Here is a 106,532-nt window from a genome sequence, read left to right on the forward strand (position 1 = left end):
CTCGCCTCATCGGTGCAATGTGACCGAAGCTGCAGCGAGATTGCGTCAGACCCAATCTTCAAGGCGGCCTGATAGATCTGCTGCGCGCGCTGGTGGTCGCCGAGCTGATCGGCGACGGTGCCCTGGGCGGAGAGGATGCGCCAGTCCGGCCGCTCCGGCGAATGGGCGCGCGACAGCACCTCGTCGGCCTCCTTCAGCCGGCCGTTATCCGCCAGCGAACGGCCATAGGCGCCGAGCAGCTCGCGATCATTGGTATGGGTCAGCACCGCACTCTGGAGCACGGCCAATGCCTGGGCGTTTTGGTCGAGCGCGCGCAGGGCACGGGCATAGTAGAAGGCGGCGTCTCGATCCTTGCGATTGGCTTCGTAGCGCTTGCCCCAGCGCTCGCTTTCGGCATGCCAATCCGAGGGGGTACGGGGCTGCGTCTGGCTGCTGCCGATCGAACCCGTGATGTCGCCGAGGCCGCCCTTGCTCTGGCAGCCGGCCAGAGCCAGCCCGGCGAGGCACAGGGCGAGGCCCAGAACGGGGCGAGAGAGTGTGCGCGCGCGAGCGGGATGCGGCGCCGCGACCTTGGGGACATAAGCTGACAGATGACTGGACAACATGGGTCTCACCGCTCGCCACCATGGCCGATGTGGTCGATCCGGTGATAAAACGTTAACCCTAACGCATCCTTAACCGGCCCCTTTCCGCTCTCTCAGGTATCTTGCGCGTGAACAGCCTCGTTTCCACGGCGTCCTCCGGCGCCATTCCCCTGCATTGCGTCACGAAGGCTGGGCTGCGGACCCTGCTCGCCGATCTCGCCCCGGAGGCCCGCCGTTTCGCCGAAACCCAGGGCTTCGCGGCCCAGCCGGGTCAGCATGTCCTGCTGCCGGATGCGACGGGGGCTGTTGCGGCCGTGCTGCTCGGGGTGGAGGGCCCCGAGGCGCGCCGCCGTGATCCTTTCGCACCCGGCCGACTCGCCGCGCTGCTGCCGGCGGGCGACTACGTCCTGTCGGGTGAGACCGGGGACCCGGAACTGGCGGCGCTAGGCTGGCTGCTGCAGGGCTATCGCTTTGATCGCTACCGCAAGTCCCCACCGCCTGCCGCCCGGCTCGTCCTGCCCGAGGGGGTTGATGGCGCAGAGCTCGTTCGTACCGCCGAAGCGGTCGCTCTGGCGCGCGATCTCGTCAACACCCCGGCCAACGACATGGGACCGGCCGAGATCGAGGCCGCGATCCGCGCCCTGGCGGAGGAAACCGGCGCGGTGGTCACCGCGATCGTGGGGGATGATCTTCTCGCCCGCAATTTCCCGATGATCCACGCCGTCGGCCGCGCGTCCCCGCGGCTGCCGCGTCTGATCGACCTGGTCTGGGGCGATCCCGGCCACCCCCTTGTCACGCTGGTCGGCAAGGGCGTCGCCTTCGATACGGGCGGGCTCGATCTCAAGCCCTCCGCTGGCATGTTGCTGATGAAGAAGGACATGGGCGGCGCCGCCGCGGCCATTGCCGCCGCGCGCATGATCATGCTGGCGAAGCTGCCGGTGCGGCTGCGCCTGCTGGTCCCCGCGGTCGAGAACGCCGTGGCCGGCGCGTCCTTCCGTCCGGGTGATGTGCTGACGAGCCGCAAGGGGCTCAGCGTCGAGATCGGCAACACCGACGCCGAAGGCCGCCTGATCCTGGCCGATGCCCTTGCCCTGGCCGATGAGGAGGCTCCCGAACTCCTGATCGACTTCGCCACGCTGACCGGCGCGGCCCGCACCGCGCTCGGCCCCGAATTGCCGCCCTTCTACACCCATGACGATGGGCTCGCTTCCGAGATCGCCCGGCTGGGGCAGGCGGTGAACGACCCCGTCTGGCGGATGCCGCTCTGGCCGCCCTATGAGCGCATGCTCGACTCGCGCGTGGCCGATCTCAACAACGTCTCCGGCGGCAGTTTCGCCGGTTCGGTCACGGCGGCGCTCTTCCTCAACCGTTTCGTGGAGAAATGCCCATCCTACGCGCATTTCGACATTTACGCCTGGAATCCATCCGCGAAGCCCGGCCGGCCGGAGGGCGGGGAGTGCCAGGCCGCGCGTCTGGTCTATGCGCTGGTCAAGCAGCTGCACCCGCCCGGTTAAGCCTGTCGGCAGAACCCCGTTGCACCGCAGCGAAGGCGAGGTAATGATCCGGCTCCGTAACGATCGCGACGGTTCCGAGACATGCCGCTGGAGATCAGGCCGTCCCAGGCCCTCAGATTGTGGCGCCAGGTCCATCTCGACCTGGTGCGCGACGGCGAATCCGATCTCTCGGCGCGCCAGACGGCGATCCTGCTGACGATCTATCTGGAACTGCCGCCGCATACCGTGCGCGGGCTCGCTGCCCAGCTCGGCGTGACCAAGCCGGTCATCACCAGAGCCCTGGACACGATGGGAAAGCTCGGGCTGGTGACGCGCCGGCGCGACGAGGCCGACCGCCGCAACGTTGTGATCCAGCGCACCGTCGCCGGCGCGCTGGCCGTCGAGCGCCTCGCCGACCGCATCGTCGAGCGCACGCGCGAGATCGGCGCGGCCTGAGCGTTTCCGGCGCCGCACTGCGGCGATAGAGTGTCGCGATGACCGCGATTCTCGACCGCCGCCTGACCCCCGCCCGTCCCGATCTCGCCGCCCGCCACCTGATCGGGCAGGTCGAGGCCCGCGTCTTCGTCGATCCCGAGCCGATGCGCGTGGTCGCGCCGTCGGCGCCGCTGCGGCGCGAGCCGCGGCCGGATGCGCCGCTCGACACCGAAGCGCTCTGTGGCGAGGCGGTCGACGTCTACGAGCGCTTCGAGGGCTGGGCCTGGGTTCAGCTCCGTACGGACGGCTATGTCGGCTACCTGCCGGACGATGCGCTGCGGCCGGATGCGCTCGCGCCCACCCACCGCGTCCGGGCGCTGCGGACCTTCGTCTATCCCGGCCCGTCGATGAAGCTGCCGCCGCTGGCGGCGCTTTCGCTGGGCGCCGGTGTCGCCGTGTCCGGCGAGAGCGGCGAGTTCCTGACGCTGTCGGAATTCGGGCGCTACGCCACCGGCTTCGTCTTCGCGCCGCATCTGGCGGCGCTGGAGACGCCGGAGCCCGACTTCGTCTCCGTGGCCGAGCTTTGCCTGAACGCGCCCTATCTCTGGGGTGGCAAGACCAGCCTCGGCCTCGACTGCTCCGGGCTGACGCAGCTCGCCCTCGCCGCCGCCGGCATCGCCTCGCCCCGCGATTCGGACATGCTGGAGCGCGAGATCGGCGAGCCCGTGCCCTTTGACGAGGGCCTGCAGGGCCTGCGGCGCGGCGACCTCGTCTTCTGGAAGGGCCATGTCGGCATCCTGACCGACCCCGACACATTGCTGCACGCGACCGCCTATTCGATGACGGTGATGAGCGAGCCGCTGCGCGCGGCCCGCGATCGGATCCAGGCCAAGAGCTTCGGCGCGATCACGAGCATCCGGCGGATCGGCTAGCCCAGCCCCTTCAGACGATACAGCGCCTCCAGCGCCTCGCGTGGCGTCATCTCGTCGAGGTCGAGTCCGTCGAGGGCCAGCCGTAGCGGGTCCTCCGCCGGCAGGACGGGCGGCGCGGCCGCGCGGCGCTGGGGCGCCGCGAAGAGCGGCAAATCGTCGACCAGCGAGGCGACCGGCTTCTCCCGCTCGCTCTTCTCCAGTTCGCCGAGGATGGTCCGGGCGCGCTCGACCACGGCGGGGGGCAGCCCGGCGAGCTTGGCGACCTGGATGCCGTAGGAGCGGTCGGCCGCACCCGGCACGACCTCGTGCAGGAAGACGACCTCGCCCTTCCACTCGGTGACGCGGACGGTCGCGTTGCTGACCCGCTCCAGCCGGTCGGCCAGGGCCGTCAGCTCATGGTAATGCGTCGCGAACAGGCCCCGGCAGCGATTGACCTCGTGCAGATGCTCGATCGCGGCCCAGGCGATCGAGAGCCCGTCAAAGGTCGCTGTGCCGCGCCCGATCTCGTCGAGAATGACCAGGGCGCGCGGCCCCGCCTGGTTGAGGATCGCGGCGGTCTCGACCATCTCGACCATGAAGGTCGAGCGCCCGCGGGCGAGGTCGTCGGCGGCGCCGACGCGCGAGAACAGCCGGTCGACGATGCCGATCCGCGCGCTCGTCGCCGGAACGAATGCTCCCATCTGCGCCAGCACCGCGATCAGCGCATTCTGCCGCAGGAAGGTCGATTTACCCGCCATGTTCGGGCCGGTGATCAGGCAGATGCGGCCGCCCTTCGCACCGTCGCCCGGCGGGGAGAGGTCCGTCTCGTTGGCGACGAAGGGCTTGCCGTCGCGCTTCAGCGCCGCCTCGACCACCGGATGCCGGCCGCCTGCGATGGTGAAGGCCTCGCTGGCATCGACCAGGGGCCGGACCCAGCCCTCCCGCGCCGCCAGTTCGGCGAGCCCCGCGGCGACGTCGATTTCCGCGAGCGCCGCCGCCGCGCGCTTGATCGGCTCCACCTGGGCCAGCACCGCCTCGCTGAGCGCGGCGAAGATGCCGAGTTCGAGCTTCAGCGCGCGGTCGGCCGCCGAGGCGATCTTGGCCTCCAGTCCGCCGAGCTCGACGGAGGAGAAGCGCATCGCGTCCGACATGGTCTGGCGGTGCACGAAGATCGCCCGCCACGGCTCCTTCAGGAAATCCTCGCCGACGGCCTGCGGCACCTCGACGAAATAGCCGAGCATGGCGTTGTGCTTGATGCGCAGCGTCCGGCACCCGGTCTCGGCCGCATAGCGCGCCTGCAGCTGCGCGATCACCTTGCGCGAATCGACCTGCAGGAGGCGCAGCTCGTCCAGCGCCGGGTCATGGCCCTCCCGGACGAAGCGCCCGTCGCGCCGGTTGAGCGGCAGTTCCTCGGCCAGCGTCGCGTCCAGCCGCGCCGGCAGGTCGGGGTCGATCTCGGACAGGGCGCGCGAGGCCTTCGACAATTCGGCCGGCAGGGCCGCCCGGTCGAGCAGCATGGCGACGATCGCCCGTGCCGCAGTCAGCCCCGCGCCAAGCGCGGCGAGGTCGCGCGGGCCGCCGCGGTCGAGCGCGAGCCGTGCCAGCGCCCGGGCGATGTCGGGCACGCGGGCGAGCGCGGCCTGGAGGTCCTCGCGCAGCGCGCCGTCGGCCACGAGCGCCGCCACCGCATCATGGCGCGCCGCGATCGCCTGCGGGTCGGTCAGCGGCCCGGCCAGGCGCTCGGCCAGGAGCCGTGCCCCGCCGGGCGTGACCGTGCGGTCGATCGCGGCAAGCAGGCTGCCGCCGCGCTCGCCCGCGAGCGTGCGCGTCAGTTCGAGATTGGCCCGCGTCGCCGCATCGATCAGCATCGTGTCCGAGCCGGTATCGCGCACCGGCGGCGAAAGCGGCGGGCGGGCGCCGAACTGCGTCCGCTCGACATAGGCCAGCGCCGCGCCGGCCGCCGCGATCTCGGCCCGGCTGAAGGCGCCGAAGGCGTCGAGCGTCGCGACCCCGAAGAACTCCCTGAGCCGCCGCTCCGCCGAGGCGGCGTCGAGCCCCTCGCGGGCCAGCGGCGTCACCGGCAGCCCCAGTTCGCGCCAGAAGCCCTGCAGGGCGGGATCGTCATGGATCGCATCGGGACAGACGATCTCGCGCGGCTCGAGCCGCGCGAATTCGATCGCGAGGCGTTCCTGCGGCGCCTCCATCACGCTGAAGCGCCCGGTCGAGATGTCGATCGCGGCGATTCCGTAGAGCGCGCTGGCATCGCCGAGCTTCCGCCGGGCGACGGCGACCAGCAGGCTGGCCCGACCGGGCTCGAGCAGGCGTTCCTCGGTGATGGTGCCGGGCGTGACGAGGCGCACCACGTCGCGCCGCACCACGGATTTCGGCCCGCGCTTCTTGGCTTCCGCCGGATCCTCGATCTGCTCGCAGACGGCGACGCGGTGCCCGGCCGCGATCAGCCGCTGCAGATAGTCGTCGGCGCGCTCGACGGGCACGCCGCACATCGGGATGTCGTCGCCCTGATGCTTGCCGCGCTTGGTCAGCACGATGCCGAGCGTCCGCGACGCGATCTCGGCATCCGTAAAGAACAGCTCGTAGAAATCGCCCATCCGGTAGAACAGCAGGCAGTCCGGATTGGCGGCCTTGATCTCGATGTACTGCGCCATCATCGGCGTGACGCGTGCGCTCTCGTCCCGGCCGCCGGCGGCGGGCGTCATGGCGGCCGAAGGCCTTTTGGCCTCGTCGGCGAGGGAAGCGCTGGATGGGAGCATCGCGCGAAACGCTAGCGTTTCGGCCCCGACTTGCAACCCATCCGCGGCCGGGCAAGGGACGCGGCCCGGTTTTTGATGTGGATGCGGCGCTTCCGCGACCGCGCCGCAACAAGGTTCAGGATTCGTTAGCAGCAAACACAGTAGAAGAAGCCGTGCCGATCTCAGCCGCAGCAGGCAAGGCGATATGCTACTGGAACTGACCAGGGGTCTGGGTTACCTCATCGTGGCGGCTGTGCTGGTGCCGCTTGCGACGCAGCGGCTCGGCAGCCATCACCGGCTCAGACAGGCCATCATCGGCTTGATCATCGCCGCCGGCGGCAGTGCCAGCATGTTCGATCCCATCGTGGTCGAGCCCGGCATCCTGCTGGATTTCCGCAACATCGCCGCGGTGCTGGCGGGCCCGCTCGGCGGGCCGATCGGCGCGGTCGTGACGGCGGCCGTGCTGGCGGCGGTCCGTGTCTATATCGGCGGGGCGGGCACGGCGGCGGGTGTCGTCGGCCTCGTCCTGTGCGCGACGATCGGTCTGGGTGTTTCGCTCTGGCTCAGGCGTTCGGGCCGAAGCTTCACGATGGCGGGCTTCGTCGCGCTGAGCCTCGTCGCGGCATGGATGCCGATCGCGATGATCCTGGTCTTCGCCGAATTCCCGCGCGCCTGGGACCTCATGAGGGCGATTTCCGGTCCGGCGGCGACGGCGGTGAATGTCGCGGGCGGGCTGCTGATTGGCTTCATCATCAAGAGCGACCATCAGCGCATCGAGGCGATGCTGCGGCTGGAGGCCTGCACCGCCAACATGCCCGGCGTCCTCTACCAGAAGATCCTGCGGCCGGACGGCACGATCCAGCACAAGCTCGCCAATTCCAAGATCGAGCAGTTTCTCGACGTCACGCGCGAGGAGGTCGAGCGCGATCCGGAAAGCTGGCTGCGCTGGATGGTGCCGGAGGATCGCGAGTTCCTGGCCAAGGCCAACGCCGCCGCCGCTGCCGACCGCACGCTCAAGCCCTGGCGTTTCGAGGCACGCCATATCCGGGATGACGGCTCGCTGATCTGGCTGCGCACGGATGCCGCGCCGCGCCGCCTGCCGGACGGCTCGATCTGCTGGGACGGGATCATGACCGACGTCACCGCCGAGCGCACCCTGGCGCAGCAGCGCCACGAGATGGACGAGGACCGCAAGGCCGCCGTCGAGGAACTCGCCGCCCAGCTCGAGGCGAAGGTCGGAAAAGCCCTCCAGGAGGTCGCCTCTTCGGTCCGAGGCATGCACGATGCGGCCAATGCCATGGCCGGCAGCGCCCATAACACCGCCCTGCGCGCGGGCGAAGTGACCCGCGAGGCCGAACTCGCCTCGCGCCGCGTCGGCAGCGTCGCCGTGGCGGCCGAAGAGATCGAGGCCTCGATCCGCGAGCTGACCCGGCAGACCGCCCACGCCGACGAGATGGTGCGCGGCGCCGCCAGCTATGTCCGCACCACCCGGCAGGACGTGGCCGGCCTGGGCGCGGCGGCCGACAAGGTCAGCTCCGTCCTCGACTTCATCGAGGACATCGCGGCCCGCACCAATCTTCTCGCCCTCAACGCCACCATCGAGGCGGCCCGTGCCGGAGCGGCCGGGCGCGGCTTCGCCGTCGTCGCGGGCGAGGTCAAGAACCTCGCCGAGCAGACCCAGAAGGCGACGCGCGACATCGCCGCGACGCTGCAGGACATCCGTGGGGCCGCCGCCACGGCCTCCGACGCCGTCGCTCAAATCGAAGGCACGATGACGGCGATCGAACAGACTTCGGGCGCCATCGCGGGGGTTGTCAGCCGCCAGGCCGACATCGCGACCTCGATCACCATCGATGCACAGGCCGTGGCCGGCAGCACCAGCGCGGTCACCTCAAGCGTCGGATCCGTCGCTGCGGAGGTCTCCGTCACCGGGGATGCGGCCGAGCGCGTGCTCGACGTCGCGCGTCGGGTGGACGACCAGACGGCCTCGCTCGACCGCTATGTCGGCGAGTTCGTCGGCAGCCTGCGCCGCCGCCTCTAGCGGATTGCGGCCGATGTCAGGATCGAGCCCTCGCGCTTCAGCCGCTCAGGAAGCGGCCCCGCGGAAAGCGACGCGATGGCTCTGATCATCGCCCTCGTCGAAAGCCTGTCCTTCATTCTCCTGGCGGCGCTCGCCGTCACGGTCGTGATGGCGCGGGTGGAGCGCTATCCGCGGCTGCGCCCGGTGTTGATCGGCCTGCTCTTCGCGGTGGCCGGCCTCGCCAGCATGATGCACCCCTTCATGATCCTGCCTGGCGTGGCGGTCAGCTCCCGCAACATCGCGGCCCTTCTTGCCGGCGCAGTGGGCGGACCAGTCGGAGCAGTTCTGACACTCGGGCCGCTCTCGGCTTTCCGCTACTTTCAGGGCGGAGCCGGCATGACGATGGGGCTCGTCGGCCTGCTGCTCGCTGCCGCTGCCGGCCTGGCCGTTTATTGGCGCAGGCCGCGCATCGAGCGTCTCGTCGTCAAAGGCGACATCCCTCTGATCGCGCTTGCTTCGGCGGCCGTCCTGATCCCGACGCCACTTCTGCTGCCCGATGCCGACATGGTCTGGCGCGTCATGACGCAGGCCATGCCGCCGACCATGGTGGTCAATGTGGCTGGCGCGACGCTCGGCGCGCTCATCATCCTCATCGACGCCGAGCGCCGCGAAATGGCCTATCGCTTCCGCAATCTCGCGGAGAGGGTCCCCGGCACGCTCTACCAGCGCATCCTCTCGCCCGAGGGGCGGGTCAGTTACCGCTTCGCCTCCTTCCAGCTCGGCGAATTGCTGGGGCTGAAGCAGGAGGAGGTCGAGCGCGACGCGCGCGTCTGGATCGACCGGATGATCCCGGAAGACCGCGCGCGCTTCGAGGAGGCCTGCCGCAACGGCTTCGATCCGAGCGACAACTGGCGCCTGCATCTGCGCTACCACGGGAAGGATGGGCGCATCGTCGCCCTGCGCAGCGAGGCCACGATGCGCAGCCTGCCCGACGGCACCCGCATCTGGGACGGCATCCTGTTCGACGCCACCGACGAATGCAGCCTCGAGGCAAGCCGAGCCGAGATTGAGGCCGCCCGCCGGCGGCAGCTCGACGAACTCGCGGGTCAGCTGGAGGTCACCGTCGGCAAGGCGCTGAGCGAAGTCTCGCAATCCGCCCGCCGCATGCACGAGGCCGCGGGGGCGATGGCGCTGAGCGCCGATGCCACGACGAAGCGTGCGGAAGCCGTAACCCGCGAGGCCGATTCCGCTTCCGCCCGCATCGGCAGTGTCGCAGCGGCGGCCGAGGAGATCGACGCCTCGATCCGGGAGCTGACACGCCAGACGGACCAGGCCGACCAGGCTGCCCATGAGGCCGCGAGCTATGTGCGCGAGACACAGGCTGATGTGGCCGGTCTGAATGCCGCTGCCGACAAGGCCAGCGCGGTTCTCGATTTCATCGAGGACATCGCCGCGCGGACCAATCTTCTCGCTCTCAACGCCACCATCGAGGCCGCCCGCGCCGGGGCCGCCGGCCGCGGCTTCGCCGTCGTCGCCGGGGAGGTCAAGAACCTCGCCGAACAGACCCGGCAGGCGACGCGCGACATTGCCGCCACGCTGCAGGAGGTGCGCTCTGCCGCCGCGACCGCTGCCGGGGCGGTCGCCTTCATGGACCGGACCATGAGCGAGATGCAGCAGAGCTCGGGCGTGCTGGCGCGGGTCGTCAGCCGCCAGGCCGACATTGTCACCACCATCGCCGGGGACGCTCAGGCCGTGGCCCACAGCGCCGTCGCGGTGACCTCCAATGTCGGCTCGGTCGGCGACGAGGCGCGCGTGACCGGCGAGGCCGCCAGGCTGGTCCTCGAGGCGGCCCGGACCGTCGAGGAGCAGACGGGCGCGCTCGACCACTATGTTGGCGATTTCGTCGCCAGCGTCCGCCGCCGGCTCTGACCATCCGCCTTTGCGGCCGAGCCCGTGCCATCCCGGACGGCCCGGAATGGATGAGGCGCGCCGCGTGCGGCTTGTGGCGGGCCGGCCGCTTGCCTATGGTCCGCCTCCCCTGGGAAACGCTCACAAAAAGAACATTCGATGTCCAACCAGCCGCCGATCAAACGCACCCGCCCGACCTTCACCGATCAGGAAGCCCTGCTGTTCCATTCGGAGGGCCGGCCCGGCAAGCTCGAGATCGTGGCCACGGTGCCGATGGCGACGCAGCGCGACCTCTCGCTGGCCTATTCGCCCGGAGTCGCGGTGCCGGTTCTGGCCATCGCCGAAGACCATACGCGCTCCTATGATTACACGGCGCGCGGCAACCTCGTCGCCGTCATCTCCAACGGCACCGCCATCCTCGGCCTCGGCAATCTCGGCGCGCTCGCCTCGAAGCCGGTGATGGAAGGCAAGGCCGTCCTGTTCAAGCGCTTTGCCGATGTCGACTCGATCGATCTCGAGGTCGATACCGAGGATGCCGACAAGTTCATCGAGGCGGTGCGCTATCTCGGCCCCTCCTTCGGCGGCATCAATCTCGAGGACATCAAGGCCCCCGAATGCTTCATGATCGAGCAGCGCCTGCGCGAGCTCATGGACATTCCGGTCTTCCATGACGACCAGCACGGCACCGCGATCATCGCTGCCGCCGGTCTCATCAACGCGCTCGATCTGACGGGCCGCGACGTCAAGACCACCCGTCTCGTCATCAACGGCGCCGGCGCCGCCTCGATCGCCTGCACCGAGCTCCTCAAGGCGATGGGCTTCAAGCCCGACAACGTCATTCTCTGCGACACCAAGGGCGTGATCTATCAGGGTCGCACCGAGGGCATGAACCAGTGGAAATCGGCCCATGCGGCCGTGACCGACCGGCGCACCCTCGCGCAGGCCCTGGACGGGGCTGACGCCTTCTTCGGCCTATCGCAGAAGGGCGCCGTGACGCCCGAGATGGTCGCCTCGATGGCGAAGAACCCGATCATCTTCGCCATGGCCAATCCCGATCCGGAGATCACGCCGGAGCAGGTCCATGCCGTGCGCGACGACGCCATCATGGCCACCGGCCGCTCCGACTATCCCAACCAGGTCAACAACGTCCTCGGCTTCCCCTTCATCTTCCGCGGCGCGCTCGATGTGCGGGCCAAGACCATCAACATGGAGATGAAGATCGCCGCCGCCGAGGCGCTGGCTTCGCTCGCCCGCGAGGACGTGCCCGACGAGGTCGCCGCCGCCTATCAGGGGTCGCGGCCGCGCTACGGCAAGGACTACATCATTCCGGTGCCCTTCGATCCGCGGCTGATCCAGGTCGTGCCGATGGCAGTGGCCAAGGCGGCGATGGAGACCGGCGTCGCCGGCAAGCCGATCGTCGACATGAACGCCTACAAGGCGCAGCTCTCGGCCCGGCGCGACCCTGTCGCCGGGACGCTGAACCGCATCTTCGAGCGCGTCCGGCGCTATCCCAAGCGCGTCGTCTTCGCCGAGGGCGAGGAGGAGCAGGTCATCCGCGCCGCGGTCTCCTTCGTCAATCAGGGGCTCGGCCACGCCATCCTGGTCGGCCGTGAGGAGCGCGTCTTCGAGACCGCGACCTTCCTCGGCATCGATCTCGAGACCAAGGGCATCTCGGTCCAGAACGCGCGGCTGTCCAAGCGCAACACCGCCTATGCGCAGTATCTCTACGAGCGCCTGCAGCGGCAGGGCTATCTCTTCCGCGACTGCCAGCGCCTGATCAACCAGGACCGCAACCATTTCGCAGCCGCTATGGTCGCGCTCGGCGATGCCGATGCGATGGTCACGGGCGTCACCCGCAACTACTCGATCGCGCTGGAGGAGGTCCGCCGCGTCATCGACGAGAAGCCGGGGCACCGCGTGATCGGCGTCTCGATCGTGCTGTCGCGCGAGCGCACGGTGCTGGTCGCCGATACCGCCATCACCGAGATGCCGACGGCGAAGGAACTCTCCGAGATCGCGATCGAGGCCGCGGGCGTGGCGCGGCGCCTCGGCTATGAGCCCAAGGTCGCGATGCTCGCCTTCTCGACCTTCGGCCACCCGGCCGGCGAGCGCTCGGAGAAGGTGCGCGAGGCGGTCAAGCTGCTCGACGCCCAGCGCGTCGATTTCGAATATGATGGCGAAATGGCCGCCGATGTCGCGCTCAACCGCGATCTGATGGCGCAGTACCCGTTCTGCCGCCTGAGCGGGCCGGCGAACGTGCTGATCATGCCGGCGTTCCACTCGGCCTCGATCTCGACAAAGATGCTGCAGGAGCTCGGCGGCTCGACGGTGATCGGCCCGCTGATCGTCGGCCTCGACAAGCCGGTCCAGATCGTTCCGCTCGGCGCCAAGGACAGCGACATCGTCAACATGGCCGCGCTCGCCGCCTTCAACATCGGCGGCTGAGACGTCGGATCAGGAGGCCGCTGCGCGTCTCTTGCGCGTTGCAGCGGCCTTCTTCGCCGAGGCCGAGCGCACCGCGGCGCTGCGTGACGCGGAGGCCTTGCCGCCGCGCTCGCCACCGCGTTTCGCCGCGCTGTGATTGTCCGGCTTGCCGCGCCCCGAGCCGCTCTTGTTGCCGCCGCCGCTCTCCTTGTTGACGGTGGCCCAGGCGCGCCGCTCGGCCTCCTCCTTGTCGACGCCGCGCTCCTCGTAGCTCTCCTCGATATGCTCCGCCTTGCGCTTCTGCTTGTCGGTGTAGGCCGATTTGTCACCGCGTGGCATGGTCCATCTCCCTGCTATCGTCGCGGAACGCCGGGCTGCAACTCCGGTTCCCGTTCATTCTGAGTTCATTCGGCCGCGGCCAGCCTGTCGCCAAAGCCGGAAAACCGGCGGTTGGGGATCGTCGGGTTCGTGCGGGCGGCAGGTGAGACGCCGGGTAGGGTAGCTGTGCCGGGGGACCGGCAGGTGGCGTTGCGCTTCGCGCGGCTCACCGGCGGCTTCTGGCGCGGCGCGCAGGCCGGGCGCGCCTGGTTCTGGTCGCTGCTGCTGGGCTGCGCGATCATCCTCGGCGTCTTTGCCAATGTGACCGTCAATCGCTGGAACGGCTGGTTCTTCGACGCGCTGGAGAAGCGCGACAGCGAGAGCGCCCTGATCGCGGTCGCCGTCTTCCCCGTGCTGGTGCTGATCGTGGCCGGGCTCGGCGTGGTGATCCTGGTCGCACGCGAAACCTTCCAGGTGCATTGGCGGCACTGGGTCACGGCCAAGCTCGCCGACCGCTGGGTCGGCCAGCGCCGCTTCTTCCGCCTGAGCCTGTCCGGCTACGAGCCGGCCAATCCCGAATACCGCATTGCCGACGATGTCCGCTGGGCAACGGAGCCGGTGGTCGATTTTGCCATCGGGCTGCTATCCGCGGTCATCACCATCATTACCTTCATCGAAATCCTCTGGAAGATCGGCGGGGCGCTCACGGTCCAGACCGGGGGCACCACCGTTGTCGTTCCGGCCTATCTCGTTCTGGCGGCGATCATCTATGCCGTCCTGGTCTCTCTGCTCGTCACCATCGTCGGCCGGCGCCTGCCCGGCCTGATCGCGGCGCGCAACGAGGCCGAGGCGCGGCTGCGCTTCTCGCTGATGCGGATCCGCGACCATGGCGAGACGATCGCGCTTTCGCGCACCGAGACGGGCGAGCGCCTCGCCGTGGCGCGGACCTATGACGGGCTCGTCGGCCGCTGGCTCGCCATGATCCGCCAGCGCGGCCGGCTGACCTGGATCACCAATGGCAGCGGCGCGCTCGTGCCGGTGGTGCCATTGCTCCTGGCTGCGCCGAAATATCTCTCCGGCGAGATGTCGCTCGGCGGGGTCGTTCAGGTCGCGGCCGCGTTCGTCGCCGTCCAGAACGCCTTCAACTGGCTGCTCGACAACTTCATGCGCATCGCCGAATGGCTGGCGGCGGCCCGGCGCGTCAACGAACTCGCCGATGCGCTGGAGCGGATCGACGGCGAGCCGCCCGGTGAGCATCTGGCCGTCTCCACGAGCGCGGACGGATCCTTCCGCCTCGACGACATCACCCTGATCGACCGCGACGGACGCACCCTGGTCGCCGACATCACCTGCGCGCTGCCGCCGGGTGCCACCTTGCACGTCTCGGGCGAACTCGGTCTCGGCAAGGCGGCGCTGATCCAGGCCGTGGCCGGGCTCTGGCCCTGGGGGCGTGGCGAGATAGGCCTGCCGTCCAATGCCTTCGTCACCGCTGTGCCGCACAAGCTGCACCTCTCGGAGGGCAGCCTGCGCGCCGTGCTCGAAACCGGCCACAGCCTGCCGGAGGAGCAGCTCCAAGGGGTGCTGCGGCGCTACGGCCTCTCGACGCTCGCTCCCTCGCTGGACGAGACTCGCGACTGGGATCGGGAACTCGCCACCGGCGACCGGCAGCGCCTGGCCCTGGCGCGGGCCGAACTCGAGCAGCCCGACATCATCCTGCTGGACGAGGCCACGAGCGCGTTCGACACCGACGCGGCGCTGGAGCTGCTCGGCCAGCTGCGTGCCGCCCGGCCGGACGCCATCATCATCGCCTTCGGGCAGGGCGCCGGCTTCGCCGAGGTCGCGACCCACCGCCTGCTCCTCAAGCGCGCCGGCGGGGTGGTGCGGATGGCACAGCGCCAGCCGGCCTCCGATAGCGTCGCGCCTTGCGCGGCACCGGTCCATGCCGAACCCGCCGAATGACCCTTCACCGCCCTCTGGAGCCTGAGACGATGACTGCTGCCGCGATGAACATCTGGGACGTCTACTGGGGCCTGCGTGTCGAGCAATGCCCCTGCGACGTGCATTTCGTCGAATGGCTCGAGGAGCTCGGCCTCACCGGCAAACGCGTCTACCACTTCGGGACCGGCGGCCATCACTATGTCGGCATCCGCTGTGCCGAGCCGGAGCTTGACTGCACGGTGCTGGGCATCACCGCCTCGCCCAAGGAATACGACGCCTTCGTCAAACTGGCGACCGGCAACCCGACCATCACCAAGACCTACAGCGCCTATTTCGGCGACATCTACACCAGCAATGCGAAGCTGCTGCCGCGCTTCGACATCGTCACCCTTTTCCATGCCTGCGAGTTCAGGACGGAAGCGAACGATGCCTATGGAGCGCTGACCGACCGCGAGGTGATCGACCTGTTCACGGGCCAGACCGACGCCGGCGGCTACCTGCTGTTCTACACCGGCTCCTTCGCCTATGCGACGGCGGAGCCCATCATCGCCGACTGGGCTAAGACCGCCGCTGTCGAAGAGGTTGCCTCGTTCAAGACGCTGCGGGTGTTCCGCAAGACCGGCTGAGCCACCCCCGCGCCGGGCTCATGGGTCCCATTCGGCAGGCGGTCCCGCCTTGTGGATTGGTGCACAGGCTTTATCTCTGCGGCCGGGGCCCTTCGGCGCCTCGTGTCCGCAATCGGCGCCGCCGCTCTCCGGCCGGCGCCAGAACCCGTCATGAGTGCGCATGTCGTTCGGCCCGCTCGAGCCTGGAATGCCGCCACGCCGGCGCAGCCGTTGGTGGTGGGTCGGCCCGCTTGCCAGCGTCATCATCTTCGGCGCCTCGCTGGTGGTGCTCTGGCACATCGTCCGCGAAATCCAACCGGGCGAACTGGCCAATGCCTTCGCCAATGCGAGCCTGCGCCAGCTGGGTCTCGCTTGCGGCTTCACGGCGCTGAGTTATCTCCTGCTGACGGGCTATGACGCGCTCGCGCTGAAACGGCTCGGCCTGTCGATCCCGTATCGCACCACCGCTCTCGCCTCCTTCACCAGCTATTCGGTTTCCTTCACGCTCGGCTTTCCGATCGTGACCGGCGGCACCGTCCGCTACTGGATCTATTCGCCGAAGGGCGTGCGCGCGTCCGAGGTCGCAAGCCTCACGGTGATCGCGGGGCTGACCTTCTGGCTCGGCCTCGGCGCCATCCTCTGCGTCAGCCTGCTCTATGCCACGCCCTCGGTCGCGGTTCTGGCGCGCACCTCGCCGCTCGTCGTTCAGGCGGTCGGGGCGGCCGTCGCGGCCGGGACCCTCGGCTATCTGGTCTGGATCTCGAGCGGCGAGCGCACCATCCGCGTGCGCGGATGGAACCTGCCTCTGCCGGGATTGGGCATCACGCTGGGCCAGATGTTCCTCGGCGCTGCAGAGGTCTGTGCGGCGGCGGCCGTGCTCTTCGTGCTGCTGCCGGGGGGGCACGGTATCGACTATCCGAGCTTCCTGGCCGTCTATGTCTTCGCCTGCCTCGTCGGCATCGCCAGCCATGCGCCGGGCGGTCTCGGCGTCTTCGAGGCGACGATGCTGGTGGCGCTCAGCCGCCTGCCCTTCGAGCCCGTGCTCGGGGCGCTGCTGATCTTCCGCATCATCTATTACATCCTGCCCTTCATCCTCGCTCTGGTGCTGCTCGCCCTCAACGAGATGATCAGGCGCATCCGCCGCCACGAACGCTGAGGCCGGCCCTCACTTCAGCGCCACCACAATCAGCAGGAACAGCAGGACGAGCGCGATCTGCTTCAGGCTCCAGTCGATGCGGGCGAGCAGATCCGTCGTCGTCTCCTCGGGCTCCTGGTCGATGGCGGCCGGGGCCGTGACGGGGTTCACGCCTGTCGGCTGCCACTCCAGGCTCTCGACCAGGCCACGCGCCGGTTCGCTCGCCCGTCCCTCGGCATCGAGCCCCAGATGCCAGGACACCGGCAAGCCGGCGGGGGCGTCGCGCTCGCTCTCCCGCACCCATAGGCTCGTCATCGCCGCGATCGACAGTCGCTGCGCCCTTCCGTCGCGAACTGCACTGGCGAGGGCATCGAAGACCGCCAACGGAGTGAAGATTTCGGCCCGGAATCCCTCTTCCGGCCTGTCCTCCCCGTCGTCGAAGCTGAGAACGATCAGGGCGCGCGCCTCACCCAGCGCGGCCACCGGGCGGATGGTCAGGCCGAGCGATGTCGCTTCACCGGGATGGCCGACCCGCATCAGCCGATCGACGTCTGGCTCCGCGCGGCCCTCCAGCCGCATCGCATCCTCGATCTGCCCGTCGCGGAGGATAAAGCCGCCGATCGGTCGAAGCCCCGTCGCCACGAGCCGGAGCGGTCGGCCGAGGCCTTGCACATAGCGATCGGACATCCCCTCGACCGTCATCAGGCCCTGTGCCACGGCGACACGTCGCGTCGCGCCTGTATCGACCATCGGATCACGGCTCCCCCAACTGGCCGCGACGATAGCAGGTCACTCCTCAGCGGCGAAACAGCGACCCGGCCGGGCGCGCGGGCGGCGCTGCCGCGGCACCATTTTCTGCATCTGGCGCATGACAAGCGGCCAAATCACCGGGTTGTCACGCGTTTCGCGAAGCCCTAGAGCCACAGGCAGGGGCTTACGATCATCTGCGCCCGCCGTCAGGCGTGAGGCGCCCAGACAGGCTGCCATGACCGACGCTTCGACGACCGCCGGGCCCCGCCACGGCATGAGCTTCCGTTCCTTCGTCGCCCTGATGGCCGCTCTGATGGCGGCCAATGCGCTGGCGATCGACTCGATGCTGCCGGCGCTCCCTCAGATGGCGGAGGCGCTCGGAATCGCGGGCGCCAATGAGCGGCAATGGATCATCACCGCCTATCTGCTCGGCTTCGGCTCAGCCCAGATCGTCTACGGCACGCTCGCCGACCGCTTCGGGCGCCGTCCGATCCTGCTCTTCGGCCTGATCGTCTATGTCGCGGCCAGCATCGCGGCGGCCTTCGCCGGCTCCTTCGAGACGATGATGGCCGCGCGCGTCGCCCAGGGCATCGGCGCCGCGGCGACGCGCGTACTCGTCGTCTCGATCGTGCGCGACTGCTATTCCGGCCGCGACATGGCTCGGGTCATGTCGCTCGCCATGATCGTCTTTCTCGCTGTCCCGATCCTCGCGCCGTCGATCGGCCAGGCGATCCTGTGGGTCGCGCCCTGGCGCTGGATCTTCGGCGTGCTGACGATCTTCGGGGCCCTGGTCATGCTCTGGGCCATGCGTCGCTTGCGCGAGACGCAGGCGCCCGAGGATCGCAAGCCGATCGAGGTCGCTACAGTGGTCGCGGCGTTCCGGACCACACTGACGACGCGGCTCGCCGTCGGCTACATGCTGGCGATGGCCTTCGTGCTCGGCGGACTGTTCGGCTTCATCAATTCGGCCCAGCAGGTCTTTGTCGATGTTTTCCGCGCGCCGGAGTGGTTCACCACCATCTTCGCGCTGATCGCGATGTTCATGGCCGCGGCCTCGCTGCTGAATTCGCGCATCGTCGGCCGGCTCGGCATGCGCCGCGTCTCGCATGGCGCCTTGCTCGCCTATATCGGCCTGACCGGGCTGCATGCCCTCCTCGCCTGGTCTGGGTACGAAGCGCTGTGGAGCTTCGCAATCCTGCAGGGCGGTACGATGTTCTGCTTCGGGCTCGTCGCGCCCAATTTCGGCGCCATGGCGATGGATCCGCTCGGCCATGTCGCCGGCACGGCCTCCTCAGTCCAGGGCTTCGTCACGACGATCGTCGGCGCGCTGCTGGGCTTCTACATCGGCCAGCATTTCGACGGCACCGTGTTGCCGCTGACACTCAGCGTGGCTCTCTGCGGTGTCGCGGCGCTCGGGATCGTGCTGGTGGCGGAAAAGGGGCGCCTGTTTCGGCCATCGGCGGGGCGGCATTGACGGGTGACGGGGTGAACGCGCGCGCTTCGCGGCAGACCGGTCGGTGTTTCGAGAAAGACCGGAAACGGTATGGCGCGAAAGATAACCCATCGTCATTGTCTTACCTTTTAATTTGTCTAAACAAGTATTGAGGCAATAATCGACAGCACAATGTCGGATCAGAGTTGATCCGAGATTGTGTATCGCGCTACGGGTCCGGGCAGATCACCTTCCGGAGACGTGGAATGAACCGCTCGATCATGGCGCTGTCGGCTGTTGCCGCCCTGGTTCCAGCCTGGCCTGCCGGCGCCCAGCAGGCGCGCGTCGAGCAGCTCGACGAGATCGTCGTGCAGGGCGAAGCGGCGCGTCGGCCCGGTAGCGGTGCCACCGGCATCGTCGCCAATGACGGTTTCGTGCCCCAGACCAGCCGGACCGCCACCAAGACGGAGACGCCCGTCGCGGAGACGCCCCAGACCGTCAACACGGTCACGCAGAAGCAGCTCGAGGAGCGCCGCCCGCAATCGCTGACCGAGGCGCTGGGCTATACGCCCGGCGTCCGCACCGGCGGCTACGGCTTCGACCCGCGCTTCGACAGCTTCACCATCCGCGGCGTCGACATCACCTATACCGGCGTCTTCCGCGACGGCCTGCGGAACTTCAACAGCCCGAGCGGCCTGTTCCGCATGGAGCCTTACGGCTTCGAGTCGATTTCGATCCTCAAAGGCCCGGCCTCCTCGCTCTATGGCGCGAGCGCCTCCGTCGGCATCATCGACGCGATCTCGAAGCGTCCGACCGAGACGAGATTCGGCGAGGTCGAGATCCAGGGCGGGTCCTTCAACCGCCGACAGATCAATTTCGACCTCGGCGGCCCGGCCAATCAGGCCGGCACGGTCCTCTATCGGATCACCGGCCTGCTGCGGGAGTCGAACACCAGCCTGCCAGGCGTCCCCGACGACCGCCTCTTCATCGCCCCAGCCATCACTTTCAAGCCGAACGATAATACCAAGCTCACCATCCTCGGCGAATACATGGATTCGAAGACCGGCGGCTCAACCGCCTATGACAACAATTATGGCAGCTTCAGGCTGCGCGACGGGACGGTGATCTTCCCCACGGTCGGGGCCAAGCGGACGATCCTGTTCAACCCGGCCTATAACGACTTCACCCAGAAGCAGGGCCGCATCGGCTACGAGTTCGAGCACAAATTCTCGGACACAGTCTCGGTCCACCAGAACCTGCGCGTCTCGACGCTGTCGACAGACGAGAAGTTCGGCACCACCACCTATGCCGGCCGCGTCAAGGAAGACCTCGATGCGATCTCGACCGACACCTATCTCAAGATGCTCCTGCGCACCGGTCCGATCAGCCATACGGTCCTGACCGGGCTCGACATCGGCCGCGCGAGCTACGGCTCGCGGATCGGCTACAACTTCGCCAGCATCTCCGATCCGGCTCTGCCCGAGCCGACGAAGCAGCGCCAGACGCTGATCGGCGCCTATGTCCAGGACGAGATGAAGATGGGCCCCTGGCGCCTGCTGCTGAGCGGCCGGCACGATTGGCTCTCGAGCACCTACACCGTGCCCGGCACCGCGCCCTCCAAGCAGGACGAGGGCGCCTTCACCGGCCGCGCCGGGCTGAGCTACGTCACCGATTTCGGGCTGACGCCCTATGTCAGCTACGGCACCTCCTTCAACCCCAATCCCGGCACGGTGCTGAATGGCGGCGTCGCCAAGCCGACCAAGGGAGAGACGGCCGAGGCGGGCGTGAAATATGCCGTGCCGGGCTACAACGCCTTCATCAATGCCTCGGTCTTCTGGCTGAAGCAGAAGGACGGCATCGTCTACACCGTGGTCGATGCGGTGAACCGCCAGACCCAGCTCGATTTCGAGTCCCGCGGCTTCGAGATCGACGCGACGACCTCGCTCGGCAACGGGGTGAGCCTGCAGGCCTCCTACGCCTATACCGACACCGAGATCACCAAACTCTCGCCCGACACGGTCGGCAACCAGATCAACAGCGTGCCCAAGCACGCCTTCTCGGTCTGGGCGGGCTACGACATCGCCACCGGTCCGCTGCGCGGCCTCGGGCTCGGTGCCGGCGTGCGCTACACCGGTGCCAATTTCGGCGACGACTACAACCGGCTGATCATCCGCAACAGCGCGACGGCCTATGTCGATGCCCGCCTGACCTATGATTTCGAGAAGCTCGATCCGAAGCTCAAGGGCTTCAGCGCGCAGGTGAACGCCCAGAATCTGCTCGACAAGGTCGATCAGGTCTGCACCGCTGGCTACTGCTACTTCAACCAGGGCCGCAAGGTCCTCGCCAGCCTGCGGTACCGCTGGTGAGCGCGGCGGCGGGCGCGGCCCTCGGCGACGCTGCGCACCGGGGCCCGGTTGCCCGGCTCGTCGTCGGGCTGGGCGGGCTCTATGTGGCGCAGAGCGTCATCGGCGGCGTCATCTTCACCGGCCTGCCGGCGGTGATGCGCAAGAGCGGCGCCTCGCTCGACGACATCGCCTTCATCCTGCTCACCGTCCTGCCCTGGTCCTTCAAGTTCATGTGGGCTCCGGCGGTGGAGCGCTTCCGCTCGCCGCATGGCGGGGTGCGGCGCTCGCGCAGCGCGATTGCGCTCTTCGGGGCCTTCGCGGTCGGATCCGTCATCGCCTGCGCGCTGATCGGCCCGACCGCGCTCGGCTCGCTGACGGTCGCGATGATGGTGGCCTCCTTCTCGTCGGCCACGATCGACATCGCCTGCGATGGCCATGCGGTCGAGAGTTTCGCCGAGCGCGACCGCGGCTGGGCCAATGCCGCCCAGGTCGGCGGGGCCTATCTCGGCTCGGCGATCGGCGGCGGCCTCTTCCTCGTCCTGATCGACCATTGGGGCTGGCAGCCGGCGACGCTGGTCATGGCCTGCGCGCTGGTCGCGCTCGCCGCCCCCTTCCTGCTGACGCCGGACGGCGCCGTTGGCGCCCGCAAGGACAAGCCGCCCCAGTCGCTCAAGCAGGCCCTGAAGCGTCCCGAGATCCGCTCCGGCCTCGCTTTGGTCGCGCTCTATGTGCTCGGCCAGAAGGTGTCGATGCTGCTGGTCGGCCCCTTCCTGGTCGATGCCGGCCTCAGCCTCACCGCGATCGGCACGCTGAACGGGCTCGGCGTCACCGCGCTCGGGCTGGCGGGCGCGCTCGGCGGCGGCTGGATCCTGCGTCGCATCGGCGCCTATCGCGTGATGGGCTGGACGCTCGGCATCCAGATGCTCGTCATGCTCGCCTTCGCCGTCGTCGCCCATCTGAAGCTCGATGCGCCGGTGGCGCTGATGGCGATCTATCTCGCCTCGGCCGGCACGCTCGCACTGGGCTTCGTCGCGCTCTATTCGGAGCTGATGGGCCGCGCCTCGCTCGACCAGGCCGGCGTCGATTTCACCCTGTTCCAGAGCATGGATTCGATCGTCAGCCTCGTCGGCTGGCGCGTCGCGGGATATGCGGGCGACAGGCTGGGCTATGCCGCCTGCTTCGCCGCCGCCGCGGTGCTCGCCCTCGGCGTGTCGACGCTGATCCCGCGCTTCGCGCGCGCGCAGGCAGGCTGAGAGGCCATGGCCCCGGTCCCGGTTCCGGCGGCGTTCGATCTGGCTGGCCTCTTCGCGGGGGATCTGGCCCGTTTCGCCGGCAGCCTGCGCGTCGATGACGGCGCGGCGCATTTGGACGGGCGCCGCCTGCTGGAACTGGCCACGTTGCGCGAGCTGATCGACCGCTTCGGCGCGACCCAAGCCGGCGGCGAGCCGCGCGCCATCGTTTCGATGTGGAGCCAGTGGCACTTCTCCAACACGATTGTCCCGGCCACGGTGGTCCAGCTTCTGGGCGGGGTCGGCCTGCCGGTCGCCCTCGAAGGAGGGCGCTTCGCCCTGCATGACAATGGCTGCACGGCCGGCGTCGTGATCCCGCCCGACCATCCGCTCCCGCCACGCCAGGCGAAGGCGGGGCTCGAATCCCTGACCGATGGGCATCTCTCCCCGTTGATCGCGCTGCTCGCGGGCCATTTCGGGGTCTCGGCGAAGCTGCTCTGGAACAATGCCGCCGTCAGCCTGGCCTGGAGCGTCCAGCAATGCGCGGCCGATCCGCGCGTCGATCGCCAGGGTTTGGCCGAGGCCCAGGCGCTGCTGACCGCGGCCCTCACGCCGGCAGGCCGGAAAAACCCGCTCGACGGCGCCCTGCGGCCCTCCGCGCTCGCGCCGATGGAGAACTGCCAGCGCAAGATCTGCTGCCTGCGCTATCTGCTGCCCGGCATGGCCGATTGCGGCTCGTTCTGCCCGCTGCCACGACACGCACGCGCCGCCGCGGCGTGAGACGCCCGGATGGGATGGAACGGATCGGGGAGGGGATGGCCGCCTTCCGCTCGCGGAGGCCTGGCCTTTCTTTCGGGAAACCTCACCGCCGCCATCGAGGCGACGGGCATGCCGGGAATCGTCTTCAGTCCGGGTAGATCGAGAGAGATTCGCAGTGGCTCGGGAAGCGACGCCGCCGATCGGCCTCCCGTCTCGCAGTCAACTCACGCCGTCTTGAGGTTGACGGCCGACGACTTGCCGGTCTTGCGGTCCGCCTCGAGATCGTAGCTGATCTTCTGGCCCTCGTTCAGGCCGCGCATGCCGGAGCGCTCGACCGCGCTGATATGCACGAACACGTCCTGTCCGCCCTGATCAGGGGTGATGAAGCCATAACCCTTGGTCTCGTTGAACCATTTCACAGTACCTGTGGCCACGTGATGTTCCTTCGGTCTCAGTTCAGCCCGGCACATGCCGAGCCGAACCTACTGTAGGGGGCAATTCGCTCCGGTTGCAATGACGCGCCGCACAACGAGAATTTGAATCATCTTGAGCTGCGCTGGTCGAGCCGGCGCGACATGCCGCAGGAGCAAGGCCGGGCGCGGGCGGGGGCCTTGCCCGCCGCGCCGCGCTCACGCATGAACGACGCCGACAAGAGCGCAGGAGAGCCTCCCCATGACGACTTACGTGATCGATCCGCCGGCGGTGACGGCCGTGCCGGTGGCGGGCGGCGGGATGTTCCCGGTGCGCCGCGTCTTCTGCGTCGGCCGCAATTACGCCGAACACACCCGCGAGATGGGCGGCGACCCCGACCGCGAGGAGCCGTTCTTCTTTACCAAGCCCGCCGACGCCCTGGTCATCAACGGCGCCGACATGCCCTATCCGACCAAGACCGCCGATCTCCATCACGAGATGGAGCTGGTGGTCGCCATCGGCACCGGCGGGAAGGACATCGCCGAGGCCGACGCGCTCGCCCATGTCTTCGGCTATGCCGCCGGCCTCGACATGACCCGCCGCGATCTCCAGGCCGCCGCCAAGAAGGCCGGCCGTCCCTGGGACATGGCCAAGGGCTTCGATCTCTCCGGCCCCATCGGCGAGATCGCCCCCGCCAGCCAGATCGGCCATCCCGCCGCCGGCAAGATCGAACTCGTCGTCAACGGCGTGCCGCGCCAGAGCTCGGACCTCGCCAAGCAGATCTGGAACGTGCCCGAGACGATCGCCTATCTCTCCGGGCTGGTCGAGCTCGCCCCGGGCGACCTGATCTTCACCGGCACGCCCGAAGGCGTCGCGGCGGTCGTTCGCGGCGATGTGCTCGAAGGTGAGATCGCCGGCGTTGGCACCGTCCGCACCCGGATCGCCTGAGGCGCCGCAACCCGTTCCCCTTTTGCAGGAAAGCCGTGTCCATGACCCTGACCGCCGACGCCGCTGGCGTCTTCCCGATCGCGCCGACCCCGTTCAACCCCGACGGCTCCGTCGACTGGGCTTCGACCGAGAAGCTCTTCGCCTTCTATGACGAGATCGGCTCGGACGGCACGACGGTGCTCGGCATCATGGGCGAGGCGCCCAAGCTGGAGCCGGAGGAATCCCTGCGCATCGTCAAGACGGCGGTGGCCGGCATGCCGGGCAAGCCGGTGATCGTCGGCGTCTCGGCGCCGGGCTTCGCCGCCATGCGCACCCTGGCACGCCAGTCGATGGAGCTGGGCGCCGCCGGCGTCATGATCGCGCCGCCGCCGAGCCTGCGCACCGACGACCAGATCACCGGCTACTACGCCCAGGCCGTCGAGGCGATCGGCACCGACATTCCCTTCGTCATCCAGGATTATCCGTTGACGCTCTCGGTGGTGATGACGCCGGCCGTGATCCGCAAGATCGTCACCGACAATCCCTCCTGCGTCATGCTCAAGCACGAGGACTGGCCGGGGCTGGAGAAGATCTCGACGCTGCGCAAGTTCCAGAAGGAGGGCTCGCTTCGCCCGATCTCGATCCTCACCGGCAATGGCGGCCTCTTCCTCGATTTCGAGATGGAGCGCGGCGCCGACGGCGCGATGACCGGCTACGCCTTCCCGGAGCTGCTGATCGACGTCGTGAAGCTGCAGAAGGCCGGCAAGCGCGACGAGGCGCATGACATCTTCGACGCGCATCTGCCGCTGCTGCGCTACGAGCAGCAGCTCGGTGCTGGCCTCGCGGTTCGCAAATACACGCTGATGAAGCGCGGCATCCTCGCCAGCGATGCCCAGCGCAAGCCGGGCTCGGCGATCAGCGCCCAGCCGAAGACCGAAGTCGACTATCTGCTGGCGCGCGTCGCGAGGACCGATCCGCGCGCCGCGCTCTGACGCGGCAGCCGGGGCCGCCTCACGGGGCGGCCCCGCTCCTGACAGCATCTTGCGGATCGGCCGCCCGCGCCGATGGACACGGGCTGCGCCGGGCCACTATGGTCCGCGCCATGAGCGAGACAGCCAGCACCGCCGCCGTGACCACCACAGGGCCCGCCCTGAAGCCCGGCGACCATCTCTTCCTGGTCGACGGCTCCAATTTCATCTTCCGGGCCTATTTCCAGTCGATCAATCAGGACCGGAAATACAATGTCCGCTCGGACGGGTTGCCCTCCGGCGCGGTGCGGCTCTTCGCCACCAAGCTCTTCCAGTTCGTGCGCGAGGGCGTGCTCGGCGTCCGCCCGACGCATCTCGCCATCGTCTTCGACAAATCCGAGAACTCCTTCCGCAAGGCGATCTACCCCGCCTACAAGGGCAACCGCTCGGACCCGCCGCCCGATCTCATCCCGCAGTTTCCGCTGATGCGGGAGGCGGTGCGCGCCTTCGGCCTGCTGCCGGTCGAGCAGGACGTCTACGAGGCCGACGACCTGATCGCGACCTATGCGAAACAGGCGCGCGAGGCCGGCGCCGACGTGCTGATCGTCTCGGCCGACAAGGATCTGATGCAGCTCGTCCGGCCCGGCGTGGCGATGTACGATCCCGCCTCCGGCGACGCCAAGAAGGGCGCGGGCTTCCGCGCCGAGCGCAAAATCGGCGAGCCCGAGGTCGTCGAGTATTTCGGCGTCACGCCCGACAAGGTCACGGACGTCCAGGCGCTGGCCGGCGACGCGACCGACAATGTGCCGGGCGCACCGGGCATCGGCATCAAGACCGCGGCCCAGCTCATCGGTGAGTATGGCGACCTCGAGACGCTGCTGGCGCGGGCCGGCGAGATCAAGCAGCCCAAGCGCAGGGAGACCCTGACCAATCCGGAGATCGTCGAGAAGATTCGCATCTCCCACAAGCTGGTCTCGCTGGTCGACGACGTCGCGGTCGAGACGCCGCTGGAGAACCTGACGCTCGGCCAGCCCGATCCGGCGCGGCTCATCGCCTTCCTCAAGGCGATGGAGTTCACCACCATCACCAAGCGCGTGGCCGAGGCCTATGAGGCCGATGTCGCGGCGATCGATGCCGATGCCGATCTCGCGCCCGGCGGCACGCGCGCGGCCGAGCTCAAGGCGCTCCATGTCGGCGCTGATGAGGGAGACGCGCAGCCCACCCTGTCGGAAGCTGCGAGCGCCGCCGTGACCCAGCCGGTCGCGGCGACCGCAGGCGATGGCTGGCTGAAGCCGGCCGATCTCTCAGCCGCCCGCAAGAACGAGGCGCTCGCGGCCAAGATCGACCGGACGGCCTATGAATGCGTCCGTGATCTGGCCGTGCTGGAGCGCTGGATCGCCGCGGCCTATGAGGCCGGCCATGTCGCGATCGACACCGAGACGAGCGCCATCGACCCGATGCAGGCCGATCTCGTCGGCATCTCGCTCGCCGTCGCGCCGGGCAGGGCCTGCTACGTCCCGCTGCAGCATCGCGGCGGCAGCGATCTCTTCGGCGGCGGCATGCTGGAGGGGCAGATCCCGCTCGACCAGGCGCTGGCGGCGCTGAAGCCGCTGCTCGCCGACCCCGGCGTGCTCAAGATCGGCCAGAATCTGAAATACGATCTCGTTTTGCTGAAGCGCTACGGCGTCGACGTCGCCCCCATCGACGACACGATGCTGATCTCCTACGCGCTCGATGCCGGCAACAACAGCCACGGCATGGACCGGCTCTCCGAGCTGCATCTCGGCCATGAGACCATCACCTTCGCGCAGGTGGCAGGGACGGGGAAGGCGCAGGTCACCTTCGACAAGGTCGCGCTCGACAAGGCGACGGACTATGCCGCCGAGGATGCCGACGTCACCTTGAGGCTCTGGCGCACCCTGAAGCCGCGTCTCGCCGCCGAAGGCCGCACCACCGTCTACGAGACGCTGGAGCGCCCGCTGATCGCCGTGCTCGCCCGCATGGAGGCGCATGGCATTGCGATCGACCGGCAGATCCTGTCGCGGCTCTCGGGCGATTTCGCCCAGTCGCTGGCGCGGCTGGAGGACGAGATCTACGAGATCGCCGGGGAGAAGTTCACCATCGGGTCGCCCAAGCAGCTCGGCGACATCCTCTTCGGCAAGATGGGCCTGTCGGGCGCCAAGAAGACAGCGACGGGGCAATGGGCGACCGGCGCCGGCGTGCTCGAGGAACTGGCCGAGCAGGGCCACCCGCTGCCGGCCAAGATCCTCGAGTGGCGCCAGCTCGCCAAGCTGAAATCGACCTACACCGACTCGCTGCCGGCCTATGTGAACCCGCAGACCCAGCGCGTGCACACCTCCTTCGCCCTGGCCGCGACGACGACCGGCCGGCTCTCCTCCTCCGAGCCCAACCTGCAGAACATCCCGATCCGCACCGAGGCCGGCCGCAAGATCCGCACCGCCTTCGTCGCGGAGAAGGGGTACAAGCTCGTCTCGGCCGATTACAGCCAGATCGAATTGCGCCTGCTCGCCCACATCGCCGAGATCCCCCAGCTGCGACAGGCCTTCGCCGACGGCATCGACATCCACGCGATGACGGCCTCCGAGATGTTCGGCGTGCCCGTGCAGGGCATGCCGAGCGAGGTCCGCCGCCGCGCCAAGGCGATCAATTTCGGCATCATCTACGGCATTTCGGCCTTCGGCCTTGCCAACCAGCTCGGCATTGGCCGCGAGGAGGCGAGCGCCTATATCCGCAAGTACTTCGAGCGCTTCCCCGGCATCCGGGACTATATGGAGCAGACCAAGACCTTCGTCCGGGCCAACGGCCATGTCGAGACGATCTTCGGTCGGATCTGCCATTTTCCGGCGGTCGCCTCGAAGAACCCCTCCGAGCGGGCCTTCGTCGAGCGCCAGGCGATCAACGCGCCGATCCAGGGTTCGGCCGCCGACATCATCCGCCGCGCCATGATCCGCATGGAGGACGCGCTGGCGGCGGCGAGGCTCGATGTCCGCATGCTCTTGCAGGTGCATGACGAACTCGTCTTCGAGGTGCCGGACGCGCAGGTCGAGGCGGCGCTGCCGGTGATCACGAAGGTCATGGTCGAGGCGCCGCATCCGGCGGTGCAGCTGCGGGTTCCGCTGCAGGTCGATGCCCGTGCGGCCGGCAACTGGGACGAGGCGCACTAGCGGAACCTTCCCCGGCAAAGCGACGTTCTGATTCCGCACGCGCCGGGGGGCGCAGCCGCGCGTCGGAATCGGAATCATGCTCAACACATCAGCCTGGCGGCCGTTCCCGCGCTATATGGCGGAGCCCGAGGTCGAGGACGTCGCGGACGATCTCCACGAGGACGTCACGCCCTCCGAGCATGATCTCATCGTCCGCTATACGATCATCGGCATCTTCGTGATTCTGGCCACGGCCGCGCTCTATCTGACGCGCGTCATCGCGCTTCCGATCACGGCCGGCATCATCTTCGGGCTCGTGCTCGGGCCGGCCGTGGACGCACTTGTGCGCCGCAGCGTGCCGCAGCATCTGGCGGCAGCGATCGTGGTGCTCGCCTTTCTGTCGGTGATCGTCTTGGCCATCATGGTGCTGGCCGTGCCGGTGGCCGGCTGGAGCGATCAGGGGCCCGCGATGGTCGCGGCGCTCAAGAGCAAGCTCGCCGGCATCTTCGTCATGATGGAGGACGCGAAGGCCGCGATCGGCTCCCTCATGGGCAAGAGCGGCACCGAGCTCAGCATCTCGCAGGGCAATCCGTTGCTCGACCTCGCCATGTCCTCTTCCGCCATCGCCGGAGGGATGCTGATCTTTGTCGCCACCGTCTATTTCTGGCTGGCGACGCGGCGCCACCTCAAGGCCCGCGCGCTGCGCCTCTGTCTCGGCCGCGGTGCCCGCAAATCTGCCGGTGCCTTCTTCCAGGAGATCGAGTCCCGCGTCGCGCGATATTTCACGCTGGTGACCGTGATCAATCTCGGCATGGGCCTGCTGACCATGGGCATCGCCTGGCTCGCCGGCCTGCCCTATCCTGTCTTCTGGGGGGCGCTGGCCTTCATCCTCAACTACCTCGCCTTCATCGGCCCGATCATCGTGACCGCGACCCTCTTCGCCGGCGCGCTCATCGATGCGCCGTCGGCGCTGGCCGCGATCTGGCCGGCGGCGGCCTATTTCGTGATCCATCTGATCGAGGGCAACGCGGTGACGCCGGTCTTCGTCGGCAACCGCCTGACGGTGTCGCCCTTCCTCGTCTTTATCGGCTTCATCTTCTGGCTCTGGCTCTGGGGCCCGGTCGGCGCGGTCCTCTCGACTCCGATCCTGCTCGTCGCCATGGTGGCGCAGGAGGAGTTCGCCCGCTATCGCGCCGCCCAGGCCGAGGAGCAGGCGCCGGCTCCCACCTGAGAGGCGGGCGGGGAACACCAGGGCAGCCTTCGCGTTGGCGTCGGTATCGAGCGGTCCGGCTTGGGTCGGACGCTCCCCCATTCGCGATCGAACACTTCACGAGGCAATGACAGGATGAGCGACATGGCCACCACCACCACTTCCGCAAAGCGCCAGGCCGCCTCCGCCGCCAAGCGCGTTAAGGACGAGGTCGTCTCCGGCGCCGAGGAGATCGCCGGCGAGGCTCGGGAGACAGCCGCGAAGGTCAAGCGCGAGGCTGGTGCGATCGAGGAGAGTCTGACCCGTGGCGCCGAGGACCTTGTCGCGACCGTCGGCGAGAAGCTGCGCTCGGTCGGTGTCGATACCGACCGCATGGCCGATGTCGCGAAGGAGCAGGCCAGCGAGCTGCAGCGCCTTATCGAGGACGAGATTCGCGAGCGTCCGCTGCGCGCCCTCGGTCTGGCGGCGGCCGTCGGCCTGTTCGTCGGCTTCCTCTCGGCGCGCTGATCCCATGCTGGGGGGAATCGGCGCCTATGTCGCGACGGAAGTGTCCGGTGCCGTGCGCCGCAACGCCACCGTCTACGGTCTGCTGGCCTTCGGGCTGCTTCTTCTGCTCTGCGCCGGCGGCTATCTGGTCGCGGCGCTGCACACGGTCCTGGCGCTGCGTTATGGCTCGGCGGAGGCTAGCCTCATCGTCGCTGCGGGTTTGTTCGTCCTCGGCCTGCTGACGATGGGTGTCGCGCTCTACATCAAGAACCGGCCGCGGCCGCGCCGGCCGCTCGCCGCCACCGCTCTGGTGGCTGCGCCGCTGGCAGCCAAGATCGTCGGCTCCGGCCTGTCCTCGAAGAAAGGCTGGCGCCTGGCAGCGGTCGGCGGGGTCGTGGTTCTTGGCGCACTGCTCGGTCGGCAGTTCTTCACCGGCGACGACGCCGATGAGGGCGATGCCTGAGGCGGGCCTGTCATTTGACGTAGGGGTTTGGGGCCGCGCCGGATAGAACGGAGCGCATGGCGATTCAGGCGAGGCCCCGCACACGCTTTCCGATACCCGCGATCCCGGCACTCAAAGCGAGGCTGCGTTCCGCAACCACGACGGTCGTCGCCATCGGCGTCGTCGCGCTGGCAGTCGTGCTTGCGGCCTGGATCAACCTCCAGGCCCAGCACACCGCGGAACGGGTGACGCGGGCCATCGCCCTGCGTGAGCATGCCGAGCGGTTCCTCGGGCATCTTCGGGATGCCGAGACGGGCCAGCGCGGCTATCTTCTGACAGGTCTCGCCAGTTACCTGCAGCCCTTCACCGAGGGCCGCGGTGCCGTTCTGCCGGCGCTGGAGACGCTCGATCGGCTCGTCGAGGGTGATCCGGACCAGCAGAAGCGCGTCGCCGCTTTGCGCGAACATTTGCAACGCAAGCTCGATGAACTGGATTCGACCGTGGCGCTGACGCGGGCCGGCCGGCAGCCGGAGGCGCTCGCCGTTATCCGCCAGGGCAAGGGCATCGGCGCGATGGACGCGCTGCGCGACCTCGTCCAGCAGCTGCAGCACGCCGAGAACGTCCGCCTCGTCTCGCTCAACCGCAACGAGGAGCGGCGGCGCCTCCTCGCCAGCGTCGGCATCGTCGTCGCGCTGGCCGGCCTTGCCTTCGCCGCCTGGCAGCAGCTGCGCATTCGCCAGCGGCGCAGCCTCTCGCTCGCCGAGAGCAATGCCGAACTCGAGCGCCTGATCGGGGAGCGCACGCGCGAACTGGAGAACGAGCGGCTGCGCATCGAGGCGCTACTGCGTGACGTCAACCATCGCGTCGGCAACAACCTCGCCATGGTCTCGGCGCTGCTCAGCGTCCAGAGCCGCCAGAGCCGCGAGCCTGCGGTCCGCGCCGCCCTCCAGCAGGCCCAGTCCCGCATCCAGGCGATCGCTGCCGGCCAGCGCCGCCTGCGCCTGGACCTCGACACCGACGAAATCGAGGCCCGCCCCTATATGGAGGATCTGCTGGCCGAAATCGGCAAGGCGGCGGAAGGCCGGCCGATCGAGATCGCCCTCGCCATGGACGAGATCCGCCTTCCCGGGCGCGATGCGGTCTCCTTCGTGGTGATCGTCAACGAGCTCGTCACCAACGCCATCAAGCACGCCTTCACGGATGGGTTGCCGGGGCGGATCGTCATCCGCTTCGCGCATCAGCCGGTGGACGGCATCCCGGGGCTGGCGCTGACCGTCGAGGATAACGGCGTCGGCATGCCCGCCGAGATCGAAGCCAAGGGACTCGGACAGACCGTCCTCGCCAGCCTGCTGCGCAGCATGCAGGCGACGATGACGGCAACAACGGTGATGGAAGGCGGCCCGCGGCCAGGGACCCGCATCACTCTGCATTTTCCCGAGCGCGACTGAGCCCGGGCGCGAAAAAAAAGGCCCGGCGAGAGGCCGGGCCTTTGGCATCCATTCAGACGTGCGTCGCGCTCAGAGGCCTTCGAACAGGGCGCTGGAGATGTAGCGCTCGGCAAAGGACGGGATGATCACGACGATCGTCTTGCCGGCATTTTCCGGCCGCGCCCCGACTTCGAGCGCAGCCGCGATCGCGGCGCCCGAGGAGATGCCGCCGGGGATGCCCTCATGCTTCGCCAGCGCCCGCGAGGTCTCGAAGGAGGTCTGGTTGCCGACGGTCACGACCTCGTCGATCACCGAACGGTCGAGGATGCCGGGGACAAAGCCGGCGCCGATGCCCTGGATCTTGTGCGGGCCGGGCGCACCGCCCGACAGCACCGGGGAATCCTCCGGCTCGACGGCGACGATCTTCACACCCGGATTCTTGGCCTTCAGCACCTGGCCGACGCCGGTGATGGTGCCACCCGTGCCGACGCCGGAGACGAAGATGTCGACCTTGCCCTGCGTGTCGTTCCAGATCTCCTCGGCCGTGGTCTTGCGGTGGATCTCCGGATTATGCGGGTTCTCGAACTGCTGTGGGATGATCGCGCCGGGAATCTCCGCCTTGAGTTCCTCCGCCCGCGCCACCGCGCCGCGCATGCCGCCGGGGCCCGGTGTCAGCACCAGCTCGGCGCCGAGCAGGGCCAGCATCTTACGCCGCTCCAGCGACATCGTCTCGGGCATCACCAGGATCAGACGGTAGCCGCGCGCCGCCGCGACGAAGGCGAGCGCGATGCCGGTGTTGCCCGAGGTCGGCTCGATCAGCGTGCCCCCCGGCTTCAACGTCCCCGACGCCTCCAGCGCGTCGATCATGTTGACGCCGATGCGGTCCTTGACGCTCGAGATCGGGTTGAAGAATTCCAGCTTGGCCAGGATCGTCGCCTTGACGCCACGCTCGGCCGGCAACCGGTTCAGCTTGACCAGTGGCGTATCGCCGATCGTGTCGGTGATGGAGTTGTAGATACGGCCGCGCCCGGGGGCCTTGCCCTGGGCGGAGTCCGTCATGCGCACGGCGTCGGTCATCGGATGCTCCTGCTGCGCAGGCTCATGGCCCGCAAGGTCGAAGCCGGCCTATCAGATTTCACATCCCATGTCGATAAAATCAAAAAACAACAGAATTAAATTGTGAAATCGGCTCTCACTTCTGTGGCCGGAACGCCCCCCGAAGCCTGGGCCCGATGACAGAGCTCCTCAATCGTGACGTCGTCGAGAACGGACAGAAAGGCCCGCGAGGCTCGCGCGACCTCCGGTGCGATCACCTCCTCGACCAGGGTCGAACGTGGCGCTGGCCCCAGCCCGTCATCGCCGGTCTCCTGCATCGCCGCGCGCGCAATGTCGCCGGCGGTGATCCGGCGCCGCTCGCGCGCCAGTTCGTAGCCGCCGCGCGGGCCGCGGACACCTTTCAGGATGCCGACCCGCACAAGCGCCTGCAGCAGCGTTTCGAGATGCCGCGGCGGCAGATCATGGCGCGCGGCGAGCAGTTTGGCCGCAACCGGGGAGGGGCGGGCGTGCAGGGCGATATCGACGACGGCAGCAATGGCGAGCTGGCTGCGCCGGGAGAGAAGCATCATGCCGTTTGATCCGCGAGAGGGGGGACGCGAGGAGAAATAGCGCCGGCGACGCCCGTCGAGCCGAAGCCAAGGGTGCCACGCTCGCTGGCGGGCAGCGCAGTCACCTCGCGCGCGAAGGCCTGGGAGACCGGCGCGACGACGAGCTGCGCGATCCGGTCGCCGCGCCGGATCGGGAAAGGCGCTTGCCCGTGATTGATCAGGATCACCTTGATCTCGCCGCGATAGTCGCTGTCGACGGTACCGGGCGCGTTCAGGACCGTGACGCCATGCCGGGCGGCGAGCCCGGAGCGGGGCCGCACCTGCGCCTCGTAGCCCTCGGGAAGATGGAGGCAAAACCCGGTGGGGATCAGCGCGCGAGCACCCGGCGCCAGCGCCAGGGTTTCGCCCTCCGCCAGCGCCGCCGGCAGATCCATACCCGCCGCACCGGCGCTCTGATAGCCCGGCAGCGGCAGTCCCGTCGCATGCGCCAGCCGCTGGAAGGCGACCTCGACCGGCCCGCTCATGCCGCAGGCCGCTTCGGGGCGAGCCGCGCGAGGTGGCCGACAAGCCTCGTGGCAACCTCGGATTTCGCCAGGGTCGGCCAGCTTTCGACGCCCTCGGGCGTCACCAGATGCACGGTGTTGGCATCGCCGCCCATGACGCCCGTACCGCCGACATCGTTGGCGACGATGAGGTCGCAGCCCTTCCGGGCGAGCTTCGCCTGGGCATGGGCGACGACGTTCTCCGTCTCGGCGGCGAAGCCTATGACGAGATCAGGCCGCCCGTCCGTCCGGCGCGCGATCGTGGCCAGGATGTCGGGATTCTCGACCAGCGCGAGTGGCGGCAGGGCGGCGCCGTCCTTCTTCATCTTCTCCGAAGCCTCCTCCGCCACCCGCCAGTCGGCGACGGCGGCGGTGAAGATGGCGATCTGCGCCGGCAGCGCGGCCTCGACGGCGGCGAGCATGTCGCGGGCGGATTCGACATGCACCGTCTCGACGCCTTCCGGATCGGGCAGGGCGACCGGCCCCGAAACCAGCGTGACGCGCGCACCTGCGGCGGCCGCAGCGGCGGCGATGGCGTGGCCCTGCTTGCCCGAGGAGCGATTGGCGATGTAGCGCACCGGGTCGATCGCCTCATGCGTCGGGCCGGACGTCACCAGCACATGCTGCCCCGCCAGCGGCCCTGGCGTGTCGGCGGCGCCCGGCAGGCGGCCGAGAAAGCCGATGGCGCGCTGCGGCTTCGCGGCTTCGCCGGCCAGCGCGAGTTCGATGGCGGCGATGATTTCGGGCGGCTCGGCCATGCGGCCCGGCCCGCTCTCGCCGCGCTCGGCCATGGCGCCGGAATTGGGGCCGACGACGAGCACGCCGTCCTTTTCGAGCTGCGCCATGTTCCGGCGCGTCGCCGGATGCTGCCACATGCGCGGGTTCATGGCGGGGGCGATCAGCACGCGCTTGTCGGTCGCCAGCAACGCCGTCGAGGCGAGGTCGTTGGCGAGTCCGTTCGCCATCTTGGCGATCAGGTCGGCGGTCGCGGGCGCGACCACCAGCAGATCGGTCGAGCGCGACAGCGCGATATGGCCGATATCGGCCTCGTCCGTCAGCGAGAACAGATCGGTGAAGCAGCGCTCGCCGGCGAGCGAGGACACCGCAAGCGGCGTCACGAACTCCTGCCCGGCCTTGGTCAGGATGCAGCGCGTGGCGATGCCGCGATCTTTGAGCCGCCGGATCAGCTCGAGGCATTTATAGGCGGCGATGCCGCCGCCGATGATCAGCAGGATGGAGCGGGAGGCGGACAAGGCTGACATTCCTGGACCCCGGGACGCTGCTTCCTAGCACCGCAGGGGGGCGCCTGTCATGCCGCGGCGTCACCTCGCGCGACCGCCTGAAATCGACCGGCAGAGAAGAATTTCCTCCACGGCGGGGCGGTCAGGACAGCCGGGCCTCGTGCTCGCATGTTTCTTTAAAAGAACGATCGAGTTGACAAACAGGACGCATCGCATCATCTTGACCGTGTCGTCGGCTTGGTCCGGCGACCGCGGGGATTTGAGCGAGCAGCTTGCGCCGCGTCACCAAACGCTAAAGCGCCACGACGCGGTCGTGGGCTCCATCGACAGGAGACGAACATGATCGAAGCGACTCTGCGTCCCGCCCGCTCCCGCGCCGAATCCGGCCGCTGTCGACTCTGACCGTCGAGACGCTCGCCAGGCGAGCTTTCCGAAAGTCCCCGATGTCCAGCAGCGCCGCGGATGCGGCGGGAGTTCCGTCATGAATGCCAGTCTTTCCGGTGTGGGCCGGCCCGAGCAGGGCCCGCCGCCGCGCAGCCAGCAGGCCTATGTCATCGAGATCGGCGAGACCCAGGCCGGTCTCGTCAGCCGGCGCGGCGAGGAGCGCTTCTTCACCTTCATTTCCGCCGCCTCCGCCTTCGATGCACTCGAGGGTCATCGCTTCGCCACGCCGGGTGCCGCCGAGCGCGCGGCGCGGCAACTCGCCGGCAGCCGCCGCGGCCGTGGCTGGGCCATGGCGTCCTGACGTTACCGATGAACCCGCACGAACACGCGCCCGCTCTGGTCGGGCTCCTGCCGAGGTCATGATGAACGCCCCCGTCAAACCCGACGCGTTTCGCGTCGACACCTCTCCCGCACCGGACCCGGCCGCGCCGATCATCCGCTTCGCACAGATCGGCAAGACCTACCCGTCGCGGGACGGGCAGGGCGCTGTGGCTGCGCTGTCCGGCATCGATCTCGACGTCCCCAAGGGCGCCATCGTCGGCGTGATCGGCCGCTCGGGCGCCGGCAAGTCGACCCTGATTCGCCTGGTCAACGGCCTGGAGCGCGCGACCTCCGGCCGCCTCCTGATCGAGGGTGAGGACGTCACCGGCCTCACCGAAGCCGGCTGGCGCAGCCGCCGGCGGGCGACCGGCATGATCTTCCAGCACTTCAACCTGCTGTCCTCGCGCACGGTCTTCGACAATGTCGCGCTGCCGCTCGAGATCGCCGGCACGCCGAAGGCGGAGATCGAGGACAAGGTCGCCCGGCTGCTCGATCTCGTCGGCCTCGCCGACAAGCGCGGGCGCTATCCGGCCGAGCTCTCCGGCGGCCAGAAGCAGCGCGTCGGCATCGCCCGCGCGCTGGCTACCGACCCGAAAGTGCTGCTCTGCGACGAGGCGACGTCGGCGCTCGACCCCGAGACGACGAAGTCGATCCTGGCGCTGCTGCGACAGGTCAACCGCGATCTCGGCATCACCATCCTCCTGATCACCCATGAGATTCCGGTGATCAAGGAGATCTGCGACCGCGTCGCGGTGATCGAGGACGGCCGCATCGTCGAGGAGGGCGACGTCTTCACCGTGCTGACGCGTCCGCAGCACCCGACCACGGCCCGCTTCGTCGAGGCGGTCACCGGCGTCGAACTGCCCGCCTATCTCGAGGGGCGCATCCGCAAGGAAGCCCGGCCGGGCGACCAGACCGTGCTGCGCATCACCTTCACCGGCGAGAACGCCACCGCACCGGTCATCAGCCGGCTCAGCTCAACCATCGGCGTCGACGTCAACATCCTCGCCGGCCGTATAGACGCCATCGCCGGCAAGCCCTTCGGCAGCCTGCTCGTCTCGGTGCCGACGCGCGAGCCCGAGCTCGCCGCCGTGCTCGGCGCGCTCAACGGCCTGGAACTCAAGGCGGAGGTCATCGGCCATGTTTCCTGAGATCATCTCGCCCCAGATCGCCGCGCTGATCCTACAGGCGACGCTCGACACGCTGCAGATGGTCGCGGTCGCCGCCGGCCTCGGCACGGTGCTCGGCCTGCCGCTCGGCGTCTTCCTCGCCACCAGCAAGCGCGGCGAACTCTTCGCGGCTCCGGTCCTCAACACGGTGCTCGGCACGCTGGTCAACGCCACCCGCTCGACCCCCTTCATCATCCTCGTGGTGGCGATCATTCCCTTCACGCGGTTGATCGCCGGCACCTCGATCGGCACCCAGGCCGCGATCGTGCCGCTGACGGTGGCCGCGACGCCCTTCATCGCCCGCCTGATCGAGGGCGCGATCCGCGAGGTCGATCAGGGCCTCGTCGAGGCCGCCCGCGCCATGGGGGCGACGCCGCTGCAGATCGTCCGCAAGGTGCTGGTGCCCGAGGCGCTGCCGGCCATCGCGCTCGGCCTGACGCTGGCCGTCGTCAGCCTGATCGGCTTCTCGGCCATGGTCGGCGCGGTCGGCGGCGGCGGGCTCGGCGATCTCGGCATTCGCTACGGCTACCAGCGCTTCATGCCCGAGGTCATGGCCGCCGTCGTCGCCGTCCTCATCGTCCTCGTCCAGACCGTCCAGACGATCGGCGACCATCTCGCCCGCCGGCTCAACAAGCGCCTGCGCCACGCCTGAACCACACCACTCAACCCGCCTTCAGCCCTCATCCTGAGGAGCGCTCAGCAGCAGCGCGTCTCGAAGGATTCTCCAGGAGGCTCCCGCGCAAGCTGGAGCATCCTTCGAGACGCCGCGTGCCGCGGCTCCTCAGGATGAGGGCTGAGCGATACCCATCCCAACTGAAGGAACCGACCGCATGACCATCCTCACCCGCCGTACCGCTCTGGCCGCAACCGCACTCGCCGCGCTTACCCTCGCCGTCCCCGCGCTCGCCCAGACCCCGCAGATCGTTCGCATCGGCGTCTCGCCCGGCCCCCACGCCGAAATCCTCGAACAGGTGAAGCCGCTGCTCGCCAAGAAGGGCATCGATCTCAAGATCGTCGAGTTCTCCGACTATGTCGTGCCCAACCAGGCGCTCGACGCCGGCGAGCTGGAGGCGAACTCCTTCCAGAATCAGCCCTATCTCGACAACCAGGTGAAGGACCGCGGCTTCAAGATCGTCAGCGTCGGCCTCACCGTGAACTTCCCGCTCGGCATCTATTCGTCGAAGTACAAGAGCTGGGCCGAGGTGCCGGACGGCGCCACCATCGCCATCCAGAACGATCCGACCAATGGCGGCCGCTCGTTGCTGCTGCTGCAGGACAAGGGCGTGATCAGGCTGAAGGATGGCGTCGGCTTCAAGCCCAGCCCGGCCGACATCGTCGCCAACCCGAAGAGGCTGAAGATCATCGAGGTCGAGGCCGCGCAGACCCCGCGCACGCTGGCCGATGTCGCGGCCGCTGCGATCAACACCAATTACGCCGTCGACGCCAAGATCGAGCCGACCTCGGCGATCCTGCGCGAGGATCCGAAGGGGCCCTATGTCAACCTGATCGCGGTCCGCGCCGCCGACAAGGACAAGCCCTGGGTCAAGACGCTGGTCGAGACCTATCAGTCGCCGGAGATCAAGGCTTTCGTCGCAGAGCGCTTCAAGGGCAACGTGCTCGCCGGCTGGTAAAACCCGTTCCTCCCACCTGGCTCTCATTGCGCCAGGCGCCTGCCCCGGATGCGACGCGCATCCGGGGCTTTTTGTTGAAGGATAATCCCCCTCAGGCCGGCTTCCCTCGCGGGACCGACCGGCCGAGGCCGACCGCCTCGGCGATGGTCACGGCGAGCACGGCGGCGGCCTGGGCCAGCACGAAGGCGACGCCGAGCCCTGTCGGTGCGAACCATCCCCCGGCCAGCAGCAGCAGGCTGTCGGCGATCCAGATCAGATTGAGGCCGATCACGGCGAGAACCGCCAGTCGGGGCAACTCGCGGCGGCGCGAAAGCCAGCCCAGCAGCGCCGCGCAGGGCAGCAGCAGGAGGCCGACGCCTCGCAGGAGCGGCTCCGGCAGGCCGAGCAACTGGGACAGCGCCTTGGCTGCGAAGCTCAGCAGCACGCCCATGCCGGCGCACGCGGCGGCATCGAGCGCGAGAGCGCCGCGCAGCAGCGGCGAGGATTGGATCATCGTCATCGGGGTCTCCCTGGTGAGAGGCGTCCTGGAGACGCCTCGGCTTGGATGGAGACAGGGTGACGGGCGCAAGGCAGACGGTCGATTAAGCGCGAGGTAATTGGAACCGCGCCGGAGGCTGGGTAGCGTGCCCCCATGAACAGCCACCGCAGTGCAGCCATCGGCCCCCTGATCCGTGACTGGCGTCAGCAGCGCCGTCTCAGCCAGCTCGACCTCGCCCTCGAGGCGGAGATCTCGCAGAAGCACCTCTCCTTCGTGGAGAGCGGCCGCTCCCAGCCAAGCCGCGACATGGTCCTGCTGCTGGCGGAGCATCTCGGCGTGCCCCTGCGCGAGCGCAACGCGCTGCTGCTCGCGGCGGGCTACGCGCCGGTCTATCTGGAGCGGGCGCTGGAGGATCCGGCGCTGCAGGCCGCGAAATCCGCCATCGATCTCATCCTGGCGGGACACGATCCCTGTCCCGCGCTCGCTGTGGACCGGCACTGGACGCTGCTCTCCGCCAATGCGGCGGTCGGCCCGCTGCTGGCGCTGGTGCAGAACGCCGATCTGCTGCGGCCGCCCGTCAATGTCCTGCGGCTCGCGCTGCATCCGGGTGGACTGGCTCCGGTGGTCCTCAACGGGGCCGAATGGCGCGGCCATCTCGTGGCGCGGCTCCGCCAGCAGGTCCGGATCGCGGCCGATCCCGTTCTCGTGGATCTGCTGGCCGAACTGCTCGGCTATCCCGCGCAGCCCGCCACGCAGTCCGATGGGCCGCCGGCGGATGAGGCGGCGATCGCGGTACCGCTGCGGCTGCGCGTCGGCGAGACAATCCTGTCCTTCATCTCGACCACGACCGTCTTCGGCACGCCGGTCGACATCACCCTGTCCGAACTGGCGCTCGAAACCTTCTTCCCGGCCGATGCAGAGACGGCCGCAGCCTTGCGGGCGATGGCCGCGGCGCGACGTGCGAGTGAACCCTGAAAGCCTGCGAATTTCCTCCGGAACCTTCCGCAGGGTCGCCGGTTGTTGAAGCGACGCCGCGGGGGCGGCACGAAATTCAACAGAAGGATCAAGACGATGGGCAGCACCATGGACAAGATCAAGGGCATGGCCAACGAAGCCGCCGGCAACGTCAAGCAGGCCGCCGGCAAGGCGCTGGACAAGCCCGATCTGGAGGCCGAGGGCTTTGCTCAGGAGCGCAAGGGCGAGGCCCAGCAGGCGCTCGGCAAGGGCAAGGACGCCGTCAAGAAAGTGGTCGACAAGGCCTGATCGCGATCAGAGCCTGACCGAGAACGGGCCGCCGAAAGGCGGCCCGTTTTGCTTTGGGTTGAAGCCGACGGTTTTTGCCGACCGCTATGCGTCTCAGGCGGTCCCGCCGATGCCGCCGAGGAAGTCCTTGACCCGGCCGAAGAAGCCGGCGGCCTCGGGATGGGTGGCGCCCGAACTCTCGCGCTCGAACTCCTGCAGCAGTTCGCGCTGGCGGGCAGTGAGCTTCTGCGGCGTCTCGACCACGACCTGGATGTAGAGGTCGCCGACCTCGCGCGAGCGCAGCACGCTCATGCCCTTGCCCTTGAGCCGGAACTGCTTGCCGGTCTGCGTGCCTTCGGGGATCTTCACCCGCGCCTGCTCGCCGGTCAGCGTCGGCACCTCGATCTCGCCGCCGAGCGCCGCCTGCACCAGTCCGATCGGGACGCGGCAGAACAGATCCGCCCCGTCGCGCTGGAAGATCGCGTGCGGCTGGATCGACAGGAAGATGTAGAGGTCGCCTGCCGGTCCGCCGCGCAGGCCGGCCTCGCCCTCGCCGGCGAGGCGGATGCGCGTGCCGTCCTCGACGCCCGCCGGGATGTTGACCGACAGCGTGCGCTCGCGCGTGACGCGGCCGGCGCCATGACAGTTCTTGCAGGGGTCGTCGATGATCTCGCCGCGCCCCGAGCAGGTCGGGCAGGTGCGCTCGACCGAGAAGAAGCCCTGATTGGCGCGTACCTTGCCGTGGCCGCCGCAGGTCGGGCATTGCCGCGACTTCGAGCCGGGCTTGGCGCCCGTCCCCGAGCAGACCTCGCAGGCGATCGAGGTCGGAACGCGGATCGAGGCGTTCTTGCCGGCGAAGGCGTCTTCCAGCCCGATCTCGAGGTTGTAGCGCAGATCCGCGCCGCGCTCGCGGCCATTGGCGCCGCGCGGCCCGCCGCGTCGCGCATCGCCGAAGAAGGAATCGAAGATGTCCGACATGAAGTCGGAAAAGTCTGGGTTGCCGCCGCCCCCGCCACCCTGCTCGAAGGCCTGGTGGCCGTAGCGGTCATAGGCACCGCGCTTCTGGCTGTCGGACAGGACCTGATAGGCCTCGTTCAGCTCCTTGAACTTGGCCTCGGCCGCCGCGTCTCCGGGGTGCCGGTCGGGATGGCACTGCATCGCCAGCTTGCGGAAGGCGCTCTTCAGCTCCGCCTCGCTGGCGGCCTTCGAGACGCCGAGGATTTCATAGTAGTCGCGCTTGGACATCAAACAGCGGCCCCTTCGCCCCTGCAGACGGCGCCGCTGGCTTCTGGCCGGCGGCGCTCCTGACATGGACGAGAATGTTGCGTCACGACGCCATCCCGTAACGCGATGGCCGGGTCAAGCCCGGCCATGACGTCGTCGTCGAGAAGGAAGAACGCTCAGGCGCTCTTCTTCTTGTCACCCTTGTCGTCGCTGACGTCCTTGAAGTCGGCGTCGATGACGTCGTCCTCCTTCTTGGCGTCGGCGGCCGCAGGCTCACCCTCGCCTGCGCCTTCGGCCTGGCTGGCGGCATACATCGCCTCGCCGAGCTTCATCGAGGCCTGCATCAGATCGGTGGTGCGGGCCGTGATCGTCTCGGCATTGTCCTCGGCCAGCGCCGCCTTGAGCGCGTCGAGCGCGGTCTCGATCGCCGTCTTGTCGGCGGCGGAAACCTTCTCGCCATACTCCTTCAGCGACTTCTCGGTCGAATGCACCAGGCTCTCGCCCTGGTTCTTCGCCTCGACCAGCTCGCGACGCTTCTTGTCCTCGGTCGCGTTGGCCTCGGCGTCCTTGACCATCTTCTGGATGTCGGCCTCGGAGAGCCCACCGGACGCCTGGATCCGGATCTGCTGCTCCTTGTTGGTGGCCTTGTCCTTCGCGGTGACCGAGACGATGCCGTTGGCGTCGATGTCGAAGGTCACCTCGATCTGCGGCATGCCGCGCGGGGAGGGCGGGATCCCCATCAGGTCGAACTGGCCGAGCAGCTTGTTGTCGGCCGCCATCTCGCGCTCGCCCTGGAAGACCCGGATCGTCACCGCCTGCTGGTTGTCCTCGGCGGTGGAGAAGACCTGGCTCTTCTTGGTCGGGATCGTGGTGTTGCGGTCAATGAGACGCGTGAACACGCCGCCCAGCGTCTCGATGCCGAGCGAGAGCGGGGTCACGTCGAGCAGCAGCACGTCCTTGACGTCGCCCTGCAGCACGCCGGCCTGGATCGCGGCGCCGATGGCGACGACCTCGTCGGGGTTGACGCCCTTGTGCGGCTCCTTGCCGAAGAACTGCTTCACGACCTCCTGGACCTTCGGCATGCGGGTCATGCCGCCGACGAGGACGACCTCGTCGATCTGCCCGGCCGAGAGGCCGGCATCCTTGAGCGCCTTCTTGCAGGGCTCGATCGTGCGCTGGACGAGATCGTCGACCAGGCTCTCGAACTTGGCGCGCGAGAGCTTGATGGCGAGGTGCTTCGGGCCCGAGGCATCCGCCGTGATGTAGGGCAGGTTGATCTCGGTCTGGGCCGCGCTCGACAGCTCGATCTTGGCCTTCTCCGCGGCCTCCTTCAGGCGCTGCAGGGCGAGTTTGTCCTTCTTCAGGTCGATGCCCTGCTCGCGCTTGAACTCGTCCGCCAGATACTCGACCAGGCGCATGTCGAAGTCCTCGCCGCCGAGGAAGGTGTCGCCATTGGTCGACTTCACCTCGAAGACGCCGTCGCCGATCTCGAGGATCGAGACGTCGAAGGTGCCGCCGCCGAGGTCATAGACCGCGATCGTGCCGGCCTGCTTCTTGTCGAGGCCATAGGCGAGCGCGGCCGCCGTCGGCTCGTTGATGATGCGCAGCACCTCGAGGCCGGCGATGCGGCCGGCATCCTTCGTCGCCTGGCGCTGGGCGTCGTTGAAATAGGCGGGAACGGTGATGACGGCCTGGGTGACGGGCGAGCCGAGATAGGCTTCCGCCGTCTCCTTCATCTTGGTGAGCGTGAAGGCCGAGATCTGGGACGGCGAATAATCGTTGCCGTCGGCCTCGACCCAAGCGTCGCCCGAGGAGGCCTTCTTGATCTTGTAGGGAACCAGCTTCAGATCCTTCTGCGTCATCGGGTCGTCGAAGGTGCGCCCGATGAGACGCTTGATGGCGAAGAAGGTGCGTTCCGGATTGGTGACGGCCTGGCGCTTGGCCGGCTGGCCGACGAGACGCTCGCCATCATCCGTGATCGCGACGATCGACGGCGTGGTGCGGGCACCTTCCGAATTCTCGATGACCTTAGGCGTCGTGCCTTCCATGACCGCGACGCAGGAATTGGTCGTGCCGAGGTCGATACCGATGACTTTACCCATGGATGGGATCCCTTTTGAACGGAGCAGATCGCCGGGTTGCGACGGACATCGCCACCTCCCGGCCCATGGACCGGTGCGCCCCCACCTGTTGCGGCGAACGAACCGGCATTCCACGTCAGACGGTCGTGAAACCGCCCCTTGGCGGCGTATATAGGGAGGGGGTTCCCGCCCTTGCAAGACAGGCGAGCCGATTAAGAATCACCCCCGCCGCCCTTTTCGGCGACAGGGTTGACGGCGTTCATTGCCGCCGAGTGTTGCGCCGGTGCCCTTGCGTCGGCCGGCGTGGCATTTCATGCAAAACGGGTCGAATCCCTCATCCAGCGGGCTTTTCGTGATCCGACTGCCATATGCCGCCCTCTGCCTCGCCCCGCTGGTCATTGCCGGCGCGATGCAGGCCGCTCTGGCGCAGCCGATGCAACTGCCCGGAGCGCAGCCCTTCAATGCACCCGGCACGCAGCAGGCCGCGCCCCCCTCCAGCGCGCCGGCCGCGCCGCGTCCGCCTTCCATGCCGCCGATCAAGGTGGCTGGCGAAGACGCCATCCTCGGTCGCGTGCTGCGCCACAATGGCGGGGCGGGTGAAGCGGTCTTCGAGAAGTCGGGCGCGGGCTACGGTCTCAAGCTGACGGCGGACGGCTTCCAGTCCGGCAATCTGGTCGAGCCCTGCGCGGTGTCCTTCGGCGAGACCCCGGTGCCGGTGACCGCCCTCGGCCGGCCCGCTGGCGTGCCGCGCTACCGGCTCGAGGCGTCGGTCTGTCCGATCGTCTTCGACGTGCTGGACGGCGCTGTCCTCGTCGTCGAGCCGACCCAGCCATGCGTCGTCGAGGCCGCCGCCTGCCGCATCGATCCGCGCGGCCTCTGGGGGCCGGATGCGCGCACGCTCGCTGCCCGCGCCAAGGAGATCGAGGCAGCCCGAGGCACGGCCGAGCGTGCGGTGCGCGAGGGCTATCGTGTGCTGACCGCCCGTGCCGATGCGGTCGAGCAGCGCGCGATCGCGCGCGAGCAGGCCGGTTTCTCAGCCGAGCGCGAGCTGGTCTGCCGCTCCTATCAGCGCGAGGGTCAGTACGGCTTCTGTGGCGCGCGCCTGACGGAGGCCCGCGCGGCCTCGATCCGCGCCCGCCTCGGCCTTTCCAACGAACCCGCCAAGCCGGCGCCGCGCCCGGCCCGGCCGCGCCCGGCGCCGCCCGCGGGCGGGTCGGGGCCGTTGCCGCTGACGCCGCAATAGCGCCGCACGAGGCCCTCACTGCCTTGTCATTGGCCTTGCGGGCTGCAATCGGTCAGTGATCGCGCCCAGTCGAGAGGACAATGACGCGGATCATGGCCTACCCCCTCACCCGACGGCTTTGGCGCCAGGCGGCGCTCGCCCTCGCTCTGGTCGCGCCCGCTCTGGTGCAGGCCGCGGAGTCGACCGCCGTCACCAGCCCGCGCGTGACGGCGACGCTCCTCTCCAGCCGCGATGCCGTGGCGCCGGGGGAGCGCTTCCACGTCGCGCTCGTCCAGAAGATCGCGCCCGGCTGGCACACCTACTGGGCCAATCCCGGCGATTCCGGCGAGGCGACCCGCATCACCTGGGCATTGTCGCAGGGCGCGAGCGCCGGCGAGATCCAGTGGCCCGCCCCGAAGGCGATCCCGGTCGAGCCGCTGGTCAATTTCGGCTTCGAGGGCACGGTCCTGCTGCCGGTGGAGATCGCCGTCCCCGCCGATGCCAAGATCGGTGAACGCCTGACACTGCAGGCGGCGGCCACCTGGCTCGTCTGCGAGAAGATCTGCATTCCCGAAGAGGGCACGCTGACGCTCGACCTGCCGGTCGCGCCAGCGGCCGTCGTCGACGCCGCGGCGGAGTCCCGCATCGCGGCAACGCGCGCGCAGCTTCCGGCACCGGCGGCGTTCCGAGGCCGTCTCGCCGCCGAGGGCGAGGCCCTCGTCCTGACGCTGCCGGGCCTGCCGGCCGCGGCCACGGAGATGCGGTTCTTCCCGCTGTCCGACACGCTGATCGACCACGCCGCTGCCCAGGAGATCCGCCGCGCGGGCGAGGCGACCACGGTGCGCCTCGCCCGTTCCAGCGCCTTCAAGATCGCGGAGGGCGAGAGCGCCGGTGTGCTGACCTATCGCGAAGGCGGGGCTCCTCGGGCGCTGAGCATCGTCGCAGATGTCGATCGAGCCCTTATGGGCGCCGCGGCGGCGCCTGCAGCCGCACCTGTGGCGGTCACCATTCCGCTGCCGGCCGAGGGCGCCGACCTCACGCTCTGGGCGGCGCTGCTGTTCGCCTTCGCCGGCGGGCTCATCCTCAACCTGATGCCCTGCGTGCTGCCCGTGCTCTTCATCAAGGCCCTGGGCTTCGCCCAGCTCGCCCAGGCCAGCCGCGCGCAGGTTCGCGAGCAGGGGCTGCTGTTCCTCGCGGGCGTGCTGGTGACCTTTATGGCGCTGGCGACGCTGGTGATCGCGCTCGGTGCGCTCGGCACCAGCGTCGGCTGGGGCTTCCAGCTGCAGTCGCCGCCGCTGGTGATCGCGCTCGCTGTGGTGATGACGCTGATCGGCCTCAACCTGCTGGGCGCCTTCGAAGTCGGGACGTCGGCGGCCGGCGTCGGCCATGGCCTCGCCAGCCGGGGCGGGCGGCTCGGCGCCTTCATGACCGGCGCTCTGGCGGTGGTCGTCGCGACGCCCTGCACGGCACCCTTCATGGGCGCGGCGATCGGCTATGCGGTGACTCAGCCGCCCCTGCTCGGCCTGTCCGTCTTCCTGTCGCTGGCGTTGGGTTTTGCCCTCCCGGTGGTGGCACTCTCCTTCGCGCCCGGCCTGCTGCGGTTGCTGCCGAAACCCGGCCGCTGGATGCTGATCCTGAAGCAGGCCTTCGCCTTCCCGATGTTCGCGACCGCGATCTGGCTGATCTGGGTCGCCTCGGTTCAGGCGGGGCCCGGCGGCGTGCTGGCGGCGCTGGTCGCCGTGCTCGCGGCGGGCTTCGTGGTCTGGCTGGTCGGCGTCACGCGCGGCAGCGGGCGCGGCCGGCTGGCCTCGTCGCTGGCGGCCGTTTTGGTCGCCGTCGGGGCCGGCTGGTTCGTGGTCCAGAGCGCGGTGCCGGAGGCGACGCAGGCACGGGCCGGCGATGTCCAGGCCTGGTCGCCCGAGCGCGTCGCGGCGCTGCAGGCGGAAGGGCGGCCAGTCTTCGTCAACTTCACCGCGGCCTGGTGCATCACCTGCCTTGCCAATGAGCGCGTCGCGCTCTCGCGGCAGGAGGTGAAGGACGCCTTCGCCGAACTCAAGGTCACCTATCTCAAGGCCGACTGGACCAACCGCAACAGCCAGATCGCGATGGCCCTGGCCGAGCAGGGCCGGGCCGGCGTGCCGCTCTATCTGTTCTATCCCGGCCGCAAGGGCGCTGCGCCCGAGGTCCTGCCCCAGTTGCTGACGCCCGATACCGTTGTCACTGCCGCCCGCCGCGCCGCCGGCAAGCCGGTCGAGACGGCCGCCCGCTGAGCCTCATCCCCACCGCAGACAGGAGACAGACGTGAAAGCCCAACTGACCCGCCAGACCTTTCTCGCCAGCCTCGCCTTCGCTGGCCTCGCTCTCGCGGCGGCGCCCGCTCTGGCCCAGTCCGCCGCGAAGATCGGCGCACCCGCCCCGGCCTTCGAGGCCGTGGATTCCAATGGCCAGACCCGCAAGCTTTCCGAATTCGCGGGCAAGACGGTGATCCTCGAATGGACCAATCATGACTGCCCCTATGTCCGGAAGCACTACAACAGCGCCACGATGCAGACGCTGCAGAAGGACATGGCGAAGGAAGGCGTCGTCTGGCTCTCGGTCATTTCCTCGCCGGTCGGCGAGCAGGGCCATGTCGACGGCGCCAGGGCCAACGAGCTGACCAAGAGCCGCGACGCCGCCCCGGCGGCCGTGCTGCTCGACCCCAACAGCAAGGTCGCCCGCGCCTATGGCGCGACCACGACGCCGCATATGTACATCATCGATGCCAAGGGCACGCTCGCCTATATGGGCGCGATCGACGACAAGCCCTCCGCCGGCGCGGCGAGCCTCCAGGGCGCCAAGAGCTATGTTCGCCAGGCGGTGGCCGAGCTCAAGGCCGGCAAGCCGGTCTCGGAGGCGAGCACCAAGGCCTATGGCTGCGCGGTGAAATACGCGCCGGTTTCCTGAGGGCTGACCCTAAGCGTCATGCCCGGGCTTGACCCGAGCATCTCGTCAACCAGTGCCTTTTCTTGGAAGAGATTCTCGGGTCTGCGCTTCGCTTCGCCCAAGAATGACGCCTCGCTAAACCCGCCCCAGCCGCACGCCCGTCTGGCTGTCGAAGACATGCACCCGGTCCGGATCGACCGTGATCCAGATGCGGCCGGCCTGAGCGGCGACCGCGTCGGTCGCCGCCTGCATCACGAAGGGCAGGCCGGCGAGCTGGCCGTGGAAGAGCTGCGTCGCGCCCAGCTCCTCGATGAACTCGACATCGAAGGGCAGCGATCCAGCTTCACCCTCGGAGGCGATCTCGACATCCTCGGGCCTTAAGCCTACCTCGACCGCCGTCTGCGCCGGCAGATCCTGGCGTAGGTCGCGTGCCTCCAGGATCGCATCGCCCAGCGCCACGATGCCGGGGCCGTCGATCGTGCCAGGCAGGATGTTCATCGGCGGCGAGCCGATGAAGGTCGCGACGAACTTGCTCGCCGGCTTCTTGTAGACGTCCGCCGGCAGGCCGATCTGCTCGACCTGGCCGCCATTCATGACGACCAGCTTGTCGGACAGCGTCATCGCCTCGACCTGGTCATGCGTGACGTAGATCGAGGTGACGCCGAGCGCCCGCTGCAGCTTCTTGATCTCGACGCGCATCTGCACGCGCAGCTTGGCGTCGAGGTTGGAGAGCGGCTCGTCGAACAGGAAGACCTGCGGCTTGCGCACGATGGCACGGCCCATCGCGACGCGCTGGCGCTGGCCGCCCGAGAGCTGCTTCGGCCGGCGCTCCAGCAGCCCCTCGATGGCGAGGATGCGCGCCGCTTCCTTCACCCGCCGGTCGATCTCGTCCTTGGGCGTGCCGCGGTTGCGCAGGCCATAGGCCATGTTGTCGTAGACGCTCATATGCGGGTAGAGCGCGTAGTTCTGGAACACCATCGCGATGTCGCGATCGGCCGGTCCGATCTCGTTGACGACGCGATCCCCGATCGAGACCTCGCCCGCCGAGATCGTCTCCAGTCCGGCGACCATGCGCAGAAGCGTGGATTTGCCGCAGCCGGAGGGGCCGACCAGCACGCAGAAGCCGCCATCGGGAATGTCGAAGGACACGCCCTTCACCGCCTCGACGCCGCCGGCGTAGATCTTCTTGACGTTGGTGAGTGTAACCTGGGCCATCGGCGACTTATTTCTCGGTTTCGACCAGGCCCTTCACGAAGAGCCTCTGCATCAGGACGACGACGAGCACCGGCGGCAGCATCGCCAGCATGGCCGTGGCCATGGCGAGCTGCCATTCGGTGAGCGCGTCGGAGGTGACGATCATCTTCTTGATGCCGATGACGATGGTCTGCATCGAGTCCTTCGTCGTGATCAGAAGCGGCCAGAGATACTGGTTCCAGCCATAGATGAACTGGATCACGAACAGCGCTGCGATGGTGGTGATCGAGAGCGGGACGACCGTGTCCTTGAAGAACTTGAACGGTCCGGCACCGTCGATCTTCGAGGCTTCCAGCAGCTCGTCGGGGATCGTCATGAAGAACTGGCGGAACAGCAGCGTGCCGGTCGCAGACGCGATCAGCGGGATCGCGAGGCCCTGATAGGTGTCGAGCATCCGCAGGTCCGAGACGACCTTGAAGGTCGGGAAGATGCGCACCTCGACGGGCAGCATCAGCGTCACGAAGATGATCCAGAAGGCCGCCATCCGGAAGGGGAAGCGGTAATAGACGATCGCATAGGCCGAGAGCACGGAGATGAAGATCTTCCCGATCGCGATCGCCATGGCCATGATGAAGGAGTTGAGCATCATCGTCGCCACCGGCTCGCGCGTCGTGCGCGCCGTCCCGACGAAGAGGATCTGGCCGTAATTTTCGAGGAAATGCGGCCCTGGCCAGAGCGGCAATTGCCCGTTGATGATGGTGGCGTTGTCCCAGGTCGAGGCGACGAAGGTCAGCCAGACCGGGAAGGCGACGATCAGCACGCCGATCGTCAGGATGACATAGGCGATCGCGTCGCCCAGGCGGCGGTCCTCGACCATCAGTAGCTGACCCTGCGCTCGATGAACTTGAACTGCACCGCCGTCATCGCGATGACCATGACCAGCAGCACGACCGACTGCGCCGCCGAGCCGCCGAGATTGGAGCCGCCCTTGCCGTCCGCATAGACCTTGTAGACCAGCGTCTCGGTCGCGCCCGAAGGCCCGCCCGCCGTCATCGTGTCGATGATGCCGAAGGTGTCGAAGAAGACGTAGACGATGTTGACGACGAGCAGGAAGAAGGTCGTCGGCGAGAGCAGCGGGAAGACGATCGTCCAGAAGCGCCGCATCGGCCGCGCACCGTCGATCACGGCGGCCTCGATCACGCTCTTGGGGATCGATTGCAGCCCCGCCAGGAAGAACAGGAAATTGTAGCTGATCTGCTTCCAGGTCGCCGCGAGGATGACGAGCAGCATCGCGTCATTGCCGTTCAGGCGCGGATTCCAGGCGATGCCGAGGCTCTGGAGGCCGCGCGCCAGCATGCCCAGCGACGGGTCGAACATGAAGATCCAGAGCACGCCGGCAATCGCGGGAGCGACGGCGTAGGGCCAGATCAGCAGGGTCTTGAAGATCTCGGCGCCGCGGATCGCCCGGTCCGCCATCACCGCGAAGAGCAGCGCCAGCGACAGCGAGAGGAAGCACACGGCCGTCGAGAAGATCACCGTGTTAACGAAGGCCTTGAGATAGCCCGGATCGCGGAACAGGGCCTGATAGTTCTCGAGCCAGACGAACTCGGTCGAGACGCCGAACGCATCCTCCAGCAGAAAGCTCTGCCAGATTGCCTGGCTGGCGGGCCAGTAGAAGAACACGATAGTGATGGCGAGCTGCGGCAACAGCAGCAGGGCCGGCACCGTGAGCCCGTTGAAATAGGCGTTCTTCTGCATGGCCTGTCCGAAAGAATCCGCCGCCCCGGCAGCCGGGGCGGCGGTGTCACGTGAGGATGAGGATCAGCGCGAGGCGGTGCGCTCGAACTGGCGCAGCGTCTGGTTGCCACGCTCGACGGCCGCGTCGAGCGCTGCCTTCGGCGTCTTCTGGCCGTTCAGGGCGGCCTCGAACTCCTCGGCCCAGATATCGCGGATCTGGACGAGGCTGCCGAAGCGCACCCCGCGGGAATTCGCCGTCGGCTCCTTGTTGGTCAGCTGCAGCAGCGGCGTCTCGAGGAAGGGCTTGTCCTTGTAGAAGCCGGACGCCTTGACCTTCTCATAGGCCGCCTTGGTGATCGGCAGATAGCCGGATTCCGTGTGCAGCTTCACCTGGCGGTCGACATCGGACAGGAAGGTGAAGAACTTGGCGACGCCCTTGTACTCGTCGGCCTTCTTGCCACCCATCACCCAGAGCGAAGCGCCGCCGATGATCGAGTTCTGCGGAGCACCCTGGACATCGGGGTAATACGGCATCGGCGCATTGCCCCACTCGAACTTGGCGTTCGCGCGGACGTTGCCGAAGAAGGCGGAGGAGGTCAGGAAGATCGGGCACTCGCCCGAGGTGAAGCGACCTTCGCCCGTGTTGGTGCGGCCCGAGTAATCATAGGTCTTGTCCTTCTGCATCTCGACCAGATTGGTCAGGTGCTTGAGGAAGACGCCCTTGTTGAAGACGAACTCGGTGTCGAAGCCTTCGAAGCCGTTGGCCTTCGTGCCGACCGGCTCGTTGTGCCAGGCGCCGAGCTGCTCGACATTCACCCAGGTCACCCAGGCGTTGGAGAAGCCGCACTTGTCGTAGCCGGCCGCCTTGAGCTTCTTGGCCGCGTCGAACACCTCCGGCCAGGTCTTGGGCGCCGCATCGGCGTTCAGCCCCGCCTTCTTGAACGCGTCCTTGTTGTACCACATCACCGTGGAGGACGAGTTGAAGGGGAAGGACAGCATCTCGCCCTTCGTGGTCGAGTAGTAGCCGGTGATCGCCGGCAGATAGGCCTTGGGGTCGAAGGTCTCGCCGGCGTCCTTCATCAGGTCCTGCACCGGCTTGATGGCACCCTTGGCCGACATCATCGTCGCGGTGCCGACCTCGAAGACCTGCATGATGTGCGGCGCATTGCCGGCGCGGAAGGCTGCAATGCCGGCGTTCAGCGTGTCGGCATAGGAGCCCTTATAGGTCGGAACGACCTTGAAGTCCTTCTGCGAGGCGTTGAACTCCTCGGCCAGCCGCACGACCACGTCGTTGTTGGCGCCGGTCATGGCATGCCACCACTGGATCTCGGTCTGCGCCAGCGCAGGCGCGGCGCCGCCGAGGACGAAGGCCGCGACGGACATCAGGATACGTGATTTCACGGTCATCTCTTTCTCCCTTCCGCCCTCGGTGGGCCGAGGCGGCTGTTCTTGTTGGTGCGCAAGCTAACATGAAGGCCGGGCGACGGTTCAATGACAAAATGATGACGGATGCAAGCGCGAGCGCTTTCGCCGCGCCTGGAGCTGGGTCTTGCACAATCCACCGGAAGACGCTGTTCTCCCGGACCCCACCGCCTTCCACGGATGCCTCCCATGCCCCGCCTGACGCTGACGCCCGAACGGACCCTGCCCGCAGACGCGCAGGCCGCGGCCTTACTGGGGCGCATCTGGCGCCCGGATGTCGGAGGGCCCGCGGTGGTCACGCTGCGCGACGGAAACGTGATCGACGTCACCCGCACCTTCCCGACCAGCCGCGATCTCTGCGAGGCTGCCGATCCCGCTGCCGCGCTGCGGGCCGGGCCGGGCGAGACCGTCGCGCCGCTCGCCGAAATCCTGGCGAACACGCCGCCGGATGGTCGCGACGCCGCGCGCCCCTGGCTGCTCTCCCCGCTCGATCTGCAGGTGGTGAAGGCCGCCGGCGTCACCTTCGCCGTCTCGATGCTGGAGCGTGTCATCGAGGAGAAGGCGCGCGGCAACCCGGCCGCCGCCGCCACCATCCGCGAGGAGATCGGCAGGCTGATCGGCGATGATCTCTCGAAGCTGAAGCCCGGCTCGCCCGAGGCGATGCATCTCAAGGATGTCCTCATCAAACAGGGGGCCTGGAGCCAGTATCTCGAGGTCGGCATCGGCCCCGATGCCGAGATCTTCACCAAGGCGCCGCCGATGTCCTCCGTCGGCACCGGTTTCGACGCCGGTCTGCATCCCGCCTCGACCTGGAACAATCCCGAGCCCGAGATCGTGCTCGTCGTCGCTTCCGACGGCCGCATCGTCGGTGCCACGCTCGGCAACGACGTCAATCTGCGCGATGTCGAGGGCCGTTCGGCCCTGCTCCTCGGCAAGGCCAAGGACAACAATGCCGCCGCCGCGGTCGGCCCCTTCATCCGCCTCTTCGATGCCGGCTTCACCCTGGACCATGTCCGCAACACGACCGTGACGCTCAAGGTCGAGGGCGAGGACGGCTTCGTGCTGGAAGGCTCCTCCTCGATCGCGAAGATCAGCCGCGATCCCGCCGATCTCGCGAGCCAGATGATCGGCCCGCATCACCAGTATCCGGACGGGGCGGCGCTCTATCTCGGCACCATGTTCGCGCCGATCAAGGATCGCGACACGCCCGGCGGTGGCTTCACCCACAAATACGGCGACGTGGTCACCATCGCGGCGCCCGAGCTCGGCGCGCTGGTCAACCGCATGAAGCGCACCGACCATTGCGAGCCCTGGACCTTCGGCACGTCGCATCTGATGCGCAGCCTGGCCAAGCGCGGGCTGCTGTGAGGCCAGGCGCCATCCTCGTCGTCGGCGAGGCGATCGGCGATTTCATCCCGCGCGACGCCGAGGGGCGCCGCTATGAGGCGGTGCTGGGCGGCTCCGGCTTCAACGCCGCCCTGGCCCTGGCCCGCTTCGGGGCGCATCCCGCCTATGCCGCCGCGCTCTCGGCCGACGCCCTCGGCCGGCGCTTTCGCGCCGCGCTGGCGGCGGAGGGAATCGACACGGCGCTGATCCGCGACAGCGCGCGCCCGACCGCCGTCGCCATCGTCTCCCCGCTGGGACCGGACGGTGTGCCGGAGTTCGCGCTCCATCTCGACCGCACGGCCCATGACGAGCCGGAGGGCACCCCGCGCGCGATGCCGGCGGGCTTTGTGCATCTGCATGCGGCCTCCTTCGGCGCGACCATCGGCCCCTCCGGAGACGCGACGGGCGATCTGGCGGCGAGTGCCCGCACGGGGGGGGCCACGATCAGCTACGACATCAACATCCGTGCGACCGTCCTGCCGGAGCGCGACCGCGCGCGTGCGCTGATCGAGGCGCGCATCGCCCAGGCCGATATCGTCAAGGCGAGCCTGGACGATATCGCCTGGCTCCATCCCGGCGAGCCGGCGGAGGCGGTGGCGAAACGCTGGCGGAATCTCGGCGCGCGTCTCGTGCTCGTTACCCGCGGGAGCGAGGGCGCGATCGGCTATGGCGCCGGCGAGCCGCTGGTGGCCACCGTTCCATCCGTGGTCGTGGCCGATACGGTCGGCGCGGGCGACACCTTCATCGGTGGCGTCCTGGCCGTGCTGGCCGCTCGTGGACGGCTCGGCCGCGGCTTCTCCGAAGCCTCGAGAGAAGTTCTGAGGGATGCGCTCGCCTTTGCCTGTGCGGTCGCCGCCGACAGCTGCACCCGCCCGGGCTGCGATCCGCCGCGCCGCCTCGCGACCTGACCGGAGCCGCCGATGCATCTCGCTTATCTCGACTATCACACCTGTGGCGAGCCGGTCCGGATCGTCACCGGCGGCTATCCGGTGCTGAAGGGGGCGACGATCCTCGAGAAGCGTCGCGACGCGCGCGAGAACCATGATCATCTGCGCCGGGCGATGATGCTGGAACCGCGCGGCCATGCCGGCATGTATGGCGTGATTCCGGTCGCGTCCTCGCATCCGGAGGCCGCCTTCGGCGTGCTCTTCACCCACAACGAGGGCTACTCGACCATGTGCGGCCACGCGACGATCGCGCTCGGCCGCTATGCGATCGAGCATGGGCTGGTGCCGGCGGCGGAGCCGGTCACCCGCTTCGCGATCGAGGCGCCCTGCGGTCTGCTCAGGCTCGAATGCACGGTGCGCGACGGCAAGGTGGACAGCGTCGTCTTCGAGAGCGTACCGGCCTTCGTCTTCGCGCGCGACCTCGCCGTCGCCCTGCCGGGCTATGGCGACATCGTCACCGACATCGCCTATGGCGGCGCCTTCTACTGCATCCTGCCGGCGTCGCGCTTCGGGCTCGATCTCTTCGAGACGCCGGTCACGGCGCTGACCGATGCTGCGGCGGCCCTGACCGACCATCTGCGCGCCAGCCTGCCGATCACGCATCCGAGCGAGCCCGATCTCGGCTTCCTCTACGGCACGATCATCACCGACGAGGCTCAGGCGCACGATGAGAGCTTCAACCTCTGCATCTTCGCGGAAGCGCAGATCGACCGTTCCCCGACCGGCTCGGGGGTCACGGCGCGCATGGCGCTGGACCATGCCAAAGGAGTGATCCAGACAGGGCGGACGCGCCGCTTCCGCAGCATCACCGGCGGCACCTTCACCGGCAGCGTGGTCGGTCCCGTCGCCGGTTTTGCGGACGGGGCTGTCACGGTCGCGGTCGGCGGCACCGGCCATTTCGCCGGGCAAGGCAGCTTCACCATCGAGGCCGGCGATCCGCTCGGCCATGGCTTCGCGCTCCCTACCCGCTTCGCCGAGATCGCCCGCGGTTAACCCAGACGGGAAACCAGTTCGAGCGATTCCGCTCGACCGACGGGCCGATTGCAGGCTGTTTCGCTGATCGTGGCAGTCTCCGGGTAAGGTTTTGTCGGCAGGCTGTCCGCTGCGGAAGTCGGAGGCGGCATGTCGATCGGAAATCTCGGGGCACCATCGGCGACGGCGACCCTCGGCGATCGGCTGGTGCGTCTCGCCGGTTCGCCCGGGCTGTGGATCGCCGCCTTCGCGCTCGCCGCCGTCGCTGCGATGGGCCTGAAGCTGCGCCTGCCGCTCGGCCCCAACGCCTGGGACACGGCCGTCTATCTCGATGCGGTCCAGCGCATCCGCATGGGGCAGGTGCCGAGCCTCGACTTCTTCGCGCCCGTCGGGCCGCTCGGCTATTACGGCGCCGCGCTGCTGGATCGGCTGTTCCCGCAGGCGCAGCCGATGCTGCTGGTGAACTGGGCTCTGCTGCCGGTCCTGCTGCCTCTCGCCGGGATCCTGGCCGCGTCGGTCTCGGCCCGCTCGCGCTCGCTCGCTCTGGCGCTGATCCTGCCGCTGCTGCTCTTCGCCGCGCTGCCGATCAATCTCCACGGCCTCTATCCGATGCCGGGCTTCGACGGCTACGGCCACTACAACCGCCATGTCGCGCTGCTGCTCTACGCGCTGATCGCGACGCTGCTCTTCGTGCCGCGCGGGCGCCTCGCGACAGGGCTCGTCGCGGCCCTGATGTTGACGCTGTTCCTGGTAAAGATCACCGGCGCCGTCACCGGCGCCCTGCTGGTCGGCTATGCGATCCTGGCCGGCCGCCTGCGTCTGCGCGACGCCGTGCTGGCGGCGGGGATCGTTCTGGTTGCGCTCGGCCTGCTCGACCTCGCGACCGGGATCGTGCGCGCCTATCTCGCCGACATCCTCGCTCTGCTTGCCCTCAACACCGGCGCGCTGCTGCCGCGCTTCCTCACCGTCGCCTCGGTCAAGTTCAACGTCGTCGGCCCCTGCTTGCTGCTCATGGGCGCGCTGGCCCTGGCCGCCTGGCGGGAAGGCCTGTCGCTCTCGCTCGACGGTCTGCGCCGGCTCGCCGCCTCAAATCTCGGCTGGCTCGCCGCCGCTTTCCTGGCACTGACCTTCTTCGAGACGCAGAACACCGGCTCGCTCGAATATATCGGCCTCTGGCCGATCCTGCTGCTCATCCTCCTCGATTGGCGGAGCCGGTCCGACCGGCTGCGCCCGGTCGCGCTGGTGCTGGCGCTCGCCGTCGCACTGCCGAGCGCGGTGATCGTGGTCGAGCGCAGCGCGCGGGCGATGCTCGGCGCGGCCGGCCATGTCGCGCTCGACGCGCCCGAGCTCGGCCCGCTCGGCCGCGTCAGCCTCAAGCCCGAGACCGCGCAGCGCGCGGCGATCATGCTCGACCACTATGCCAAACATCCGGAGCCTTACCGGGATCTCGCGGCCCGGGGGCTCGGCCCCTCGGCGATCCTCTATTCCGAGATCGACTACCAGGCGACCTGGCTGCTCGAGGTCCGTCAGGGACTCGTCGCGCTGCGCGCCTGGGAGGCCGCCAATGGGCGCCGGCTCAACGGCATCCTGACGCTCGACTTCGTCGATCCCTTCAACAGGCTGCTGGACCGGGAGCCGCCGCGCCATGTCCCGATCGGCATGGACCCCGGCCGCAGCACGCCGGCGCTGGCGCCGGAGACGCTGGCCGAACTCGCCCGCACCGATGCGATCATGGCGCCGAAATGTCCCGCGACGGGAGCCCGCGACGCCATCCGCGCTCATTTCGCCGAGGCGCTGCGCGGGCGCCGGCTGGTCGCCTTGTCGCCCTGCTGGGACCTGTATCTGAAGGACTGAGCCGGCTTGCTCAGCCCGCCGTTTGCCCGGCCTCCCAGCCGAGGATGGCGCGCTTGCGCGTCAGCCCCCAGTGATAGCCGGTCAGGGCCCCGGATTTCCCGATGACGCGATGGCAGGGCACGACGAAGGAGATCGGGTTCTTGCCCACCGCCATCCCGACGGCGCGCGAGGCGCTCGGCTTGCCGATATGGCAGGCGACATCGCCATAAGTCGTGGCGCGGCCGACCGGAATCTTCAGCAGAGTCTGCCAGACCCGGACCTCGAAATCCGTCCCGATCAGCACGACGCGCAACGGCGTCTCCGCCGACCACGCCTTCGGATCGAAGATGCGCGCGGCATAGGGCGCCGTCGCCTGCGGGTCGAAGTGATAATGCGCATGCGGCCAGCGTCGCATCATGTCCGCCAGCGCCTCCGCCCGTCCGCCGACGACCTTGCCGCCGTCGAGCCCGTCGGAAACCCAGCCCAGCCCGGCCAGGCCGCGCGGCGTCGTCACGATCAGCGCCTCGCCGAAGGGGGAGGGATGGAAGCCATAGGACAGGTTCAGCCCGCCGCCGCCGGCCTTCCACTCGCCCGGCGACATCGCCTCATGGGTGACGAAGAGATCGTGCAGCCGCCCCGGCCCCGACAGCCCGACCTCGAGCGCGGTGTCGAGCACGCTGGCCGAGGCGCCGAGCAGATTCTTGGCATGGTCGAGCGTGATCGCCTGCAGAAAGGCCTTGGGCGTCAGCCCGCACCAGCGCCGGAACAGGTGGTGGATGTCGGTCGGCGTCGCACCGGCGGCGCCCGCGATCGTCTCGATCGTCGGCTGGGCGCGCCAGTTCTCGGTGATGTAGGCCAGCACACGGCGCACCGTGTCGTAGTCGGAGCCCGGCGCGACGGAGGCGAACTCGGCCGCCGCCGGCATCGCGTCGGCTGCGCGCGCCAGCACCGCGTCGGAGAACCGGGTCGGCTTCATCGCCGCGAGCTTTTGCAGGGGAGCGTTCATCGCCGTTACCTTCGCCTCATCGATCATGCGGCGACACTAGGAGCGCCCGCAGCCGCCCTCCACCCGAAAGCTGGCAGGGCGGAACTCCAGTGGGACGAAATCGATCAGGGCCGCTGCGCGTCCTTGTAATCCGGCCCCCGCCGCGCCGTCGCCAGCGCCCGTCCGAGAGCGTCGGCGAAGCCTTCTCGCTCGCCTGGCGAAAGGGCCGAAGCGACGGCGACGCGCCGCCCTCTGGACACCAGGTCGAGCCCGAGCAGGCCGTAATCCTCGTCGGTCTGGCGCTCCAGCTTCGTCCAGGCCGGGTTGGAGCGCCAAATGGCTTCCTGACCGTGATGCGAGACCTTCCGCAGCCGCACCTCGATCGGGGTCACGACGATGCGCTCGAAGGCGCGCGCATGCCGGAAGTTGACCTGGAATGCGATGAAGAGCGCGACGACGTCGAGCCCCATGAAGCCAGCTACCGGCCAGGCGCCCAGCACCATGAAGGGGATCGAGGAGGCGATGGCGGCGAGGCACACCAGCGTCATCACGATGCGGAAGGCGTTGCGGTCAAGCGAGCGGTGCGGCGTGATCGTGGCGTCGAAGACCGGCCGCTCGGCCCGCGCCGAGGCGTCCTCATCCGCTGCGGTGGCATGGCGCTTGCCGAGGTCCATGGCGCGACTATAACGCCCGCATGACGCAGGAGAACAGGGCCAAGCCTGGGCCAAAGCGCCGCGCTGCCGCTGCGCCGCGGATCACGAAACCGCGCGCGCGCAGCGCCGCCGGCGTGCGCGAGATCTTCGCGCGTTTCGAGGCCGCCAACCCCGAGCCCAAGGGCGAGCTCGACTACGTCAATCCCTTCACCCTGCTGGTCGCGGTCGTGCTCTCGGCGCAGGCGACCGATGTCGGCGTGAACAAGGCGACGCGGCGGCTGTTCGAGATCGCCGATACGCCGCAGAAGATGCTGGCACTCGGCGAGGATGCCGTGCGCGACCATGTCCGCACCATCGGCCTGTTCCGCACCAAGGCGAAGAACGTCATCGCGCTCTGCGAGAAGCTGATCGCGGAGTTCGGCGGCGAGGTGCCGATGACGCGCGAGGCGTTGGAGAGCCTGCCGGGCGTCGGCCGCAAGACGGCCAATGTCGTGCTCAACATCGCCTTCGGCCAGATCACCCACGCCGTCGACACCCATGTCTTCCGCGTCGCCAACCGGTTGCGGATCGCGCCCGGAAAAAACGTGCTGCAGGTCGAGATGGGGCTGGAGAAGGCGGTGCCGGCCGCCTATGGCCGCCACGCACATCACTGGCTGATCCTGCACGGCCGCTACACCTGCAAGGCGCTGCGGCCCGAATGCGGGCGCTGCATCCAGTTCGATCTCTGCGACTCGGCCGACAAGCGCATCGGCTGATCGGCCGCCTCACTGGCTGGTCGTGGTGCAGTTGCCGTTGACGCAGGTGGTCGTCACCGTCTTGCAGACGCCGTTGACGCATTCGCGGCGGGACTGGGTCGTCGTCCGGCCCTGCTGCTGGGTCGACTGCGTCGGGATCGTCAGCGACGGCGCCGGGCGCATCGGCGTCGGCTGGATCCGGGCCGGCTGAAAGGTCGTGTTGGGGATCTGCACCGTCGGCGTCATCGGCGCGGGGCGGGGCGGGCCGGGCGGGTTGGCGCGGCCGCTGATCGCGGCCGCCATCGCCGCATCGGCCTGGCGACGGTCCGCCCGGTAGCGGGCCTCGGCCTGGAGGTCGGCGTCCGGCACCGGCTGGCCGAGCCGCGCCAGCGCCTCGGCCGCCTGAAGGCTGCCCCAGCGCGCGCCCTGCGTGTAGTAGAAGAGGTAGAGGTTTTCGTCCTTCGCGAAGCCGGCGATGCCGAGTTCGTGGCAGCGCCCCGTGGCGAACAGGTTCGAGCCGGAGTTCGCGGCCAGCGACTTGGCCGCCGCGCACCATTCCGGCGAATAGGCCGGTGCCGAGGACAGCGTCAGCTGCGGCGTCGCCTGGCAGGCCCCGAGCAGGGCGGCGCCGAACAGGGCGGCGGGGAGGCGGAGATCGCGAAAGCGGCTGAAGCTGACCATGGTAAAGAGCCCGCGGAATGTATCGTCCTGTTTCTAGCGTCTCCCGGATGGGCGACAAGGTTCAAAACCTGCACACATTTCCTGGTCGCAAGGTGGGGGCGGCGGCTCGCCCGGCCCCCGCGGCACCCGTGCGCCGCGCCATGATCGTGCCCGCATCGGCTGACAGAACCCCTGCCAGGCGCGATGGCCTGCAGGGTCTGCGCGCGGCAGCGAAGGAAATCAGTCATGACGACGGCGATGGATGTTCTCGGCCCCGGCCATGTGGCGGTCGTTACGGGCGCCGCCTCCGGCATCGGCCTCGCGGCGGTGCGCGCTTTCGTGCGCCGCGGGATGAGCGTCGTGCTCGCCGATCGCGACGAGACCACGCTCGCACTGGCAATGGCGGAATTCGCGGCGGCCGAGGCCTCGGTGCTCGCCCGGCCGCTCGACGTCGCCGACCGGGCCGCGCTGGAGACACTGCGTGACGAGGTGATGGGCCGCTTCGGCGCCGTGCATCTGCTGATGAACAATGCCGGCATCCAGCCGGGCAGCGCCCTGTTCTCGCCTGTCGAGGATTGGGAGCGCATCCTCGCCGTCAATCTCTGGGGCATCATTCACGGCACCCAGGTTTTCGTGCCGGCCATGCTGGAGAGCGGCCAGCCCGGCCTCGTGATCAACACGGGCTCGAAACAGGGCATCACCACGCCGCCGGGAGACCCCGCCTACAACGTCTCGAAGGCGGCGGTGAAGACCTTCACCGAGGCGCTCCAGCACGATCTGCGCGGCCGCGACGGCTGCCGGATCAGCGCCCATCTGCTGATCCCCGGCTTCGTCTTCACGCGGCTGACGGCGAAGGGGCGGCTCGACCAGCCGGACGGCGCTTGGACGCCCGACCAGACAGTCGCCTTCATGCTCGAACGCCTTGAGGACGGCGATTTCTATATCCTCTGCCCGGACAACGACACGCCGCGCGTGCTCGACGAGAAGCGCATGGCCTGGGCGATGGGTGACATCATCGAGAACCGCCCGCCGCTGTCGCGCTGGCATCCCGACCATGCCGAGGCCTTCAAGAACTTCCTGAAGAAGGCGCCCGCGGCTCAGTAGCCCCGCGCCGGGTCGACGACATGCTCCAGCGGCTCGCCGGCCTCGAGCCTGCGGATCTGCGCGGCGATCAGCGTCGCCACGGCCTCCGGCTCGGACATCGCCGCATTGTGTGGCGTGACGGTGACGGCGGGATGGGTCCAGAGCGGCGAGTCCGTCGGCAGCGGCTCGGTCTCGAACACGTCGAGCGTCGCGCCCCTGAGCGTGCCGGCCTCCAGCGCCGCCAGGATGTCGGCCTCGACCTGCAGCCCGCCGCGGCCGGCATTGATCAGGAACGGCCCGCCCAGGCGCCCGCCCTGCGCCAGCCCGGCGAGCAGCTTGGCATCGATCAGCCCGCGTGTGTCAGGGGTCAGCGGCAGCAGGCTGACGAGAATGTCGGTACGCGCGAGGAAGTCGATCATGCCCTCGCTGCCGGCGAAGGTCGCGAGCCCCTCGACCGCCTTGGGCGAGCGGCTCCAGCCGGCGACGTCGAAACCCATCACCTGAAGCTTGCGGGCGGCGTCCTGGCCGAGTTCGCCCAGCCCCATGATGCCGACCCGCACCGAGCGCGCCGCCGGCTGGTGGCGGTCGTCGTCCCAGAGCTTCTCGCGCTGCTGCCGGTCGTAGCGCGGCTGCTGGCGCAGATAGCGCAGGCAATGCAGCACGACATATTCGCTCATCCGCGTCGTCAGGTCGGGATCGACGACGCGCGCGATCGGCACCTCCGGCAGGCGCGTATCGGCGAAGAGATGGTCGACGCCGGCGCCGAGCGAGAACACCGCCGCGAGATTCGGCAGGCCCGACAGGCTGCCCTCGGGATGTTTCCAGCTCGCGACGTAATGCACCGAGCGCCGGTCGAAAGGCTCGCCCAGGATCACCACCGGCATGTCCGGCAGCAGCGCCGCGAAGCGCGCCCGCCAATCCTCGACATGCCATCCCGTCATCGCCAGCAGCAGGCTCATGCGTTCGTACTCTCCGTGATCCGTTCGGCGATCAGCGCGCCGCGCCGCGGCGCACCGTCTCCCAGACGATAGGCCTCGCGCAAGCGCTTCTCGGCCATGGCATGGCCGGCCTCGTCGCGTGCATGAACGATGCCGAGCGGCCGGTCCGGACCGACCGCCTCGCCGAGCCCTGCGAGATCGACGATGCCGACGGCAGGATCCATCGCGTCCTGCGGCCGGGTCCGCCCGCCGCCCAGCGCCACCACCGCCAGCCCGACGCCGCGCGTGTCGATCGCCTGGACGGTTGCAGTCGTCGTCGGAAAGACGGGCCGCACAATCGGCGCCCGGGCGAGATGGCGCTCCGGCTTCTCCAGCAGGTCGGCCGGCCCGCCCAGCGCCGCGATCATCTTCGCGAACCTCTCGGCGGCCGCCCCGCTGGCGAAGGCCGCCTCGATCTTCGCTGTCGCGTCGCCGATGTCGGTGGCGAGCCGCCCGAGCAGCAGCATCTCGGCGCCGAGCGCGACGGTGACCGCGTGGAAGCGTGGCTCGCGCCGTTTCCCGGTCAGGTGGTCGAGCGCATAAGCGACTTCGAGCGCGTTGCCGGCCGCGCTCGCCAGCGGCTCGTCCATGTCGGTCAGGAGCGCCGTCGTCGGCAGCCCCGCGCCATTGGCGACGCCGACCAGCGCATCGGCGAGCTCGCGCGCCTTGGCGGGGTCGGGCAGGAAGGCGCCGGAGCCGAATTTCACGTCCATCGCCAGCCCGTGCAGCCCGGCGGCGAGCTTCTTCGACAGGATCGAGGCGGTGATCAGCGGGATCGCCTCGACCGTCGCGGTGACGTCGCGGATGGCGTAGAGCCGCTTGTCGGCGGGGGCGAGATCGGCCGTCTGGCCGATGATGGCGCAGCCTACGCTTCGCACCACCTTGCGGAAGAGATCGTTGTCCGGCTGCGTGACATAGCCGGGCACCGCGTCGAGCTTGTCGAGCGTGCCGCCGGTATGGCCGAGGCCCCGTCCCGAGATCATCGGCACATAGCCCCCGCAGGCGGCCACCGCCGCCGCCAGCGGCAGGCTCACCGTGTCGCCGACGCCGCCGGTCGAGTGCTTGTCGAGCGCGGGGCCCGGCAGATCGTCCCAGTTCAGCACCGTGCCGGAATCGCGCATGGCGAGCGTCAGCGCGACGCGTTCCTTCGCGCTCATGTTGCGGAAGAACACCGCCATGGCGAAGGCGGCGGCCTGGCCCTCGCTGACGCCGCCGTCGCTGATGCCGGCGATGATCTGGCGGATATCGGCCTCGGGCAGCTCGGCGCCATCGCGCTTGGCCGCGATGATTTCCTGCGTCAGCTTCATCTCAGTAGGACCCGCTCGCCGTGCCCGACGCCTCGCCCGCGATCGCGTCGACCAGCACCTGATGCAGCCCGCTCGCGCCGAAGCGGAAGGTCTCGGGCGTCGCCCAGTCCGGCCCCATGATCGCGTCGGCCAGCTCCAGATAACCCGCGGCATCCGCGAGCGTCCGGATGCCGCCGGACGGCTTCAGGCCCACCGGCCGGCCGCTCCCCGCGATCACCTCCAGCATCGTCCGGGCCGCCGGCAGGCTGGCCGAATGGGCGGTCTTGCCGGTCGAGGTCTTGATGAAATCGGCCCCCGCCGCGATGGCGAGTTCGGAGGCAGCGCGGACCCGGTCGAGATCGGGATACTCGCCGGTTTCGAGAATGACCTTCAGCGTCCGGCCGTCGCAGCTGTCCTTTACGGCGCGGACCATGGCCTCGGCCCCCGCCGCGTCACCGCCCAGGAAGGCGCGCCAGGGCAGCACGAGGTCGATCTCGTCGGCTACCGCCGCGACCGCGCCCTGCGTCTCCGCCAGCACGTCCGCGCCCGTCGCCTCGCCTTGCGGGAAATTCACGACCGTCGCGATCCTGACGGGCGCCCGCCCCAGCATCGTGCGCGCCTGCGCCACGAAACGGGGCCAGATGCAGATCGCCGCGACCGGCCCCGGCGCCCCGACGGCGCGTGCGCACAGCGCCGCCAGCCCCGCCTCGTCGGCATTGTCGGAGAGATCGGTGAGGTCGAGCAGGGCCAAGGCCCGCCGGGCGGTCGCGATGCTTGGTGCCGGCATCACAGGCTCCTCAGAAAAGCGCGCAGCAGGCGGGCGAGGTCGGCGGCAGCCCGGCCGGCCACGTCCTTGGTCTCGTCGTGATGGGGCGCCCCGCCATGCAGGCCCGCGCCCATATTGGTGACGATCGACAGCCCCGCGACGCGCAAGCCGTGCCGCCGCGCCAGGATGACTTCGGGCACGGTCGACATGCCCACGAGATCGGCGCCCATCACCTGCGCCATCCGGATCTCGGCCGGCGTCTCGAAGCTCGGGCCCGAAAACCACATATAGACGCCCTCGCCCAGCGACAGCCCCTCGGCCGTCGCGGCGCGCGCCAGGCCCGCCCGAAGCGCCGGGTCATAGGCGTCGACCATCGGCACGAAACGCCCGTCGCCGGAATCGCCGACGAGCGGGTTCGGCCCGTTCAGATTGATATGGTCGGTGATCAGCGCCAGACTGCCGGGCGGCATCTGCGGCTTCAGCGAGCCGGCGGCATTGGTCAGGATCAGCGGCGGCGCCCCGAGCTCGCCGAGCATGCCGAGCGGCACCCGCATCACCGCCGGGTCGCCTCCCTCGTAGTAATGCGCCCGGCCCTGATAGATCAGCACCGTCCTGCCTTCGAGCCGGCCGATGCAGAGCTGCCGCGCATGGCCGGAGACGCCGCCCGCCGGAAAGCCGGGGATCGCGGCATAGGGAATGCGGATCGCATCCACGAGCTGGTCGGCGAGCCCGCCGAGCCCGGTGCCGAGCACGATGGCGCAGTCGATCGGGCCGGTCGCGCCATGGGCGCGGACGGCTTGGGCGGCTTCCGTGAAGGCGGTGTCGGTGCTCATTCCGTTACAATCCCGTTCGGCCCTCATCCTGAGGAGCCGCGTAGCGGCGTCTCGAAGGATGGTCCAGTGCGCTGTGGAGCCTCCTTCGAGACGCGGCCGTCCGTCACCGGCGCAGATTGTCCGGTCCGAAGGAGGCCGGCAACAGCTCCGCCAGCGAGAACATTTGGCGGATGCCGCCTGGCCCCGCGATCGCGACGGGGGTCTCCGGCGCGGCGAATTCGCGGATGCGTTGGCGGCAGGCGCCGCAGGGCGTCACCAGCTCGTCGCCGTCGCCGAGGACGAGGATCGCCCGGATGTGCCGGCCGCCGCCGGCGATCATCGCCGAGATCGCGCCCTGCTCGGCGCAGCTCCCGGACGGATAGGCGGCGTTCTCGACATTGCAGCCGGGATAGACGACGCCGTCCTCGCCGAGGATCGCCGCGCCGACGCGAAAGCGCGAATAGGGAACGTGGGCGAAGGTCTGCACCCGCGCCGCAGCGGCGAACAGCGCCTCGAAATCGATCGGCTCCGGGCTCGTGGCCATGGCTCAGCGCTCCTTCACATAGGGCAGGCCGGCGGCCTTGGGCGGCGTCGACTTGCCGATGAAGCCGGCCAGCAGGATCACCGTCATCAGATAGGGCAGCGCCTGGATCGCCTGCACCGGCACCTGCCCGATTCCGGGCAGCGCCACGCCCTGCAAACGGATCGCGACCGCGTCGAGCCCGCCGAAGAGCAGGCAGGCCCAGAGCGCCGGCCAGGGCCGCCAGTTCGCGAAGATCACGGCCGCCAGCGCGATGAAGCCCTTGCCGGCGGTCATGTGCGGCAGGAACCCGGCCGATTGCGAGACCGCGAGATAGGTCCCGCCCAGCCCGCACAGCACCCCGCAGATGATCACGGCGCCATAGCGCAGCCCGGCCACCGAGATGCCGGCGGTGTCGACAGCCGCCGGGTTATCGCCGACGGCGCGCAGCCGCAGGCCGAAACGGGTGCGCTTCAGCACCAGGGCCGTCAGAACGACCGCCAACAGCGCGAGATAGGCCGGCGCGGACTGGCCGGAGACAACCTCGTCATAGATCAGGCCAAAGCCCGGGATCTGCTCCCGCAGCGTCTGCGCAAACGGCAGGGTGATCTCGCCGAAGCGCGCGGCGCCCTCCAGCGTGGGCGTGCGCCCGCCCTGCCCGAACCAGGCATTGCCGAGGATCACGGTCAGCCCCGCCGCCAGCATGTTGATGGCGACGCCGGAGACGATCTGGTTGCCGCGCCAGGTGATCGCGGCGAAGCCGTGAACGAGGGCCAGCATCACGGAGGCGAGGATGCCGGCACCGAGCCCCGCCCAGGCCGAGCCGCTCTGCGCGGCGATTACAGCGGCTGCGAAGGCGGCGACCAGCATCTTGCCCTCGAGCCCGATATCGACCACGCCCGCCCGCTCCGACCAGAGGCCCGCCATGGCGGCGCAGAGCAGCGGCACCGAGAGGCGGATCGCGGAGTCGAGGATGACGGCGATGGTGGCGATCGCGTCCATGGTCAGGCCGCCCGCCCCGGCCGCAGCAGCGCCGCCACCGCCCGCCGGAACAGCCCGTCGAGGGCGCCGGCGAAGAGGATGATGACCCCGCCGATCACCACCACCATGTCGCGGGTGATGCTCGGCTTGTCGAAGGAGAGCTCCGCCCCGCCTTGGTAGAGCACGCCGAAGAGCAGCGCCGCCAGCGCCACGCCGACCGGGTGCCCGCGCCCCATCAGCGCCACCGCGATGCCGACGAAACCGTAGCCGGCGGTGAAATCGAGCAGCAGCCGGTGCTGCACGCCCATCACCTCGTTGACGGCGAGCCCGCCGGCGAGCGCCCCCGAGATCGCCATGGCGACCATGGTGATGCGCGCGGGCGAGATGCCGGCATAGGCCGCGGCCCTCGGATTGGCGCCGACGGTGCGGATCGCATAGCCCAGCCGTGAGCGGAAGATCAGCGCCCAGACGGCGACGAGCGCGGCGAGCGCCAGCAGGAAGGCGCTGTTCAGCGGCGTCGAGGGCAGGGTGATGCCCAGCGGCGCCAGGAGCTTGTGCATTGGGGTCAGGACCGCATGGGCGGCAAATTCGGGCGTCTCCGGCTGCATCGAGCCGGGTTTGCCGATCACTTCCACCAGCAGATAGACGGTCAGCGTCGCCGCCAGGAAGTTGAACATGATCGTGGTGATCACGACATGGCTGCCGCGCGTCGCCTGGAGCCAGCCGGGGATGAAGCCGTAGAGCGCCCCGCCCGCCGCCGCTGCCAGGATCGCCAGCGGCACCAGCAGCAGGCCGGGCAGCGGGGCGAGCCAGAGGCAGGCCAGGGCGGCGAAGATGCCGGCGATCGTCGCCTGTCCCTCGCCGCCGATGTTGAACAGCCCGGCATGGAAGGCGACGGCCACGGCCAGCCCCGTGAAGATGAAATTCGTCGTGTAGTAGAGCGTAAAGCCGATGCCCTCGGCCGAGCCGAGCGCGCCGCGCAACAGGAGCGCGGTCGCCTCCAGCGGGCTCTCGCCGATGCCGATCACGACGAGCCCGGAGACGGCGAGCGCCGCCGCGACCGAGACCAGCGGAACCAGCGCCGTATCCGCCCAGCGCGGCAGTTCGATGGGGGCGGCGCTCATGGCGAACCCATCGTTATTCTCGGGCGAAGCGAAGCGCAGACCCGAGAATCTCCGGCAAGAGATGCTCGGGTCGAGCCCGAGCATGACGTTCGTTGCGCAGGCCGCACCTTCACGCCGCCTCTCCTGTCACGCCCGCCATCAGCAACCCGAGATCGCGCTCGTCGGCCTCGCCGGCCATTCGTTCGCCGGTGATGCGCCCGCCGCACATGGCGAGAATCCGGTCGGACAGCGCCATCACCTCCTCGAGCTCGACCGAGACGAGCAGGATCGCGACGCCTGAATCGCGCAGGGCGATCAGCCGGCGATGGATGGCTTCGATCGCGCCGATATCGACGCCGCGCGTCGGCTGGCCGACGAGCAGCACCTTCGGCGCCCGCTCGATCTCGCGGGCGAGCACGATCTTCTGCTGGTTGCCGCCCGAGAACTTCGCCGTCTTCAGGCCTGGGTCCGGCGGGCGCACGTCATAGGCGGCGAAGGTCTCCCGCGCTCGCTCTGTGATCGTCGCCGGCGACAGGAAGGGGCCGGGGCCGAGCGCGGCATCGTCCTGATAGCCGAGGATCGCGTTCTCCGCGGCGGGAAAGGCGGTGACGAGCCCGGTCCGCAGCCTGTCCTCCGGCACATGCATCAGGCCGAGCTTGCGCAGCTGCGCCGGGTTGCGGTCGGCCGAAGTCAGCACCTGCCCGTTCAGCCGGATGACGCCGCGCGAGGGCTGGGTGAGGCCGGCGAGCACCTCGAGCAACTCGCTCTGGCCGTTGCCGGCGACGCCGGCGATGCCGACGATCTCGCCTTCATGCAGCGTCAGGTCGATGCCTGAGAGCAGTGCCACGCCGCGCGCATCGACCATGTCGAGCCCGACCGCCTCGAGCACCTTCGCGCCGCGCGGCCGCGCCTCCTTCTCGACGCGCAGCAGCACGCGCCGGCCGACCATCGCCTCGGCGATCTCCGGCGGCGAGGTCTCGGCCGTCGCCAGATGCGCGACCATCTCGCCGCGCCGCATCACCGAGACGCGGTCGGTGATCGCCATGATCTCGCGCAGCTTGTGGGTGATCAGGATGACGGTCTTGCCCTGCTCCCGCAGCGCCCGCAGCAGGGCGAAGAGCTGGTCGGCCTCCGGCGGCGTCAGCACGGCCGTGGGCTCGTCGAGGATCAGAATCTGCGCACCGCGATAGAGCGCCTTGAGGATCTCGACGCGCTGCTGCAGCCCGACCGAGAGATCGCCGACGATGGCGTCGGGATCGATCGCGAGGCCGTACTGCTCCGAGAGCCGCGCCAGTTCCGCCCGTGCCCGCTTGACGCCGCCGCTGAGCCAGGCGCCGCCCTCGGCGCCGAGCACGACGTTCTCGACGACGCTCAGCGTCTCCACCAGCATGAAGTGCTGGTGGACCATGCCGATGCCGAGCGCGATCGCGTCGGCCGGTGTGCGGATGATGCAGGGCCGGCCACCGACCGCGATCTCGCCCGCATCGGCCTCGTAGAAGCCGTAGAGGATCGACATCAGCGTCGACTTGCCGGCGCCGTTCTCGCCGACGATGCCGTGGATCGAGCCGGTCGCGACCGAAAGCGACACGTCGCGGTTGGCCTGCACCGGCCCGAACCGCTTCGAGATGCCGGTCAGCGCAATGGCGGGCGCAGGGGCCGTCATGACGCGAAAGCGTCAAGCCAGAGCGTCATGCTCGGGCCTGACCCGAGCATCTCTTGCCGGAGATTCTCGGGTCTGCGCGTCGCTCCGCCCGAGAATGACGTCCCGTTGTCGCGCGACGCCAAAGGCCTCACACCGCGCACTTCGAATCCGACATGTAGTCGTGGACCTTGACTGCGCCGCTGATGATGTCGGCACGGGCCTTGTCGGCGGCGGCCTTCATCTCGGGCGTGATCAGCGCCTTGTTGGCGTCGTCCAGCGCCCAGCCGACGCCGTCCTCCTTGAGGCCGAGCACCGAGATTCCCGGCTTCCAGCTGCCGTCGCGGGCGGCCTTGAAGGAGGAATAGGCGGCGACGTCGACGCGCTTGAGCATCGAGGTCAGCACCTTGCCGGGCTGCAGGCCGTTCTGGTTGGAGTCGACGCCGATGCCGAGCTTGCCGGCGTCCGCCGCGGCCCGCAGCACGCCGATCCCGGTGCCGCCGGCAGCGTGGTAGATCACGTCGGCGCCGCGGTCGATCTGCGACTTGGCGAGCTCGCCGCCCTTGACCGGGTCGTTCCAGGCGGCCGGCGTCGAGCCGGTCATGTTCTGGAAGATCTCGGCATCCTTCTTGGCCGCCTTGACGCCCTGGACATAGCCGCAGGCGAATTTCCGGATCAGCGGGATGTCCATGCCGCCGACGAAGCCGACCTTGCCGGATTTGGACGCCATGCCGGCGAGCAGGCCGACGAGATAGGAGCCCTCATGCTCCTTGAACACGACCGACTGCACGTTGGGCAGGTCAACGACCATGTCGATGATGGTGAACTTCAGCGCCGGGAACTCGGCCGCGACCTTCTGCAGCGCGGTCGCCTGCGAGAAGCCCACCGCGATGATCGGCGAATGGCCGTCACGGGCGAAGCGGCGCAGCGCCTGCTCGATCTGCGCGTCGTTGGTCGGCTCGAAGTCGCGGAAATCGACGCCCGTCTCGGTCTTGAACTTCTCCGCGCCGGCGAAGACACCCTCGTTGAAGGATTTGTCGAACTTGCCGCCCTTGTCATAGACGATTGCCGGCTTGATCGGCGCCTGCGCCATCGCGACGACGGCCGAAAGGGCGACGCCGGCCAGAGCCAGCGCGAGCGATTTGAGCTGCATGGAACTTCCCCTGTCGATGTCCGGGGGCGTTGCCCGCCCCGTCTGGCGACACGATGGCATGGCTTTCGGGCGCGGCCAAGACGGCGGTGGGCGCCGGATCGCCCGAGGCGCTGCAATGCCGCAGCCGGGGTCCGGCCCTGCCGCGGGCGCGATTGCCCCGCGAGCGCGATCGGCCTAACCCTTGCGCCATGAGCCTGAACGAGGACGAGGTCGAGCGCTATGCGCGCCATCTGGTGCTGCCGGAGATCGGCGGTCCCGGCCAGCAGAAGCTCAAGCGCGCCCGGGTGCTGGTCGTCGGTGCTGGAGGCCTCGGGGCGCCGCTGATCCAGTATCTCGCCGCGGCGGGCGTCGGCCATATCGGCATCGTCGACGACGACACCGTCTCGCTGTCGAACCTGCAGCGACAGACGATCTATGGCACGGACGACATCGGCGCGCACAAGGCGGTCGCGGCAGCGGCCTTCGTCAAGCGGCTGAACCCGCATGTCGAGGTCGAGGAGCACGTCACCCGGATCGACCCGCACAACGCCCGCACCCTGATCGCCTTCTACGACGTCGTCGCCGAAGGCTCGGATAATTTCGCCACCCGCTATGCCGTCTCCGACGCCTGCTTCCACGAGCGCAAGCCGGTCGTGATGGCCGCGCTCGGACGCTTCGACGGTTCGTTGACGACGATCCGGGCGCATGAGACCGGCCCCGACGGCCGCCCGAACCCGACCTGGCGCTGCCTGTTCCCGGACGTACCGCCTCCTGGCACGGTCCCGACCTGCGCCGAGGCCGGCATCCTCGGCGCGCTGCCGGGCGTGATGGGCTCGCTGATGGCGCTGGAGGTCATTCGCGCTATCACCGGCTTCGGCGAACCGCTGGTCGGTAAGCTCCTGCTCGTCGATGCGCTGACGATGCGGTTCGAGACGATGCGCTATGGCTGGGACGAGACCAACAGCCTGAACGGCACGGGCACCCACTAGCTGCCTCAGCAGAGTATTAACCCGTCGCCGCTATCGCCGGTTGCAGGAGAGGCGCAGGCGAGGGTGCCAATGCTGGCTGAGGAACCATTGCGCGCCGCGTCGGCCGGCGCGGCCGGACGGCGCATCGCCTCAGCGCCCCTGCTGCTGCTCGCCGCCGCTCTTCTGCTCTGCATCTGGCTTCTGACGCGTCCGCTCGTCCTGCCGCTCGGGGCGATGTACTGGGACCTCGTGCTCTATGTCGACGCGGCGCGGCGCATCGCCGAGGGGCAGGTTCCGCTGCTCGATTTCCTGACGCCGGTCGGTCCGCTTGGCTACTGGCTCTATGCCGGTCTCGACCGGCTTTTCCCGCAAGCGCACCCGCTCCTGACGGCGCAATGGTCGCTGTTTCTGATCACGGCACCGCCCATGGCGCTGGTGCTGATCGCGGCGGACCGGCGCTCGCGGCGGCTCGCGCTCGGTCTGCTGCTGCCCTATCTCGTCTTCCAGATGCTGCCGCTCAACGTCGAGCAGCATTCGCTCTTCCCCGGGCTCGACGGCTTCGGCATCTACAACCGTCAGGCCAGCATCGTGCTCTATGTGCTCGTCTCGGGGCTCTTCGTCCTGCCGGGCCAAACGCTTCGCGCCGGCGTGCTGCTCTGGTGCATGCTGGCGCTGCTGCTGATCAAGATCACGGGCTTCCTCGCCGGGGGATTGGTCCTGGCCTATGGGCTGCTGGCGGGGCGCCTCGACTGGCGCCTCGGCCTGTTCGCGGCCCTCGGCGGTCTGCTCGTCCTGGCCGGCCTGGAACTCTCCGGCGGCCTTGTCAGCGCCTATGCGGAGAGTATCCTCGCGCTGCTGCGCATCAATGCGGGCGGCATCCTGCCGCGTTTCCTGCAGGCCGGTTCGCTGCATCTCGACATCGTCGCCGCAGGCGGCGCCCTGGTCCTCGCTCTGGCCTGGACCGGCCGCAGCGAGTGGGTGCAGGGGCTACGCCGCCTCGTGCGGGAGCGGTCGGCCGCCTCCCTCCACGCGCTCTGCGACCGGGACGAGGCCTGGCTCGCCGTGACCATGGCGGCGGGACTGTTCCTGGAGACGCAGAACACCGGCGGGCTCGCCTTCGTCTTCGCCTGGCCGGTGCTGCTGCGGATCCTGCTGCGCCGGGTGCAGGACGCTCGGCCCGGGCGCTTTCTGGTGCTGGCACTGGTGGCCGCGACCGCGATCCCGCCCGCCATGACCGTTCTGCAGCGCGCGGGCCGTACTTTGCTCGCCCAGAGCAACTACATCGCCCTGCCCAACGATCATCTCGGCGCTCTCGGGCGCGTCTCGCAGCATGTCGAGGTGGTCGGCCGGGCCGGCAAGATGCAGGCGATCTACGCCGCCTCGACCGACACCTACGAGGCCATCGCGGCCCAGCAGATCCTGCCGAGCCAGACGCTCTATTCCGAACTCGATTTCCAGCTCGGCTGGCTGATGGCGATCGACGCCGGCATTGCCGGGATCCTCGCTCATGAGGCGCTGACCGGCACGCGATTCGGCACCATCATGAGCCTGAACTTCGTCAACCCCTTCCCGGCGCTGATGGGGCGCTCCAGCGTGCGCCACATCGCGATCGGGGCCGATCCCTTCCGCGCCGTGCCGGAGCCGGACGCCGAGGCGCTGGCGGCGGTCGCCGCGGCCGATCTCATCCTGCTGCCGCTCTGCCCGGTGACAATCGCCAACCAAGCGCTGCACCGGGTCTATCAGCCGGCCATGGCGGGCCGTCGCGAGATCGCGCTCGGCCCCTGCTGGAAGGGCTTCGTCAAGGGCTGAGGCGGCTGACGCGCACCCGGCGTTCAGCCGCGCGCCGAGACCTTGCTCTCGATCACGTCGAAGAGCTGTGCCGCGAGATCGGGTCCGCCGAGCTTCTTGATCGCGCGTACGCCTGTCGGTGCCGTGACGTTGATCTCGGTCAGCTTGCCATGGATCACGTCGATGCCGACGAGCAGCAGGCCGCGCTCGCGCAGCGAAGGCCCGATCGCCTCGCAGATTTCGAGTTCCTTGGGCGAGAGGTCGGTCGGCCGCGCCGCACCGCCGCGCACCATGTTGGCGCGCAGATCGCCGACCGCCGGCACGCGGTTGACCGCCCCCGCCGCCTCGCCATTGATCAGGATGATGCGCTTGTCGCCCTCAGAGATCTCCTTGATGAAGGCCTGCACGACCCAGGGCTCGCGGAAGAGATTGGCGAAGAGATCGTAGAGCGAGCCGAAATTCGGATCGTCCTTGCTGGTCTTGAACACGGTCGCGCCGCCATGGCCGTAGAGCGGCTTCATCACGATCTCGCCGAACTCGTCGCGGAAGGCCTCGATCTCGGCCTTGTCGCGGGTGATCAGCGTCGGCGGCATCAGCTCCGGGAAATGCGTGACGAAGATCTTCTCCGGCGCATTGCGGACATGGAAGGGGTCGTTGACCACCAGCGTCTTCGGGTGGATGCGCTCCAGCATATGCGTGGTCGAGACATAGGCCATGTCGAAGGGCGGGTCCTGCCGCAGGAGGACGACGTCCAGCGTCGAAAGATCGGTGCGGATTTCGGCACCGGCCGTGAAATGGTCGCCCTCGACATCGCGCACCGTGACCGGGCGGATCGGCGCCGTGACCTTGCCGTCGCGCATCGACAGCTTGTCGGGCGTGTAGGTGAACAGCGTGTGCCCGCGCGCCTGCGCCTCGAGCATCAGCGCGAAGCCGGTGTCACCGGCGACCCGCAGGCGCTCGATCGGGTCCATCTGGATGGCGACGCTGAGGGTCATGATGTGCGCTCCGGTTCTGGAGCGACCTTATCGACCGGTCTCCCCCGCATCGGCAAGGGGGCGTGACCGCATGGCCGGCGTGATGCCGGCGAGGCGATGAGCATCCGGTCGCCAGATTGACCGCATCCGGGTAGCGCGCTACCGTCATCGGCATCGTCGCCACGGCGATTGGAGGCCACAATGTCCCGCGCAGCGAGCGCCGTTCAAAGCAAGTTCGCCCGCTACCGCGCCGCCAAAAAGAAGCAAGGGCTCAAGCTGCTGCGGATCTGGGTGCCCGACGTCAACGCGCCCGGCTTCGCCGAGGAAGCGGCACGGCAGGCGGCCTTGCTGCGGGGCGCTCCGGAAGAGACCGAGACGCTCGCCTTCATCGAGGCCGCGACGGCTGATTGGAACCTGGAGCCTTATGACTGGGGGCCGGAGGGGCCACCTCCCGGCTCCGCCAAGCTGAGGCGATCCTGAGCCGGCTGGCTGCGTTGAAACGGGGGGATGTCGTCACCGTGGCGCTTCCGGGCGATTACGGCAAACCGAGGCCAGCGATCGTCATCCAGTCGGATCGGCTGCCTGCCACGGACAGCGTCCTGGTTTGCCTGTCGACGACGAACCGGCGTGATCTGCCGCTGTATCGCCTGCCCGTCGATCCCTCGCCGCGCAACGGCCTGCGCCACCCGTCGGACATCATGGCGGACAAGGTCATGGCGGTCACTCGCAACAAGGTTGGAACAGTGATGGGTTCACTCGAGCCCGAACAACTGGCCAAACTCACGCTGATGCTGACCTCGTTGATCGGCGCGGCCGACGACCTCTGATCGCAGCGACGTGAGGGTTACAACCCCAATTCGGCCACCGCATGCACATGGCGCGGCCAGCGCCAAGGAGCGAGAAAGACGGCGTCGGCGCGCAGGTGATGCGCCATCGCCCAGGGGTTCTGCGCCAGCCATTGGCGGATCCGCAGCTCGACCAGCCTGTGCTTTTCGGGGGTGATCGCGATCAGGGCCTCGTCCATCGCCCCGCGCGCCTTGACCTCGACGAAGGCGATGGTCCGGCCGCGCTTCATGACCAGGTCGATCTCGCCGCCCTTGCCGCCGAAGCGCCGCGCCAGTGGACGATAGCCCTTCAGGCCGAGCCAGAGGATCGCGAGCCACTCCGCGCGCCGCCCCGTGACGCCGGAGCGGCGGGCGCGGCGGCTGCGGGCCTCGCCCGTCACGGCGTCTCGCGCGTCAGCTCCAGCGCGCGCGCATAGACCTTGCGCCGCGGCTGGCCGGTCTCGGCCGCGACCTGCGCGACCGCTTCCTTCAGCGAGAGCTCGGCGAGCGCGATCCGCAGGCGCTCGCCGATTGCGTCGCCGGCAGCCGCTTCCGTCTCGGCGCCGGGCGGGCCGATCACGACGACGATCTCGCCGCGCGCCTCTTCCTCGCCGTCGTAATGCGCCGCCAGCGTCGACAGGGGCCCGCGCCGCACGGTCTCGTAGAACTTGGTCAGCTCGCGCGCGACGGCGCCGGGGCGCTCGCCGAGGACGGCCGCCGCATCCGACAGCATCTCGGCCAGACGTCGCGGCGATTCGAAGAAGACGAGCGTCCCGGGAATGGCGGCGAGTTCGGTCAGCCGCCCCCGCCGCGCCGCCGCCTTGGGCGGCAGGAAGCCCTCGAAGAAGAAGCGGTCGGTCGGCAGGCCCGCCAGCACCAGCGCCGCCAGCACGGCGGAGGGGCCGGGAATGCCGGTGACCGGCAACCCCTCCGCGACGACCTCCGCCACCAGCTTGTAGCCGGGGTCGGAGACGAGCGGTGTCCCCGCATCGGAGATCAGGGCGAGCTTGCCGCCCTCGCGCAGCTTGCCGAGGATCTTGGGCCGCATCTGCTCGGCATTATGCTCGTGATAGGGGTAGAGCGGCGTCGAGATGCCGTAATGCGCCAGCAGCGTCTTCGAGGTCCGCGTGTCCTCCGCCAGGATCGCATCCGCCGCCGCCAGCGTCGCCAGCGCGCGAAACGAGATGTCGAGCAGATTGCCGATCGGTGTCGCGACGATGTGCAACCCAGGCGCCAGCGCTTCCGCCTCCGCTTTGATCCCGAAGGCGGTGTAGCTGGGGGCGCGCGGCGCGGCGGGGGCAGGGGTCGGCGTCGACATGGCCGCGAACCTGCCACAGCCGTCGCCGCTGCGCCATCCGCGCGGGCGGACAGCGCCTTCGCCCGCGGCCGCAACTCAGAGTTAACAACTTGAAAATACCCTGCCGCACTGGCAGGAGAATCCCCACGGTCGGGGGACTGTAACGCCGGGCGGGCCTGCTGCCGTCCGGAGCGAGATCTGGAGATCGCCCGTGTCGCGTCATCCGCTCAGGGAACCGATCAGCCGCCGCAGCCTGACCTCGCTGGCGGCGCTCGCCTGCCTGTCGCTGGCGGCCTGCAGTGGCGGGCCGAGCGGGCTGCCGGGCTTCGATGCCGCTTCGCCGCAGGCGCAGCCCGCTCAGCCCACGGGTCAGACGATTGGCACAGGCAAGGTCAAGGTCGGGTTGATCCTGCCGCTGACCGCGGAAGGCCAGGGCGCCGTCGTCGGCAATTCGCTGAAGAATGCGGCCGAGATGGCGCTCTCCGAGTTCCCCAATGCCGATCTGACGCTGCTGGTGAAGGATGACCGCGGCACGCCCGAGGGCGCGCAGGCCGCCGCGCAGGAGGCGATCGCCGAGGGCGCCGAACTCATCATCGGCCCGCTGTTTGCACCGTCCGTTCAGGCCGCCGGCCAGGTCGCGCGCGCTGCCAACCGCCCGGTCATCGCCTTTTCCAGCGACACCAATGTCGCCGGCCGCGGCATCTATCTGCTGTCCTTCCCGCCCGAGAACGACGTCAACCGCGTCATCGCCTATGCCTCGCAGCAGGGCCGCAAATCCTTCGCCGCCCTCGTGCCGGACACCGCCTATGGCAAGGTCGTCGAGGCCGCCTTTCAGCAGGCGGTCGCCGGACGCGGCGGCCGCGTCGTCGTGATCGAGCGCTTCTCGCCGGATTCGAATTCCATGGCCGCTGCGGCGAAGCGCCTGGTTCCGGCCTTGCAGCAGGCCGATGCGCTGTTCGTGCCCGCCGCCGCCGACACCATGCCGGCGCTCGGCCTCGCTTTGCAGCAGGCGGGCTATGACCCGGCCAAGGTCAAGCCGCTCGGCACCGGCGTCTGGAACGACGCCAATGTCGCGCGCGTCCCGGCCATCCAGGGCGGCTGGTTCGCCTCGCCCGATACCGCCGGCTTCAACGCCTTCGCTGGCCGCTATCAGACGCGGTTCAACAGCGCCCCGACCCGCACCGCGACGCTCGCCTATGACGCGGTCTCGCTGGCGGCCGCGCTGGCGCGCACGCAAGGGTCGCAGCGCTTCTCGGAATCGGTGCTGACCAACGCCTCGGGCTTCGCGGGCGCCGACGGCGTCTTCCGCTTCCGCCCCGACGGGCAGAATGACCGCGGCCTCGCCGTGCTCGAACTGCGCAACGGCCAGATCGTCACCGTCAACGCCGCCCCGCGCGATCTCGGGCCGCGCACGCAGTAGTCGCCGTCGTCAGGCGGCTTTCGGTGCAGGCACGAAGGGCTTGACGTCGATGCTGCCCGCGCGCTTGCGCGCCTGGGCGATGTCGAAACTGTTCTGCATGCGCATCAGCGTGTCCATGGACAGCCCAAAGGCCTTCTCGAAACGCAGCGCCATCTCTGCGGAGAGCGCAGCGCGCCCGTTCAGGAGGGCGGACAGGGCCGGGCGCGTGACGCCCAGAACGGCCGCGGCTGCCGTCACCGACAATTCGGCGGGCTCGATGATTTCGGTCTTGAGGAAGCTTCCGACATGCGGCGGGGCTTTCAGCCGGTAGCCCTCCCGGGGAGCGGTTTCATCATCCATCAGTGGTAATCCTCATAATCCAGATCGATGATTTCGATGTCGTTTTGTTCGATACGGAAGGTCAGGCGCCAGTTCTTCGTCACGAACAGGCTCCAGACACCCTTCCGGTCGCCCGTCAGCAGGTGCGCCTTCCAGCTCGGAAAGATACGAAGCTCGTCAGCTCCCTGCATGTCCTGCAGGAAGGCGATCATCTTGCGGAGCTTGTCGACGACCTGCGGCTGAAGGCCCGACGCATCGTCCGCCTCGACCAGCCGGCGCAAGCCCCTGTGCCTGACATTCCGGATCCGCATTGCCGGACCATATAACAGCCCGGCCTCGCTTCGTAAAGCGAGGCTTTACGCTTTACGCCGCCAGATCCGCCACCACCGCGTCCAGCACCAGCGCGCCCTCCGGCGTGCAGGCGAGCTTGCCGCCGGGCTTGCGGACGAGCAGCCGGTCGAGCACGAGGCTGGTCACCCGCCGCTCGTTGAGCGCGCGGCCTGACAGCGCCCTGAACACGGCGGGGTCGATGCCCTCGACCAGCCGCAGCCCCATCAGCAGATATTCGTCGCCCTGCGCCTCGGCATTGAGCCGCTCGTTCTCGATGAGCGCCTGGCCTTCCGCCTCGACGCGCTCGAGCCAGGCCTCGGGCCGCTTCTCGGTCGAATGGGCCATCCGCCCCTCGTCGGTCACCAGCCGCCCATGCGCGCCGGGGCCGATGCCGGCATATTCGCCATAGCGCCAGTAGACGAGGTTGTGCCGACATTCCGCGCCGGGACGAGCATGGTTGGAGATCTCGTAGACCGGCAGGCCATGCTTGGCCGTAATCTCCTGCGTGATCTCGTAGAGCGCAGCGCCCGCCTCATGGTCCGGCACGGCGAGCTTGCCGGCCTTGAACAACCGCTCGAACATCGTGTCGGGCTCGATCGTGAGCTGGTAGAGTGAGAGATGCTCGGCGGCATGGCTGATCGCCAGCTCCAGCTCGGCCCGCCACGCGGCCGGCGTCTGCTCCGGCGAGCGGGCATAGATCAGGTCGAAGGAATAGCGCTCGAAGTAGCGGCGCGCGATCGCGACGGCGTCGAGCGCCTCGCGCGTCGAATGCATCCGCCCGAGCGTTTTGAGATCGGCATCGTTGAGCGCCTGCACGCCGAGCGAGACGCGATTGACGCCGGCCGCCCTGAAATCGGCGAAGCGCCCGGCCTCGACGCTGGTCGGGTTGGCCTCGAGCGAGACCTCGCAATGCGGGTCGATCGCCCAGGCCTCGCCGATGGCGTCGAGGATCGCACCGACGGTGCGGCCCTCCATCAGCGAGGGCGTGCCGCCGCCGAAGAAGATCGAGGTGACGGTCCGCCCCGGCGCCAGCGCGGCCCGATGGGCGATCTCGCGCCGGAAAGCCGCGACATAGCGGGCCTGGTCGGGCGGCTGCAGCCGGACATGGCTGTTGAAGTCGCAATAGGGGCATTTGGCCAGGCAGAACGGCCAGTGCACATAGACGGCGAAGCCCGCATCCGCAGTCGGATGCAGGATCGGGGAGGTCGGCGCGAGGGCGGCCGCGCCGCTCACGCCGGAGCCCTGAGGCAGGCGGACGCCAGCAGCTTGAAGGCTTTGGCCCGATGCGACAGCGCGTCATCTACGCCACTCTTCACGGTGCTGGTCATCTCCGCGAAGGTCACGTCGTAGCCGTCGGGCTGGAAGATCGGATTGTAGCCGAAGCCGCCCGTCCCGCGCGGGGCGTCGACGATGCGGCCATGGACGCGACCCTCGAACAGCTCCTCATGGCCGTCCGGCCAGGCGATCACCAGCGCCGAGACGAAATGCGCCTTGCGCTGCTCCGGCGCCGTTGCACCGCGCTTGGCCATCTCGGCGAGCACGCGCGCCATCGCCGGCTTGAAGTCCTTGCCCGGCCCGGCCCAGTTGGCCGAGAACAGGCCCGGCGCGCCGTCCAGCGCATCGACGCAGAGCCCGGAATCGTCGGCCAGTGCCGGCAGGCCGGAGGCTGTCGCCGCCGCATGCGCCTTGATCGCGGCGTTCTCGGAGAACATGTAGCCGGTCTCGTCGGGCTCGGGCAGGCCGAGGTCCCCGGCCGAGACCAGCTCGATCCCGAACGGCGCCATCAGCTCGCGCATCTCGACGAGCTTGCCCTTGTTGTGGGTCGCGATCACGACCTTGCCGGTGAGGATACGGTGTTGTTCCGTCATTCCGGGGCGCTCCGTAGGAGCGAGCCCGGAATCCATGAATACAGGTTGTGAACAGTCGAACACATGGCCAGCTCGTTTAAAAGGTTTGCGCCATATCCGGAGAAGACAGTGGTCATGGATTCCGGGCTCTTCGCTGCGCGAAGCCCCGGAATGACGGTTGGGATCAGGCCACCGCCGCCTTCTGCAGCGCCACGAGCTTGCTGACCCCGCCCTTGGCGAGCCGCATCAGCGCCATCAGCTCCTCCTCGGAGAAGGGCGCGCCCTCGGCCGTCCCCTGCACCTCGACCAGGCCGCCGGAGCCGGTGATGACGAAGTTCGCATCGGTCTGCGCGCCGGAATCCTCGACATAGTCGAGGTCGAGCACCGGGTTGCCGGCGACGATGCCGCAGGAAATCGCCGCGACATGGTCCTTCAGCGGGTTGGAGCCCTTCAGCATCGAGCGCGCCTCCATCCATTTCAGCGCGTCGTGCAGCGCCACCCAGGCGCCGGTGATCGAGGCCGTGCGGGTGCCGCCATCGGCCTGCAGCACGTCGCAATCGACGACGATCTGGCGCTCGCCGATCGCGGTCAGGTCGACCACGGCGCGAAGTGAGCGCCCGACCAGCCGCTGGATCTCCTGCGTGCGGCCGGACGGCTTGCCGGAGGTGACCTCACGGCGATTGCGCTCATGCGTGGCGCGCGGCAGCATCGCATATTCGGCGGTGACCCAGCCCTTGCCGGTGCCGCGCAGCCAGGGCGGGCCCTTCTCCTCGACGGTTGCGGCGCAGAGCACCTTCGTCTCGCCGAAGGAGACCATGCAGGAGCCTTCCGCATAGCGCACGACGCCGCGTTCGAGCGTGACCTTGCGCATTTCGTCTGCGGCGCGTTTCGAGGGTCGCATGGCGATATCCTGATTGTTCGGGGTTGGCGGCTTGTAGGCGGTCGCCGCGGGTGCGGCAAGGCGGACAGGGGTCGCACGCGTTTTCGCTTGATCGGGCGCCGGTCCGGATCAACAATAAGCCCATGCCGAGAAAGCCGTTTCGCCGCAGATGAGCGCCCACACGCCGCGTCCCGACACCGCCAGCGGACTGATCGAGACCGATCAGCGCTCGCGCGAGATCTTCCGCCAGATCGTCGACGGCTACCTCGCCACCGGCGAGCCGGTCGGCTCGCGCAACATCGCCCGTCTGCTGCCGATGTCGCTCTCGCCGGCGACGGTGCGCAACGTCATGACCGATCTCGAACTGGCGGGGCTGATCTACGCCCCCCACACCTCCGCGGGGCGTCTCCCGACGGAAAGAGGCCTGCGCTTCTTCGTCGATGCGATGATGGAGGTCGGCAACCTCACCGCCGAGGAACGCGCCCGCATCGAGGCGCAGATGAAGGCCGCCGCCACCGGCCGCACGCTCGACGGCACGCTGACCGAAGCCTCGGCCCTGCTCTCGGGCCTCTCGCGTGGCGCGGGCGTCGTCGTGACGACCAAGGCCAATGCCCGGCTGAAGCATATCGAGTTCGTCCGCCTCGACCCGACGCGCGCGCTCGTCGTGCTCGTCGCCGACGACGGCACGGTCGAGAACCGGCTCCTGAGCCTGCCACCCGGCCTGCCGGCCTCCGCGCTGACGGAGGCCGCGAATTTCCTCAACGCCCGCAACCTCGGCAAGACGCTGGGCGAGCTGCGCGCCGAGATCGCCCAGCATCGCGAGCAGATGGAGCGCGAACTCGACTCGCTGACCGCGCGGCTGGTCGAGAGCGGCATCGCCACCTCCTCGGGGCCGAGTTCCGACCGCCACCTCATCGTGCGCGGCCAGGCCAATCTGCTGGAAGACCTCAAGGCGCAGGAGGACCTTGAGCGCATCCGCCTGCTCTTCGGCGATCTCGAGACCCAGACCGACGTCATCGACCTGCTGGCGCGCGCCGAGGCCGGCGACGGCGTGCGCATCTTCATCGGCTCCGAGAACAAGCTGTTCTCGATGTCCGGCTCCTCGATGGTCGCTGCGCCCTTCCGCGACGCCGAGCAGCGCATCGTCGGCGTCGTCGGCATCATCGGCCCGACCCGGCTGAACTATGCCCGCATCGTGCCGATGGTGGATTACACCGCCAAGGTGGTCGGCCGCCTGCTGGACGGGGCGCGGTGAGGCCGGTCCCGTCCTGGTGCGGGTTCGTGCTCGGAGTGGTGATGATGGTCGGTCCCGCCCTCGCTTCGGGCCCAGCCTTGATCGAGGCCGCGGCCTCGGGGCGCGTCGACGAGGTTGTTCGCCTGCTACAGGCCGGCGCGCCGCTGGAGGCGCAGGATGTTGGGGGCCGGTCGGCCTTGCTGCGCGCGGTCGCCGGCGATCATGTCTCCGTCGCGAAGATCCTGCTCGAGGCCGGGGCGAGCCCAAACACCCAGGCCGCCAATCGCGACACGCCCTGGTTGCTCGCGGGAGCCTTGGGCCGGGCCGAGATCATCGCCGCGATGCTGCCACGCAAGCCCGATCTGTCGATCCGCAACCGCTATGGCGGCAATGCGCTGATCCCCGCCTGCGAGCGCGCCCATGTCGAGGCGGTCAGGCTGCTGCTGACCAGCGGCATCGACCTCGATCACGTCAATGATCTCGGCTGGACCTGCCTGCTGGAGATCGTGATTCTGGGCGATGGCGGCCCGCGCCACCAACAGGTCGCGCGGCTGGTTCTCGATGCGGGTGCCGATCCGAGCCTCGCGGACAGGGACGGCGTGACGCCGCTGGCTCATGCCCGACAGCGGGGCCAGCAGGCGATCGCGCGCCTGATCGAACAGGCTGGCGGCCGCTGAGCGCCTGCGATTTGGCATCGCCGCCGGATCGCGCTACCTGTGCGCCAACGCGGCCCGGCCGCCCTCCGACACGCTTTTCCCTAAGGCTTCCGCCATGACCGACACGCTGCCCGACCGCCTCTCCTCCAACCCCAACAGCCCCTTCTATGACGAGGAGCTGCTGTCGCGGGACATCGGCGTCCGCTTCAAGGGTGTCGAGAAGACCAATGTCGAGGAGTACTGCATCAGCGAAGGCTGGGTGCGCCTGACCGCCGGCAACGCCAAGGACCGCTTCGGCAACCCGATGACGGTGAAGCTCAAGGGCGAGGTCGAGCCCTATTTCCGCAAGCCTGCGGAGGGCTGAGCTGCCTCAGCGCAGATCCTTGTAAAAGAACGTCGAGCCGCAGTCGCGGCCGTCGGGCATCAGCGCGAAGCGCGGGATCGTGCCGAGTTCGGTCCAGCCCAGCTTGCCGTAGAGCCGGCGCGCCGCGCCGTTCTCGTCGGTGTCGAGCACCAGCAGATCGCGCTTGGCCTGTCGCGCCGCCGCCTCTGCCGCCTGCATCAGGGCCGCGCCGAGGCCGCGCCGCCGCGCGCGGGAATGCACCAGCACCTTGGCGATCTCGGCACGATGCGGCTGGTTCGGCTTGCCGATGAGCTGCAACTGCGCCGTGCCGAGGGTCTCCGCGCCCCGCCGCGCGACGAACAGGATCGTGCGGCCCGCCTCCACCTCGGCCGCGACGCCGGTCCAGAACGCGGCATAGTCGGGTAGCCCGTTCCAGTTCATGAAGCCGACCGAGGCCCCGTTCTCGACCGCATCGGCGAGAATACCGGCCAGGGCCGGGATCGCGTCTCGCGCGGCCTGCGCATTGAGCGGCTCGACTGTGATCGCATCGTCCTGTGTCATGGGCTTTCGGTCCGTCTCAGAGATCGGCGGCGGTCAGCACCACCGCATAGCGTGCCGGGACCTCGCCCGGATTGTGGAAGGCGATCGGCCCGTCGAGCAGCATGGCGAGGCAGTCTCCCGCCGCCAGCCGATGCTCGCTCCCCCCAACGGTGAGGCTGAGCTCGCCCTCCAGCAGCCAGAGCTGCTGGTCGAGCCGGAAGCCACCGCGCGGCGCTTCGAGCAGGACGCGCGCCCCCGCCGGCATCTCGACCTCCACGATCTCGATCCGGGAGCCGGTCCCGGCGGGCGAGACGCTGCGCCGGACATAGCCGCTGTCGGGATCGGTCCAGACCGGCTGCTCGCTTCGCCGCGCCAGCGGGCCGCCTTGCGCCTCCTCGCGGAAGAGGGCCGAGAGCAGGACGCCGAGCCCGGCGCAGAGCCGGTCCAGCAGCGCCGCCGTCGGGCTCGATTCCCCCCGTTCGACCCGCGAGATCATGGCGCGGCTGACGCCCGAGCGTTCCGCGAGCTGGTCGAGCGTCAGGCCGCGGCTCTGGCGTAGCCCCTTGATGCGGGCGCCGAGACGGCGGTCGAGATCAATGTCGCTCACAGAATCCATGAAGAGAGAATATTTCTATTATATCGGAAATCAAGTGTCTTACCGATCGCCGTCGCCTTCCCGCCCGGCCCCGCGCGTCAACGCGGATTTCACCACGATTCCAGCTTGCCGCCAGCGACGGGGCCGATCTTTGCAAAGCGGCAGGGAAGCCCTGCTTTCATATGCGGGGAACGACGCCCAGAAGGGCGCTGGTCGAGGGAACGGCCATGAATCGAGGTCTGGAGTGGCTTGGAAGAGCCGTCGTCGGCTTCATCACCCGCGGCAGGGCTGAGCCGCGCGCTTCCGACGAGAAGGCCCTGGCGAGACTGCGCTCCGCGCTGCGCCCCGGCGACGTGCTGCTGGTCGAGGGCGGCATGAAGGTCTCTGCCGCGATCAAGTACCTGACGCAGTCGACCTGGTCCCATGCCGCGCTCTATGTCGGCGAGACCGGGCAGGTCTCGGAGGATGGCGAGCCGCTCGTGCTGGCCGAGGTCGAGATGGATGTCGGCTGCGTGCTTTCGCCCTTGTCGAAGTACGGCGCCTTCGGCACCCGCATCTGCCGTCCGCAGGCGCTCGACGAGGAGGGGTGCGAGGTCGTGGTCGACTATGTCCTCGGCCGGCTCGGCACCCAGTATGATCTCAAGAACATTCTCGATCTGATGCGCTGGCTGATCCCGCTGCCCTGGGCGCCGAAATCCTGGCGTCGGCGCATGATCGCGCTGGGCTCGGGTGACCCGACGCGGGCGATCTGCTCGACGCTGATCGCCCAGGCCTTCGAGGCGGCGCGCTATCCCGTACTGCCGACGATCGAATATGCCCGCGCGATGGAGGAGGCGGATTTCGAGGAAATCCTGCATATCCGCCACCACTCGCTCTACATGCCGCGCGACTTCGACATCTCGCCCTATTTCGCCGTGGTGAAGCCGACGCTGGAAGCCGGCTTCGACTACCGCGCCCTGACCTGGGCGCAGGAAGCCGCCCCGGGGCCGTTGCGAATGGCTGCGGCGGAATAGCCGGGGTCTGCGGCAAACCCTTGGCGCGCTGGGGCTTCGCTGCTATGGCCCGCGCATGAGCACCCGCACCTTCGACAACATCCGCAACTTCTCGATCGTGGCCCATATCGACCACGGCAAGTCGACGCTCGCCGACCGTCTGATCCAGCAGACCGGCACGGTCGCGGCCCGCGACATGAGCGAGCAGATCCTCGACTCGATGGATATCGAGAAGGAGCGCGGCATCACCATCAAGGCGCAGACCGTCCGGCTGGATTACAAGGCCAAGGACGGCAAGGACTATGTTCTCAACCTGATGGACACGCCCGGCCATGTCGACTTCGCCTATGAGGTCTCGCGCTCGCTGGCGGCCTGCGAAGGTTCGCTGCTGGTCGTCGATGCCTCCCAGGGCGTCGAGGCGCAGACGCTGGCCAATGTCTACCAGGCGCTCGACGCCAACCACGAGATCGTCACGGTCCTCAACAAGATCGACCTGCCGGCGGCCGATCCGGAGCGCATCAAGCAGCAGATCGAGGACGTGATCGGCCTCGACGCCTCGGAAGCGGTGCCGATCTCGGCCAAGACCGGCCTCAACATCGAGGGCGTGCTGGAGGCGATCGTCGCCAAGCTGCCGGCCCCCAAGGGCGATGCGGATGCGCCGCTCAAGGCCATGCTCGTCGATTCCTGGTATGACGCCTATCTCGGCGTGGTCGTGCTGGTGCGCATCATCGACGGCGTGCTGAAGAAGAACATGACCATCCGCATGATGCGCGCCAACGCCGCCTATGGCGTCGACCGCGTCGGCGTGTTCAAGCCGAAGATGCAGGAGGTCAAGGAACTCGGCCCCGGCGAGGTCGGCTTCTTCACCGCCTCGATCAAAGAGGTGGCGGACACCGCCGTTGGCGACACCATCACCGACGACCGCAAGCCGATCGCCGAGCCGCTGCCGGGTTTCAAGCCGGTTCAGCCAGTGGTGTTCTGCGGCATCTTCCCGGTCGACGCCGCCGATTTCGAACTGCTGCGCGGCGCCATGGCGAAGCTGCGGCTGAACGATGCCAGCTTCTCCTACGAGATGGAGACCTCGGCCGCGCTCGGCTTCGGCTTCCGCTGCGGCTTCCTCGGCCTGCTGCATCTGGAGATCATCCAGGAGCGGCTGGAGCGCGAGTTCAACCTCAACCTGATCTCGACCGCACCCTCGGTCGTCTACCATCTGCGGCTGCGCGACGGCACGACGCTGGAACTCCACAACCCGGCCGACATGCCGGATGTGATGAAGATCGAGGCGATCGAGGAGCCCTGGATCCGCGCCACCATCTTCACGCCGGACGAGTATCTCGGCTCCGTCCTCAAGCTCTGCCAGGACCGTCGCGGCCTGCAGATCGATCTCGGCTATGTCGGCGCCCGCGCCAAGGTCGTCTACGACCTGCCGCTCAACGAGGTGGTGTTCGACTTTTACGACCGGCTGAAGTCGATCTCGAAGGGCTACGCCTCCTTCGATTACGCCATCACCGACTATCGCGAGGGCGACCTCGTGCGCATGTCGATCCTGGTCAATGCCGAGCCGGTCGATGCGCTCTCCATGCTCGTCCACCGCACCCGCGCCGATGCCCGCGGCCGCGCCATGTGCGAGAAGCTGAAGGACCTGATCCCGCCGCACATGTTCCAGATTCCCGTCCAGGCGGCGATCGGCGGCAAGATCATCGCACGCGAGACCATCCGCGCCCTGCGCAAGGACGTCACGGCCAAGTGCTATGGCGGCGACGCCACCCGCAAGCGCAAGCTTCTGGAGAAGCAGAAGGAAGGCAAGAAGAAGATGCGGCAGTTCGGCAAGGTCGAAATCCCGCAGGAAGCCTTCATCGCCGCGCTCAAGATGGACAGCTGAGCGGCTGATCGCCACTCAGCTATTGGGGCGGTTCCGTCATCGTCGGGCTTGTCCCGACCATCCACGTCTTCCTCGATACAGGCCGGTGTTCGAGACGTGGATGCTCGCCACGAGGGCGAGCATGACGGCGCGGGTCTGTTGCCCCGAACTCACCAGCCCAGCGCGCAGCCATCCTTGCGGTGGTCGGATCCGGCCGAGAGCGCGCCGGTGACGGGATCGATCGCGATCGCCTGGCCGCCGCCGATCGCCGCGCCCGGCGCCGTGAAGACGAAGCCGCGGCGCTCCAGCTCGGCGCGCACGGCGGCCGGCACGGTCTTTTCCGCCTCGATCGCGGTCTGGCCCGGGCGCGGGAAGACGCGCGGCAGCGAAATCGCACTCTGCAGGTCGAGCCCGTAATCGAGCAGCTTGCTGATCAGATGGGCGTGGCCCATCGCCTGGTAGTGCCCGCCCATCACGCCGAAGGACAGGCAGACCTTGCCGTCGCGCAGCATCATGCCGGGGATGATCGTGTGCAGCGGGCGCTTGCGCGGCGCGATCGCGTTGGGGTGCCCGGGCTTCAGCACGAAGCCCTGGCCGCGGTTCTGCAGCAGCACGCCGCTCTTCGGCGCGACCAGCGCGGCGCCGAAGGGGTGGAACACCGAGTTGATGAAGCTCACCGCCATCCCGTCGCCGTCGACGACGCTGATATAGACCGTGTCGGCATGCTCCACCTCGGTGGGCGGGAAGCTCGGCAGTTCCTTGATCGCCTGCTTCAGGTCGATCTGGCTGCGCAGCTGCGCCGCCAGCTCCTCTGACAGCAGCCAGTCCAGCGGCACGTCGCTCTGGCTCGGATCGGCCAGCACGGCGTCGCGCACGGAATAGGCGAGCCTGGCCGCCTCGATCTCGATATGCAGCCGGTCGGCCGAGAGCGGGTCGTCGCCCGGCTCGAAGCCCGAGAGGATGTTGAGGATCATCAGCGCGATCACGCCCTGGCCGGCGGGCGGGCACTCGAACACGTCATGACCGCGGAAGCGGGTCCTGATCGGCGTGACATAGCCGCCCTTGGCCTCGCGGAAATCCTCCAGCGTATGCAGGCCGCCGAGTTCGCGCAGCCGGTCGACCATGTCCTGCGCGATCGCGCCCTCGTAGAAGGCCGAGGCGCCCTTGTCGGCGATGGCCTGAAGCGTCGCCGCGAGTTCGCTCTGGTGGTGGATCTCGCCGGCCAGCGGCGCCCGGCCCTCGGGCAGGAAGACGCGCGCCGTCGGCTCGTCCTTCGCCATCAGCGCGGCCTGCCCGGCCCAGTCGGCAGCGGCGCGCGGCGCTACGACATAGCCGTCCCGCGCCAGATCGATCGCGGGCTTCAGCAGCTGCGCCAGCCTCAGGCGGCCATGGTCCTTGATCAGGGTCGCCCAGGCCTCGACAGAGCCCGGAATCGTCACCGCATGGGGGGACTGGCGCGGAATCTCGCTGAAGCCATGCTCCCGATACCAGTCGAGCGTCGCCGCAGCCGGCGCCCGGCCCGAGCCGTCATAGGCGAGGACCTCGTCGCTGCCGCCCTTCGCCATCAGCACGAAGCAATCGCCGCCGATTCCGGTCGAGCCCGGCTCGACCACGCATTGCACGGCACAGGCCGCCACGGCGGCGTCGATCGCATTGCCGCCGGCCTGCAGGATGTTGATCGCGGTGAGCGTCGCGGTCGGGTGGGAGGTCGCGGCCATGCCGCGCCGGCCCATCACCACCGAACGGCCGGGGAGTTCGAAATCGCGCTGGTTCGGCTGGCTCACGTCGTCGTCTCCCGAGGCTCGGCCGGGTTATGCCGGCTCTCTAGACCGCACTCGCCCAGCCGGGCGGATTTGGCAAGCGCCACCGGCGCGCTGCGGCCCTGCAATGGGTTCCACACGGGCCGGCGCGCTGATACGACCGGGAGATCGCGAAGAGATTCCGGCCGTCAGGAATCCGAAGCTGGGGAGACCGCCACCGTGCCGCTACCGACCACGCTCGCCGGGCGCCTGCGCCTGCCCGCCATCGCCTCGCCGATGTTCCTCGTCTCGGGCCCCGATCTCGTGGTCGAGACCTGCAAGGCCGGCATTCTCGGCACCTTCCCGGCGCTGAACCAGCGCACGAGCGAGGGCTACGAGGCCTGGCTGAGCGAGATCGAGGGGCGTCTGGCGGATGTGCCCGATGCCGCGCCTTATGGCGTCAACCTGATCGTCCACCGCTCCAACCCGCGGCTGGAGGCGGACCTGGCGATCACGGCGAAGCACAAGGTGCCCCTCGTCATCACCTCGCTCGGCGCGGTGCCCGATCTGGTCAAGGCGGTGCACGGCTATGGCGGGCTCGTCTTCCATGACGTCATCAGCCTGCGTCATGCCCAGAAGGCGGCCGAGGCCGGCGTCGACGGCATCATCGCGGTCGCGGCCGGCGCCGGCGGCCATGCCGGCACGATGAGCCCCTTCGCGCTGGTCTCCGAGATCCGGCGTTTCTTCGCGGGCACGATCGTGCTGGCGGGCGCGATCTCGAACGGCGCACAGATCGCCGCCGCCCAGCTCATGGGCGCCGACCTCGCCTATCTGGGCACCCGCTTCATCGCGACGACCGAGAGCGTGGCGGACCCCGAATACAAGGCGATGCTGCTGCGCAGCCAGGCCGCCGACATCCTCTACACGCCGGCGATCAGCGGCGTGAACGCCAACTTCATGCGCGAGAGCATCCAGGCCGCGGGGCTCGATCCCGACAACCTCACCGGCCATGGCAAGCTCGACCTCGGCAACGAGGCCAAGGTCTGGAAGACGATCTGGTCGGCCGGCCAGGGCGTGGGTGCGATCGAGGACGTGCCGACGACGGCCGAACTCGGCGCGCGTCTGCTGGCCGAGTATCGTCAGGCGCGGGCCTCGCTCTCGGGCTGAGCACAAGGGCGCCCGTCATCCTGGGCTTCGCGCATGCGAAGACCGGGATCCATCATCGAGCACTGTGCTGCCCTGTGATGGATCCCGGCCTGCGCCGCTGCGCGGCTTGTCCAGGATGACGATGCGGGGGCTGTGCGATCAGCCCTTCAGCTTGGCGTTGCACTGGCTCCAGTAGCCGCCGCCCTTGGCGATCCATTTCAGTTCGCCATTGGCGTTGGTCGCCTTGTTGGCGTTGTACTGGTCGGCGCAGGTCTTCAGCCGTGCCTTGCCGGCCGTGAGGTCGTTGTACTTGGTCGCCACCGCCTTCGGGAACACCGCGGGCTTGGCCTTGGCCGTGCTGGCCGGCTTGGCCGGCGTCGCAGCAGGCGCGGCGGGCTCGGAGACGGCGGCCGCAGCCTCGTTCTCGTCCGCGTCGTCGTCGGCGCACTGGGCCTTGCGGAAATCGTTCCACTTCTGGCCCTTGAGCGTGTTGGCCTTCTTGGCCTCCTGATACTTGGCGGAGCATTCCTTCATCGTCAGCGCCGCCGCCGGGGTCACCGGCAGGGCCGTCAGCGCAGCCAGCGCCGCACCGGCAAGGATCGCATTCCTCAGCATGGTCGTCTCCATCGCAGGGGCGCATCGTACCCCTGCGGCATGGCACTCCCATTCCGCACGGCTGGCAAGCGGCATTTTCAAGGCGCAGCGGGCGCCCGCCGGCTTGGGAGATCAGGCCAGCGAACGCAGATCGAAGGCGGGGTCCGCAGCCTGCTCCGGCGTCGGCGAGAGCCCGGCTGCGATCAGCCGGCGTCCCATCATGTGGTCGGCCGGGCGGTTGATGCTCTCGATCGCGACGAGCCGCGGCCCGTCATAGCGGAAGAGCGAGAAGCGCCCCTCGGCCGGCGAGCCGCGCACCACGGAAGGGCCCCCCGGCACGCCGAGCCCGACCATCTGCAGCTTGACGTCGTACTGGTCGGACCAGAACCAGGGCACGGCCGCATGGGGCTCCACCCGCCCCGCGATGGTGGCGCCGACGATGCGCCCCTGATCATTGGCGTTCTGCACCGAACTCAGCCGCAGGCGCCGCCTCGCATGCACATTCGGGTGGCTGGTGCAGTCCCCCGCCGCGAAGATCAGCGGGTCGGAGGTCCGTCCGCATTCGTCGACTGCGATCCCGTCCTCCATCGCGAGCCCCGCAGCCGCAGCCATCTCGACATTCGGCACGGCCCCGACCGCTGCCAGCACGAGGTCGCAGGGCAGGCGTGAACCGTCGGCGCAGAGCACCGCCGCGACCTTGCCGCCTTCGCCCTCGATGCGCGCGACGCGCGTGTCGAGCCGGATCGCGACGCCCTGCTGCTCATGCACGCCCTGCAGATAGGCGGAGATATCCGGCGCGACGGCATGGCCGATCAGCCGCGGCCCGGCCTCGATCACCGTGACCTGTTTGCCGAGCGTGACCGCGGCGGAGGCGACCTCGAGCCCGATGAAGCCGCCGCCGATGATCACGATCGCCCTCGCCGCCGAGAGCCGCGCGTTGAGCGAATGCGCGTCGTCGAGCGAGCGCAGGGCGAGGACGCCGTCGAGCGTCGCGCCCTCGCAACGCAAGGCCGCCGCCCGTGCCCCGGTCGCGAGCGCGAGCTGCCCGTAGCCGAGCACCGAGCCGTCCGCGAAATGCACCTGGCGGGCCTCGCGGTTGAGCGTCACCGCATGGCGGCGCGGCAGGAAGGCGATGTCGGCCTCGGCAAAGAAGGAGGCTGCCTTCAACGGCAGATGGGCCCCCGCCTTGCCGAGCAGGAAGCCCTTCGACAGGGGCGGGCGCTGATAGGGCAGTTCGGCCTCGTCCCCCGCCAATCCGATGGTGCCGGCAAAGCCGGCCTCGCGTGCGGCTGCGGCGATGGCGAGCCCCGCATAGGAGGCGCCGATCACGAGAAGGTCGAAGGCGTCGGCGGTCGGCGGAATCGGGGAAGAGCTGGTCGGCATCGGGCGAGCGTCCAATCGCGAGCGCCCGAAGGGATATCCGGGGCGCACCACGCCCGAAGGCGCGCCCCGTATCTAGGCGAGAGCGTCGCCGTCGCCTATTCGAAAAGCGAGGGCGTCGGTTGCGGCCACTGCAGCGAATGCGGCGTCAGAACGAGGTCGTCAGCCGCGTCAGCCATTCCGGCGAGGCGGCGACGAGGGCCGCTTCGAGCGTCTTGTCCCAGCCGATCAGGATCAGGATGCCGACGGCGACGAGGAAGCCGCCCAGCGCCGTCTTGAAGCCCTGACCGGCCGACATCATGCGGTTGCGCAGGCTCATCAGCCGGGATCGCGACAGCATGCCGAGCGCGATCAGCGGCAGCCCGGCGCCCACGCCGAAGGCGAGCATGGTCAGCGCGACCGCGCCGAGATTCTCGCCCTGCGCGGCAAGGACCGAAGCCGCGCCCAGCGTCGGCCCGACGCAGGGGCTCCAGACCGCGCCGAGCAGGAGCCCGACGCCGAACTGGCCGCGCAGGCCGTTCGGCGAGAAGCCGCCGAAGCGCTGCTCGGTCCAGTTGCTGAGCGGGCCGCCCGCTGCCGCCACCCGCGCGTGCAGCACGGGCAACATCAGCACGAGGCCGAGCAGGACGAGCATGACCGCAGCCGCCATCCGGAAGACCCCGGTGTCGAGGCCGATGGCGAAGCCGATCGTCGCCACGAACAGCCCGATCGCGGTGAAGGACAGTGCCAGCCCCGCCGCCAGAGCGACCGGCCCGTAGCGATGCTCCGAGACCGCCGTGCCGAGCACGATCGGCAGCAGCGGCAGGACACAGGGCGACAGGATCGACAGGATCCCTGCGATCAGGGCGAAACCGGCGCTGGCCATGACGCGTCAGCCTCAGATCGCGCGGGCGAGCAGGGCTTCGATCGAAGCCTTGTTGGTGTCTCCGACCGAGCGCCCCATCTCCGTGCCGCCCTTGAAGACGATCAGCGTGCTCTGCTGCTGAGCCTTGAAGCCGCGCAGCGCGTCCTTCTGGCTGTCGAAATCGACATTGAAGACGACGAGGTTCTTGAAGCGTGGCTGCTTGGTCAGCTCCGACAGGATCGGCGCCTGCGCCTTGCAAGTCGGGCACCACGGCGCCGAGACATCGATCAGAACGGGCTTGCCGGCCTTCATGGCGGCGTCGAAGGCGGCTTGCGAGAAGGCGGTCTTGTCGAGGGCGAGGGCCGGCAGGGCCGAGAGCGTAAAGGCCGCGGCGGCGAGGGTGGCGAGAGCGTGGCGACGGTCGAGCATGGGAACCTCTGCAGGGTGACGGGGCCGGTGCAAAAGCCCGGCATCAGCCCATTCGCAGGGTGGTTGGTGTCCGTTACGTCATCACGCCGAGTTGATGATCGCCCGTCGCGTCGGCCTCATCCGCCAGCCGCGCTGCGATCGTGGTCTGTCTTGAGGCGTTGCTCGAGGAAGCGGCTGTAGGAGCCCATCGCATAGCTGAACACGGCATAGACCAGCGCCGCGAAGACATAGCCCTCGATCACCGCGATGCCCTGCCAGTTCGGATCGCGCAGCGAGGCGCGCACCGTGTCGAGGAAGTCGAGCAGGCCGATGATGGTGACCAGCGTGGTGTCCTGGAAGAAGCCGATGAAGATGTTGACCAGCGGCGGGATCACGATCTTGAGCGCCTGCGGCAGGATGATCTTGCGCATGGCCAGCCAGTAGCCGAGCCCGAGCGCCGCCGCCGCCTCGTGCTGGCCCTTCGGCACGGCCTGCAGCCCGCCGCGCACCGTCTCGGCGATATAGGCGCCGGCGAAGATGATGATCGCGACCTGCGCCCGCAGCAGTTTGTCGACCGTCAGCCCGTCCGGCATGAACAGCGGCAGCATCACCGAGGCCATGAACAGGATCGAGACCAGCGGCACGCCGCGGACGACCTCGATGAAGATGATCGCGATGACCTGGATCGCGGGAAGCTTGGAACTGCGCGCCAGCGCCAGCACCACGCCGAGCGGGAAGCCCAGCGCCAGCCCGACGAAGGAGAGCATGAAGGAGAGCGGCAGCCCGCCCCAGTTCGTCGTGGTCACGACCGGCAGCCCGAAGACGCCGCCATACATTAGGACGCCGCAGATCAGCGGCACCGCGATCCAGAGCCAGACCAGCCCGCGCCCCCAGAAGCGCGGCATCATCGAGATGATGATCGCACACAAGAAGAGCCCGAGCGCCAGCGCCGGGCGCCAATGCTCGTCGTAGGGGTAGAAGCCGAAGATCATGAAGCGCAGCTTCGCGGCCAGGAAGGGCCAGCACGCGCCCGTGCCGCCCTTGCAGGCCTCCGGCCCGCCCTCCATCACCGCGCGGGTCACCAGCCAGCCCCAGGCGGCGGTGGCGAGCCGCACCATCAGCCACAGGCAGACCAGCGTGATCAGCGCGTTCAGCGGCGTGCCGAAATAGCGCTTCAGCGGGGCGGAGAGGCCGCGCTGCCGCGGGGCGGGCAGGGTCTCGCGTGCGGTGTTGAGCGCGTCCATCTCCGCGGCGGTGGCCATCTCAGCGCTCCACCAGCGCGACGCGCGCATTGTACCAGTTCATGAACAGCGAGATCGTGATCGACATGCCGAGATAGACGAGCATGAAGATGGCGATGCCCTCGATCGCTTGGCCGGTCTGGTTCATCGTCGTGTTCGAGACCATGACGAGGTCGGGATAGCCGATCGCGATCGCCAGCGACGAGTTCTTGAAGGTTGAGAGATAGGAGCTCGTCAGCGGCGGCACGATCACGCGCAGCGCCTGCGGCAGCACCACGAGCCGCATCGTCTGCCCGTCGCGCAGCCCGACCGAGCGTGACGCCTCCCATTGTCCGCGCCCGACGGAGAGGATGCCGGCGCGCACGATCTCGGCGATGCCGGCCGAAGCCGAGAGGCCGAGCCCGACCAGCAGCGCGGTGAATTCCGGCGTGACCTGCAGCCCGCCGGTGATGCGGAAGCGGCCCTTTTCCGGCCAGTTCACGACGAGGTCCGGCTGCAGCAGGAGCGCCGCCAGCACGGGCGGGATCAGCAAGGCGGCCAGGACGAGAGGCCAGGACCGCCGCTCGATGCCGGTCGCGACCCGGCGCCGCCGCAGCCGCCCGGCCACGACGAAGGCGAGGACGACACCTGCGAGGGCCGCCAGCAACACGCCGCTATGGGCAGGCGACCAGCGCAGCGAGGGCACGATCAGCCCGCCATTGCTGACGAAGACCTCAGGGATCGGCTGCCAGGCTTCGCGCACCGGCGGAAACACGGTGACGATCAGCGCGTACCAGAGGAAGAGGTAGAGCAGCAGCGGGACGTTGCGCAGCGCCTCGACATAGAGCTTCGCCAGCAGCGACAGCATCGGGTTGCGCGAGAGCCGCGCGATGCCGACGACGAGCCCGAGAACGGTCGAGAGCAGCACCGCGAAGATCGAGACGAAGACGGTGTTGAGGATGCCGACCAGCAGCGCCCGCGCGTAGCTGTTGCTGGAATCATAGGCGATGAAGGATTGGCTGATGACGAAGCCGGCCGGCCGGTCGAGATAGGCGAAGCCGGTGGCGATGTTCTGCTCCGCCAGTTTCCGCGAGACGTTGCCGAAGAGGTAGAGCCCGACGCCGACGACCAGCACCACCGCCACGACCTGATAGAGCACGGCCCGCACGCGCAGGTCGTTGAGCAGGCGCAGCGGATTTGAGGAGGTGGCGGCCATGGCGGATTCCGGGCGACGGGCGAGGCGGGCGGCGCCGTCGCGCCGCCCGCGGGGTCCGGTCTTGGCCCCCGTTCAGGGGCCGGCGTCGCTCAACGGAACGGCGGGGAGTAGAGCAGGCCGCCCTTGGTCCAGAGCTGGTTGGGGCCGCGCGTCAGGCCGAGACGCGTCGATTCGCCGAGGTTGCGCTCGAAGAATTCCCCGTAATTGCCGTTCTGCTTGATGATGTTGTAGGCCCATTTGTTGTCGAGGTTCAGCATCTTGCCAAGGTCGCCGCTGACGCCCAGCATGCGCTGAACCTCCGGTTCCTTGCTCTGGAGCTTCTCGTCGACATTGGCCTGGGTGATGCCGTACTCCTCCGCCGCGATCAGCGTGTAGACCGACCAGGAGACGATGTCCTTCCAGTTGCTGTCGTTCTGGCGCACCACCGGCGCCAGCGGCTCCTTGGAGATCGTCTCGGGCAGGATCACGAACTGCTTGGGATCATTGGCGACGGCGCGGACCGAGGCGAGGTCGGAACGGTCGGAGGTGATGACGTCGCAGCGGCCCGAGAAGAAGGCGTTGCGCCACTCGTTGTTGTCCTCGAAGACGACGGATTCGTATTTGATGCCGCGCGGCTTGAAGAAGTCCTCGAGGTTCTGCAGCGTCGTCGTGCCGGGCAGCAGGCAGATCGCCGCCTGGGAGAGCTCGCTGGCGCTCTTCACGCCGAGCTTGGCGTTCACCATCAGGCCCTGGCCGTCATAGAAGACCACCGGCCCGAAATCGAGGCCGAGCGAATTGTCGCGCGAGAAGGTCATCGTGGTCTGGCGCGAGAGCACGTCGATCTCGCCGGACTGCAGCGCCTGGAAGCGGATATTCGTGTTCAGCGGCACGAACTCGACCTTGTCCGGCGCGCCGAACACCGCAGACGAGATCGCCCGGCAGACGTCGGAATCGAAGCCCTTCCGCACGCCCTTGTCGTCGGCGAAGGAATAGCCCGCCGAACTTGGCGACACGCCGCACAACACCTTGCCGCGCTTCTTCACCGTGTCGAGCGTGGCCTGCGCGGAAGCGGGGCTGGCCGCCACGGCGGCGACCGCCGCCAGGAAGCCGAGCGTCGCGATTTTGCTGATCATGCGGGTCATCATCCGTCTCCTCCATCGCACCCTTTCGTCCGGTGCGTTGCAGGCAGCGTAGTTCCACTTGGAACCAGCTTCAAGCGGGCTTGGCTCAGGTCGGGCGAGGGATGGGGAGAGGCGCGAGGGCGCGCATGGGGAGACTAGACCGGTACGCGGCCTCACGTCCATGCCCTTTTGAAGACGGCTGTGGCGCCCCTCCGCACGCAGCCCGCGCCGCGCCGACGGGAAAAGGCGTCAGAGCCTCCCCGTCACCGGGATGAAGGCGCCGGTGATGCCGCTGGCGTCCTCCGCCAGCAGAAAGCGGATCGCATCCGCGATCTCGCGCGGGCGGACCCAGGCTTCGTGGTCGGCATCCGGCATGGCAGCGCGGTTCTGCGGGGTGTCGATGATCGAGGGCAGGATCGCATTGACCCGAATGCCGTCGGTCTTCAATTCGTCGGCAAAACTTTCGATCAGACGGTGCACCGCGCTCTTCGCTCCCGCATAGGCCGACAGCCCCGCCGGCGCCTTGATCGCGGCCCCCGCGCCGATGGCGACGAGGCTGCCCCGCCCGACCGCCCGCATCGGCGGCAGTGCCGCACGGAAGATGTTCAGCGTGGTCAGCACGTTGAGCCGGTACATTTGCTCCCATAGTTCGGGGCCGCCTTCGGCCGCCGCCGCGGAGGCAAAACCGCCGACCGTATGGGCGATGCCGTCGATCCTGCCATAGCGCGCGAGCGAGGCCCGGATTGCACCGTCGCAGGCGGCGGCGTCGAACAGGTCGAGATCGGGCAGCACGAGATGCCGCTCACGTCCACCGAAGGGCGCCAGCAGCTCCTCGATGGCGGCCGCCTGCCGGTCGATCGCGACGATTCGATGCCCGCCGCTGGCGAGCGTCGCCAGCAGAGCGCGCCCGACATTGCCGGCTGCGCCCGTGACCATCACGATGGGGGAGCTGTCTGTCATCGTCGGGATCCAGTGCTTCTCGGGTCAGAGATGGGGGTGAAGGCGTGTCAGCAGCCGCGTCAGCAGCATGTCGAACAGGCCGAGCGCGATGACGGTCACGCCGAGGCGGAGGACGAGATGCAGTTCGCCGAGGCCGATCATCGCAGCCAGAGGCGCCGAGGTCATGAAGACCACGCCGGCGAGCGCGCAGGCGATGAAGGTGGCGGCCCAGCCCAGCAGCTGCGCGCTCACGGCTGCCTCGCCGGCTCAGGGGCAAGGCGCAGGACGAGTACATTGCCGATCCGCTCGACCTCGCCCTGCAGCGTCACCGGGATCCCGACGCGGCCGAGCAGCGCCGTCGGTATCGGCCCGCCATCGGCGCCAGCCAGCATCAGGAACGAGCTGCCGGCGACGGGGTCCACAGTGGCAAACACGGCCGGCACCTCGCCCGTCAGGCAGAGATTGGCGCAGGCCTTGTGCGACAACCCGGCGCCGGGGCGCATGGCTCCCGCATAGCATTTCCCGTCGCAGATCTCCCCGGCGATGCGCCAGCGACCGAGAGCCTCCTGCATGACCGGTCGAAGCTCCGGCGAAGCGGGCAGCAGAGTGGCCCCCTCGACAACCAGCATCTCGAGGCTGCCGCGCCGCAACACGCTGCCGCGCAGTTCCATCGGCCCGGCGGCCGCCGGCAGCGCAGGGCCGCTCTTGCCGTCGCCCGCGAGCAGCATCACCCGGCCCCGCGGGAAGGCCGCACTCGGCGGCAGATGCAGCAGCGGATAGCCGAGGCGCGCGACATGGCCGCGCAGAACCTGCGTCGCTCCCCACTCCTCGGGGCGCACCGGCCCGCCGGCCGCGTCGCGCTCCCCGAGCCGCAGCAGCCCCCCGGCGGGATCGTCCGCAGAACGGCTGAGCCCGTAGCCACCGAGCCCCATCGCCGCGAGGCAGAGGATCGCCACCACGACCAGAAACCGTCCGAGGCGCGGGCCTGTCCGCCCGCTCCAGCCGACGAAGAATTCGTCCGGCTCGACCCGCCCGCTCATCGCAAAGCCTCCGGAATCGCAACAGGCTCGACAGCCGTGCCGAGCGGGTTCGGCCGGGTGTCGAGCAGGATCGTCTCCCCCTCCAGACGCAGCCGGTAGGTCGCGACACGTTCCGTGAAGGGTGCCGGCGCGCAGCCGTCGCGCAGGCGGTACTCATAGCCGTGCCAGGGGCAGATCACGCAGCCGTCACGCAGCCTCCCCTCGCCGAGCGGACCGTTCTGATGGGCACAGAGATTGCTGATCGCCGCCAGCCTGTCGTTCTCCCGGAAGATCGCGACGGACGAGCCGTCCGCGAGCGGGACGACGAGCCCGCGCCCGGAGGGAACCTCGCGGATCAGGCCGGCGGTGACCCAGCCCTCTGCCTTGAGCGCAGCCGGCCGGTCGCGCCGGCGTTCCCGCCAGGCCGCGGCGAGATGCAGCGCGATGAGCGCGCCCGCGCTTCCGCAGACGAGCAGCGGCAGGCCTGGATTGCGCGCATCCTGCAGGGCCCCGAAGCCGACATGCAGCACGACCAGCCCATAGGCGCCATAGACGCTCATATGGATCGCCTTCCACACGGGAGGACCCAGGAAGGAGAGCCAGAAATCATGGCTGGTCGCCGCCAGCACGAGCAGGATCAACAGGGCAAGCACGCCGAAGGGGATGAAGGGCAGGCCGCGCAGTTCGCCCGAGGCCACATCGGTCGCAACCAGCGCGACCCAGGGCGAGAGCGGGCTGTAGGCGAAATACCAGTCGAACACCGCCATGGCATGGCTGGCAGCAACCGCGCAGGTGATCACGCCGAAATGGCGGCGGTTGTAGAGGAGCGGCAGGAAGCGCTCGTCGAGCCGCGCCAGCGGCCCGATCATCAGCACGAGCGTCAGCAGCAGGAAGGCGCAGCTGCCATAGGCCTTGATCGCCAGGGACTGGGCATCGAGCAGGGTGCTGGCCGGCCGGGCGGCGGGCGCGAAGCGAAGGAAGGCGACGAGATAGAGCGCGACAGCCGCCAGCAGCACGGCGTCATAGATGATCTTGCTGCGTGTCCAGCCGACCGGCCGATAGGCGACGCTCATTCTTCCGCCTCATCGGTGTCGGCATCGATCCGCAGGGAGGCGGGCGCGGGCAGATCATGCTGGCGAAGAGTCACAGCCGTGCCGAGGACGAGCGGAAGAAGGCCGGCGAGGATGAGCCAGAGCACCGCATGGGCGCGTTTGTGCCGTCGACGCAGCGAGGGCGGGCGTCCGGTCTGCGTCGCAGCGTCCAGCCAGCGCCAGACGACCAGCGGCCAGAGCAGGACCAGCCCCGGCAGCAGCAGCGGCCGAAAGCCATAAGCGCCGCGCGCTGCGGGATCGATCCGGTCGAGGCCAAACAGGAGGAAGGCGAGGGCGACGCCGAGCCCCGCCAGCAGCCAGGCCTGGCCGAGCGTGACGATGAGCGCGGCCGCTCCCATCGGGGGCTCAGCCCGCTTCCGCGGCGGCGGGGCGACTGCGGGCCAGCAGGCTCGTCTGGGCCGGGGCGTTGGTCGCCCAGGCGCCGTCGAACAGGCGGGCGCCGAGTTCCTCCGGCATCGGCTCCAGCCAGGGACTGCCGGACAGGGCGCTCTGCGCATCCTGCATGCCCTGGACCCAGCGCGCCTCCATCGTGCCGGCGCTGAATTCGTAGTCTTTCGACGGGCCCTGCGCTTCGACAGGCCGATAGCTCAGCCGCACGATGTCCATCCGGGTCACGCAGCCGAATTCGTAGAGGAACTGCGCCTCCTTGGTGCGGCGCAGATCCTCGGGCAGGCGCTCGATCAGGCTGTTGATGTTGTGGCGGACGTCGTGGATGACGCGGGCCATGTCCGTCGCGGCGCGCGTGCGGCTCGAATAGCGGATGTCCTTCTCGCGCTCCATCGCGCTGTCCAGATCGTCGGGGAGCTGGCCCTCGGCGTTAAAGACATCGACCTGGAAAGTGAGCCGGCTGCGCCGCGGCACGTAATCGAGGACGTATTGCAGCGGCGTGTTGGAGACCAGCCCGCCATCCCAGTAATGCTCGCCCTCGATCTCGACGGGCGGGAAGCCTGGCGGCAGCGCTGCGCTCGCCATGATATGCTCCGGTCCGATCCGCATTTCGCGGCTGTCGAAATAGGCGAAGTCGCCCGTCCTGACATTGGCGGCACCGACGCTGAAGCGCGTCTCGCGGGCATTCAGCCGGTCGAAATCGATGAAGGCTTCCAGCGTGCTGCGCAGGGCGGTGGTATCGTAGTAGCTCGCCGGCGAAGAGAACCAATCCGTCAGCGGGCGCGGCGCGAAGAATCCGGATTGGCCGAACAGCAGGGCGCTCGTCGCATGCCAGCGCCGGTTCATCGCCTGCGAGAAGGGCAGGAAGGGGAAGCTCGTCACCGGTGCGGTGACGCGCTCCCAGAATCCGCGCAGCCTTGCCACCCGCTCCGCCGGCGCGTTGCCGGCGATGATCGCGCCGTTGATGGCGCCGATCGAGATGCCGGCCACCCAGTCCGGATGGTAACCGGCCTCCGCCAGCGCCTCGTAGACCCCCGCCTGATAGCTGCCGAGCGCACCGCCGCCCTGCAGGACGAGCCCGATCTTCTTGTCGAAATCCGCAGGCTTGGCTCGGATCGGCGCGCTCATGACGATGCGTTCCTTCTCTCTCGCAAAGGGGCCGCTGCTGGCGGCGGTGGCGCTTCGGGGCGGTCAGGACCGGGCGTTGCCTTCGAGCCGCTCGAACAGCCACACCGCGATGGCGCCGTAGATCACATGGCCGACGAAGCTCATGTAGGAGAGCTCGCCCCCTTCCCCGAGCAGGTAGAAGGAGAGGCCGCCGATCGGCGCCATCAGGCCGAGCGCGTTGAACCAGGTGAAATTGCCCCAGGTGATGGCGTCCGCGATCAGCGGGCTGCGGTTGATCGCCCGCGTCGCGATCAGGCCGACCGCGGCGGTCCAGAAGATGAAATGGATCGGAGCGAAGGTTCCCGCCGCGATCAGCCCGGCGACGCCGGCGCTGAAGGTCACGAAGACGATGGCGTCGAGCACCAGCGGCCAGCGCGGCACGAAGCGCGACACGATGAAATAGAAGACCGGATAGCCGACGATGCCGACGCCGTAATGCAGCGCCTCACGGATCAGGTAGGGGACCGACAGGCCGAGCCGATGCTGCGCGATCGCGTCGATCAGCCCGGCCGGCTCGAGCGGATAGCCCAGCACCGCCTTGGTCAGCACCCGCGCCCAGATCTCCCAGACCAACAGGCCGGCAAGGCCGCCCGCGAAGAGATGGACCATGGTCCGGTTGCTGATGGTCGCGGGTCTCGCATCGGCCGTCATCGTCATCGTCGTTCTCCCCATCGGATCCGGCTGGATCGGCTGGCCTTCAATTCGAGCGCGCGAGCCACTCGGTTACGGGGCGGTCGTCGGCCTTGTGACGCCGCCTCACGGCCAGCACCTGCCGCAAGCCGACCGCGTCACCGGCCTCCTGCGCCATCCGCGCGAGGGCCTGGAGGAAGACGTCGCGCTGGGCATGGCTGCCACCGAGCCGGTGCAGCCGGCGCGCCAGGAAACCGACCGGCGCCTGAAGTCCGGCCCCGCGTTCGGCCTGCACCAAGGCGGAGGCGAGCTCGGCGCCGACATTGCGGGAGACATTCGCCTGGTCTGTGGTGGAGCGGCCGGATTCATGAATGAAATCAGCGAGATCGGCCGCCTCGTCCAATCGGCCGGCGCCGATCAGCGCGAGCAGGAAATGCAGCTGTCCGAAAACCAGGGTCGTGTTGCGGGCATGCCTCTCGGCGACCTCTGAAAGTGCAGCCCAGCGGGTCTCTCCCGGATCGATGCCGGCCTGGCGCAGGCGCCACAACATCGAAGCGGCATTGGCGAAGTCGCGGAAATCCCCGTCGAGATCGCCGGCGACCTCGCGATCATAGATGTCGAGCACGGATTCGTGATCGCCGCGGCCGAGCGCGAACAGGGCGAGATGCCAGGAAAAGTGGCGTGACAGGTTGTTGCAGCGGGTCCAGACGCCGCGATGCGCCTCCAGCCAGCCGCTTCCCTCGGCGACCTGGTTCCGCGTTTCGAAGACATGGGCGACCGCATGCAGCCCCCATGCATCGTCGGGCGCGATCTCCAGTGCCGCGCGCCCGACGCGCTCCGCCTCGTTCAGCCGGCCGATCTCCTCCAGTCCGAAGGCGTGGCAGCCCAGCAGGTAGCCATAGCCGGCATTCGAGCGCTCGCATTCGCTGCTGAGCCGTGCCGTCAGACTGACCATGCCGTCGACATCGCCGGTCATGAAGCGCAGCGCATGGGAGAGCTTGGCGGCGACAAAGGCGTTGGGCTCGCGATAGAGGAAATCGTCGAGGACATCGGCCGCCGCCCGCAGCCGCCCTGCCACGGCGTTGTCCAGCGCATTCACCAGAGCCCGCTCGAAGGCTGTCGCTCCGTCGTTCCGTTCGATCGAGAGACGCGCCCGTTGCAGCCGCGTCGCGGCTTCGTCCAGGGAAGCCCTGCCCGCGAGCAGGACGCCCGCCATGCCAGCGAGCGCATGCGCTGCCGTCAGCGTCGGCGCGACCTGCAGCGCGTCCTCGAGATGGGCACAGGCATGGGGCCGGTGTCTGGCGAGGGCGTGCACTGCGTTTGCAAAGGCGGCCGTTGCGGCGGGCTGCGCGACGGCATGTTCGGAGCCGAAGGCGTCGATCATGACGGGGCTCCGCCGGAAAACCCCGTGAGGCGGTACACGCTTGCGGGATCAGACATCACATCCGCGCCTTTCGCTCGCTGGAAGCCGCTTTTGCACTTGCGAGAGGCTAGCCGAGCGCAAACCATCTTGCGACGACGCGACGGCGCGATCTTGCGGCGAAGGCGGCTGGAGGCCTCGCAAGACCACGTCCCGCAGCGCGATCTCCGCTTTGTGCGGTGCAACGCATTCGTCATGCTGAGGTGAAAGGAGGACCGATGACCATGCATGCCATCGCCAGCCTTGGCCGGCCGAGACGCTCCTTCGCGGAGTTCTATCGCTCCTCGGCCTATTCGCAGTTTCCGCAGGAGCACCGGACCCATTTCTGGAGCCAGTTCCATGGCTTCGTCGTCGACCAGCAGCCGCACGACTTCACCGACATCGCCAGCACGGACTGGGTTCTCGGCCTGCCGCTGAAGGCCGCCTGCCCCACGCGTTTCGATTACGGCGACGGCTGGCGCCAGAGACCGCGCAGCCGCGGCGACTTCCTGCTCGTGCCGCCCGGTACCGAGGTGCGCTACGAGATCGCCGGACCGACCCGGCTCCTCGTTCTCACCTGGAGCGGCGGACTCCTGACCGATCTCGACGACGAGCTCTTCGCCGACGAGGAAGCGGCGTTGCGGCCCTTGATCGGCCATTACTTCAAGAACAACGGTCTCGAGGCGGCCTGCCGGTCGTTGTGGATGGAACTCGCCCGCACCGACGACGCCTCGCGGCTCTTTCTCGACAGCGCCGTGACCCATCTCGCGGGCAGCCTGCTGCGCTGTGCCGCCCGCCACCGCGAGCGCTCGACCTATCGGCGCATCGAGATCCGCCGGGTCCTGGCCTATATCGAGGACAACCTCGGCAAGGACCTGTCCCTGACCGAGCTCTCCGGCATCGCCGGACTGAGCCTGTTTCACTTCGCGCGGGAGTTCCAGGCTCAGGTCGGCGTCTCGCCCTATCGCTACATCCAGCAGCGGCGCACGGGGCAGGCCCTGCGTCTGATCGAGGCGAAGCAACTCCCGATCGAGGAGATCGCCCGGCGCTGCGGCTTCGCCAGCCTGCGCAGCATGCGGGCGCAGATCCGGCGTCACGGCGGCGCGCGCACCATGTCATAACCGGGCTGTCGCAGCAGGGGGGACCGCGATCATGACCTATTGCCTCGGCATCTGGCTGCCGACGGGCCTCGTGCTGGCCTCCGATTCCCGGACCAGCGCGGGTGTCGATCAGATCTCGACCGTCAAGAAGCTCGCGCTCTTCGAGAAGCCGGGCGAACGCGTCGTCGCCATCCTGTCGGCCGGCAATCTCGCCACGACCCAGGCGGTGATCAGCATGATCCGCCAGAATGCCGGCGGCGGTGGCGCGGTCGGACCCGAGGGCGACATTCTCGCCGCCCGCAGCCTGTTCGACGTGGCGCAGATCGTCGGCAGCGTGCTGCGCGAGGTGATGCGGCTCAACCGCAGCTTCGTCGAACCCTATGGCGATCCCAGCGCGAGTTTCCTCGTCGGCGGCCAGATCGCCGAGGACGGCCACCGCCTGTTCCAGGTCTACTCGGCCGGGAATTTCGTGGAGGCCTCGAGCCGCAACCCCTTCCTGCAGCTCGGCGAGACCAAATACGGCAAGCCGATCCTCGACCGCGCCCTGACGATGCGCAGCGGGCTCGACGAGGCGGCCAAGCTCGCTCTTCTCTCCTTCGACGCCACCATCCGCAGCAACCTCTCGGTCGCGCCGCCGATCGACCTGCTGCGCTACGAGGCCGGTAGCCTGAAGGCGGCGCAACTCGCCAAATTCACCGCCCAGCATCCCTATTGGGCGGATCTGCGCGAACGCTACAGCACAGGCCTGAGCCAGCTCGTCGAAAGCCTGCCCGAACCGCGCTTCTGAGCGCGGCTGCCCTGGTCGCTGGCCCGGCGGCGCGTTCTTGCTGCGAAATCGCGCTGGCACCCCGCAACGGCCCGTTCCCTGGCCAATCCGCCCGGCCGGGCGGCATCGCCCATGCTAGGCCAACCCTGTCTTCAGGCGTCATTGGGATAGGGGGACACCATCATGCTGAAGGGCAGAACTGCGATCGTGACCGGCTCGACCTCCGGCATCGGGCTGGCGATGGCCCGCGCCTATGCGCGAGAGGGGGCGAATGTCGTGATCAACGGCTTCGGCGAGGCTGACGCGATCGAGCGGGAGCGCGCCGCCATCGCCAACGAGTTCGGCGTCGAGGCGCGCTACAGCGCCGCCGACATGGCCGATGGCGCGGCAATTGCCGCGATGATCGCAGGCGTCGAGGCCGAGTTCGGCGCGGTCGACATCCTCGTCAACAATGCCGGCATCCAGTTCGTCGCGCCGGTCGAGGA

102 protein-coding genes and 1 pseudogene are annotated in these 106,532 nt (G+C 68.8%); 49 read left to right on the top strand and 54 right to left on the bottom strand.

The window, feature by feature from the left end; all coding sequences use genetic code 11:
* Positions 1-605: pseudogene (locus AX750_RS07690) on the bottom strand (hypothetical protein); the annotation flags it as partial.
* A 107-nt stretch (positions 606-712) separates the two neighbouring features.
* Between AX750_RS07690 and AX750_RS07695 the strand changes: the two are divergent.
* From AX750_RS07695 to AX750_RS07705, 3 genes are all read left to right on the top strand, one after another.
* On the top strand, positions 713-2,098 hold the full coding sequence (locus AX750_RS07695) for a leucyl aminopeptidase family protein (protein ID WP_066719361.1): 1,386 nt from the start codon (positions 713-715) through the stop codon (positions 2,096-2,098).
* A gap of 81 nt (positions 2,099-2,179) precedes the next feature.
* On the top strand, positions 2,180-2,533 hold the full coding sequence (locus tag AX750_RS07700; protein ID WP_066734874.1) for a MarR family transcriptional regulator: 354 nt from the start codon (positions 2,180-2,182) through the stop codon (positions 2,531-2,533).
* 38 nt (positions 2,534-2,571) lie between these two features.
* The gene (locus AX750_RS07705) at positions 2,572-3,444 is read left to right on the top strand and encodes an NlpC/P60 family protein (protein WP_066718173.1); all 873 of its coding nucleotides are present in this window, start codon (positions 2,572-2,574) and stop codon (positions 3,442-3,444) included.
* Here AX750_RS07705 and mutS read toward each other — a convergent pair.
* Entirely contained in the window at positions 3,441-6,140 is a 2,700-nt protein-coding gene (gene mutS / locus AX750_RS07710) for a DNA mismatch repair protein MutS (RefSeq protein ID WP_245282339.1), read from the bottom strand. The two genes, AX750_RS07705 and mutS, sit on opposite strands and share 4 nt — an antisense overlap.
* Positions 6,141-6,378: 238 nt before the next feature.
* On the opposite strand from mutS, the gene AX750_RS07715 reads away from it, so the two are divergent.
* The 3 genes from AX750_RS07715 to AX750_RS07725 all read left to right on the top strand — a co-directional run bounded on the left by AX750_RS07715 (position 6,379) and on the right by AX750_RS07725 (position 12,546).
* Entirely contained in the window at positions 6,379-8,214 is a 1,836-nt protein-coding gene (locus tag AX750_RS07715; RefSeq protein WP_066718179.1) for a methyl-accepting chemotaxis protein, read from the top strand.
* A gap of 75 nt (positions 8,215-8,289) precedes the next feature.
* Positions 8,290-10,122, top strand: a complete 1,833-nt coding sequence (locus tag AX750_RS07720) for a methyl-accepting chemotaxis protein (RefSeq protein ID WP_066718180.1) — start codon at positions 8,290-8,292, stop codon at positions 10,120-10,122.
* A gap of 138 nt (positions 10,123-10,260) precedes the next feature.
* A complete protein-coding gene (locus AX750_RS07725; RefSeq protein WP_066718182.1) occupies positions 10,261-12,546 on the top strand; it encodes an NADP-dependent malic enzyme in 2,286 nt (761 codons plus the stop codon).
* A 9-nt stretch (positions 12,547-12,555) separates the two neighbouring features.
* On the opposite strand, the gene AX750_RS07730 is transcribed toward AX750_RS07725, so the two are convergent.
* Positions 12,556-12,864: a plasmid stabilization protein gene (locus tag AX750_RS07730; RefSeq protein WP_066718184.1), complete on the bottom strand. Its 309-nt coding sequence runs from the start codon at positions 12,862-12,864 to the stop codon at positions 12,556-12,558.
* A 183-nt stretch (positions 12,865-13,047) separates the two neighbouring features.
* Here AX750_RS07730 and AX750_RS07735 point away from each other — a divergent pair, with 183 nt between their 5' ends.
* From AX750_RS07735 to AX750_RS07745, 3 genes are all read left to right on the top strand, one after another.
* Positions 13,048-14,802 carry an SbmA/BacA-like family transporter gene (locus AX750_RS07735; RefSeq protein ID WP_156446449.1) on the top strand — a complete coding sequence of 585 codons (1,755 nt, stop codon included), beginning with the start codon at positions 13,048-13,050 and terminating at the stop codon, positions 14,800-14,802.
* Between the two features lie 29 nt (positions 14,803-14,831).
* Complete coding sequence (locus tag AX750_RS07740) at positions 14,832-15,407, top strand: hypothetical protein (protein ID WP_197426548.1); 576 nt, start codon at positions 14,832-14,834, stop codon at positions 15,405-15,407.
* Between the two features lie 160 nt (positions 15,408-15,567).
* Complete coding sequence (locus tag AX750_RS07745; RefSeq protein WP_082733068.1) at positions 15,568-16,542, top strand: lysylphosphatidylglycerol synthase domain-containing protein; 975 nt, start codon at positions 15,568-15,570, stop codon at positions 16,540-16,542.
* A gap of 9 nt (positions 16,543-16,551) precedes the next feature.
* On the opposite strand, the gene AX750_RS07750 is transcribed toward AX750_RS07745, so the two are convergent.
* The gene (locus tag AX750_RS07750; protein ID WP_066718192.1) at positions 16,552-17,271 is read right to left on the bottom strand and encodes a hypothetical protein; all 720 of its coding nucleotides are present in this window, start codon (positions 17,269-17,271) and stop codon (positions 16,552-16,554) included.
* A gap of 235 nt (positions 17,272-17,506) precedes the next feature.
* Between AX750_RS07750 and AX750_RS07755 the strand changes: the two genes are divergently transcribed.
* The 4 genes from AX750_RS07755 (at position 17,507) to fhuF (ending at position 23,057) form a co-directional block, all read left to right on the top strand.
* The gene (locus tag AX750_RS07755; RefSeq protein WP_245282340.1) at positions 17,507-18,745 is read left to right on the top strand and encodes a multidrug effflux MFS transporter; all 1,239 of its coding nucleotides are present in this window, start codon (positions 17,507-17,509) and stop codon (positions 18,743-18,745) included.
* A gap of 224 nt (positions 18,746-18,969) precedes the next feature.
* Positions 18,970-21,069 (top strand): TonB-dependent siderophore receptor, encoded by a 2,100-nt coding sequence (locus AX750_RS07760; protein WP_066734878.1) that lies wholly within the window; start codon positions 18,970-18,972, stop codon positions 21,067-21,069.
* Positions 21,066-22,301 carry an MFS transporter gene (locus AX750_RS07765; RefSeq protein ID WP_066718198.1) on the top strand — a complete coding sequence of 412 codons (1,236 nt, stop codon included), beginning with the start codon at positions 21,066-21,068 and terminating at the stop codon, positions 22,299-22,301. The genes AX750_RS07760 and AX750_RS07765 overlap by 4 nt, the downstream gene beginning before the upstream one ends.
* Positions 22,302-22,307: 6 nt before the next feature.
* Entirely contained in the window at positions 22,308-23,057 is a 750-nt protein-coding gene (fhuF, locus tag AX750_RS07770; protein WP_066718200.1) for a siderophore-iron reductase FhuF, read from the top strand.
* A 203-nt stretch (positions 23,058-23,260) separates the two neighbouring features.
* On the opposite strand, the gene AX750_RS07775 is transcribed toward fhuF, so the two are convergent.
* Positions 23,261-23,470: a cold-shock protein gene (locus tag AX750_RS07775; protein ID WP_066718201.1), complete on the bottom strand. Its 210-nt coding sequence runs from the start codon at positions 23,468-23,470 to the stop codon at positions 23,261-23,263.
* 238 nt (positions 23,471-23,708) lie between these two features.
* On the opposite strand from AX750_RS07775, the gene AX750_RS07780 reads away from it, so the two are divergent.
* The 7 genes from AX750_RS07780 (at position 23,709) to AX750_RS07810 (ending at position 32,092) form a co-directional block, all read left to right on the top strand.
* Positions 23,709-24,395, top strand: a complete 687-nt coding sequence (locus AX750_RS07780; RefSeq protein ID WP_066718203.1) for a fumarylacetoacetate hydrolase family protein — start codon at positions 23,709-23,711, stop codon at positions 24,393-24,395.
* A 41-nt stretch (positions 24,396-24,436) separates the two neighbouring features.
* Positions 24,437-25,366: a dihydrodipicolinate synthase family protein gene (locus AX750_RS07785; protein WP_066718205.1), complete on the top strand. Its 930-nt coding sequence runs from the start codon at positions 24,437-24,439 to the stop codon at positions 25,364-25,366.
* A gap of 110 nt (positions 25,367-25,476) precedes the next feature.
* Positions 25,477-28,527 (top strand): DNA polymerase I, encoded by a 3,051-nt coding sequence (gene polA / locus AX750_RS07790; protein WP_197426550.1) that lies wholly within the window; start codon positions 25,477-25,479, stop codon positions 28,525-28,527.
* Positions 28,528-28,603: 76 nt separating this feature from the next.
* Positions 28,604-29,737, top strand: coding sequence for an AI-2E family transporter (locus tag AX750_RS07795; protein ID WP_066718207.1), 1,134 nt, complete (start codon positions 28,604-28,606; stop codon positions 29,735-29,737).
* A 123-nt stretch (positions 29,738-29,860) separates the two neighbouring features.
* Complete coding sequence (locus AX750_RS07800; RefSeq protein WP_066718209.1) at positions 29,861-30,223, top strand: DUF883 C-terminal domain-containing protein; 363 nt, start codon at positions 29,861-29,863, stop codon at positions 30,221-30,223.
* Between the two features lie 4 nt (positions 30,224-30,227).
* Entirely contained in the window at positions 30,228-30,665 is a 438-nt protein-coding gene (locus AX750_RS07805; protein ID WP_066718212.1) for a hypothetical protein, read from the top strand.
* A gap of 56 nt (positions 30,666-30,721) precedes the next feature.
* Positions 30,722-32,092: a CHASE3 domain-containing protein gene (locus AX750_RS07810; protein WP_066718215.1), complete on the top strand. Its 1,371-nt coding sequence runs from the start codon at positions 30,722-30,724 to the stop codon at positions 32,090-32,092.
* A gap of 69 nt (positions 32,093-32,161) precedes the next feature.
* On the opposite strand, the gene cysK is transcribed toward AX750_RS07810, so the two are convergent.
* From cysK to AX750_RS07830, 4 genes are all read right to left on the bottom strand, one after another.
* Positions 32,162-33,148 (bottom strand): cysteine synthase A, encoded by a 987-nt coding sequence (gene cysK, locus AX750_RS07815; protein WP_066718218.1) that lies wholly within the window; start codon positions 33,146-33,148, stop codon positions 32,162-32,164.
* 95 nt (positions 33,149-33,243) lie between these two features.
* Positions 33,244-33,696 carry an Rrf2 family transcriptional regulator gene (locus AX750_RS07820; protein WP_066718221.1) on the bottom strand — a complete coding sequence of 151 codons (453 nt, stop codon included), beginning with the start codon at positions 33,694-33,696 and terminating at the stop codon, positions 33,244-33,246.
* Positions 33,693-34,199: a dUTP diphosphatase gene (gene dut / locus AX750_RS07825; protein WP_066718224.1), complete on the bottom strand. Its 507-nt coding sequence runs from the start codon at positions 34,197-34,199 to the stop codon at positions 33,693-33,695. Before dut ends, AX750_RS07820 begins: the two co-directional genes overlap by 4 nt.
* Entirely contained in the window at positions 34,196-35,479 is a 1,284-nt protein-coding gene (locus AX750_RS07830; protein WP_066718226.1) for a phosphopantothenoylcysteine decarboxylase, read from the bottom strand. Before AX750_RS07830 ends, dut begins: the two co-directional genes overlap by 4 nt.
* Positions 35,480-35,939: 460 nt before the next feature.
* On the opposite strand from AX750_RS07830, the gene AX750_RS07835 reads away from it, so the two are divergent.
* From AX750_RS07835 to AX750_RS07850, 4 genes are all read left to right on the top strand, one after another.
* Positions 35,940-36,203 (top strand): hypothetical protein, encoded by a 264-nt coding sequence (locus AX750_RS07835; protein ID WP_066718228.1) that lies wholly within the window; start codon positions 35,940-35,942, stop codon positions 36,201-36,203.
* Positions 36,204-36,264: 61 nt separating this feature from the next.
* Complete coding sequence (locus AX750_RS07840) at positions 36,265-37,374, top strand: methionine ABC transporter ATP-binding protein (protein WP_082735006.1); 1,110 nt, start codon at positions 36,265-36,267, stop codon at positions 37,372-37,374.
* A 4-nt stretch (positions 37,375-37,378) separates the two neighbouring features.
* A complete protein-coding gene (locus AX750_RS07845; RefSeq protein ID WP_066718268.1) occupies positions 37,379-38,044 on the top strand; it encodes a methionine ABC transporter permease in 666 nt (221 codons plus the stop codon).
* Between the two features lie 178 nt (positions 38,045-38,222).
* Positions 38,223-39,023, top strand: a complete 801-nt coding sequence (locus AX750_RS07850; protein WP_066718232.1) for a MetQ/NlpA family ABC transporter substrate-binding protein — start codon at positions 38,223-38,225, stop codon at positions 39,021-39,023.
* Between the two features lie 91 nt (positions 39,024-39,114).
* On the opposite strand, the gene AX750_RS07855 is transcribed toward AX750_RS07850, so the two are convergent.
* Entirely contained in the window at positions 39,115-39,522 is a 408-nt protein-coding gene (locus AX750_RS07855) for a hypothetical protein (protein ID WP_066718234.1), read from the bottom strand.
* Positions 39,523-39,654: 132 nt separating this feature from the next.
* Here AX750_RS07855 and AX750_RS07860 point away from each other — a divergent pair, with 132 nt between their 5' ends.
* Positions 39,655-40,476, top strand: a complete 822-nt coding sequence (locus tag AX750_RS07860) for a helix-turn-helix transcriptional regulator (RefSeq protein WP_066718237.1) — start codon at positions 39,655-39,657, stop codon at positions 40,474-40,476.
* 96 nt (positions 40,477-40,572) lie between these two features.
* A complete protein-coding gene (locus AX750_RS07865) occupies positions 40,573-40,764 on the top strand; it encodes a CsbD family protein (protein WP_066718239.1) in 192 nt (63 codons plus the stop codon).
* A gap of 93 nt (positions 40,765-40,857) precedes the next feature.
* Here AX750_RS07865 and dnaJ read toward each other — a convergent pair whose 3' ends face one another.
* Both dnaJ and dnaK read right to left on the bottom strand, forming a co-directional pair.
* Positions 40,858-41,988, bottom strand: a complete 1,131-nt coding sequence (gene dnaJ / locus AX750_RS07870; protein ID WP_066718242.1) for a molecular chaperone DnaJ — start codon at positions 41,986-41,988, stop codon at positions 40,858-40,860.
* A 155-nt stretch (positions 41,989-42,143) separates the two neighbouring features.
* Positions 42,144-44,069 (bottom strand): molecular chaperone DnaK, encoded by a 1,926-nt coding sequence (gene dnaK, locus AX750_RS07875; RefSeq protein WP_066718244.1) that lies wholly within the window; start codon positions 44,067-44,069, stop codon positions 42,144-42,146.
* Positions 44,070-44,400: 331 nt separating this feature from the next.
* Here dnaK and AX750_RS07880 point away from each other — a divergent pair, with 331 nt between their 5' ends.
* The 3 genes from AX750_RS07880 to AX750_RS07890 all read left to right on the top strand — a co-directional run bounded on the left by AX750_RS07880 (position 44,401) and on the right by AX750_RS07890 (position 48,213).
* On the top strand, positions 44,401-45,291 hold the full coding sequence (locus AX750_RS07880) for a hypothetical protein (protein WP_066718247.1): 891 nt from the start codon (positions 44,401-44,403) through the stop codon (positions 45,289-45,291).
* Between the two features lie 92 nt (positions 45,292-45,383).
* Complete coding sequence (locus AX750_RS07885; protein WP_082735007.1) at positions 45,384-47,540, top strand: protein-disulfide reductase DsbD domain-containing protein; 2,157 nt, start codon at positions 45,384-45,386, stop codon at positions 47,538-47,540.
* A gap of 31 nt (positions 47,541-47,571) precedes the next feature.
* On the top strand, positions 47,572-48,213 hold the full coding sequence (locus AX750_RS07890) for a thioredoxin family protein (RefSeq protein WP_066718253.1): 642 nt from the start codon (positions 47,572-47,574) through the stop codon (positions 48,211-48,213).
* Positions 48,214-48,327: 114 nt separating this feature from the next.
* Here AX750_RS07890 and AX750_RS07895 read toward each other — a convergent pair whose 3' ends face one another.
* From AX750_RS07895 to ugpB, 4 genes are all read right to left on the bottom strand, one after another.
* Positions 48,328-49,407 carry a sn-glycerol-3-phosphate import ATP-binding protein UgpC gene (locus AX750_RS07895; RefSeq protein ID WP_066718256.1) on the bottom strand — a complete coding sequence of 360 codons (1,080 nt, stop codon included), beginning with the start codon at positions 49,405-49,407 and terminating at the stop codon, positions 48,328-48,330.
* Between the two features lie 7 nt (positions 49,408-49,414).
* Complete coding sequence (gene ugpE / locus AX750_RS07900; protein ID WP_067253851.1) at positions 49,415-50,263, bottom strand: sn-glycerol-3-phosphate ABC transporter permease UgpE; 849 nt, start codon at positions 50,261-50,263, stop codon at positions 49,415-49,417.
* Positions 50,263-51,144, bottom strand: a complete 882-nt coding sequence (gene ugpA / locus AX750_RS07905) for a sn-glycerol-3-phosphate ABC transporter permease UgpA (protein ID WP_066716297.1) — start codon at positions 51,142-51,144, stop codon at positions 50,263-50,265. Before ugpA ends, ugpE begins: the two co-directional genes overlap by 1 nt.
* A gap of 63 nt (positions 51,145-51,207) precedes the next feature.
* Positions 51,208-52,530 (bottom strand): sn-glycerol-3-phosphate ABC transporter substrate-binding protein UgpB, encoded by a 1,323-nt coding sequence (gene ugpB, locus AX750_RS07910; RefSeq protein ID WP_066716295.1) that lies wholly within the window; start codon positions 52,528-52,530, stop codon positions 51,208-51,210.
* A 204-nt stretch (positions 52,531-52,734) separates the two neighbouring features.
* Between ugpB and AX750_RS07915 the strand changes: the two genes are divergently transcribed.
* From AX750_RS07915 to AX750_RS07930, 4 genes are all read left to right on the top strand, one after another.
* A complete protein-coding gene (locus AX750_RS07915; RefSeq protein WP_066716290.1) occupies positions 52,735-53,913 on the top strand; it encodes a fumarylacetoacetate hydrolase family protein in 1,179 nt (392 codons plus the stop codon).
* On the top strand, positions 53,910-54,839 hold the full coding sequence (locus AX750_RS07920; protein ID WP_066716288.1) for a PfkB family carbohydrate kinase: 930 nt from the start codon (positions 53,910-53,912) through the stop codon (positions 54,837-54,839). Before AX750_RS07915 ends, AX750_RS07920 begins: the two co-directional genes overlap by 4 nt.
* A gap of 12 nt (positions 54,840-54,851) precedes the next feature.
* Positions 54,852-55,871 (top strand): proline racemase family protein, encoded by a 1,020-nt coding sequence (locus AX750_RS07925; protein ID WP_066716286.1) that lies wholly within the window; start codon positions 54,852-54,854, stop codon positions 55,869-55,871.
* Between the two features lie 129 nt (positions 55,872-56,000).
* The gene (locus tag AX750_RS07930) at positions 56,001-57,704 is read left to right on the top strand and encodes a hypothetical protein (protein ID WP_066716284.1); all 1,704 of its coding nucleotides are present in this window, start codon (positions 56,001-56,003) and stop codon (positions 57,702-57,704) included.
* Between the two features lie 10 nt (positions 57,705-57,714).
* Here AX750_RS07930 and AX750_RS07935 read toward each other — a convergent pair whose 3' ends face one another.
* Positions 57,715-58,608 carry a bifunctional helix-turn-helix domain-containing protein/methylated-DNA--[protein]-cysteine S-methyltransferase gene (locus AX750_RS07935; RefSeq protein WP_066716321.1) on the bottom strand — a complete coding sequence of 298 codons (894 nt, stop codon included), beginning with the start codon at positions 58,606-58,608 and terminating at the stop codon, positions 57,715-57,717.
* Positions 58,609-58,793: 185 nt separating this feature from the next.
* On the bottom strand, positions 58,794-59,342 hold the full coding sequence (locus tag AX750_RS07940) for a DUF2244 domain-containing protein (protein ID WP_066716279.1): 549 nt from the start codon (positions 59,340-59,342) through the stop codon (positions 58,794-58,796).
* 20 nt (positions 59,343-59,362) lie between these two features.
* Between AX750_RS07940 and nth the strand changes: the two genes are divergently transcribed.
* Positions 59,363-60,076, top strand: a complete 714-nt coding sequence (gene nth, locus AX750_RS07945) for an endonuclease III (RefSeq protein ID WP_066716277.1) — start codon at positions 59,363-59,365, stop codon at positions 60,074-60,076.
* A 9-nt stretch (positions 60,077-60,085) separates the two neighbouring features.
* Here nth and AX750_RS07950 read toward each other — a convergent pair whose 3' ends face one another.
* Positions 60,086-60,736 (bottom strand): hypothetical protein, encoded by a 651-nt coding sequence (locus tag AX750_RS07950; RefSeq protein WP_066716276.1) that lies wholly within the window; start codon positions 60,734-60,736, stop codon positions 60,086-60,088.
* A 225-nt stretch (positions 60,737-60,961) separates the two neighbouring features.
* On the opposite strand from AX750_RS07950, the gene AX750_RS07955 reads away from it, so the two are divergent.
* On the top strand, positions 60,962-61,819 hold the full coding sequence (locus tag AX750_RS07955) for an SDR family NAD(P)-dependent oxidoreductase (protein ID WP_082735017.1): 858 nt from the start codon (positions 60,962-60,964) through the stop codon (positions 61,817-61,819).
* On the opposite strand, the gene AX750_RS07960 is transcribed toward AX750_RS07955, so the two are convergent.
* From AX750_RS07960 to AX750_RS08000, 9 genes are all read right to left on the bottom strand, one after another.
* Positions 61,813-62,757, bottom strand: coding sequence for a glyoxylate/hydroxypyruvate reductase A (locus AX750_RS07960; protein WP_066716274.1), 945 nt, complete (start codon positions 62,755-62,757; stop codon positions 61,813-61,815). The genes AX750_RS07955 and AX750_RS07960 overlap by 7 nt on opposite strands.
* Complete coding sequence (deoA, locus tag AX750_RS07965; RefSeq protein ID WP_066716272.1) at positions 62,754-64,082, bottom strand: thymidine phosphorylase; 1,329 nt, start codon at positions 64,080-64,082, stop codon at positions 62,754-62,756. Before deoA ends, AX750_RS07960 begins: the two co-directional genes overlap by 4 nt.
* Before the next feature lies 1 nt (position 64,083).
* The gene (gene deoC / locus AX750_RS07970) at positions 64,084-64,848 is read right to left on the bottom strand and encodes a deoxyribose-phosphate aldolase (protein WP_066716270.1); all 765 of its coding nucleotides are present in this window, start codon (positions 64,846-64,848) and stop codon (positions 64,084-64,086) included.
* A complete protein-coding gene (locus tag AX750_RS07975) occupies positions 64,848-65,660 on the bottom strand; it encodes a purine-nucleoside phosphorylase (protein ID WP_066716269.1) in 813 nt (270 codons plus the stop codon). Before AX750_RS07975 ends, deoC begins: the two co-directional genes overlap by 1 nt.
* A 103-nt stretch (positions 65,661-65,763) precedes the next feature.
* Entirely contained in the window at positions 65,764-66,183 is a 420-nt protein-coding gene (locus AX750_RS07980; protein ID WP_066716267.1) for a cytidine deaminase, read from the bottom strand.
* A 3-nt stretch (positions 66,184-66,186) separates the two neighbouring features.
* Entirely contained in the window at positions 66,187-67,161 is a 975-nt protein-coding gene (locus AX750_RS07985; protein WP_066716265.1) for an ABC transporter permease, read from the bottom strand.
* Positions 67,162-67,163: 2 nt separating this feature from the next.
* On the bottom strand, positions 67,164-68,264 hold the full coding sequence (locus AX750_RS07990; RefSeq protein ID WP_066716314.1) for an ABC transporter permease: 1,101 nt from the start codon (positions 68,262-68,264) through the stop codon (positions 67,164-67,166).
* A 109-nt stretch (positions 68,265-68,373) separates the two neighbouring features.
* Positions 68,374-69,906: an ABC transporter ATP-binding protein gene (locus tag AX750_RS07995; protein ID WP_066716263.1), complete on the bottom strand. Its 1,533-nt coding sequence runs from the start codon at positions 69,904-69,906 to the stop codon at positions 68,374-68,376.
* 127 nt (positions 69,907-70,033) lie between these two features.
* Positions 70,034-71,035 carry a BMP family ABC transporter substrate-binding protein gene (locus AX750_RS08000; protein WP_066716261.1) on the bottom strand — a complete coding sequence of 334 codons (1,002 nt, stop codon included), beginning with the start codon at positions 71,033-71,035 and terminating at the stop codon, positions 70,034-70,036.
* A 188-nt stretch (positions 71,036-71,223) separates the two neighbouring features.
* Between AX750_RS08000 and moeB the strand changes: the two genes are divergently transcribed.
* Together moeB and AX750_RS08010 are read left to right on the top strand one after the other, a co-directional pair.
* Positions 71,224-72,003: a molybdopterin-synthase adenylyltransferase MoeB gene (gene moeB / locus AX750_RS08005; RefSeq protein WP_066716260.1), complete on the top strand. Its 780-nt coding sequence runs from the start codon at positions 71,224-71,226 to the stop codon at positions 72,001-72,003.
* Positions 72,004-72,072: 69 nt separating this feature from the next.
* Positions 72,073-73,791, top strand: coding sequence for a hypothetical protein (locus tag AX750_RS08010; protein ID WP_066716258.1), 1,719 nt, complete (start codon positions 72,073-72,075; stop codon positions 73,789-73,791).
* 23 nt (positions 73,792-73,814) lie between these two features.
* On the opposite strand, the gene gshB is transcribed toward AX750_RS08010, so the two are convergent.
* Positions 73,815-74,765 (bottom strand): glutathione synthase, encoded by a 951-nt coding sequence (gshB, locus tag AX750_RS08015; RefSeq protein WP_066716256.1) that lies wholly within the window; start codon positions 74,763-74,765, stop codon positions 73,815-73,817.
* Between the two features lie 180 nt (positions 74,766-74,945).
* On the opposite strand from gshB, the gene AX750_RS08020 reads away from it, so the two are divergent.
* Positions 74,946-75,224, top strand: coding sequence for an antitoxin MazE family protein (locus tag AX750_RS08020; RefSeq protein ID WP_082735018.1), 279 nt, complete (start codon positions 74,946-74,948; stop codon positions 75,222-75,224).
* A 14-nt stretch (positions 75,225-75,238) separates the two neighbouring features.
* Positions 75,239-75,571 carry a type II toxin-antitoxin system PemK/MazF family toxin gene (locus AX750_RS08025; protein ID WP_066716254.1) on the top strand — a complete coding sequence of 111 codons (333 nt, stop codon included), beginning with the start codon at positions 75,239-75,241 and terminating at the stop codon, positions 75,569-75,571.
* Between the two features lie 17 nt (positions 75,572-75,588).
* Here AX750_RS08025 and AX750_RS08030 read toward each other — a convergent pair whose 3' ends face one another.
* Together AX750_RS08030 and rsmI are read right to left on the bottom strand one after the other, a co-directional pair.
* Positions 75,589-75,969 (bottom strand): YraN family protein, encoded by a 381-nt coding sequence (locus AX750_RS08030; RefSeq protein WP_066716252.1) that lies wholly within the window; start codon positions 75,967-75,969, stop codon positions 75,589-75,591.
* Positions 75,966-76,886 (bottom strand): 16S rRNA (cytidine(1402)-2'-O)-methyltransferase, encoded by a 921-nt coding sequence (gene rsmI, locus AX750_RS08035; protein WP_066716250.1) that lies wholly within the window; start codon positions 76,884-76,886, stop codon positions 75,966-75,968. The genes AX750_RS08030 and rsmI overlap by 4 nt, the downstream gene beginning before the upstream one ends.
* Positions 76,887-77,076: 190 nt before the next feature.
* Here rsmI and AX750_RS08040 point away from each other — a divergent pair, with 190 nt between their 5' ends.
* Positions 77,077-78,285: a penicillin-binding protein activator gene (locus AX750_RS08040; RefSeq protein ID WP_245282342.1), complete on the top strand. Its 1,209-nt coding sequence runs from the start codon at positions 77,077-77,079 to the stop codon at positions 78,283-78,285.
* Positions 78,286-78,294: 9 nt separating this feature from the next.
* On the opposite strand, the gene AX750_RS08045 is transcribed toward AX750_RS08040, so the two are convergent.
* The 5 genes from AX750_RS08045 to rph all read right to left on the bottom strand — a co-directional run bounded on the left by AX750_RS08045 (position 78,295) and on the right by rph (position 81,681).
* A complete protein-coding gene (locus AX750_RS08045; protein WP_066716248.1) occupies positions 78,295-78,624 on the bottom strand; it encodes a HigA family addiction module antitoxin in 330 nt (109 codons plus the stop codon).
* The gene (locus AX750_RS08050) at positions 78,624-78,914 is read right to left on the bottom strand and encodes a type II toxin-antitoxin system RelE/ParE family toxin (RefSeq protein WP_066716246.1); all 291 of its coding nucleotides are present in this window, start codon (positions 78,912-78,914) and stop codon (positions 78,624-78,626) included. The genes AX750_RS08045 and AX750_RS08050 overlap by 1 nt, the downstream gene beginning before the upstream one ends.
* A 52-nt stretch (positions 78,915-78,966) precedes the next feature.
* On the bottom strand, positions 78,967-80,166 hold the full coding sequence (gene hemW / locus AX750_RS08055; RefSeq protein WP_066716244.1) for a radical SAM family heme chaperone HemW: 1,200 nt from the start codon (positions 80,164-80,166) through the stop codon (positions 78,967-78,969).
* Positions 80,163-80,801, bottom strand: coding sequence for an RdgB/HAM1 family non-canonical purine NTP pyrophosphatase (gene rdgB / locus AX750_RS08060; protein ID WP_066716242.1), 639 nt, complete (start codon positions 80,799-80,801; stop codon positions 80,163-80,165). The genes hemW and rdgB overlap by 4 nt, the downstream gene beginning before the upstream one ends.
* A gap of 163 nt (positions 80,802-80,964) precedes the next feature.
* Positions 80,965-81,681: a ribonuclease PH gene (gene rph, locus AX750_RS08065; RefSeq protein WP_066716240.1), complete on the bottom strand. Its 717-nt coding sequence runs from the start codon at positions 81,679-81,681 to the stop codon at positions 80,965-80,967.
* A 148-nt stretch (positions 81,682-81,829) separates the two neighbouring features.
* Between rph and hrcA the strand changes: the two genes are divergently transcribed.
* The 3 genes from hrcA (at position 81,830) to AX750_RS08080 (ending at position 83,914) form a co-directional block, all read left to right on the top strand.
* Positions 81,830-82,915, top strand: coding sequence for a heat-inducible transcriptional repressor HrcA (gene hrcA / locus AX750_RS08070; protein WP_066716238.1), 1,086 nt, complete (start codon positions 81,830-81,832; stop codon positions 82,913-82,915).
* 41 nt (positions 82,916-82,956) lie between these two features.
* Positions 82,957-83,571 (top strand): ankyrin repeat domain-containing protein, encoded by a 615-nt coding sequence (locus AX750_RS08075; RefSeq protein ID WP_066716236.1) that lies wholly within the window; start codon positions 82,957-82,959, stop codon positions 83,569-83,571.
* A gap of 94 nt (positions 83,572-83,665) precedes the next feature.
* A complete protein-coding gene (locus AX750_RS08080) occupies positions 83,666-83,914 on the top strand; it encodes a DUF3297 family protein (protein ID WP_066716234.1) in 249 nt (82 codons plus the stop codon).
* A gap of 6 nt (positions 83,915-83,920) precedes the next feature.
* Here the strand turns inward: AX750_RS08080 and AX750_RS08085 are convergent, their stop codons facing one another.
* Positions 83,921-84,454 (bottom strand): GNAT family N-acetyltransferase, encoded by a 534-nt coding sequence (locus AX750_RS08085; protein WP_066716230.1) that lies wholly within the window; start codon positions 84,452-84,454, stop codon positions 83,921-83,923.
* 16 nt (positions 84,455-84,470) lie between these two features.
* Positions 84,471-85,049 carry an XRE family transcriptional regulator gene (locus tag AX750_RS08090; protein WP_066716228.1) on the bottom strand — a complete coding sequence of 193 codons (579 nt, stop codon included), beginning with the start codon at positions 85,047-85,049 and terminating at the stop codon, positions 84,471-84,473.
* 206 nt (positions 85,050-85,255) lie between these two features.
* On the opposite strand from AX750_RS08090, the gene AX750_RS08095 reads away from it, so the two are divergent.
* Together AX750_RS08095 and lepA are read left to right on the top strand one after the other, a co-directional pair.
* Complete coding sequence (locus AX750_RS08095; RefSeq protein ID WP_066716227.1) at positions 85,256-86,041, top strand: hypothetical protein; 786 nt, start codon at positions 85,256-85,258, stop codon at positions 86,039-86,041.
* 55 nt (positions 86,042-86,096) lie between these two features.
* On the top strand, positions 86,097-87,902 hold the full coding sequence (lepA, locus tag AX750_RS08100; RefSeq protein ID WP_066716225.1) for a translation elongation factor 4: 1,806 nt from the start codon (positions 86,097-86,099) through the stop codon (positions 87,900-87,902).
* Between the two features lie 149 nt (positions 87,903-88,051).
* On the opposite strand, the gene ggt is transcribed toward lepA, so the two are convergent.
* On the bottom strand, positions 88,052-89,614 hold the full coding sequence (ggt, locus tag AX750_RS08105) for a gamma-glutamyltransferase (RefSeq protein ID WP_066716308.1): 1,563 nt from the start codon (positions 89,612-89,614) through the stop codon (positions 88,052-88,054).
* Between the two features lie 246 nt (positions 89,615-89,860).
* On the opposite strand from ggt, the gene AX750_RS08110 reads away from it, so the two are divergent.
* On the top strand, positions 89,861-90,787 hold the full coding sequence (locus AX750_RS08110; RefSeq protein WP_066716224.1) for a nitronate monooxygenase family protein: 927 nt from the start codon (positions 89,861-89,863) through the stop codon (positions 90,785-90,787).
* Positions 90,788-90,925: 138 nt separating this feature from the next.
* On the opposite strand, the gene AX750_RS08115 is transcribed toward AX750_RS08110, so the two are convergent.
* The 15 genes from AX750_RS08115 to AX750_RS08185 form a co-directional block, all read right to left on the bottom strand.
* Positions 90,926-91,381, bottom strand: a complete 456-nt coding sequence (locus AX750_RS08115) for a hypothetical protein (RefSeq protein ID WP_066716307.1) — start codon at positions 91,379-91,381, stop codon at positions 90,926-90,928.
* A gap of 111 nt (positions 91,382-91,492) precedes the next feature.
* Positions 91,493-92,743 (bottom strand): FAD-dependent oxidoreductase, encoded by a 1,251-nt coding sequence (locus AX750_RS08120; RefSeq protein WP_082735020.1) that lies wholly within the window; start codon positions 92,741-92,743, stop codon positions 91,493-91,495.
* Between the two features lie 145 nt (positions 92,744-92,888).
* Positions 92,889-93,605, bottom strand: a complete 717-nt coding sequence (locus tag AX750_RS08125; protein ID WP_066716222.1) for a cytochrome c biogenesis CcdA family protein — start codon at positions 93,603-93,605, stop codon at positions 92,889-92,891.
* Positions 93,606-93,617: 12 nt separating this feature from the next.
* Positions 93,618-94,013, bottom strand: coding sequence for a thioredoxin family protein (locus tag AX750_RS08130; protein WP_066716220.1), 396 nt, complete (start codon positions 94,011-94,013; stop codon positions 93,618-93,620).
* Between the two features lie 116 nt (positions 94,014-94,129).
* The gene (locus AX750_RS08135; RefSeq protein ID WP_245282344.1) at positions 94,130-95,254 is read right to left on the bottom strand and encodes an amino acid ABC transporter permease; all 1,125 of its coding nucleotides are present in this window, start codon (positions 95,252-95,254) and stop codon (positions 94,130-94,132) included.
* Between the two features lies 1 nt (position 95,255).
* Complete coding sequence (locus AX750_RS08140; protein ID WP_066716218.1) at positions 95,256-96,428, bottom strand: ABC transporter permease subunit; 1,173 nt, start codon at positions 96,426-96,428, stop codon at positions 95,256-95,258.
* A gap of 89 nt (positions 96,429-96,517) precedes the next feature.
* Positions 96,518-97,540 (bottom strand): amino acid ABC transporter substrate-binding protein, encoded by a 1,023-nt coding sequence (locus AX750_RS08145; protein ID WP_156446402.1) that lies wholly within the window; start codon positions 97,538-97,540, stop codon positions 96,518-96,520.
* 237 nt (positions 97,541-97,777) lie between these two features.
* On the bottom strand, positions 97,778-98,488 hold the full coding sequence (locus AX750_RS08150; protein ID WP_066716217.1) for an SDR family NAD(P)-dependent oxidoreductase: 711 nt from the start codon (positions 98,486-98,488) through the stop codon (positions 97,778-97,780).
* Positions 98,489-98,512: 24 nt separating this feature from the next.
* Positions 98,513-98,719, bottom strand: a complete 207-nt coding sequence (locus tag AX750_RS08155) for a hypothetical protein (RefSeq protein WP_066716215.1) — start codon at positions 98,717-98,719, stop codon at positions 98,513-98,515.
* A complete protein-coding gene (locus tag AX750_RS08160) occupies positions 98,716-99,507 on the bottom strand; it encodes a hypothetical protein (protein WP_066716213.1) in 792 nt (263 codons plus the stop codon). Before AX750_RS08160 ends, AX750_RS08155 begins: the two co-directional genes overlap by 4 nt.
* Positions 99,504-100,559, bottom strand: a complete 1,056-nt coding sequence (locus tag AX750_RS08165) for a Rieske (2Fe-2S) protein (protein WP_066716212.1) — start codon at positions 100,557-100,559, stop codon at positions 99,504-99,506. Before AX750_RS08165 ends, AX750_RS08160 begins: the two co-directional genes overlap by 4 nt.
* The gene (locus AX750_RS26815; protein WP_245282345.1) at positions 100,556-100,936 is read right to left on the bottom strand and encodes a hypothetical protein; all 381 of its coding nucleotides are present in this window, start codon (positions 100,934-100,936) and stop codon (positions 100,556-100,558) included. Before AX750_RS26815 ends, AX750_RS08165 begins: the two co-directional genes overlap by 4 nt.
* 7 nt (positions 100,937-100,943) lie before the next feature.
* Entirely contained in the window at positions 100,944-102,113 is a 1,170-nt protein-coding gene (locus tag AX750_RS08175) for a patatin-like phospholipase family protein (RefSeq protein ID WP_082735021.1), read from the bottom strand.
* Positions 102,114-102,176: 63 nt separating this feature from the next.
* The gene (locus AX750_RS08180; protein WP_066716210.1) at positions 102,177-102,809 is read right to left on the bottom strand and encodes a hypothetical protein; all 633 of its coding nucleotides are present in this window, start codon (positions 102,807-102,809) and stop codon (positions 102,177-102,179) included.
* Between the two features lie 40 nt (positions 102,810-102,849).
* Entirely contained in the window at positions 102,850-104,166 is a 1,317-nt protein-coding gene (locus AX750_RS08185; protein WP_066716209.1) for a tetratricopeptide repeat protein, read from the bottom strand.
* A gap of 254 nt (positions 104,167-104,420) precedes the next feature.
* Between AX750_RS08185 and AX750_RS08190 the strand changes: the two genes are divergently transcribed.
* The 3 genes from AX750_RS08190 to AX750_RS08200 all read left to right on the top strand — a co-directional run.
* A complete protein-coding gene (locus AX750_RS08190) occupies positions 104,421-105,302 on the top strand; it encodes an AraC family transcriptional regulator (RefSeq protein WP_066716206.1) in 882 nt (293 codons plus the stop codon).
* Between the two features lie 31 nt (positions 105,303-105,333).
* A complete protein-coding gene (locus tag AX750_RS08195) occupies positions 105,334-106,068 on the top strand; it encodes a peptidase (protein WP_067253854.1) in 735 nt (244 codons plus the stop codon).
* 159 nt (positions 106,069-106,227) lie between these two features.
* Positions 106,228-106,532 (top strand): SDR family NAD(P)-dependent oxidoreductase (locus AX750_RS08200; protein WP_156446531.1); only part of this gene is annotated, 305 nt, incomplete at its 3' end.

Source organism: Methylobacterium sp. CCH7-A2 (genome assembly GCF_001557075.1).
In the GTDB taxonomy this organism is placed as follows: Bacteria; Pseudomonadota; Alphaproteobacteria; order Rhizobiales; family Beijerinckiaceae; genus Allobosea; species Allobosea massiliensis.

What these genes read in the sequence shown, in the direction of transcription:
- AX750_RS07700 (WP_066734874.1), top strand. Translation starts at nt 2,180, where the DNA reads ATGCCGCTGGAGATCAGGCCGTCCCAGGCCCTCAGATTGTGGCGCCAG.
- AX750_RS07705 (WP_066718173.1), top strand. Translation starts at nt 2,572, where the DNA reads ATGACCGCGATTCTCGACCGCCGCCTGACCCCCGCCCGTCCCGATCTC.
- mutS (WP_245282339.1), bottom strand. Translation starts at nt 6,140, where the DNA reads ATGACGCCCGCCGCCGGCGGCCGGGACGAGAGCGCACGCGTCACGCCG.
- AX750_RS07715 (WP_066718179.1), top strand. Translation starts at nt 6,379, where the DNA reads ATGCTACTGGAACTGACCAGGGGTCTGGGTTACCTCATCGTGGCGGCT.
- AX750_RS07720 (WP_066718180.1), top strand. Translation starts at nt 8,290, where the DNA reads ATGGCTCTGATCATCGCCCTCGTCGAAAGCCTGTCCTTCATTCTCCTG.
- AX750_RS07725 (WP_066718182.1), top strand. Translation starts at nt 10,261, where the DNA reads ATGTCCAACCAGCCGCCGATCAAACGCACCCGCCCGACCTTCACCGAT.
- AX750_RS07730 (WP_066718184.1), bottom strand. Translation starts at nt 12,864, where the DNA reads ATGCCACGCGGTGACAAATCGGCCTACACCGACAAGCAGAAGCGCAAG.
- AX750_RS07740 (WP_197426548.1), top strand. Translation starts at nt 14,832, where the DNA reads ATGACTGCTGCCGCGATGAACATCTGGGACGTCTACTGGGGCCTGCGT.
- AX750_RS07745 (WP_082733068.1), top strand. Translation starts at nt 15,568, where the DNA reads ATGTCGTTCGGCCCGCTCGAGCCTGGAATGCCGCCACGCCGGCGCAGC.
- AX750_RS07750 (WP_066718192.1), bottom strand. Translation starts at nt 17,271, where the DNA reads ATGGTCGATACAGGCGCGACGCGACGTGTCGCCGTGGCACAGGGCCTG.
- AX750_RS07755 (WP_245282340.1), top strand. Translation starts at nt 17,507, where the DNA reads ATGACCGACGCTTCGACGACCGCCGGGCCCCGCCACGGCATGAGCTTC.
- AX750_RS07760 (WP_066734878.1), top strand. Translation starts at nt 18,970, where the DNA reads ATGAACCGCTCGATCATGGCGCTGTCGGCTGTTGCCGCCCTGGTTCCA.
- fhuF (WP_066718200.1), top strand. Translation starts at nt 22,308, where the DNA reads ATGGCCCCGGTCCCGGTTCCGGCGGCGTTCGATCTGGCTGGCCTCTTC.
- AX750_RS07780 (WP_066718203.1), top strand. Translation starts at nt 23,709, where the DNA reads ATGACGACTTACGTGATCGATCCGCCGGCGGTGACGGCCGTGCCGGTG.
- AX750_RS07785 (WP_066718205.1), top strand. Translation starts at nt 24,437, where the DNA reads ATGACCCTGACCGCCGACGCCGCTGGCGTCTTCCCGATCGCGCCGACC.
- polA (WP_197426550.1), top strand. Translation starts at nt 25,477, where the DNA reads ATGAGCGAGACAGCCAGCACCGCCGCCGTGACCACCACAGGGCCCGCC.
- AX750_RS07795 (WP_066718207.1), top strand. Translation starts at nt 28,604, where the DNA reads ATGCTCAACACATCAGCCTGGCGGCCGTTCCCGCGCTATATGGCGGAG.
- AX750_RS07800 (WP_066718209.1), top strand. Translation starts at nt 29,861, where the DNA reads ATGGCCACCACCACCACTTCCGCAAAGCGCCAGGCCGCCTCCGCCGCC.
- AX750_RS07805 (WP_066718212.1), top strand. Translation starts at nt 30,228, where the DNA reads ATGCTGGGGGGAATCGGCGCCTATGTCGCGACGGAAGTGTCCGGTGCC.
- AX750_RS07810 (WP_066718215.1), top strand. Translation starts at nt 30,722, where the DNA reads ATGGCGATTCAGGCGAGGCCCCGCACACGCTTTCCGATACCCGCGATC.
- cysK (WP_066718218.1), bottom strand. Translation starts at nt 33,148, where the DNA reads ATGACCGACGCCGTGCGCATGACGGACTCCGCCCAGGGCAAGGCCCCC.
- AX750_RS07820 (WP_066718221.1), bottom strand. Translation starts at nt 33,696, where the DNA reads ATGATGCTTCTCTCCCGGCGCAGCCAGCTCGCCATTGCTGCCGTCGTC.
- dut (WP_066718224.1), bottom strand. Translation starts at nt 34,199, where the DNA reads ATGAGCGGGCCGGTCGAGGTCGCCTTCCAGCGGCTGGCGCATGCGACG.
- AX750_RS07830 (WP_066718226.1), bottom strand. Translation starts at nt 35,479, where the DNA reads ATGTCAGCCTTGTCCGCCTCCCGCTCCATCCTGCTGATCATCGGCGGC.
- AX750_RS07835 (WP_066718228.1), top strand. Translation starts at nt 35,940, where the DNA reads ATGAATGCCAGTCTTTCCGGTGTGGGCCGGCCCGAGCAGGGCCCGCCG.
- AX750_RS07840 (WP_082735006.1), top strand. Translation starts at nt 36,265, where the DNA reads ATGAACGCCCCCGTCAAACCCGACGCGTTTCGCGTCGACACCTCTCCC.
- AX750_RS07850 (WP_066718232.1), top strand. Translation starts at nt 38,223, where the DNA reads ATGACCATCCTCACCCGCCGTACCGCTCTGGCCGCAACCGCACTCGCC.
- AX750_RS07855 (WP_066718234.1), bottom strand. Translation starts at nt 39,522, where the DNA reads ATGACGATGATCCAATCCTCGCCGCTGCTGCGCGGCGCTCTCGCGCTC.
- AX750_RS07860 (WP_066718237.1), top strand. Translation starts at nt 39,655, where the DNA reads ATGAACAGCCACCGCAGTGCAGCCATCGGCCCCCTGATCCGTGACTGG.
- AX750_RS07865 (WP_066718239.1), top strand. Translation starts at nt 40,573, where the DNA reads ATGGGCAGCACCATGGACAAGATCAAGGGCATGGCCAACGAAGCCGCC.
- dnaJ (WP_066718242.1), bottom strand. Translation starts at nt 41,988, where the DNA reads ATGTCCAAGCGCGACTACTATGAAATCCTCGGCGTCTCGAAGGCCGCC.
- dnaK (WP_066718244.1), bottom strand. Translation starts at nt 44,069, where the DNA reads ATGGGTAAAGTCATCGGTATCGACCTCGGCACGACCAATTCCTGCGTC.
- AX750_RS07885 (WP_082735007.1), top strand. Translation starts at nt 45,384, where the DNA reads ATGGCCTACCCCCTCACCCGACGGCTTTGGCGCCAGGCGGCGCTCGCC.
- AX750_RS07895 (WP_066718256.1), bottom strand. Translation starts at nt 49,407, where the DNA reads ATGGCCCAGGTTACACTCACCAACGTCAAGAAGATCTACGCCGGCGGC.
- ugpE (WP_067253851.1), bottom strand. Translation starts at nt 50,263, where the DNA reads ATGGTCGAGGACCGCCGCCTGGGCGACGCGATCGCCTATGTCATCCTG.
- ugpA (WP_066716297.1), bottom strand. Translation starts at nt 51,144, where the DNA reads ATGCAGAAGAACGCCTATTTCAACGGGCTCACGGTGCCGGCCCTGCTG.
- ugpB (WP_066716295.1), bottom strand. Translation starts at nt 52,530, where the DNA reads ATGACCGTGAAATCACGTATCCTGATGTCCGTCGCGGCCTTCGTCCTC.
- AX750_RS07915 (WP_066716290.1), top strand. Translation starts at nt 52,735, where the DNA reads ATGCCCCGCCTGACGCTGACGCCCGAACGGACCCTGCCCGCAGACGCG.
- AX750_RS07925 (WP_066716286.1), top strand. Translation starts at nt 54,852, where the DNA reads ATGCATCTCGCTTATCTCGACTATCACACCTGTGGCGAGCCGGTCCGG.
- AX750_RS07930 (WP_066716284.1), top strand. Translation starts at nt 56,001, where the DNA reads ATGTCGATCGGAAATCTCGGGGCACCATCGGCGACGGCGACCCTCGGC.
- AX750_RS07935 (WP_066716321.1), bottom strand. Translation starts at nt 58,608, where the DNA reads ATGCCGGCGGCGGCCGAGTTCGCCTCCGTCGCGCCGGGCTCCGACTAC.
- AX750_RS07940 (WP_066716279.1), bottom strand. Translation starts at nt 59,342, where the DNA reads ATGGACCTCGGCAAGCGCCATGCCACCGCAGCGGATGAGGACGCCTCG.
- nth (WP_066716277.1), top strand. Translation starts at nt 59,363, where the DNA reads ATGACGCAGGAGAACAGGGCCAAGCCTGGGCCAAAGCGCCGCGCTGCC.
- AX750_RS07950 (WP_066716276.1), bottom strand. Translation starts at nt 60,736, where the DNA reads ATGGTCAGCTTCAGCCGCTTTCGCGATCTCCGCCTCCCCGCCGCCCTG.
- AX750_RS07955 (WP_082735017.1), top strand. Translation starts at nt 60,962, where the DNA reads ATGACGACGGCGATGGATGTTCTCGGCCCCGGCCATGTGGCGGTCGTT.
- AX750_RS07960 (WP_066716274.1), bottom strand. Translation starts at nt 62,757, where the DNA reads ATGAGCCTGCTGCTGGCGATGACGGGATGGCATGTCGAGGATTGGCGG.
- deoA (WP_066716272.1), bottom strand. Translation starts at nt 64,082, where the DNA reads ATGAAGCTGACGCAGGAAATCATCGCGGCCAAGCGCGATGGCGCCGAG.
- deoC (WP_066716270.1), bottom strand. Translation starts at nt 64,848, where the DNA reads ATGCCGGCACCAAGCATCGCGACCGCCCGGCGGGCCTTGGCCCTGCTC.
- AX750_RS07975 (WP_066716269.1), bottom strand. Translation starts at nt 65,660, where the DNA reads ATGAGCACCGACACCGCCTTCACGGAAGCCGCCCAAGCCGTCCGCGCC.
- AX750_RS07980 (WP_066716267.1), bottom strand. Translation starts at nt 66,183, where the DNA reads ATGGCCACGAGCCCGGAGCCGATCGATTTCGAGGCGCTGTTCGCCGCT.
- AX750_RS07985 (WP_066716265.1), bottom strand. Translation starts at nt 67,161, where the DNA reads ATGGACGCGATCGCCACCATCGCCGTCATCCTCGACTCCGCGATCCGC.
- AX750_RS07990 (WP_066716314.1), bottom strand. Translation starts at nt 68,264, where the DNA reads ATGAGCGCCGCCCCCATCGAACTGCCGCGCTGGGCGGATACGGCGCTG.
- AX750_RS07995 (WP_066716263.1), bottom strand. Translation starts at nt 69,906, where the DNA reads ATGACGGCCCCTGCGCCCGCCATTGCGCTGACCGGCATCTCGAAGCGG.
- AX750_RS08000 (WP_066716261.1), bottom strand. Translation starts at nt 71,035, where the DNA reads ATGCAGCTCAAATCGCTCGCGCTGGCTCTGGCCGGCGTCGCCCTTTCG.
- moeB (WP_066716260.1), top strand. Translation starts at nt 71,224, where the DNA reads ATGAGCCTGAACGAGGACGAGGTCGAGCGCTATGCGCGCCATCTGGTG.
- AX750_RS08010 (WP_066716258.1), top strand. Translation starts at nt 72,073, where the DNA reads ATGCTGGCTGAGGAACCATTGCGCGCCGCGTCGGCCGGCGCGGCCGGA.
- gshB (WP_066716256.1), bottom strand. Translation starts at nt 74,765, where the DNA reads ATGACCCTCAGCGTCGCCATCCAGATGGACCCGATCGAGCGCCTGCGG.
- AX750_RS08020 (WP_082735018.1), top strand. Translation starts at nt 74,946, where the DNA reads ATGTCCCGCGCAGCGAGCGCCGTTCAAAGCAAGTTCGCCCGCTACCGC.
- rsmI (WP_066716250.1), bottom strand. Translation starts at nt 76,886, where the DNA reads ATGTCGACGCCGACCCCTGCCCCCGCCGCGCCGCGCGCCCCCAGCTAC.
- AX750_RS08045 (WP_066716248.1), bottom strand. Translation starts at nt 78,624, where the DNA reads ATGGATGATGAAACCGCTCCCCGGGAGGGCTACCGGCTGAAAGCCCCG.
- AX750_RS08050 (WP_066716246.1), bottom strand. Translation starts at nt 78,914, where the DNA reads ATGCGGATCCGGAATGTCAGGCACAGGGGCTTGCGCCGGCTGGTCGAG.
- rdgB (WP_066716242.1), bottom strand. Translation starts at nt 80,801, where the DNA reads ATGACGGAACAACACCGTATCCTCACCGGCAAGGTCGTGATCGCGACC.
- rph (WP_066716240.1), bottom strand. Translation starts at nt 81,681, where the DNA reads ATGCGACCCTCGAAACGCGCCGCAGACGAAATGCGCAAGGTCACGCTC.
- hrcA (WP_066716238.1), top strand. Translation starts at nt 81,830, where the DNA reads ATGAGCGCCCACACGCCGCGTCCCGACACCGCCAGCGGACTGATCGAG.
- AX750_RS08075 (WP_066716236.1), top strand. Translation starts at nt 82,957, where the DNA reads ATGATGGTCGGTCCCGCCCTCGCTTCGGGCCCAGCCTTGATCGAGGCC.
- AX750_RS08080 (WP_066716234.1), top strand. Translation starts at nt 83,666, where the DNA reads ATGACCGACACGCTGCCCGACCGCCTCTCCTCCAACCCCAACAGCCCC.
- AX750_RS08085 (WP_066716230.1), bottom strand. Translation starts at nt 84,454, where the DNA reads ATGACACAGGACGATGCGATCACAGTCGAGCCGCTCAATGCGCAGGCC.
- AX750_RS08090 (WP_066716228.1), bottom strand. Translation starts at nt 85,049, where the DNA reads ATGGATTCTGTGAGCGACATTGATCTCGACCGCCGTCTCGGCGCCCGC.
- AX750_RS08095 (WP_066716227.1), top strand. Translation starts at nt 85,256, where the DNA reads ATGAATCGAGGTCTGGAGTGGCTTGGAAGAGCCGTCGTCGGCTTCATC.
- lepA (WP_066716225.1), top strand. Translation starts at nt 86,097, where the DNA reads ATGAGCACCCGCACCTTCGACAACATCCGCAACTTCTCGATCGTGGCC.
- ggt (WP_066716308.1), bottom strand. Translation starts at nt 89,614, where the DNA reads ATGGGCCGGCGCGGCATGGCCGCGACCTCCCACCCGACCGCGACGCTC.
- AX750_RS08115 (WP_066716307.1), bottom strand. Translation starts at nt 91,381, where the DNA reads ATGCTGAGGAATGCGATCCTTGCCGGTGCGGCGCTGGCTGCGCTGACG.
- AX750_RS08120 (WP_082735020.1), bottom strand. Translation starts at nt 92,743, where the DNA reads ATGCCGACCAGCTCTTCCCCGATTCCGCCGACCGCCGACGCCTTCGAC.
- AX750_RS08125 (WP_066716222.1), bottom strand. Translation starts at nt 93,605, where the DNA reads ATGGCCAGCGCCGGTTTCGCCCTGATCGCAGGGATCCTGTCGATCCTG.
- AX750_RS08130 (WP_066716220.1), bottom strand. Translation starts at nt 94,013, where the DNA reads ATGCTCGACCGTCGCCACGCTCTCGCCACCCTCGCCGCCGCGGCCTTT.
- AX750_RS08135 (WP_245282344.1), bottom strand. Translation starts at nt 95,254, where the DNA reads ATGGCCACCGCCGCGGAGATGGACGCGCTCAACACCGCACGCGAGACC.
- AX750_RS08140 (WP_066716218.1), bottom strand. Translation starts at nt 96,428, where the DNA reads ATGGCCGCCACCTCCTCAAATCCGCTGCGCCTGCTCAACGACCTGCGC.
- AX750_RS08145 (WP_156446402.1), bottom strand. Translation starts at nt 97,540, where the DNA reads ATGATCAGCAAAATCGCGACGCTCGGCTTCCTGGCGGCGGTCGCCGCC.
- AX750_RS08150 (WP_066716217.1), bottom strand. Translation starts at nt 98,488, where the DNA reads ATGACAGACAGCTCCCCCATCGTGATGGTCACGGGCGCAGCCGGCAAT.
- AX750_RS08160 (WP_066716213.1), bottom strand. Translation starts at nt 99,507, where the DNA reads ATGAGCGGGCGGGTCGAGCCGGACGAATTCTTCGTCGGCTGGAGCGGG.
- AX750_RS08165 (WP_066716212.1), bottom strand. Translation starts at nt 100,559, where the DNA reads ATGAGCGTCGCCTATCGGCCGGTCGGCTGGACACGCAGCAAGATCATC.
- AX750_RS26815 (WP_245282345.1), bottom strand. Translation starts at nt 100,936, where the DNA reads ATGGGAGCGGCCGCGCTCATCGTCACGCTCGGCCAGGCCTGGCTGCTG.
- AX750_RS08175 (WP_082735021.1), bottom strand. Translation starts at nt 102,113, where the DNA reads ATGAGCGCGCCGATCCGAGCCAAGCCTGCGGATTTCGACAAGAAGATC.
- AX750_RS08180 (WP_066716210.1), bottom strand. Translation starts at nt 102,809, where the DNA reads ATGACGATGACGGCCGATGCGAGACCCGCGACCATCAGCAACCGGACC.
- AX750_RS08185 (WP_066716209.1), bottom strand. Translation starts at nt 104,166, where the DNA reads ATGATCGACGCCTTCGGCTCCGAACATGCCGTCGCGCAGCCCGCCGCA.
- AX750_RS08190 (WP_066716206.1), top strand. Translation starts at nt 104,421, where the DNA reads ATGACCATGCATGCCATCGCCAGCCTTGGCCGGCCGAGACGCTCCTTC.
- AX750_RS08195 (WP_067253854.1), top strand. Translation starts at nt 105,334, where the DNA reads ATGACCTATTGCCTCGGCATCTGGCTGCCGACGGGCCTCGTGCTGGCC.